This window comes from Candidatus Methylacidiphilales bacterium (assembly GCA_028713655.1).
Taxonomy (GTDB): Bacteria; Verrucomicrobiota; Verrucomicrobiia; order Methylacidiphilales; family JAAUTS01; genus JAQTNW01.
Genome location: JAQTNW010000003.1, coordinates 38,275 through 134,476 on the forward strand (window position 1 = coordinate 38,275; position 96,202 = coordinate 134,476).

The 96,202-nt window shown below is 53.4% G+C and carries 85 protein-coding genes and 2 tRNA genes; 62 read left to right on the top strand and 25 right to left on the bottom strand.

Going from position 1 to position 96,202, the window contains the following annotated elements; all coding sequences use genetic code 11:
• A partial coding sequence (locus PHD76_01600) for a hypothetical protein (protein MDD5260520.1) occupies window positions 1–285 on the top strand: 285 nt, incomplete at its 5' end.
• Between the two features lie 167 nt (window positions 286–452).
• Here PHD76_01600 and clpX read toward each other — a convergent pair.
• Genes clpX through tig form a run of 3 tightly spaced genes read right to left on the bottom strand, consistent with a single transcriptional unit; the run spans window position 453 to window position 3,671 of the window.
• Window positions 453–1,727, bottom strand: a complete 1,275-nt coding sequence (gene clpX / locus PHD76_01605) for an ATP-dependent Clp protease ATP-binding subunit ClpX (protein MDD5260521.1) — start codon at window positions 1,725–1,727, stop codon at window positions 453–455.
• A gap of 12 nt (window positions 1,728–1,739) precedes the next feature.
• Window positions 1,740–2,366: an ATP-dependent Clp protease proteolytic subunit gene (locus tag PHD76_01610; GenBank protein MDD5260522.1), complete on the bottom strand. Its 627-nt coding sequence runs from the start codon at window positions 2,364–2,366 to the stop codon at window positions 1,740–1,742.
• 9 nt (window positions 2,367–2,375) lie between these two features.
• Window positions 2,376–3,671 (bottom strand): trigger factor, encoded by a 1,296-nt coding sequence (gene tig, locus PHD76_01615; protein ID MDD5260523.1) that lies wholly within the window; start codon window positions 3,669–3,671, stop codon window positions 2,376–2,378.
• Between the two features lie 420 nt (window positions 3,672–4,091).
• Between tig and PHD76_01620 the strand changes: the two genes are divergently transcribed.
• The 9 genes from PHD76_01620 to PHD76_01660 all read left to right on the top strand — a co-directional run bounded on the left by PHD76_01620 (window position 4,092) and on the right by PHD76_01660 (window position 14,977).
• Window positions 4,092–5,411 carry an MFS transporter gene (locus PHD76_01620; protein MDD5260524.1) on the top strand — a complete coding sequence of 440 codons (1,320 nt, stop codon included), beginning with the start codon at window positions 4,092–4,094 and terminating at the stop codon, window positions 5,409–5,411.
• Window positions 5,412–6,007: 596 nt separating this feature from the next.
• The gene (locus PHD76_01625; GenBank protein ID MDD5260525.1) at window positions 6,008–6,370 is read left to right on the top strand and encodes a hypothetical protein; all 363 of its coding nucleotides are present in this window, start codon (window positions 6,008–6,010) and stop codon (window positions 6,368–6,370) included.
• Window positions 6,371–6,720: 350 nt separating this feature from the next.
• Complete coding sequence (locus PHD76_01630; protein ID MDD5260526.1) at window positions 6,721–8,364, top strand: ShlB/FhaC/HecB family hemolysin secretion/activation protein; 1,644 nt, start codon at window positions 6,721–6,723, stop codon at window positions 8,362–8,364.
• Between the two features lie 34 nt (window positions 8,365–8,398).
• Window positions 8,399–10,219: a DUF2341 domain-containing protein gene (locus PHD76_01635; protein MDD5260527.1), complete on the top strand. Its 1,821-nt coding sequence runs from the start codon at window positions 8,399–8,401 to the stop codon at window positions 10,217–10,219.
• A gap of 30 nt (window positions 10,220–10,249) precedes the next feature.
• Window positions 10,250–10,660: a biopolymer transporter ExbD gene (locus tag PHD76_01640; protein ID MDD5260528.1), complete on the top strand. Its 411-nt coding sequence runs from the start codon at window positions 10,250–10,252 to the stop codon at window positions 10,658–10,660.
• A gap of 21 nt (window positions 10,661–10,681) precedes the next feature.
• Window positions 10,682–11,401 carry an energy transducer TonB gene (locus PHD76_01645; GenBank protein MDD5260529.1) on the top strand — a complete coding sequence of 240 codons (720 nt, stop codon included), beginning with the start codon at window positions 10,682–10,684 and terminating at the stop codon, window positions 11,399–11,401.
• A gap of 12 nt (window positions 11,402–11,413) precedes the next feature.
• Window positions 11,414–13,324 (top strand): putative porin, encoded by a 1,911-nt coding sequence (locus tag PHD76_01650; GenBank protein MDD5260530.1) that lies wholly within the window; start codon window positions 11,414–11,416, stop codon window positions 13,322–13,324.
• A gap of 7 nt (window positions 13,325–13,331) precedes the next feature.
• The gene (locus PHD76_01655) at window positions 13,332–14,024 is read left to right on the top strand and encodes a hypothetical protein (GenBank protein ID MDD5260531.1); all 693 of its coding nucleotides are present in this window, start codon (window positions 13,332–13,334) and stop codon (window positions 14,022–14,024) included.
• A 311-nt stretch (window positions 14,025–14,335) separates the two neighbouring features.
• Entirely contained in the window at window positions 14,336–14,977 is a 642-nt protein-coding gene (locus tag PHD76_01660) for a peptidylprolyl isomerase (protein ID MDD5260532.1), read from the top strand.
• A 101-nt stretch (window positions 14,978–15,078) separates the two neighbouring features.
• Here PHD76_01660 and PHD76_01665 read toward each other — a convergent pair whose 3' ends face one another.
• Window positions 15,079–15,297 (bottom strand): type II toxin-antitoxin system HicA family toxin, encoded by a 219-nt coding sequence (locus tag PHD76_01665; GenBank protein MDD5260533.1) that lies wholly within the window; start codon window positions 15,295–15,297, stop codon window positions 15,079–15,081.
• Window positions 15,294–15,524 carry a hypothetical protein gene (locus PHD76_01670; GenBank protein ID MDD5260534.1) on the bottom strand — a complete coding sequence of 77 codons (231 nt, stop codon included), beginning with the start codon at window positions 15,522–15,524 and terminating at the stop codon, window positions 15,294–15,296. The genes PHD76_01665 and PHD76_01670 overlap by 4 nt, the downstream gene beginning before the upstream one ends.
• Before the next feature lie 417 nt (window positions 15,525–15,941).
• Between PHD76_01670 and PHD76_01675 the strand changes: the two genes are divergently transcribed.
• The 6 genes from PHD76_01675 (at window position 15,942) to PHD76_01700 (ending at window position 34,490) form a co-directional block, all read left to right on the top strand.
• Window positions 15,942–27,872 carry a filamentous hemagglutinin family protein gene (locus tag PHD76_01675; protein MDD5260535.1) on the top strand — a complete coding sequence of 3,977 codons (11,931 nt, stop codon included), beginning with the start codon at window positions 15,942–15,944 and terminating at the stop codon, window positions 27,870–27,872.
• 455 nt (window positions 27,873–28,327) lie between these two features.
• On the top strand, window positions 28,328–28,636 hold the full coding sequence (locus tag PHD76_01680; GenBank protein ID MDD5260536.1) for a helix-turn-helix transcriptional regulator: 309 nt from the start codon (window positions 28,328–28,330) through the stop codon (window positions 28,634–28,636).
• Window positions 28,637–29,236: 600 nt separating this feature from the next.
• Window positions 29,237–30,139: a tetratricopeptide repeat protein gene (locus tag PHD76_01685; GenBank protein ID MDD5260537.1), complete on the top strand. Its 903-nt coding sequence runs from the start codon at window positions 29,237–29,239 to the stop codon at window positions 30,137–30,139.
• Between the two features lie 762 nt (window positions 30,140–30,901).
• On the top strand, window positions 30,902–31,792 hold the full coding sequence (locus PHD76_01690; GenBank protein MDD5260538.1) for a PEP-CTERM sorting domain-containing protein: 891 nt from the start codon (window positions 30,902–30,904) through the stop codon (window positions 31,790–31,792).
• 44 nt (window positions 31,793–31,836) lie between these two features.
• On the top strand, window positions 31,837–33,570 hold the full coding sequence (locus PHD76_01695; GenBank protein MDD5260539.1) for a hypothetical protein: 1,734 nt from the start codon (window positions 31,837–31,839) through the stop codon (window positions 33,568–33,570).
• Between the two features lie 284 nt (window positions 33,571–33,854).
• Window positions 33,855–34,490: a hypothetical protein gene (locus PHD76_01700; protein ID MDD5260540.1), complete on the top strand. Its 636-nt coding sequence runs from the start codon at window positions 33,855–33,857 to the stop codon at window positions 34,488–34,490.
• A 45-nt stretch (window positions 34,491–34,535) separates the two neighbouring features.
• On the opposite strand, the gene PHD76_01705 is transcribed toward PHD76_01700, so the two are convergent.
• The 5 genes from PHD76_01705 to PHD76_01725 all read right to left on the bottom strand — a co-directional run bounded on the left by PHD76_01705 (window position 34,536) and on the right by PHD76_01725 (window position 38,746).
• On the bottom strand, window positions 34,536–35,726 hold the full coding sequence (locus PHD76_01705; protein ID MDD5260541.1) for a glycosyltransferase family 4 protein: 1,191 nt from the start codon (window positions 35,724–35,726) through the stop codon (window positions 34,536–34,538).
• 111 nt (window positions 35,727–35,837) lie between these two features.
• The gene (locus PHD76_01710) at window positions 35,838–36,863 is read right to left on the bottom strand and encodes a hypothetical protein (GenBank protein ID MDD5260542.1); all 1,026 of its coding nucleotides are present in this window, start codon (window positions 36,861–36,863) and stop codon (window positions 35,838–35,840) included.
• A 13-nt stretch (window positions 36,864–36,876) separates the two neighbouring features.
• The gene (locus PHD76_01715; GenBank protein ID MDD5260543.1) at window positions 36,877–37,887 is read right to left on the bottom strand and encodes a UbiA family prenyltransferase; all 1,011 of its coding nucleotides are present in this window, start codon (window positions 37,885–37,887) and stop codon (window positions 36,877–36,879) included.
• A gap of 497 nt (window positions 37,888–38,384) precedes the next feature.
• Window positions 38,385–38,458, bottom strand: a tRNA-Gly gene (locus tag PHD76_01720).
• Window positions 38,459–38,536: 78 nt separating this feature from the next.
• Window positions 38,537–38,746: a DUF2283 domain-containing protein gene (locus tag PHD76_01725; GenBank protein ID MDD5260544.1), complete on the bottom strand. Its 210-nt coding sequence runs from the start codon at window positions 38,744–38,746 to the stop codon at window positions 38,537–38,539.
• A gap of 485 nt (window positions 38,747–39,231) precedes the next feature.
• Here PHD76_01725 and PHD76_01730 point away from each other — a divergent pair, with 485 nt between their 5' ends.
• The 27 genes from PHD76_01730 (at window position 39,232) to PHD76_01860 (ending at window position 60,989) form a co-directional block, all read left to right on the top strand.
• The gene (locus PHD76_01730; GenBank protein ID MDD5260545.1) at window positions 39,232–39,567 is read left to right on the top strand and encodes a hypothetical protein; all 336 of its coding nucleotides are present in this window, start codon (window positions 39,232–39,234) and stop codon (window positions 39,565–39,567) included.
• A gap of 7 nt (window positions 39,568–39,574) precedes the next feature.
• A complete protein-coding gene (locus PHD76_01735) occupies window positions 39,575–39,856 on the top strand; it encodes a hypothetical protein (GenBank protein ID MDD5260546.1) in 282 nt (93 codons plus the stop codon).
• A 269-nt stretch (window positions 39,857–40,125) separates the two neighbouring features.
• Complete coding sequence (locus PHD76_01740; protein MDD5260547.1) at window positions 40,126–40,614, top strand: glutathione peroxidase; 489 nt, start codon at window positions 40,126–40,128, stop codon at window positions 40,612–40,614.
• 356 nt (window positions 40,615–40,970) lie between these two features.
• A complete protein-coding gene (locus PHD76_01745) occupies window positions 40,971–41,300 on the top strand; it encodes a DMT family protein (protein MDD5260548.1) in 330 nt (109 codons plus the stop codon).
• 192 nt (window positions 41,301–41,492) lie between these two features.
• A complete protein-coding gene (locus PHD76_01750; protein MDD5260549.1) occupies window positions 41,493–42,314 on the top strand; it encodes a hypothetical protein in 822 nt (273 codons plus the stop codon).
• Between the two features lie 331 nt (window positions 42,315–42,645).
• The gene (locus PHD76_01755; protein ID MDD5260550.1) at window positions 42,646–42,918 is read left to right on the top strand and encodes a hypothetical protein; all 273 of its coding nucleotides are present in this window, start codon (window positions 42,646–42,648) and stop codon (window positions 42,916–42,918) included.
• Window positions 42,915–43,241: a type II toxin-antitoxin system PemK/MazF family toxin gene (locus tag PHD76_01760; protein ID MDD5260551.1), complete on the top strand. Its 327-nt coding sequence runs from the start codon at window positions 42,915–42,917 to the stop codon at window positions 43,239–43,241. The genes PHD76_01755 and PHD76_01760 overlap by 4 nt, the downstream gene beginning before the upstream one ends.
• A gap of 622 nt (window positions 43,242–43,863) precedes the next feature.
• A complete protein-coding gene (locus PHD76_01765; protein MDD5260552.1) occupies window positions 43,864–44,019 on the top strand; it encodes a hypothetical protein in 156 nt (51 codons plus the stop codon).
• 67 nt (window positions 44,020–44,086) lie between these two features.
• Window positions 44,087–44,248 (top strand): hypothetical protein, encoded by a 162-nt coding sequence (locus PHD76_01770; GenBank protein ID MDD5260553.1) that lies wholly within the window; start codon window positions 44,087–44,089, stop codon window positions 44,246–44,248.
• Window positions 44,245–44,973 (top strand): ubiquinone/menaquinone biosynthesis methyltransferase, encoded by a 729-nt coding sequence (locus PHD76_01775; protein MDD5260554.1) that lies wholly within the window; start codon window positions 44,245–44,247, stop codon window positions 44,971–44,973. The genes PHD76_01770 and PHD76_01775 overlap by 4 nt, the downstream gene beginning before the upstream one ends.
• 173 nt (window positions 44,974–45,146) lie before the next feature.
• Complete coding sequence (locus PHD76_01780) at window positions 45,147–45,899, top strand: glycosyltransferase family 2 protein (GenBank protein MDD5260555.1); 753 nt, start codon at window positions 45,147–45,149, stop codon at window positions 45,897–45,899.
• Between the two features lie 128 nt (window positions 45,900–46,027).
• Window positions 46,028–46,393, top strand: coding sequence for a hypothetical protein (locus PHD76_01785; protein MDD5260556.1), 366 nt, complete (start codon window positions 46,028–46,030; stop codon window positions 46,391–46,393).
• Entirely contained in the window at window positions 46,366–46,695 is a 330-nt protein-coding gene (locus PHD76_01790; protein MDD5260557.1) for a hypothetical protein, read from the top strand. Before PHD76_01785 ends, PHD76_01790 begins: the two co-directional genes overlap by 28 nt.
• A 38-nt stretch (window positions 46,696–46,733) precedes the next feature.
• On the top strand, window positions 46,734–47,789 hold the full coding sequence (locus tag PHD76_01795; protein ID MDD5260558.1) for an NAD-dependent epimerase/dehydratase family protein: 1,056 nt from the start codon (window positions 46,734–46,736) through the stop codon (window positions 47,787–47,789).
• A gap of 41 nt (window positions 47,790–47,830) precedes the next feature.
• The gene (locus tag PHD76_01800) at window positions 47,831–48,193 is read left to right on the top strand and encodes a four helix bundle protein (GenBank protein MDD5260559.1); all 363 of its coding nucleotides are present in this window, start codon (window positions 47,831–47,833) and stop codon (window positions 48,191–48,193) included.
• 34 nt (window positions 48,194–48,227) lie between these two features.
• Window positions 48,228–49,373: an NAD-dependent epimerase/dehydratase family protein gene (locus PHD76_01805; protein MDD5260560.1), complete on the top strand. Its 1,146-nt coding sequence runs from the start codon at window positions 48,228–48,230 to the stop codon at window positions 49,371–49,373.
• A gap of 171 nt (window positions 49,374–49,544) precedes the next feature.
• Window positions 49,545–49,787, top strand: a complete 243-nt coding sequence (locus PHD76_01810; protein ID MDD5260561.1) for a hypothetical protein — start codon at window positions 49,545–49,547, stop codon at window positions 49,785–49,787.
• The gene (locus tag PHD76_01815) at window positions 49,784–50,185 is read left to right on the top strand and encodes a PIN domain-containing protein (GenBank protein MDD5260562.1); all 402 of its coding nucleotides are present in this window, start codon (window positions 49,784–49,786) and stop codon (window positions 50,183–50,185) included. Before PHD76_01810 ends, PHD76_01815 begins: the two co-directional genes overlap by 4 nt.
• 7 nt (window positions 50,186–50,192) lie before the next feature.
• Window positions 50,193–50,729: a glycosyltransferase family 2 protein gene (locus tag PHD76_01820; GenBank protein MDD5260563.1), complete on the top strand. Its 537-nt coding sequence runs from the start codon at window positions 50,193–50,195 to the stop codon at window positions 50,727–50,729.
• Window positions 50,730–50,975: 246 nt separating this feature from the next.
• Window positions 50,976–52,904, top strand: a complete 1,929-nt coding sequence (locus PHD76_01825) for a hypothetical protein (protein ID MDD5260564.1) — start codon at window positions 50,976–50,978, stop codon at window positions 52,902–52,904.
• Between the two features lie 2 nt (window positions 52,905–52,906).
• Window positions 52,907–54,562 carry a hypothetical protein gene (locus tag PHD76_01830; protein MDD5260565.1) on the top strand — a complete coding sequence of 552 codons (1,656 nt, stop codon included), beginning with the start codon at window positions 52,907–52,909 and terminating at the stop codon, window positions 54,560–54,562.
• Window positions 54,563–54,573: 11 nt separating this feature from the next.
• Window positions 54,574–55,749, top strand: a complete 1,176-nt coding sequence (locus PHD76_01835; protein MDD5260566.1) for a glycosyltransferase family 2 protein — start codon at window positions 54,574–54,576, stop codon at window positions 55,747–55,749.
• Window positions 55,746–56,453 (top strand): class I SAM-dependent methyltransferase, encoded by a 708-nt coding sequence (locus PHD76_01840; GenBank protein MDD5260567.1) that lies wholly within the window; start codon window positions 55,746–55,748, stop codon window positions 56,451–56,453. The genes PHD76_01835 and PHD76_01840 overlap by 4 nt, the downstream gene beginning before the upstream one ends.
• Before the next feature lie 43 nt (window positions 56,454–56,496).
• Window positions 56,497–58,032, top strand: coding sequence for an O-antigen ligase family protein (locus tag PHD76_01845; GenBank protein ID MDD5260568.1), 1,536 nt, complete (start codon window positions 56,497–56,499; stop codon window positions 58,030–58,032).
• Window positions 58,033–58,092: 60 nt separating this feature from the next.
• Window positions 58,093–58,476: a four helix bundle protein gene (locus PHD76_01850; GenBank protein MDD5260569.1), complete on the top strand. Its 384-nt coding sequence runs from the start codon at window positions 58,093–58,095 to the stop codon at window positions 58,474–58,476.
• Window positions 58,477–58,597: 121 nt separating this feature from the next.
• Window positions 58,598–59,863 carry an oligosaccharide flippase family protein gene (locus tag PHD76_01855; protein ID MDD5260570.1) on the top strand — a complete coding sequence of 422 codons (1,266 nt, stop codon included), beginning with the start codon at window positions 58,598–58,600 and terminating at the stop codon, window positions 59,861–59,863.
• On the top strand, window positions 59,847–60,989 hold the full coding sequence (locus PHD76_01860) for a glycosyltransferase family 4 protein (GenBank protein MDD5260571.1): 1,143 nt from the start codon (window positions 59,847–59,849) through the stop codon (window positions 60,987–60,989). Before PHD76_01855 ends, PHD76_01860 begins: the two co-directional genes overlap by 17 nt.
• Before the next feature lie 39 nt (window positions 60,990–61,028).
• Here the strand turns inward: PHD76_01860 and PHD76_01865 are convergent, their stop codons facing one another.
• From PHD76_01865 to asnB, 5 genes are all read right to left on the bottom strand, one after another.
• A complete protein-coding gene (locus PHD76_01865; GenBank protein MDD5260572.1) occupies window positions 61,029–62,546 on the bottom strand; it encodes an FkbM family methyltransferase in 1,518 nt (505 codons plus the stop codon).
• A 111-nt stretch (window positions 62,547–62,657) separates the two neighbouring features.
• A complete protein-coding gene (locus PHD76_01870) occupies window positions 62,658–63,575 on the bottom strand; it encodes a glycosyltransferase family 4 protein (GenBank protein MDD5260573.1) in 918 nt (305 codons plus the stop codon).
• Between the two features lie 271 nt (window positions 63,576–63,846).
• On the bottom strand, window positions 63,847–64,905 hold the full coding sequence (locus tag PHD76_01875) for a glycosyltransferase (GenBank protein ID MDD5260574.1): 1,059 nt from the start codon (window positions 64,903–64,905) through the stop codon (window positions 63,847–63,849).
• The gene (locus PHD76_01880; GenBank protein MDD5260575.1) at window positions 64,902–65,507 is read right to left on the bottom strand and encodes an acyltransferase; all 606 of its coding nucleotides are present in this window, start codon (window positions 65,505–65,507) and stop codon (window positions 64,902–64,904) included. The genes PHD76_01875 and PHD76_01880 overlap by 4 nt, the downstream gene beginning before the upstream one ends.
• 16 nt (window positions 65,508–65,523) lie before the next feature.
• Window positions 65,524–67,344 carry an asparagine synthase (glutamine-hydrolyzing) gene (gene asnB / locus PHD76_01885; GenBank protein MDD5260576.1) on the bottom strand — a complete coding sequence of 607 codons (1,821 nt, stop codon included), beginning with the start codon at window positions 67,342–67,344 and terminating at the stop codon, window positions 65,524–65,526.
• Between the two features lie 226 nt (window positions 67,345–67,570).
• Here asnB and PHD76_01890 point away from each other — a divergent pair, with 226 nt between their 5' ends.
• Complete coding sequence (locus tag PHD76_01890) at window positions 67,571–68,290, top strand: MCP four helix bundle domain-containing protein (GenBank protein MDD5260577.1); 720 nt, start codon at window positions 67,571–67,573, stop codon at window positions 68,288–68,290.
• On the opposite strand, the gene PHD76_01895 is transcribed toward PHD76_01890, so the two are convergent.
• Window positions 68,265–69,449 carry a glycosyltransferase family 4 protein gene (locus PHD76_01895; GenBank protein ID MDD5260578.1) on the bottom strand — a complete coding sequence of 395 codons (1,185 nt, stop codon included), beginning with the start codon at window positions 69,447–69,449 and terminating at the stop codon, window positions 68,265–68,267. The genes PHD76_01890 and PHD76_01895 overlap by 26 nt on opposite strands.
• 249 nt (window positions 69,450–69,698) lie before the next feature.
• On the opposite strand from PHD76_01895, the gene PHD76_01900 reads away from it, so the two are divergent.
• From PHD76_01900 to PHD76_01915, 4 genes are all read left to right on the top strand, one after another.
• Window positions 69,699–70,115 (top strand): nucleotidyltransferase domain-containing protein, encoded by a 417-nt coding sequence (locus tag PHD76_01900; GenBank protein MDD5260579.1) that lies wholly within the window; start codon window positions 69,699–69,701, stop codon window positions 70,113–70,115.
• A gap of 83 nt (window positions 70,116–70,198) precedes the next feature.
• Window positions 70,199–70,393: a glycosyltransferase gene (locus tag PHD76_01905; protein MDD5260580.1), complete on the top strand. Its 195-nt coding sequence runs from the start codon at window positions 70,199–70,201 to the stop codon at window positions 70,391–70,393.
• Window positions 70,394–70,417: 24 nt separating this feature from the next.
• Entirely contained in the window at window positions 70,418–71,029 is a 612-nt protein-coding gene (locus tag PHD76_01910) for a hypothetical protein (GenBank protein MDD5260581.1), read from the top strand.
• Window positions 71,026–71,544, top strand: coding sequence for a serine acetyltransferase (locus PHD76_01915; GenBank protein ID MDD5260582.1), 519 nt, complete (start codon window positions 71,026–71,028; stop codon window positions 71,542–71,544). The genes PHD76_01910 and PHD76_01915 overlap by 4 nt, the downstream gene beginning before the upstream one ends.
• Here PHD76_01915 and PHD76_01920 read toward each other — a convergent pair.
• Entirely contained in the window at window positions 71,541–72,749 is a 1,209-nt protein-coding gene (locus tag PHD76_01920; protein MDD5260583.1) for a glycosyltransferase family 4 protein, read from the bottom strand. The genes PHD76_01915 and PHD76_01920 overlap by 4 nt on opposite strands.
• A 257-nt stretch (window positions 72,750–73,006) precedes the next feature.
• Here PHD76_01920 and PHD76_01925 point away from each other — a divergent pair, with 257 nt between their 5' ends.
• Window positions 73,007–73,939, top strand: a complete 933-nt coding sequence (locus PHD76_01925) for a glycosyltransferase (GenBank protein ID MDD5260584.1) — start codon at window positions 73,007–73,009, stop codon at window positions 73,937–73,939.
• Here the strand turns inward: PHD76_01925 and PHD76_01930 are convergent.
• A tRNA-Cys gene (locus PHD76_01930) sits at window positions 73,939–74,010 on the bottom strand. The genes PHD76_01925 and PHD76_01930 overlap by 1 nt on opposite strands.
• Before the next feature lie 325 nt (window positions 74,011–74,335).
• Window positions 74,336–75,010, bottom strand: a complete 675-nt coding sequence (locus PHD76_01935) for a tetratricopeptide repeat protein (protein MDD5260585.1) — start codon at window positions 75,008–75,010, stop codon at window positions 74,336–74,338.
• A gap of 132 nt (window positions 75,011–75,142) precedes the next feature.
• On the opposite strand from PHD76_01935, the gene PHD76_01940 reads away from it, so the two are divergent.
• Window positions 75,143–75,922, top strand: coding sequence for a tetratricopeptide repeat protein (locus PHD76_01940; protein MDD5260586.1), 780 nt, complete (start codon window positions 75,143–75,145; stop codon window positions 75,920–75,922).
• A gap of 90 nt (window positions 75,923–76,012) precedes the next feature.
• Here the strand turns inward: PHD76_01940 and PHD76_01945 are convergent, their stop codons facing one another.
• Window positions 76,013–76,567, bottom strand: a complete 555-nt coding sequence (locus tag PHD76_01945; protein MDD5260587.1) for a shikimate kinase — start codon at window positions 76,565–76,567, stop codon at window positions 76,013–76,015.
• A 317-nt stretch (window positions 76,568–76,884) separates the two neighbouring features.
• Here PHD76_01945 and aroC point away from each other — a divergent pair, with 317 nt between their 5' ends.
• Window positions 76,885–77,970, top strand: coding sequence for a chorismate synthase (gene aroC / locus PHD76_01950; protein ID MDD5260588.1), 1,086 nt, complete (start codon window positions 76,885–76,887; stop codon window positions 77,968–77,970).
• Between the two features lie 120 nt (window positions 77,971–78,090).
• Here the strand turns inward: aroC and PHD76_01955 are convergent, their stop codons facing one another.
• On the bottom strand, window positions 78,091–78,897 hold the full coding sequence (locus PHD76_01955; protein ID MDD5260589.1) for a prepilin peptidase: 807 nt from the start codon (window positions 78,895–78,897) through the stop codon (window positions 78,091–78,093).
• Window positions 78,898–78,956: 59 nt separating this feature from the next.
• Entirely contained in the window at window positions 78,957–79,868 is a 912-nt protein-coding gene (gene aroE, locus PHD76_01960; protein ID MDD5260590.1) for a shikimate dehydrogenase, read from the bottom strand.
• 97 nt (window positions 79,869–79,965) lie between these two features.
• Here aroE and PHD76_01965 point away from each other — a divergent pair, with 97 nt between their 5' ends.
• From PHD76_01965 to rsfS, 11 genes are all read left to right on the top strand, one after another.
• Window positions 79,966–80,892 carry a serine O-acetyltransferase gene (locus tag PHD76_01965; GenBank protein MDD5260591.1) on the top strand — a complete coding sequence of 309 codons (927 nt, stop codon included), beginning with the start codon at window positions 79,966–79,968 and terminating at the stop codon, window positions 80,890–80,892.
• A 33-nt stretch (window positions 80,893–80,925) separates the two neighbouring features.
• Window positions 80,926–82,041 (top strand): glycosyltransferase family 9 protein, encoded by a 1,116-nt coding sequence (locus PHD76_01970; protein MDD5260592.1) that lies wholly within the window; start codon window positions 80,926–80,928, stop codon window positions 82,039–82,041.
• Between the two features lie 53 nt (window positions 82,042–82,094).
• Window positions 82,095–83,120 (top strand): exosortase/archaeosortase family protein, encoded by a 1,026-nt coding sequence (locus tag PHD76_01975; protein ID MDD5260593.1) that lies wholly within the window; start codon window positions 82,095–82,097, stop codon window positions 83,118–83,120.
• On the top strand, window positions 83,117–83,944 hold the full coding sequence (locus PHD76_01980; protein ID MDD5260594.1) for an exosortase-associated EpsI family protein: 828 nt from the start codon (window positions 83,117–83,119) through the stop codon (window positions 83,942–83,944). The genes PHD76_01975 and PHD76_01980 overlap by 4 nt, the downstream gene beginning before the upstream one ends.
• A gap of 7 nt (window positions 83,945–83,951) precedes the next feature.
• Window positions 83,952–85,103 carry an ATP-binding protein gene (locus tag PHD76_01985; protein MDD5260595.1) on the top strand — a complete coding sequence of 384 codons (1,152 nt, stop codon included), beginning with the start codon at window positions 83,952–83,954 and terminating at the stop codon, window positions 85,101–85,103.
• Window positions 85,104–85,139: 36 nt separating this feature from the next.
• Window positions 85,140–86,537 (top strand): sigma-54 dependent transcriptional regulator, encoded by a 1,398-nt coding sequence (locus tag PHD76_01990; protein ID MDD5260596.1) that lies wholly within the window; start codon window positions 85,140–85,142, stop codon window positions 86,535–86,537.
• Entirely contained in the window at window positions 86,537–88,255 is a 1,719-nt protein-coding gene (locus PHD76_01995) for a glycosyltransferase family 39 protein (protein ID MDD5260597.1), read from the top strand. Before PHD76_01990 ends, PHD76_01995 begins: the two co-directional genes overlap by 1 nt.
• 228 nt (window positions 88,256–88,483) lie before the next feature.
• Entirely contained in the window at window positions 88,484–89,644 is a 1,161-nt protein-coding gene (locus PHD76_02000) for an outer membrane beta-barrel protein (protein MDD5260598.1), read from the top strand.
• A gap of 132 nt (window positions 89,645–89,776) precedes the next feature.
• Window positions 89,777–91,975, top strand: a complete 2,199-nt coding sequence (locus tag PHD76_02005) for a polysaccharide biosynthesis tyrosine autokinase (GenBank protein ID MDD5260599.1) — start codon at window positions 89,777–89,779, stop codon at window positions 91,973–91,975.
• Window positions 91,976–91,994: 19 nt separating this feature from the next.
• Window positions 91,995–92,615, top strand: coding sequence for a polysaccharide biosynthesis/export family protein (locus PHD76_02010; GenBank protein ID MDD5260600.1), 621 nt, complete (start codon window positions 91,995–91,997; stop codon window positions 92,613–92,615).
• Window positions 92,616–92,685: 70 nt separating this feature from the next.
• Window positions 92,686–93,030, top strand: a complete 345-nt coding sequence (rsfS, locus tag PHD76_02015) for a ribosome silencing factor (protein MDD5260601.1) — start codon at window positions 92,686–92,688, stop codon at window positions 93,028–93,030.
• Window positions 93,031–93,103: 73 nt separating this feature from the next.
• On the opposite strand, the gene argS is transcribed toward rsfS, so the two are convergent.
• The 3 genes from argS to PHD76_02030 are packed head-to-tail and all read right to left on the bottom strand — an operon-like array spanning window position 93,104 to window position 96,045.
• Window positions 93,104–94,807 carry an arginine--tRNA ligase gene (gene argS / locus PHD76_02020; protein ID MDD5260602.1) on the bottom strand — a complete coding sequence of 568 codons (1,704 nt, stop codon included), beginning with the start codon at window positions 94,805–94,807 and terminating at the stop codon, window positions 93,104–93,106.
• Window positions 94,808–94,854: 47 nt separating this feature from the next.
• Window positions 94,855–95,310 carry a PTS sugar transporter subunit IIA gene (locus PHD76_02025; GenBank protein ID MDD5260603.1) on the bottom strand — a complete coding sequence of 152 codons (456 nt, stop codon included), beginning with the start codon at window positions 95,308–95,310 and terminating at the stop codon, window positions 94,855–94,857.
• A gap of 42 nt (window positions 95,311–95,352) precedes the next feature.
• Window positions 95,353–96,045 (bottom strand): hypothetical protein, encoded by a 693-nt coding sequence (locus PHD76_02030; GenBank protein ID MDD5260604.1) that lies wholly within the window; start codon window positions 96,043–96,045, stop codon window positions 95,353–95,355.
• Between the last annotated feature and the right edge of the window lie 157 nt (window positions 96,046–96,202).

Sequence of the window (96,202 nt, forward strand, 5' to 3'; positions counted from 1 at the left end):
GGGAGGCCATTCGACTGGCACCACTATGGTGGGCCTCTCGCGATGTTCCGCTTTTGTAGATTCGTCCGAACTCAAATCTTGGGGGATCAACCGTCCCCTCGGAAGGTGGTACCGATCCCCAAGCGAATTATCTACCAGCAGGGTAACATGGTCATCACAAAGTTGGCGCAGCTTAGCCCGGATGCAGTGCCGCTCGAAATTGAAACACTCCCAGATGGTGGTATCCCTCTTGGAGGCGGGCATATTCTCCATCCCGGAGGCAAAACGGGAAAAGACGATTTGTGAACTCGCCCAACCATCGGGTGCAGGCGACGCCGGGGAGCGCTCTCGGCGAGTTCGTAACGGCTTGGCCCGGCGCGCCTGACCCGGGTCGTTCGATCTAATCCTACTTGTGTATAACGGAGAGCCTATCAAGAGGGCGGTTCCGGCAGCTTCCGGACGGGGTGTGTGGTTCAGGCGGCTTCCTTGTCTTCCTTGCGGCGGAGGAGGGGAGGCTGGGAACCTTCCACCACGGCGCGGTTGATGGTGACTTCCTCGATGTTGGTCTGCGAGGGCAGGTCGTACATGATGTCGCGCATGAGTCTTTCGAGCAGCGCCCGCAGCGCCCGCGCGCCGGTGCCGCGTTTTTTGGCTTCCTGGGCCAGGGCCTTGAGGGCGTCTTTCGTGAAAACCAGATGCACCCCGTCCATGCCCAGCAGTTTGCAAAATTGTTTGGTCAGCGCGTTGCGGGTGTCCTTGAGGACCGAAATCAGCTCGGTCTCGGTCAATTCATGCAGCACGCTGATGACCGGCAGGCGGCCGATGAATTCCGGGATCATGCCGAAGCGGAGCAAATCTTCCGGTTCGACTTTCGACAGGGCGTTGTAATCGGCCCCCTGCGCGGAAGCGCCCGCGGGGACGAATCCCATTGTGTTGGCGCCAATACGGCGTTGGATGATGCGGTCCAGGCCGACAAAGGCCCCTCCGCAGAGGAAGAGAATGTGGTCCGTGTTGACCTGGATGTATTCCTGGTGCGGATGTTTGCGCCCGCCCTGGGGAGGCACGTTGCAGGTCGTGCCCTCGAGGATTTTCAGCAGGGCCTGCTGCACGCCCTCGCCCGACACGTCGCGCGTGATGGAGACGTTTTCGGTCTTGCGGCCGATCTTGTCGATCTCGTCGATGTACACAATGCCGCGCTCGGCGCGTTTGACGTCGTAATCGGCGTTTTGCAGCAGCCGCAGGATGATGGTTTCCACATCCTCGCCGACGTAGCCGGCTTCCGTGAGCGTGGTGGCGTCGGCGATGCAGAAGGGGACGTCGAGAATTTTTGCCAGCGACTTGGCCAGCAAGGTCTTGCCCGAGCCCGTCGGGCCGATGAGCAGGATGTTGCTTTTTTCGATATCGACATCGTCAAACACGTTCGCATGGCTTGGCAGGGTTGAGTTTTTCTGCGTCTGGTGCGAGACCCGCTTGTAATGGTTGTGGACCGCCACAGCCAGGCTGCGTTTGGCTTCCTCCTGGCCGATGACGTGTTTGTCCAACTCCGCGCGTATTTCCTTGGGCTTGGGGATGCGGGTGCTCGCCGCATCCGAGGGCGGCGATTCGCTCAATTCCTTGTCGAGGATGTTTTTGCAGATGTTGATGCAACTGTCGCAAATATAAACGCCGGGGCCCGCGATGAGTTTTTTGACCTCCGCATGGCTTTTCCCGCAGAAGGAGCACATGGTCAGATTGGAGGGCCGGGCCATAAAAGGATTCGATCAGGTTTTTATCATCGGGGCCAGTTTTTTGGGAACAATGACGTGATCGACAATTCCGTAGTTCTTCGCGTCTTCCGCCGACATGAAGCGGTCCCGGTCGGTGTCTTTTTCCACCTGCTCGAAGCTCTGGCCGGTGTGCAGGGCGAGGATTTCGTTCAAGCGTCGTTTGGTGCGGAGGATTTCCTGGGCCTGGATGTTGATGTCGGTGGCCATGCCCTGGGCGCCGCCGAGCGGCTGATGGATCATGATACGGGCGTTGGGCAGGGCGTGGCGTTTGCCCTTGGTTCCTCCGGCCAGCAAGACGGCCCCCATGCTGGCGGCCTGGCCGATGCAGTATGTCGCGATGTCGCAGGCGACATATTGCATGGTGTCGTAAATCGCCATGCCTGCCGTGACATACCCGCCGGGCGAGTGGATGTACACATGCACATCCTTCTTCGGATCTTCCATTTGGAGGAAGAGCAACTGCGCGGTCACGGCGTTGGCTACGAAATCATCGATGGGCGAACCGATGAAAATGACCCGATCCTTGAGCAGTCTTGAAAAAACGTCCCAGGTTTCCGTGCCGCGGCCGGTTTGTTCGACCACTTTCGGAACGATATAATTATTTTTGACCAGATTCTGCATGCCTTAAACCTATTCGATTGTGGCAGATTGCAAGAGGAAATCGACAGTTTTGCGGTTGAGCAAGTCATCCTCAAGAGCCGCGATCCCGTCGTTGTCCTGCAACTGTTTGATCAGTTTCTGCGGGGGAATGTTTTCCCGGGCCGAGAGTTTTCCGATTTCGGCGATGACTTCCTCGGTTTTGACCTCAAATTTTTCCGCTTCGGCGATCCGGGCCAGGATGAAGCCGAGTTTGACCTGGTCCTTGGCGGAAGTCTGGGCTGCGCTGAAGATGTCCTGTTTTTTCTCTTCCAGCATGTGGGCCGGAATGCCGCGCATTTCGTTTTCGCGGACGATATCATGGATCAGGCGGCGGGTCTGGTTTTGGACGGAGGATTCCGGCAGGTCAAAATCCGTCTTGTCACGCAGGTGTTCAAAAATTTGCTTCACATGCGCGTTGCGGGCCTGCTCCTGTTTTTGGTGCTCAAGGTTTTTGCGGATGCGGTCCTTCAATTCCCCGGCGTTGCACTGCGCGGTGGTCTGCGCGAAGTCGTCGTTGAACTCGGGAAGGATCTTTTCCTTGATCTCATCGACGGATACCTTGTATTCGCCGGTTTTGCCGCGCACGGCCTCCTGCTGGAAATCTTCCGGGAACAAGACCTTGACCGTCCGGGTTTCGCCGACGTTGGCTCCGATAAGTTGTTTTCCAAACCCAGGCAGGAAGAGCCCGTCCTGGATCAAGAGCCAGAATTTTCCCTGTTTGCCGAGGTTCGGCACTTCCGGCGCGATTTCCGTGATCGGCTTTCCCTCGATGCTTCCCTCGTAGCTGATGACGGCAAAATCCTTTTCCTGTACCGGGCGGCCTTCAACGGTTTTGTAATCGGCGCCCTGCTCGCGGATGCGGTCGATGACCCCGGCGATGTCTTCCTCGGTGACGGCAGCCTCGGATTTTTTGACTTTGATTCCCTTGTAATCGGGCAGTGAAAATTCCGGGACCAGATCCACGACGGTGGAGAAGCTCAGGCTGATGCCTTTTTGGAAGCGGAGTTCCTCGACGGACGGCATGCTGACGACCTTGAGGTTCTTGGTTTTGACGGCTTCGCGGAAGGCCTGGGGGATGAGCTTGCGTTTGACCTCTTCCTCGATGTCCTTCTCGTATTTTTTTTCAATGACGGACTTGGGGGCTTTACCGGCGCGGAAGCCCTTGATTTGGGCGAACTTCTGGAATTCGCCGGTGACCTTGGTCACTTCCTCGGCCACGCGGTTGGCGGGCACTTCGATGCGCAGGCGGCGGCGGCAGGCCGATACTTCCTCAATGGCAATATTCATAAGGGGTAGAGGGTAGCCGGGGCGCGGATGAAAGCCAGAAAAATTGGGTTGGGCCGCGGCGAAAGCCGTTTTTACAGGAAGGCCGCAAAGGTCGTAAAAGTGGAACAAAAGTTTTTACACAGGTCACAGAGGAAAGGCAGAGGACAGATTGAGGATTGCCGATCTAAGATTGCTGAATGCTGAGAGCCGAAAGCTGATCGCTGATTGCATCAGCTTAAACTTAAAACTTAAGACTTAACACTGAAGAGGCCCATCCGCAAGGTTGGGCAGCTTCACGGGCATGACGGAGTTTCGATAAAATCGCATTTTCGCGGCGCTCAGCAAATTTTGTGTAATAGTTTGTAATGAATAATAAGCCTTATTATCTCTGTGATTGAATCTGCGTTCGGGTAAAAGATGACGAAGGAACCGCACCAAGAGATGGCCGACGCCGATCGCAACTGGCGTCGTTTCGTTCTCTTTCGCGTTCTCTTCAATTCGCGGTTTTATTATCCAGTCCTTGCCGTTCTGTTCCTTGACCTCGGGGTCTCAGCGACCGAATATACGCTGCTTAATTTTGCATGGGCGCTCGCGATTGTTTTTACTGATTTGCCCGCCGGGGTTTTGGCCGACCGAATCGGCCGCAAGCCACTCGTGGTCGCAGCCGCCGTTTTCATGGTGCTGGAGATGATTTTGCTTGGTGTGGCACCTTTTCATGGCGGTGTCGTTCTTCTCCTTTGCTGTCTGGCCAATCGCATTCTGAGCGGCATTGCCGAGGGTATGGCAAGCGGCGCGGACGAGGCGCTTGTCTTTGATTCACTTGCGGAACGGGGCAGATCCGTCGAGTGGCCCAAAGTTCTGGATCAAGTCATGCGCTGGCAAGGTGTGGGCATGGTCATCGCCATGCTTGTCGGTGGAGCAATTTACGACCCCGCATTTGTCGGGCGCCTCTGCTCGTTCTTCGGATGGAATCACTCGTTTGCCCAGGGCACAACACTTCGTTTTCCGATTTATCTCAATCTTATCACGGCTCTCCTGACCCTCTCCGTTGTGCTCGGCCTTCGAGAACCCGGGGTGCGCAGCACCCATGTCGCGCCTGAGACCGGGGACGCGGCCGGGCCGGAAGCCACGGCCTGGCGCCTTGTCGTTAACGCTGGAACCTGGATCGTGAAAACTCCGCTGGCTCTCTTTGTGATCACGGCCGGGGTCATGATCGACAGTGTCGTCCGGCTTTTCCTAACCTTCTCCAGTTCTTACTTCCGCCTCATCGAGATTCCGGAGGCGGCCTTTGGCGTCATCGGTGCAACGATGGGAGGGCTTGGCCTGGTTGTGGCGCCCCTGGCGCGGCGCATGGTGAAGAGCAATTCTGTAGCGCTAAACTACGGCCTCCTCGCCTTGATCGTCCTGGCCGGGCTGATCGGGGTGAGCTGTCGATGGCGCTACTGGGGGGCACTCTTTATTGTCCCGTTGTCCGGAGCCATGATGGGGCTCGGCTATATGGTCTCCTACTACCTTAACGCCGTCGCCGCTTCGAGCCAGCGCGCCACTATTCATTCCTTCAAGGGCGTCGCCTTCAATCTCGGTTACGGGTTTATCAGTCTCATCTTTGCCCTTGTACTGAAGGCTGTCAGGGACGGCGGCAGCACCGGCGATGCGTTGGTACGCGGTCTCGTATTCCTGCCGCTCTGGGTGGTTTGCGGCTGCGTCATTTGCGGGTTTATTTTCCGGCGGCAGCAAAAACTTCTGCGCATCCGACTGTGAATTGATATGCCAGTCTGGGTTTGAAGAAGCCAAAAGGCACCAGTGAAGCTCCTCATCCGTAAGGTTGGAAAGCTTTACGCCCATCCGGCGCCCGATTTTGCGGCTTATTCACAGTCGTCGAATTTCTGCTGCTGCATTACAACAACGATGAAAATTTTCGCAACTGCTTGATGCGGATGGATCAATACCTGCCATACGGTAGCGTTAACCCGATCGCTTTACAAATGTCATCAAAATGTTGCATTCAAAACGCGGGAATCAACTTGATAATGCCAACATGATCCATAGACCAGCGTACATGTAAAATTTAAAAGGAAAAATTATCCCGACTTGTTGCCGGGGTTTTGATGATTGGAGGTTAAAGTTCCGCCATGAGAAAAACGCCAGGAACCATATTCTTTTTTCGGAATCAGAAACAAATCGGTCCGTATCCGGAGAGTGAAATTCGCCGGCTTTGGGCTTACGGCATTTTGAGTTCAGATGACCTTGTTTGGAGCCAGGGTATGCCGGATTATGTTCCGTTGAATGAGTTTTTCCGTGCACCAAAAGGGGAAATTGTCCCGTATGCACCGCCTGCTTCTGATAGACAGCAGGAAATGGAACAGCCGACTGCCCGGCCTTTCACTCTTGGTCGATCCCGGATTCAAATCCTGCAAATTGCCACTTGCATCTGTTTTTTGCTCTCGGCCGTGGCGCTCCTGTCATTTCCAAAATATGTATGGGTTATGATCCTGGCCTATCCCTTTTCACTGGCCTTGACCGTCCTGACTCTTTGGTTCCGCCGCTCGACCGTTACTTTGGTGACGTTTATGGCGCACATGGCGCTTCCGCTTGTCGTGGGGGCGTTGTTTATGATGGTTCGGACGCATGAAAAGCTGAAGCAGCCGGTGCCCTCGTGGTCGATGCCAATGTCACACGTTGTGCCCGGCTCTCTGAATTCGTCTTCCCCCTCCTCTTGATTCAGCGAGGAACTGCAAAACCGCCTCAAGATCAGGCGTTTCCAATTCAAAAATTCTCATTCAGGCGGTTTTGTTTTTAACCCGGATGTCGTTGCATCCCTGTTCCTTCCACGCTTTGGGGCAGGACACATTGCCGGGGTTTTCAGAAGCGGGTGAAACATCCGGGTTAAAGGCCCACAAATTCAATTTAGTAACACAAATGCAGCACAATTGTAACTTTCCGTCTCTTGAGTGAATGCGGCTTCGAGTGCCCGGCTCGAAGCTATAAAATTTAACGTAACTATCAATAAATGAAGCTCTTGAACATTTATGGCATGCCGAAAAAGACCTGCAAAGCATGGCGTGCTTTCATGCTCATAATGTTTTTTTCGCTGGCGGCAGGGTTCTGTGGGGCTAGGTCAGCGCTTGCGGCAATCGATTCGCCGTCTGTCGGCACGACAGACGGCAAGGCGCCAACTCCGCAAGGTCCTGTCCGGACGAATGTCCAGCCACAGACGGTACCTCACTTTTTTATTCGCGAATACCATGTCGAAGGCGCGCGGCATTTGGACAGGACTGAAATTGAGAAAGCCGTTTACCCCTATCTGGGGCCGTATCGGACGGCGGATGACGTGGAAAAGGCGCGGGCCGCGTTGGAAAAAAGCTATCAAGCCAAAGGATATCAAGTGGCCACGGTGCAGATCGCGCAACAACAACTGCCATCGCGGAACGGAGTGGTGGTGTTGAAAGTGTCTGAGGGCGAGGTGGAACGGCTTCGGATCAACGGGTCGCGGTATTTTTCCCTTCAGGAAATCAGGGAGGCCGCGCCGTCGCTGAAAGAGGGCAGTGTCATTGACTACAACAAGCTGAAACAGGATGTTGTCGCGCTCAATCAATTGCCCGACCGCCGGGTGATCCCGGCGCTGCGGGCGGGTTCGCGCCCCGGCACGATGGATGTCGATTTGAATGTGGAAGATAAGATGCCGTTGCACGGGAACATTGACTTGAATAACCGCAACAGCCCGGACACGGCCGAGTTGCGGCTAAGCGGCGGGCTCAGTTACAGCAATCTCTGGCAGTTGGGGCACACCGTCGGGGCGAGTTTCCAGATAGCGCCGGAGGATGTCAGCCAGGTCAACGTTGTGTCGGCTTACTACCTGGCGCCTGTTCCTGATGTGACTTGGCTAAAATTGATGCTGCAGGGAACCCGGCAGGACAGCAATGTATCGACCCTCGGCGGCGCAGGCGTGGCAGGGCGGGGGGATATCGTCGGCCCCCGGGCCATCTTCATTCTTCCCGGTAAAGATTCATTCTACCACTCGCTCACCCTGGGGGTTGATTACAAGCACTACACGCAGGATCTGACGATTGGCGGCAGCGTGGCCAGGACGCCTCTTACCTATTACCCCATGAGCGGACTCTACAGCGCGACTTGGACCGGCAAGGGCTGGCAGACGGATGCCAGCGGGGGGGTGACATTTAATGTGCGCGGCCTCGGCAGCGATCCAGTCGAGTTCAATAACAATCGAACAGGCGCCAACGGCAGTTTTGTTTATTTCAAGACCGACGTGTCGCACACCCGCGACCTGCCCGCGGGTCTCCAGTTTTTCGGCAGGGTGCAGGGCCAGGCGGCAAGTGTGCCGCTGGTCAGCAGCGAGCAATTCAACGGCGGCGGCGTGGACACCGCGCGCGGCTACATCGAATCCGAAACACTCGGAGATGACGCCCTTTTTGGCACGCTGGAACTGCGGAGTCCTTCGCTAGGCGAGTGGTTGGGCAAGGATGTCAAGGACTGGCGGTTTTATGTGTTTAGCGATGCGGGCGTGCTGGAAATCAAAAGCCCGTTGCTTGAGCAGAAATCGAGTTTCGGCCTGGCCAGCGCCGGGGTGGGCAGCCGGATCAAGCTTTTCGACCACTACAATGGATCGTTTACCCTTGGCAGCCCGCTTGTGGCGGGGCCGAGGTCGCCTGCGGAAAGCCTGCTGATCATGTTCGAGGTGGGGGCTGAATTTTAATGTGGAATACGGGAAAAACTTAAATTTAAAACAAGTGAGCGCAAAATTTTATAAATATTTGATCATTGGCATGTTGGCAGGCATTGGCTGTTCCGCCAACGCGCATGCCTGGTGGAAAAGCGAGTGGACTTTGCGCAAGAAGTTTACCGTGGATACCGGGGCGTCCGGCGTTTCCATTAATGATCCCATCGGCACCACACCGGTGCTGATCCGCCTGCACGACGGAAATTTTCAATTCGCAGGAGCGAAAGAAGACGGCAGCGACATCCGTTTTGTCGCCGAAGACGACAAGACCCCGTTGGTTTATCATATCGAACGGTACGACACCCTCATGGCGGAAGCGTTTGTCTGGGTAAAGGTGCCCGATGTGAAGCCCGGGGCCAGGACAAGCTTTTGGCTCTACTACGGGAACAACGGCAACAATGTTGCGTCCGTCAATGATGCCAAAGGCACATACGACCCGGACGCCGTCCTGGTTTATCATTTTGCAGAACACGGCCAACCCCCGGTTGATTTTACGGCGGCGGGCAACAACGCGGATAAAGCCGGCCAGTCGGTGGACGGCTCCATGATCGGCGGCGGCTTGCGCTTGGATGGCCAGCATCTGGTGAGCATACCTGCTTCATCTTCGCTTGCCTGGAACGATGGCGCTGTCATGACGTGGTCTGCCTGGATCAAGGCGGCCGCCCTGCAATCGAATGCGGTGCTCTTCAGCCGCAGGGAAGGCGGCAATGCGTTTGTGATCGGGGTGGACAACGGTATTCCCTATGTGGAAGTGGGAAGCCAGCGGAGCGGGGCGGGCGCGCCAATTGCCGTCAATGTCTGGAAGCACTTGGCGGTGGTTGCAGACGGACCGAAAATCACACTGTATCTCGACGGTGAGGTTTATGCGACTTTGGATGCGCGCCTGCCCACATTGAGCAGCCCTTCGCTGATCGGAGGGATGGTCGTGCCCGGCAGCACGGGTTTCAATGGAGAAATCGATGAGCTGGAAATTTCCAAAACAGCCCGTCCGGCCGGATTCATCAAATTTGCCGCCGCCAGCCAGAGTGGGGAGCAGGGAAGCAAGCTGCTGGCGTTCACGCAGGATGAGCAGCCGCCGACGGGATGGCTAAGCGGAAGCATGGGCATGATGGGGACCTTGCTCAAATCGGTGACCATCGATGGCTGGGTGGTGATAGGCTTTCTCTCGATCATGGCGGTTGTCAGTTGGTACGTCATGATCAGCAAATTTATCTATCTCAACGGAGTGGAAAAAGGCACCGCTCAATTTATTCATGAGTGGAGCCATGTGGCATCGGACTTGACGCAGCTCGATCACCAGAACGCGGGGAATGTCGAAAGCCTGGGAGGCCGCGCCGACCAGAAACTGCAACGTGTGATGCGCCTGGCCCCGTTGTACCGGATTTACCACATCGGTTCGAACGAAATTCGCCACCGTCTTGTAGGGTCAGACAACGCATACAAGGGGCTTTCCGTCCGCTCCATTCAAGCCATTCGGGCCAGCCTGGATGGCGGCATGGTGCGCGAGAGCCAGAACCTCAACGCCCAGATGGTGTTTCTGACCATCACCATCGCGGGCGGGCCTTTTCTGGGACTGCTGGGTACGGTCATCGGCGTGATGATTACCTTTGCCGAAATCGCGGCCACGGGCGAGGTCAACATCAATGCCATTGCGCCCGGTATTGCGGCGGCGCTGATTGCCACCGTCGCCGGCCTGGTCGTCGCCATCCCTTCCCTCTTTGGATACAACTATCTGAATTCCCAGATCAAGGATCTGATGGGCACGATGCACGTTTTCATTGACGAGTTCGTGACCAAAATGGCCGAGTTTTACCCGCCGGACACCGAGTAAGCGGCGCCGAAAGCACTAACAACCACATCCATGAAAGTCGATTCCGAGGGCAAAAGTTACGATGAAATCAACGTCACCCCCATGGTGGATTTGTACCTGGTGTTGCTGCTCATTTTCATCATCATGACGACCGCAGGCATCCAGGGGATGAAGGTCAACCTGCCCAAGGCAAGTTCCGCCGCGAGCACCGACCTGTCCAAACCCAAAACGAAGGCCATCACCGTTTCCAACGAAGGCAAAATCTTTCTGGATACGGTGCCGGTGAGCCTGGCGGAGCTGGAACAGCGCCTGAACCAGGCCAAGGCCCAGACGCCCGGCTTTCCCGTGGTGTTGCGCGGGGACAGGGCGACCCAATATCAAAGCATCATGGACGTGCTGGATCTGCTCGCGCGGTTGGATATCACGCAAGTCGGTTTGGTGACCAAGCCGCTGACAAAGTGACCGGATGACAGGATGAACAACATGGAACCCGAAGACGACAACGGCGAGAAGATGAACATCGTCCAGAAGTACTGGTGGGCGCTGGGGCTCTGCGCCATTGCCATTATCGCGGGCGGCATCGTGCTGACGGTTCATTTGTTGTCAGGCATGCATCCCTCCCCGCACAAGCCGATGGAAATACAGACTGTCAGACTGCTGCCGCCACCCCCTCCGCCCATGCCGCCCCCCCCGCCCCCGCCGCCACCCCAGGCGCCCCCGCCCAAACCGGAAATGGTCGAGCAGGCCCCGGTGGATGACAAGGTGGAAAAGCCCAAGGATGATCCCAAACCGGAGGAGCCCCCGGCTGCGCTGGCCGTGGATACGGCGGGAAACGGCCCGGGCGACGCGTTTGGCCTGGTTGGCAGGCCGGGCGGCGGTTCCGGAAACGGATCGGGCGGTTCGGGAGGGATTCAGCGGGGCGGGCGCTGGGGCTGGTATGCCAGCCAGGTGCAGGCCACCGTCGAGCAGGCATTGCAAAAAAACAGCAAGACACGCTCCGCCAACGCGCGTTCGACCCTGCGCGTCTGGCTCGATGCCAATGCGCGCATTACCCGCGTGACCCTTGACCCGCCCACTGGCGATCCGGCGGTGGACGAAGCCATCAAGAATGAGGCGTTGGCCGGAGTCAAGATACCCGAAGCGCCACCGCAGGACATGCCGATGCCGATTGTCATGCGTCTCACCGAGAGGCGGCCCAACTAATTTATTTTTTTCATGAAAAATCATTCTCATTCTCGCCGCAAGACAAACATCTTCCACCAAAGGTTTGTTTTGCTGGCGCTGTCTTGGTGCTGCATTGCCGCGGTGCTTCCCGTCCGGGCGGCGGACGAAGCCACACTACCTGCTGGAACTTCCTCGGCTGCGGCCTCTGAACCGGAAGCACCGCCATCCGGACCTCCCGCTGCCGCCCCCGTCAGCACCGCTGCCCCAACGGAAAACGTGGTTGTTAATTTGATCAATCTCATGGTCAAACGCGGTTTGCTGCTGCCGCAGGATGCTGAAAACCTGGTCGCGCAGGCGGAAACCGAAGCCGCCGCCGCCCGTGAGAAACAGGTGCTGGCGCAGGCGCAGGCCGGTGCGGCCAAACCCGCGCCAGCCGCGGGACAGCCTGTATCCGAACAATCGGCGTCCGGTTCCGGGGAAGATGTGCGTGTCACGTACGTGCCGGAATTCATCAAAGACGAGATGCGCGACCAGATCAAACAGGATGTGTTGGCCCAGGCCCGGGAGGAAAATTGGGCCGCGCCGCGCAGTTTCCCGGAATGGGCCAAGCATTTCCGTTTCAATGGCGATGTCCGGATGCGTTACGAGGGTGATATGTACCCGCAAGGCAACGATACCACCGGAGGCTTGATTGATTTCAATGCCATCAACAAGGGTTCTCCCTTTGACACAAGCGCAGTCAGCAACCCCGCCTTTTTCCCCACGTATAATGCCGATCAGGACCGTAACCGCATCCGCCTGCGCGCGCGCTTTGGCATGGAAGTGGATTTGACCAATGGATTCACGACCGGGCTGCGCGTTGCCACCGGTGAGACCAATTCGCCGACTTCGCAAAACCAGAGCTTTGGTTTGCCCAATGCAGGGGGACAGGGGGGCGACTTCAGCAATTACGCCATCTGGCTGGACCGTGGGTTTATCAAATATGAGACGGGTGGCCAGCCGGACAAGAAGCTGGCGGTTAATTTGGGGCGTTTTGACAATCCTTTTTTCAGCCCCAGCCAGTTGGTCTGGGACAGTGATCTGGCTTTTGATGGCCTTGCTGTGCAGGGCCGGTACCAGGCCAGCGAATCGCTGGCGCCTTTTGGAACCATTGGTGGATTCCCCATTTTCAATACGGACTTGAACTTTGCTTCCAACCAGCCGCAGAAATTCAGGAGCGAGGACAAATGGCTGCTTGGCGCCCAGGGCGGGGTGGAATGGAAGATCAGCAAGGATTTCACCCTGAAAACCGCCGCCGCATTTTACGACTTCGAAAACATTGAAGGCCGGCTTTCCAGCCCCAAGGCCCCCCTCACGTCGTCTGATGCCTTTGATACGGACGGCACGCGGCCATCCTTCGCACAAAAGGGCAACACCTATATGGCATTGCGCAACATTGTGCCCGATGCCTACAACAGTTTCGGAACCCAGAACATGTTTCAATATTACGGCCTCGCCACTCCCTTCAAGGATTTGGTTCTCAGCTCGAGGCTGGATTACAGCGGATTCGATCCGCTTCACGTGTGGCTTTCGGGCGAGTATGTGAAAAATGTCGCCTTTGACAGGGCTCGTCTGAACGCTTTTGCCCAAAACAACCTGAACGGAGGACCCGGAGGATCTTATGCCGGTGGTGACAGCGGATGGACAGCCGCTTTAAACTTCGGCAGCGTGGCTCTCCAAAAACGATGGGATTGGAATGCCAACTTTGGCTACAAACGCGTCGAATCTGACGCTGTGGTGGACGGCTTCACCGATTCCGATTTTGGCGGGGGCGGCACCAACCTCCAGGGGTACTCTGTCGGCGGAAATGTGATGATTTCACCCCATATCACCGCCGGACTCAACTGGATGAGCGCCACCAGCGTCGCCGGGCCCACCTTCGGCGAGGACGTTTTTCAATTCGACATCAACGCAAAATTCTAACATAACTATGAAACCAAAATATCATCTATTCTTCGCAGCCTTTCTGTGCCTGTGCTCGGGATTCGCCGCAACATCCCTCCGCGGTGCCGATGCCTCAGCCGCGTCCGGCAATGAAGCGCGCCTGCGCGAAGCCCTGCGCGCCGCGACGCTGCAGGTGCGCGACGTACAGAACCAGGTCGTGACGCTCCAGGCAGCCCAGGCCCAGATCGAACAGGACAAGGCCGGTCTGAAAACCCAGGTGGATGGCCTGAACAAGCAGATCGACCAGTTGGTCTCGGATGGCAAGGCCGCCAGGGAGACATCCGAAAAAGCCATCGCCGCCCTTAACAGCAAGGCGGACGGGCAGGACAAGCAGATCGGCAAATACAAGGAAGTCCTGGAAAAATGGAAGTCGGCCTACAACGAAGCGGTGACGCTTGCCAAAGCCAGGGAGATGGAACGTGCCAAGCTGGAGATGGACAATGCGGTGTTGCAGCGCCAGGTCGTTGCCGCCGAAACCAGAAACGCCGAGCTGTTCAAAACCGGCAGTGAAATTCTCACGCGCTACGAAAAATTCAGCCTGGGCGACGCTCTCAGCGCCAAGGAGCCGTTTGTCGGTACCATGCAGGTCAAACTTCAGAATTTGGTGCAGGGTTATGAGGACAAACTGGTTGCCCAAAGAATCACGGATTCAGATCAAAAAAATACGGAGACCAAATGAAACATCGCATTACCCCCTGTTATTCGCCATTTATGGCTTCACCTTGGCGAACTGCAGCCTTTCTTTCCTGCCTTCTATTGGTTTCCGGGACTCTTGTCGCCAGGGCCACGAATGATGCGGTGTCGGCCCAGATTGGGGAACAGAGCCTTAGCATTGAAGAAATCCGGATGGCTCTGGGAGCCTTGGATCCTGCGCAGCGCGTTGCCGCGATGCAAAGTCCCGCCGCGCTGGCCCAGGCTGTTCAAGCGCTTTTGTTGCAAAGAATCGTTCTCAAAGAGGCGCTTGCAAAAAAATGGGACCAGGAGCCGGCAGTGCAGGAAAGGCTCGAACTCGTCCGCAAAAAAGCCATCGCCGAAGGTTATCTCTTTTCCATTACCAGTCCTCCTGACAATTATCCTGATGACGAAGAATTGAAAAGCGCCTACGAAGCGAACAAGGCCTCATACCTGATGCCCCGCCAACTGCAACTTGCCCAAATTTTTATTGCTCTTCCGGAGGATGCCGCGCAATTCGAGGTGGAGACTGCGCAAAACAGACTGGATCTCGTCCAGAAATCCCTCAACCAGACGGGAGCGGATTTTGCCGCGCTTGCGCGGGGGCAAAGCGATGACAAACAGAGTGGCGGAAATGGCGGCAATCTCGGATGGCTTCCCGAAAGCATGATTCAGCCTGACATCCTCAAGCAGGCTATTGCACTTTCGAAGGGCGCTGTATCCGCCCCGATCCGCATCAAAGATGGTTGGCATATCATCAAAGTGCTTGATACTAAGGAAGCCTATACCGCTTCGTATGAAGATATGCATGATCGATTGATTCAGCAACTTCGCTCCGAGAAAGCTCAGGCAAATCGCAATACCTATTTCACCAAGCTGTTGGGACAAAAGCAGATATCCATCAATGGCCCCGAACTACTTAAAGCCCTTGGGAAAAATCCAGAAAAAACACCTCAGTAATGTTGAAAATGGAAGGCAGAGCGAACACACCGTTAAAAACGGCAAAGCCGTTATATCTTTCAGCCCAGGGTTGCGAGGAACGAGCTGCTTTGGGCGTCTGTTTACAGCGCGCCAAGGAATTCGTCCAAGTTTACACCAGCCTGCCGGATCAGCCCGCGCAGAGTGCCGCGCTTAATCGGCTTGTGCATCGGCACAACGACAATGCGTCGGTCTCTTCCGCGCATGATATGGTGTGAACCGGTTTGATGATCGCTCGTAAAGCCGAGCCGACACAAGGCTTTCACGGCATCTGTGCCGTGAACATCCGCTGGCAGTTTCACGCAAGCGCAAGCTGCGGGTCACTGGCGAAATGCAGGCGTACCCGCTTCGGGGCTGGCACGCCCGCAGTATGAAAATAGCCCGTAGCCGCATCAAAAATCATTTCCTGTAACTCGCGCAAATCCTCGCCTTGCGTCGTAATGCCACCTTTGCCCGAAGGATCATCCCACGAGGCCACGAAGCAGTCTGCTTCCTCGTCGCGCTCAACATTGAAGGTAATCTCTTGCATCACAGATATTAGGCTACCGCATCCCCTTTTCCTGATCAAGAAGCTTCTCGTCCTCCGCACTGTCCGTGATTTTTACTGCTTATAACCCGGATGTCACTGCACCTCTGTTCTTGCCACGCTTTGGAACTGTACACTTCGCGGGGTTTTTCAGAAGCGGGCAAGGCATCCCGGTTAGTCGCAATTTCGTCACACAATCGCTTCCTAAATATAACCATTCACATCTTGAAAGCCGTCACTACTCACCCAAACTTGTTTCTGGGGCGGAGTTCTGCGGCGGCGGTGCGCTGGATGCTGCCTCCGGCCCATAATCCATCCTTGCGTGGAACAACAATGATCTTATATCAGACAGGTTGCCGGGCTGATAAGCGGGGCATTTTTCAATGCAACCCGCTCTGCGCCCCCCTGTCTGTTGTTTCCGTGGCACTGCCACTGCTATTATTCCTGTTGGCGCCTCCAACCCTTCAGGCCGGTGATGCGCTGTCCCACCAACAGGCTGTGGCAGCATTAAGGTCGGGCGGAGGCGGTGGATCGGGGACAGGAGGATCGGGCTCCGGCCCCTCTTCGGCATCGGATCCCGGCCAGGCTGCTGCCCAGGCCATGGCGCAGGCTTCGGCCCGGACGAACGATGCGCTGGCCCAAACGGCCCAGGCTTTGCAGGTCATGCGGGCGGCTCAAATCGCAGCCCGAACGCAGGCGATCTCGGGGCCCAACAACCTTGGAACCAACCCAAACAACCCGGCGATACAACTGCCCAATGTGCCGGACGGTCTGGCCGGGGGTGCGCTGGTGCCCGACTCCGGATTGTCACAACCCGGCGTGGCCAATCCGGTGGTCACTTGGGTGGGGGCCAAAACTCCGGTGCAGACGGCGAACGGCGGCCAGACCCAGGTAACCATTGAGCAAACCCAGCAACAGGCGCTGTTGAATTGGCAAACATTTAATATCGGAAAAAATACGCTGCTTGATTTTGACCAGAGCGCCGGCGGCGCCAATGTAAGCCAATGGGTGGCGTTCAACAAAATCAACGATCCCTCGCTGGCGCCCTCGCAGATACTGGGTGCCATCCAGGCGTTGGGCCAGGTCTATGTCATCAACCAGAACGGCATCATTTTCGGGCCTCATTCCCAGGTGGATGTGCATACCCTGGTGGCTTCATCCCTGCCGATCAATGACAACCTGGTCTCAAAAGGGCTGCTCAACAGCGCGGACTTGCAGTTCCTGTTTTCAACACAGCCGCTTGCAGCCGGAAAACTGGATAGCTCCGGCTTTACCCCGGTTTTTATCGACCCGCTTTTTACGGTGAGCGGCGCAGCGAATACCCATACGCTGACCCAAAAGCTGTCATCGAGTAATGCTCTGACAGTCAACTATTATCCCTCCGGCCCCACTCCAAAAAATCTTGTTTCCGGCACGGATTACACCATGAGCCTGGACGGGAGTGGGAATACTGTCCTGGCCTTTACACCCGCCGGGTTGGGGAAAATTGCTGGCGCTTCGGTCGGCGTTTCGTACGTCCCTGCCTCTGTCCATACCGGGGATGTAACGGTCCAGCAAGGGGCCATTCTCAATGGCACCCCGATTGTCAACGAGCCCGTCATCCTCGGTAATGCCGCAGCCACGCAAAAATTGTCCGACGTTGTGGCTGCCGGAACGGCGCCGACGGTTGCTTATACTCCGTCCGGCGGTGTTGCCACTCCTCTTAGCCTGGGTGTTGACTATACGTTGAGCGTCGATACCGATGGCAAAACCATTGTCATGCTCACCCAAAATGGCTTGGCTAAAGTTGCCGGTGCTCCAGCCAGCGTGGCCTATACTCCCGTGACCAACGGAGGCAGGATCGCCTTGGTCGGAGCAAATGTGAATAATGCCGGTACGATATCAACGCCCGACGGCCAGACCATCCTCGCCGCCGGATTGCAGGTCGGAATGGCCGCACATTCCACCAATGATCCGCATTTGCGTGGTTTGGATGTTTATGTTGGCGCCGCTGATCAATTCACTGGCGTTGCGACCAATACCGGTGTCATCGACGCTCCCAGGGGGAATGTCACTGTTGCAGGCAGGCAAGTCAATCAGATGGGCGGGATTGACAGCTCAACTTCGGTGGCGCTAAACGGGAGTGTTAATCTCATGGCAGATTACAGCGCGGCCATCAACCCCCAATACGATCCCGTCAGCAATCCGGATGTTCTTCCCTTCATTCCGCAATCCATCGACGGCACCGTGACTTTGGGGGCGGGCAGTGTGACCCGCATCCTGCCTGAAGTGGAGAGTGCCGATACCGTGGTTGGCACCGAGCTTGCCTTGCGTTCCCAGGTGAAAATGGAAGGGGCTGTTATTCATCTGGCCCCGGATTCCCAACTCCTGGCGCCCAATGCCGAGGTAACTTTGAAAGCCGGCGTCTGGCTTCCGAACAACGGTGGTTCTTTTATTTATAGCGACGGCCAGGTTGCCTTGGACTCGGGTGCGGTGATCAACGTGGCCGGCTCTGAAGATGTCAACGCCTCGGTCACGGAGAATATTATTTCCCTGCAATTGACCGGCACCGAACTGGCCAACTCCCCATTGCAGCGCAACGGCATGCTTCGCGGAAAAAAAATCCAGGTCGATATCACGCAATATGGCACTGACAGCAACGGCAACACCTGGATTGGCACTCAGATCGCGGACGTATCCGGTTATGCCAATTTGATCCAACGTTCGGTTGGTGAGCTGACAACCGCCGGTGGTTCGGTGACAATCAATGCGGGTGGTTCGTTGGCCATGCAGGCCGGCTCGAACATTGATGTCTCCGGCGGTTGGACCAATTACCAAGGGGCATACATCCAGACGACCAAGCTTTTGGCCGGCGGGAATATCATCGACATTTCCAAGGCAACCCCGGATCGCGTGTATGATGGGATCTATGACGGTTTTACGCAAAGTTCCGCCAAATGGGGCACGAGCCAGACCTACATAAACCCGCTTTTGGTTGGCGCCACATACAGGAATGGCTATGTCCAGGGTGGTGGTGGTGGTTCGCTTGCAGTTACCGCCCCCGCCATGACCCTGAAGGGCGGCTTGTATGGGAACACCGTGGCGGGACAACAGCAACGCATGCCGGATGCGAAGGTCAAGGCGACATTTTCCAGCACCTCGGTTTTGCCGGCCATGCGATCCATCCTGAGCGTGCCCGGAGCGGGTTCTTTGTCCCTGTCTTTTTTAAAACAGAATCCGGACCCATCCAACCCGGTTTTTTATTCTCCCACGCCACCTCATATAGCCTTTACATTCGGGCCCGCCTTGAATCCGGCAGATCCTATGGAACTCGATTTGTCGCCGCACCTTATTGGAGTTAACGGTTTTGGGAATCTCAGCATTGGCAACAGTGATGGCAACATTACGGTGCCGTTCGGCGTTGTCCTGGCGGACTCGCCTCTTGGTTCGATTACAATGACAGGAGCTAATATCGATATTCAGGGAAAAATAAGCGCTCCGGACGGAAATTTGAACTATACCGTTTACGACTTCACCCCCAACCCGGAATTCCAAGTCCTGCAACAGCCGCCTCCCACGCCTTCTCCTGATTCCTCGCGCGGGCATTTTATTCTGGGTTCGGCAGCCTCCCTGAGTACGGCAGGCCTCATTGTGGATGATCGCGCGGGTTCATCGCTTTCGCCCCTGGCCACGGCTGGTGGAACAGTGTCCATCAAAAGCTACAGCGCCGATCTGGCCGTCGGCAGCAAGATCGATGCGTCCAGCGGAGTGGCCCTGAGCGGGACCAGCAAAGAGGCTTTTGGGGATGGAGGCAGCATTACCATTAACGCGGGCCAGGATCCGGGAACACCGGCGCTCGTCGGCGGGATTCTTAACTTGAATGCCAGTCTTAGAGGTTATGCCGGTATCGGGAAAAAGGGCGCGGCGCTCAACATCCTGGCCCCCTTGATCCAAATAGGCGGCGCCACGACCGACCCGGATACCTTGCTGCTTTCGTCGGACTTTTTCAGCCAGGGTGGATTCAGCAGTTTCACGTTGACCGGCCTTGGAAAAGCCGATGGACACGGCGGATATTTTCCAGCAGTTTATATTGCCCCCGGCACTTCAATCACTCCTGTAGCCCAAAATTCCGTGATTGATCCGAACGCAGCCGGTATCGCGCTGACTTCCATACTGGCGCCCCAGGGGTTGCGTACCGGGGTCAATTTGAGCTTCGTTGCAGCGGGTGTGCAAGATTCCAACCAACCCCTTGGTTTGGCGGTTCGGGGTGATTTTTTGATGGGCGAGGGCGCTGTCATCCAAACCGATCCGCAATCCGATCCCACCCGGGGTGTTTCCATCAGCGGCTATACGGCAGCCGTGCTCGGATCCATTATCGCACCGGGCGGAACCATCAGCGTCAGTGGAAAAAGTTCCAACAGTTTTTCCATAAATACGTCACAGGCCTTGGTCAGTGTTTATCTCGGCCCGGACAGTGTTTTATCCACAGCCGGGACCACGTTGCTGGTGCCGGACACCAGCGGCCACGGCTATCGTACCGGTTCTGTTTTGAACGGCGGCGCCATTAAAATCAGCGGCAACATCATGGCCGAAGCCGGGGCCACCCTGGATGTTTCCGGCGCGAGCGATACGCTTTATCTGCCTGAATCGTACTCTAACGCTTCGGGCGGAGTATCGGCTCTCGTCCCGACTTTGATCGACAGCAACGGCGGATCCATCACTCTGGCTGGCATTCAGGAATTGTTTACGGATGCGATGCTAAAGGGCCATGCAGGTGGCTCCGCGGCACAGGGAGGAAATCTGTCCATTTCATCCGGATTTATAAAAACCGCCGGCATTGCCATCCCGTTGGATCCCAACTTATGGGTGGCCCAAAGCGGACTCACGATTCCGAAGCCTTTCGCCCCCGGCTCGACAGGAATCGGCCAATTGGTAACAGACACTGGAGGGAATGCCCTTCCGTTCCTCGGTCATTTTACGGCTGACAGCTTTTATTCCGGTGGATTTGACTCGCTCGCTCTTGGAGGTACGGTTCAATTTAGTGGACCCGTAACGATTACTGCCAAACGCAGCATCAATGTCGCCAGTGGAGGTTTCCTGTTGGGCGATTCTGCGATCAACTTAAGCGCACCCTATGTCGCCATAGGAACCTCATTTCACGCCCCATACTCGCCCTTGTCACCCCCGGCCAACATTTTCAGCGATGCGTTGGGTCGGCCATTTTACACGCCGCCGGCCTATGGCGCAGGCGATCTTACGGTTTCAGCCGGCCTTATCGACATCGGCAATCTTTCGCTGCAGGGAATAGGCAAGGCGAATTTTTATGCTGACAACGGCGATATCCGCGGCGGCGGTACGCTGGACGTCGCCGGGGACATCACCATGCGCGCTGGACAAGTTTACACCCCGACGGCTGTTAGTTTCACCATTGCAGCCTACGATCACGGCGCCACTCCCGGCAGTGTGACGTTTGAAGCGTCCGGCAGCCGGCAACTTCCAATATCAGCCGGCGGAATCCTGAACATTTACGCTTCCACTATCAACCAGGGCGGTGTCTTGCGTGCGCCTTTTGGCTCCATTAACCTGGGTTGGAATGGGCTGGGATCGACACCGGTGGATTTGATCACCGGATCGGGCGTTACGGATTCAAACGGAAATTCGGTTGCTACCCTGAATATTAAATCGACGCAGACACTGGCCTTGTCGAGTGGAAGTGTGACTTCGGTTTCGGGAGTCGATCCCGTAACGGGGCAGGGCTTGACCAGCCCCTATGGCACGAATCTCAATGGCGCGCAGTGGATCGATCCCAGCGGAACGGATATCACCACTGTCGGCCCGCCTGTCAAATCGGTCAACATCTCGGCGCAGCAAGTCACGGATGGATCCGGTTCGTCGATTGACATCAGCGGCGGCGGGGATCTGTATGCGTATCGCTGGGTTTCCGGTGTCGGAGGCACCCGGGATATTCTCGCCTCGTCAACCGCGTATGCTGTTATTCCGGGTTATCAGGCGGATTATGCTCCGATTGACCAAACCGTGGACAGCAATGGGGCGCATCCGTATCAGAATACTTCACTCAAGGTTGGTGACCAAATTTATCTCGGTGCCGGTAGTGGTCTTCCCTCAGGGGTTTACACCCTGCTGCCCGCCCGCTACGCGTTGTTGCCCGGCGCGTTTCTCGTGACTCCGAAGAGCAGCGTGGTTCCCAACGGCACAACGGTCATGCCCGACAGTTCCAGCCTCGTTTCCGGTTATCGTTTCAACAATCTGAGCCCTCTGCCGACAGGCCGGCAGCCCTTGTTTGCATCTTTTGAAGTCGCGCCACAGTCCGTACTCCGCGCCCGGGCCGAATATGACCTTTCCCTCGCCAACGGTGATGTTTTCATCAACAACGGCATCGCTTCGCTTCCGAACAGTTTTTTTGTTCAAAGTGCGCAGACGAATAATCTGGCCGTGCCTCGTTTGCCCCTGGATTCGGGGCAATTGGTGCTCGCCGCGACCCAGGCGATGGCCATTCACGGCGCCGTCGATTCGCAGGCTCCGGCGGGCGGACGTGGCGGGCTTGTCGATATCAACAGCCCGTCCGATATTCTCATTGCCGGTCCCGGCGCCAGCGGAGTTCCAGGGGAGCTGGTACTCGATTCGTCCGGCCTGACAAACTTCGGCGCCGGAAGTTTGCTGATTGGCGGTGTCCGCCAGATCGGCGCCAATGGTACGACGATCACAGTCACTACCCACAATATCACAGTGGACAATGCCGGAGCGCCGTTGAAAGGACCGGATATAATCCTGGCCGCCAACCAAAGCCTTGCCTTGGCCCAGAATGCCGATATCGAACAGATTGGCACAGCCTCCGGTCTTGATAATATATTGCTCATCGGCAATTCAACGTCGGGCAAGGGTGACGGCGCCCTGCTCCGTGTCAGCAGCGATGTTTCGACGCAATTGGTTCGCTCCAGCGTGGATTCCTCCGCCGTGCCGCTCATGACAATTGGGCAGGGAGCAAGGATTTCAGGCGCCAGCGTTACGCTGGATTCGACTTCCAGGACAAGCTTTGATTCAAGCGCTGTCTTGAGCGGCCAGACTATCAACCTCGGCAGCGGCCAGACCAGCCTTGTGCTGGATAACAGCCAGCCGGTGACTTCCGGCCTGGTACTTTCCAACGCGGCCCTGCAGAATCTTCAAAGTTCCGCGCAGGCCCTGTCCTTATTGAGCTATTCCACGATTGATATTTATGGGACAGGCCAGATCGGTACGCCAGGATTTAACAGCTTGGTACTGCACACTGCGGCAATCCGGGGTTATAACAACGGGGGTGGGACAGTGAGCTTTATGGCTCAGAACATCCAACTGGACAACTCCCCGGGCAGGACAGTCGCCGCTCCGGCGCCGGTGCTGGCCGGCACCCTCGAATTTGATGCCTCGACCCTGCGACTCGGTGTCGGCCAGTTGGGAGTTGATCTTTATGCAAATCTGAATCTGAATGCCAGTGGTGGCGTGCTCGTGGAAGGGAACGGCGGGCTGGCCGCGCAGGGGAATATCCATATCATAACTCCGGAGATTACCGGCGCCGCAGCGGCTGCTCAGTCCATAACCGCCGGGGGATCCCTGCTCATTGATAAATCCGGCGTTTCAACCATTGACAGCCTCGGAGGGTTGGGTGCCAGCCTGGTTTTGCAGGGGGCCAATGTCTCAGTGAACACCGATGTGACTTTGAAAAGCGGTTTGCTCAAGCTTCATGCTTTGAATGGCGGAGTTGTTGTGGGAGGTATTCTGGATGCAGGCGGCAGCGCCAAGGTGTTCTTTGACCAAATAAAGTACAGTAACGGCGGCCAGATTATTTTGGAGTCGGACACAGGTTCCGTGACCTTGGCTTTGAGCGGTAGCGTGTCGGTTGCAGCCCAATCGGCTGCTGGCGATGCTGGAACGATTTCCATCAGCGCCCCGGCGGGTACGTTTGTGCATGATGGAGCTTTGTCGGGGCAGGCGGGCGCAGGCGGGCAGGGCGGCAGTTTCTCCCTGGATGTGGCAACGATGGATCCTTCAACCGTTCTGGGCGGCAATGACCTGGCTTCACTCGAGCTGGCATTGGCTTCGAATGGTTTTGACCAATCCCAGTCGATCCGTGTCCGGGGTGGCGGCTCCAATGGTGTCAACAATGATGTCTATGTCGCTGCCGGAACTACAGCCAGGGTGCACACATTCAACCTTTCGACTGACCAGGGTTCGATCACAGTTGGCGGCAAAATTGATGCCAGTGGCGCTACCGGTGGCGCCGTTAATTTGACGGCGCAAGGCAGTGTGGTGCTGGAGAGTGGGGCAATCCTGACCGTGAAAGGGGACACCTTCAACGATGCCGGCAAAGGTGGCGCGGTCACTCTTGAGGCCGGTTCGGAAACCAACGGCAGCTTCAGCAATCAAGCCTTGGGCGCCGGCCCTCAAATCCATATTCAGAGTGGTTCCGCCATTGACCTTTCCGTTGCTCAAAATGCAACTCCAGCAGTCACAAGCGCCAACGCTGCAATAGGCAAATTCAGCGGAACGCTGAATTTGCGGGCGCCGCAGACGGCAGGCAATACGGATCTTCAGATTAAAGAAATTGATGGAACCATTCTGGGCGCCTCCAGCATCCTGGTGGAAGGCTATCAAGTCTATGCGCCCGCTGTCGGCTCGATTAACAACACAGTGGAATCTGCTGTTCAAAATAACGGAAACACCTTCGGCGGAAATGCTGCGGCAATCACCAACCGCTTGTTTGCCGGCAATGCCGGATTGAAACCACTGGCTGTCATTGCTTCCGGAGCGGAAATCATCAATACCAACGGCAATCTGACGTTGTCCATCGATTGGGACCTCCACACTTTCCGTTTTGGTCCAAACAGCGCACCTGGTGTTTTGACCCTGCGCGCTTCGGGGAACCTGGTTTTTAACGGCACCTTGAGTGACGGCTTTAACGGTTCCACCTACAACGCCACGCTCCTCGCCGCCAATCCTGCGCTTCCGCTTAACGCCCAGTCCTGGTCCTATCGCCTGGCCGCAGGTGCTGATTTTAGCGCCGCTGATTTTCACCAGGTACAGTCTTTGGCAAGCCTCGCTGCTAATAGCGGATCACTTAAACTCGGCATAAATGGCACAGGCTCGCCTTCGGTTGGAAACACCGGAACAAAGGCCCTGACCAGCGATGCGGTCAAAGGCCATTATCAGGTCATCCGCACCGGCAGTGGCGATATTGACATCTCCGTTGGCCGCGATGTTCAATTGCTGAACCCATTTGCCACGATCTACACCGCTGGCGCCAAAGTCACGGATCCAACCCTGGGCGGGACATTTGTGACGCCTCCCTCGGCCAACATCAGTTCAAGCTCCGAAGGCAACCTGGGGGCCACCCAGGAAACCCCGACCTATCCCGCGCAATACAGCATGGCGGGCGGCAATGTGACCATCGCGGCCCAGGGAGACATCAAACATCAAACTCTTTTCCAGGGGCAACTGATCGATGATTCCGAAAAACAACTCCCGGATAATTGGCTCTACCGGCGTGGTTATATGGATCCCACGACAGGCCAATTCGGCATCGCCAAATTTGGCGACGTGGCCTCGACCACATGGTGGGTGGATTTCAGCAATTTCTTCGAGGGAGTGGGCGCGCTCGGCGGCGGCAATGTTACTCTGGTTGCCGGGGGCGATGTCCGCAATGTTGATGCTGTGATCCCCACCAACGCCCGCATGCCTGTTGGAAAACCGAATGCGGGCAACATGGTTGAATTGGGTGGGGGGGATTTGAGCGTGACGGCAGGAAACAACATCAGCGGCGGCGTTTATTATGTCGAGCGCGGCCAGGGTACGCTCAGCGTCGGCAACACCATTACCACCAACAGCACGCGTTCCCCGTCCGTGCCGCAGTATCTCAGTTTGAATTCCACAGTTTTGCCCTCCCAAACGTGGCTGCCCACGACCTTGTACCTTGGCAAGGGCGGCTTTGACGTGACGGCCCGCGGAAACGTGCTGCTCGGCCCCATCGTTAACGCCTTTATGCTGCCCCAGGGCATCAGTAATACATTTTATGACAAAACCTATTTCTCGACCTATGCGGCTAATGACACGGTGAATGTTTCCTCCCTGGGAGGCAATGTTACATTCAGGAATGATGTCACGTTGCCCGGCAACGAGCAAACCACACCCGTCCTGATCGCTTGGCTTGAAAATGTGAATCTCTTGAGATCGTTGCCTGCCACGGTTTCATTTTATGAACCCTGGCTCAGATTGGTCGAAACCGATGTCGATCCCTATTTCGATACTTTTGCAGCACTGGCCCCACCCACCCTGCAGGCAACCGCATTTTCGGGCGATATTAATCTGGGCGGCTCGATAACCCTGTCGCCTTCGCCTGGCGGTACTGTGGATTTTGCGGCCACAGGCTCGATCAACGGCCTGCAATCCAACGGCGTTACTAATTTCTCTGCCACTTTTACTCCGATCACTTCCTGGGGTTCCTCCCAGATCAATCTTTCCGATGCCGATCCCAACTCCGTACCCGGCGTGGCTTCGCCGTCTGCTGTTCAAGCGGTTCCCGGCGTTGGAATCTCCACCAATGTCGCACGGCAAACCAACTCCCAACTGCTTGGCTCCCTGGGCGCCATGTTCCAGGAATCCGGATCCACAGAAGGTACGCATGCCGTCTTGCAGGCCAAACAGGTTCTTCATACGCCTGGTTTGCTCCACCAGAATGATCCCAATCCGCTTCGTCTCTATGCGCTGGGCGGGGATATCTCGGGTCTGACTCTCTTTTCCGGCAAATTTTCCAGGATTTACGCGGGCAATGACATCACGGACACTTCCTTTTATATCCAAAACAACAATGCGGCGGATATTAGCATCGTCAGCGCGGGCCGTGACATCATTCCCTACGATGCGAATTCGGCGTTGCTCCAGGCAGCCAGCCAGCCCGGAAATGTCACCAATAGCGCGCTCAATAATTTCAACACCAGTCCTTATCAAGCCGGTGATATCCAGATCAGCGGACCGGGCACACTCGAAGTCCTGGCCGGACGAAATTTGAATCTTGGCATCGGCGCCGGCAATTCCGACGGCACCGGCGTGGGCATCACCAGCATCGGAAACACCCGCAATCCCTATCTTTCCTTTGGCGGGGCTGATATTATCGCTGGGGCGGGTATCGGCGCGCCCGCGGGGGACCTGGCATCACCCTCATCCAAATTTGATTTTTCCGCTTTCATTGCTGCGATTCTCAACCCGGCCACAGCCGGCGCCCAGGCCACACGCTACTTGCCTGACTTGCCCGCCCTCGCCCTGCCTGCGGATACTTTCAGCCAGCAAGCTCCGGCGACTGGTTATTTAAATAATCTGGGAGTTCTCTTGGGCCTTTCCGGCAAGCCTACCGGCCAGCAGGTCTTGGCTGCGTTCAACCTGCAACCGCCAAGCCAGCAAACCTCTCTTGCATGGAATGCTTTTCAACAATTGCCTGCTTCCCAGCAGGATGTGCTTGCCCTTGGCATCTTTTACCTGGCTCTGCGCGATGCGGGCCGCGACCACAACAATCCTTCCAGCCCGGGCTTCCAAAGCTTCGCATCTGCCAACGCCGCGATTGCCGCCCTTTTCCCGGGAAATACCTGGAAAGGGGATATCTTGACCCAGGGCCGCGATATCCGGACCACCAGCGGCGGCAACATCAGCCTCTTCGCGCCCGGAGGCGGACTGACCCTGGCCTCCACCGCCATTGGCAATCCGCTGACGCCACCCGGCATTGTCACCGAAGACGGCGGCAGCATAGCCATCTTCACCCGCGGCAGCGTGAATTTGGGAATCTCCCGTATTTTCACGCTGCGGGGTGGTAATGAAATCATCTGGTCCAGCAACGGGGACATTGCCGCCGGCGCTTCGTCCCGCACTGTGCAGTCGGCCCCGCCCACCCGCGTCCTGATCGATCCGCAAAGCGGCGATGTGCAGACCGACCTTGCCGGATTGGCCACCGGCGGCGGTATTGGTGTCTTGAATACGGTTCCCGGAGTCAAACCGGGCGACGTCGATTTGGTTGCTCCGAACGGAACCATTAATGCCGGCGATGCAGGCATCCGGGTGTCAGGCAATCTGAACCTTGCCGCCGTTCAGGTCCTCAATGCGGGGAATATCCAGGTGGGCGGCCAGTCCGCCGGGGTTCCCGTGGCGGCGCCTGGCGTGAGTCTGGGCTCTTTGACCTCCGCCTCCAACACCACCGCCGGGGCTGCCAGTGCCGCAGCCGATGTCGCCAAACAGGCGCAAAATGAGGCTGCTGGTGCTCAACAGGGAGAAACGCCGCCTTCCATCATCACCGTCGAAGTGATCGGTTACGGCGGCGCCGACGGTCCGCTCTAATCCCCTCCTATCAAATTCTCCATTATACACAAGTACTGGATCGCCACGGCCCAGAAGACCACACACCCCGAAGCGCTCCGCTTTCTGCCCCTCTTGATAGAGGGGATTGGGCCTCCTAATGAACAGAGGTGACAATATGTTGAAAGATAGGATGTTGGCTAAAACGCCAACGGCGTTTCGCCCTTCAGCCCAGGGTTGCGAGGAACGAGCTACCCTGGGTAAAATAAAAAAATCATCCCGAACCCTGAAAGCGGTTCCGGCCAGTCTTCACGCAAGCCATGATGCCACAACTCCGATAGGCATCGCGAGTGAACTCCTTCAGAGTTGGGGATATATTTTTACAGATATTTTACTATCTGGACACAGAGGCAATTGTGATACTTGAAGTGGACCATAAAAAACATCGAAGACGCCGAATGCGACCCTTGATGTTTGTGAAAAAAGGCTAAAGAGCTATGAAGAAAACAAGCGCCAAAAACAAAAAAATAATAGACAATGGGTGGAGAGAGCCGTTCAGGATTTTCTCACGTCTTTCCGACGCCGACATGGAACTTGTCGAAACCCGACTTGCCGCCAGCAGGCTGCTTAGAGCCACAAGAGAGAAGGGCAGGCTCACGCAGGAGGCTGTGGCCGAAAAATTGCATACCAGCCAATCCCGCCTCGCCAAAATGGAAGCGGGCGATTCGTCCGTATCGCTTGACCTTCTTTTCAGGTCGCTTTTTGCGATGGGAGTCTCCCGCAAGGCGCTAACGTCAGTTTTCTGAAGCTTTTTCAGCGTAGTTGCGTACGCCGCAGGCGCAGGGTTCGCACACCGTCCGCCGCGGCGGACTTTGGCGGACGTGAGAAAATGTGCTGGCTGTTTGTTTTTAACCCAATTTGTCCTCCTTTGCGCGCGTGGCGACCTTGGCGCGAAATGTGTGTTCTGGATTGCCGCGTTGTCGGGCTTTGCCCTCCTCCTCGTCCGCAGCGGCGGAACGCGGACGTGTGGACTCGTCATCACGAGGAGTCCTCGACGTGGTGATCCATGTGTTCTCTTCAGCTTTCTTTTGCGTTTTTTGCGCCTTTTCGCGGCCAACCCTTAATGTCTTTTGCCGTTCTTGGCGTGCGTGGCGACCTTGGCGCGAGAATGGTTTTGGACCTTCCCATTTGTCCTCTTTGCGTTCCTTCGCGATCTTCCTGTAATGTTAAGTCTTAAGTTTTAAGCTTCTCAAAATCAGTGTGTATCGGCGTCCATCCGTGGTTCAACCTGCATTTCCTCTGCGTTCTTGCGCCTGCGGTGAACGGTGTTTGCTTAAATCCGTTACACATTTGCCACACAAGGTTCACATCATTGACAAATCTTAGCCTCTAAATTTCTGCCCGTTATGAACTCAAATCATTACACTGCAAATAATCTGAAAAATATTTGCGCCTGCCTTCTTGCGGCATCCATTTTTCTTTCCATGGGCTGCGCAAAAAAACGGAGCTTGGAACAGATCAAAGCCGATGCTGAAAAAGGCGTTGCCGAGGCCCAATTTGAACTTGGCCGCGCTTACTTCAAGGGAGAAGGCGTGCCACGGGACTATTCCAAAGCGCTGGACTTTTACCTCCTGGCCGCCAGGCAGGGAAACGTCAAGGCCCTGACCAACATCGGCGGCCTTTATGCCCAGGGGATCATTGTAAAAAAAGATGAGGCCGAAGCGTTAAAATGGTTCCGCCAGGCCGCGGAAAAGGGCGATACCGTTGCCATGTATGACATTGCATGGATGACCGCCCATGGCCAGGGTACGGCACAGGATGACAAAGAAGCGCTGCTCTGGTTCCGCAAAGCAGCCGAAGCGGGACAGCCGGATGCCCAGGCCCGCCTTGGTGATATGTATGTCAAAGGCGGCAATGGAGTGGAAAAGAACGATGCCGAAGCCGCCACATGGCTGCGCAAAGCAGCTGAGCAGGGGAATGCTTCCGCGCAGAACACGTTCGGTGTACTGCTTGAAAATGGCATGGGAGTTGGAAAGGATCTACACGAAGCGAATTTGTGGTTTCAGAAAGCGGCCGGGCAGGGCGAACCCCGTGGCCAGATGAACTTCGGACGCATGTTTGAATCCGCCGGCGATTACAAAACAGCATGCATGTGGCTTATCCTCAGCGCCAACCAGGGAGAAATTGCCGCGCAAAAGGAACTGCAACTTCTGATGGGCACAAAGAAGATCAATCCTGCGCAGTATGAAGAAGCCAGGCTGCTGGCGGCGGAATACCAGGCGAAACAGCGGCAGCAAAAAAAGTTTTAAGCCCCCCACTATCTGCGCTCATCCGCGTAATCTGTGGATAAGGGTGTGCCGGTTTTAATCCCTGTTTCCCATCCGTATTTATCGGTGTTATCCGTGGTTCAAAAGATGCTTTTCTTTTTGCCTACCTTGGCGTGCGTGGCGATCTTGGCGCGAAAAATGTGCTCTGGATTGCCGCGTCGCTACGCTCCTCGCAATGACGCGGTCGCGTGGACTCGTCATCACGAGGAGTCCTCGACGTGGTCGATCCATGTGTTCTCTTCCGCCTTCATCAATCATCCCTTCTTCCACGACCTTCGTGCCTTCGTGTGAGACCCTGTGCTGGTTTTTGGTTTCAACCCCCAAAATGTATTCCTCTGCGCCTCCGCGTCTGCGCGAGAAAATGTGCTGGCTGCTTGTTTCTATAATCCGGGCTAAAAGCAGTATCATTTCCTTTAAAGTCGTGGTTCTGCGTGGGCTTTTTCTGTTTTGTGACGAAATCGACACATACGATAAAAAACAGTAAAAACCCACCTTCCCGCCATCTTACATAACTCATTCATTAAGAAGTATATGGTAAGTTATCAGGCCCAATTCCAGTTACTCCCAAGAAAAATCAACTCCGCACAATTGTAACAGAATCATCACCGGTCTGAGACTTGGAAATCTTAGCGTGCTTGCGCTTTGAAAGACCTTTGAACCGAAACCTCAACCTCAATAAACAACTCAAACGACAAACAAGGAACAGAAAACCAAACGAACACATAACTTAGGAAAAACCACTAAATGAAAAAACATCTTATCAAAATGACGCTTCTGGCCCTGGCCGGAATGGCGTTTACCTCAATGCCTGCCAAGGCGTTGACCTACAGCGACGGCGATCTGTTGCTCGGCTTCCGCGCAACGGGCGGTTCGTCGGTGACAACCGACTACGTCATCGACCTCGGTGTCTTCACCCAGTTCACCGCCGGCGGCGTTTATGTCACGGGCAGCCCCGTGAACATATCCATCGGCGGCATCACCAACGGTTCCGGAGTCGCGGCCGACTTGTCGGCCCAATACGGTTCCGACTGGTACACCAACACCACCACCGGCCTCCTCTGGGGTGTTGCGGGAACACAAAAGAGCATTGGCAATGGCACAAGCACCGCTAACACCCTGTTCGTCAGTGCGGCTGAGCCGAGCAATGGCACCCAATCAACTCCATGGAACAGAGCGAGCACGCTTTCTCAAGGCGGGCCGGCGGGTAAGATGACAACAGGTACAGGACAAGGCGGAGTGTATGCCACGGGGTCTGCCACGGCCAATGATACGGCTGGAACCTTCCAATCGACAAGCACCACCAATAGCTGGGCTTATCAAATGCCAGGCGGTGGTGGTACCACCGCTACAAGCGCCTACTCTACGTACAGCGGTACGGGCGGGGCCGGCTTGGAAGCTGTCGTGAGCAATACCAGCGCCAATGTGCTGGATCTCTACCGGCTCAATACCGGCTCCGGCCCAGGCTCGTTGCTGGGTACCCTGACATTGGGTAGCAACGGGACTGTCGCGTTCGATGCCGTTCCCGAGCCGAGCACCTACGCCATGCTGGTCGGGGGCGTCCTGGCCCTCGTTGTGCTGCGCCGTAATATGCCCGGAAAGAATACCCGGAAAAAACTGACTGATTCAAGCTGCTAAACCTCAATACAAACAACATAAAACCACACAAACTTATTACTAATATGAAATTATCCAAATTCTTTGCGGCAGGCTTCCTGGCTCTGTCGTTCAGCGGGGCGGTCCATGCGGCCACCGTTGTCCACATCACCGGATCGACAGCGTTCCGCAAATCCACCATCGTCGCCATTGAAAAGCTGATGATCGCCGGACCTGGCGGGGGAACCTACAGCGATGGTACAACAACCATCAGCGCCAACAAATTCAAGGCTGCCTACAATGCCACGACGGCTGCGAATGGCGAGCAGGGCGACACTTATGTGGTTCTCGAAGGAACCATCACGGGCGCCAGCAATCCCGTCATTGTGAAAGCCACATGGAGCGGTTCAGTGGGTGGCCTGATCACGGTGGCCGACCAAATTGACACCACTCAGATTGTGTCGAACGGATATCTGTCCACTGCCAATCTGGACAGCGTTTCCGAGTCGAATACGGTCGGAAATGCAAACATCATCGGTGGCAAGAGTGATTTTACCACCACACGTGACGGTGATAATGAGAAAGCCCAGATCGCCATGTCGGATTCCTTTGCGGCATCCGCTGGCATCAGCAGCGGTTTGACTGCGTCCGCCACTGGAGGAGGAACTCCCGGCCTGGTCGGCATTGTTCCGTTCGAGTGGGTGGCGAACAACGGCGTGACAGCCCCGGTCAAGTTTACCGGGTGTTCCTCTGCGACGGCCAGCAGCACGATTACCTATACGTCTGCGATCTACACGCCGACCGGCGCTCTGGCTTCCAATGCCCAGATCAGCGCGGTCAATGTCTTGGGTGGCCCAAGCATAGCCAGAAATGTGGGGATTACGGGAGCCACGGGAACCGGTACCCTCGGTGGTACGATCACGATTGCATCCGCGAATACATCCACCCTCTCGGCCATCTCCAGTGCAACCTACGTCGGAGCGGTCAATGGTTCCAATCCCATCACTTCCATCAATCAGCTCCAGGCACTGGGGTTGTTGACTACCGGCGGTGCTTTCTTGTCGCAGTTCACGGGAAATTCCGCAGATGCGGTTGCCGTCTATGCAATGGGACGCAACTTCGACTCAGGCACTCGTCTTTCCGAACTGGCTGAAACCACAGTCGGTGTGTTCGGTTCCGTGAATGCCCAACACCAGCCTTCTTTCGTTGGCGGCACAACCTACTCGGGCCAGGTGTTTCCCAATCGCGGCAAAGGCGGTGGCGCGGACAAATATATGGCCACGCTGGATCAGTGGGCGGCGGAAGACATCTACCCTTCACCGTTCACGAAATCATTTGGGCTTGGTCAATCCGGATTCAACGGCGGCGGTGATCTGGCTGATGCGCTGGCTACCCCGGGAAGTCTCGGCGCGCCGGATTCAGGTGTGGGAGCTGCCCCGGCTCTCAACGGCTCGTTGGCTCAAAACGGCGGCTGGCTGATTGGCTATCTGGGCCGTAGCGACGCCACCCGTGCGTGCAAAGCCACGACTGGAGCCAACACGGCCCATCATATTCCCTGGAATGGCCAGCAGGATTGGACCGGTTCCGAGGCTGCGGATGGTTCCGTGACCTTCAACAACGCGGCGATCACGGAAGGCCTTTACTCGCTCTGGGAGTATGAGTTCCTTTACTACGCGAATGGCGCCTCTGCGGCCCAGAAGACGGTTGGCGACAAAATTGCCGCTCAAATCTTCAGCACGGATGCGTCAGCGGCGGGCATTTTGTTCGGTTCCATGAACGTGAGCAAGTCCATCGAAGGCGGCGTTATCACGCATAACTAAACAGTTTGTTTGAAAGTGTCTATCCGCTTTGAGCCAAGCGGAACGGCGGCCGGTGCGAAGTTCCTCTCTTCTTCGCACCGGCTTTTCGTTTCGGGGTGTGTCTCTTCAGTTTTAAATTCGCGCTCGGCGAATCCGTCCGGTGGCGGATTTAAAGTCTTAAGTTTTAAGCTTTTGAAAATCCGTGTTTATCCGCGTCCCCCCGCTCGCGACGGATGTCGGAGTTCGCGACCTTCCTGTAAAAAGTGTTTTGTTTTCGTCTTCGTTTTTCTTATAATGTTACAAGATTGAAATCCAATTATACAATCCTTTCGCTGGCGCTTGTTTTGCCGTCCCTGGGCCTGGTTTTTTATTTGTTGTCTGATAACCCCGGAAAAGAGTTTGGCCAGGGCGTGCAGCCGGTCTCTCGAAACCGAACCGCACCAACTTCAACCCATCGCGTTGACGGCTTTGAAACACCGGCTGGTTCTGTCAATGATGCCGTCCCGCAGTATTCGGATGGAACACCCGTTATTTCAGTTTCAAATCAAGAAAGCGGCGCCCAAGCTCCACGCTCCGGGTTTACCAGCCCCTACGGAGCCCCGGTGGCGAATTCAAACCCTACAGGCACAGGAGCCGCATCAAACGGGGCCAGAGCCGGTGTTTTACCAAGAGCAATTCAGTCCCCGCAGAGCCCGATGATTCTTCAACCGCCGCCGCCAAATCTCACCCCGCAGCAACTGGCCAAATATCAGGACTTGCAACAGCAGTTTATCCAGCAGGCAGGCTCGAATAACCCAAACCAAGTCCCGTCCAACCCGGCTTCTGTCAAGCGCTGGCAGGATGCCCAATCCAAAAGCGACCAACTCTACCAGTTGTGGTTTGGCTCCCAGGCGTACATGAACCTCCAGATGCAACGCGCCCTGCAGCAACAGAAACAATAAATTCTGCAGAAAAGCAGTATCGCTACGTTACCTCCTTCGCCGAGGCTAGGATCTAAAATGACGCTGGTATTTAATGCGCAAGCCTGCTTGTTGTATTCTCTCCTTCAGTGAAGATTTGTAACGATGCAAGACAGGTTTTTCCCGGGGTAGAGCGGCAGCTTGGCGAAAAAGTTTCAAATATCTTTCGCAACAGTCGGTCAGCGAGTAGCGCTTCAAAGTGTCGGCCCGGTTGCTTGCGCGTTGGGAGCGAATAAGCGAAAGGTTTTTCTCCAGCTTGATAAGTTCATTGGCAAAAGCGTCATGATCTCCCAAATGGCATAGCGTTCCACATTTTAAGGTTTCGACAATTTCCCGATGTCCGCTGGGAATATCGGATAGTAGTGGAGAAAGACCGAGGCTGATTCCTTCCAGCACCACTTGGGGCAGACCCTCGAAATTGGAAATATTCAGCAACACGTCCCCCTTGGCCATGACCGCCAAGGCCTCCTTGTTGGGCAGATGCCCTCCCATCACGACGCGCCCCGCAGCGATCGGTTCACTCAGGCCCTCCACCAGAAGTTTCTCAGCGCGACCCGCCCCCAAAATGGTGAGGGTACCGGTGCCTCCGCTCCAGGAATAGCTGTTCCAGATCGGAATCAGGTCCTGACACCGCTTTTGCAGTTGGTCCAGGCGGGCGCTATAGATGATCTTCATCACCCCCTCTGGCTCAGGATCAAAATCGCCTTCGGAAACAATGCCATAGGGAATGTAGTGCACCTTCCGGGCGTCATCCGGGCTGCAAAAGGCAAGGCATTTACGCTCGATCTCCCGTGAAACGGCGATGTAGGAATTGCAATGGCCCATCATTTGTAGAAATTCGTAGTAATAATAATCGGAATCGGTGTGAAGAATTGAGAGCAGGGGAAGTTCCGTGCTGATTTGCCGGAAAAGTGACAGGTGGTTATAAAATTGATTGATCAGGAGACAATCCAGATCCAGGGAAAGGATGGTGTTCCGAAAGTGGCATTTTTGCCATTCCTTCGGATAGCTGTTGAGGTCCAGCGATATACAGCGTTCTTTCAACCGGGACTTGATTTCATGATGCAGCTCCCTGGCCAGCATCTCCCGCTTGGGAAAAGGATCGGCCAGAATAAGAAAAACCTTGTGTCCCTGGTCGGTAAGCTGGCGCTCCAGTCTCTCAAGGAAAACCGGAACCCCGCCGTCCCTCCATTGATCTAGGAATAGGCCTATCCGCATACATTATTAAATAGTGAAACAAATATAGGAGACATTGGGTGATAACATTACACGAGATGCTTATAAAACGCGATAGGCATTGTAGCCCGTAAATTATTTCCTGGGCCCTCCTTACCTTCGCCATTTAAAATAGCGGGACAGGGCCTGCACGCAAAAGCCGGTGGTGAGTTCCATCGATCCCCAAGCCACTGTGCGCAAAAATCCGGAAAAATAATAATCGGCATAGGGCCATCCTCCTTCAGGTCCCTGCGCCCGGACAAGATAGTCAACAGCGGCATCAAGCTGTGGAACATCTGCCTCCAAATTAAGGAGAGCGCAAATGGAATGGGCTGTATCCATGGCGTTGAAACCGATGGCTCCGTCCGCTGTCGCGTAGGAGAGAATTCTTTCGATCAATTCCTTCCGAATGACGGAAAAAGCTGAAAACCCTTCGCGATAATTCCGTGCGATCGAATAATAAAAGACGAAGCGGTTCTGATACCAGCGATCGCAGGTTACTTCCTCCTGCCGTCTAAAAACCTCGATGAGCCAGGCGCATACCGGCTCGGCGTAGGGTGCTGTCCCCAAGTAGGAAATGACGTTGGAGTTAACAATTCCATCGATGTCATCCGGCCGGGGTTCTCCCTGCCAGATTTTATGAGCGGAACGAAATCTTCTGATCTTTTCCAGCGCCACCCACCAATAACCAAAGTTCAAACTCAATGTCGGACGAAGAACGATCCAAGTGTAAAAAAGGCCCGTGCGGCTTCGATTGGCCAAAAGAAGTCCCCGATTATTCGGAAAGCCGACCTTGTTTTGCCGAAGGACCGAGCTGACAGATGCCGTGTCATCAACATCGGGACGGACCGCCTTATAGCCGGGATGGGGACGCGGCCAATAGCGCCAGACGCCGCACGGTTCGATTTGAGAACGCAGGAAAACGCAGGCGCGCGCGATCATGCTTCGACTAATCGCTGAATCACTAAAGGCCAGACTGGAGGCAATCAGGGTGGTTGCGAAAGGAGTACTATCGACCCTTGCCGGGAATTTGTTCAGAAGCGAAACGATGGCGCAGGGAAATTCGCCGGAAGGCAGTTGTCTCTGCCGAAGAAACTCCAGGGCTCGATCAAGAACGGGCGTGAGATCGGAATGGGTCACGGAAGTTTTTTGCTTAAGAACGTTCTGTTTTTAACAGGGTGCGGGCCTTCAGTATAAACCATTTCCTACCCCCGGCAAAAAGAGAATCGATGCTTTTTGGAAAAAGCAGGAAATGAAGACCGAGTATGAGCCATGCCAATGAACTTGCGGACGTATAAGCCAGCAGAAATGTGGCGGGATAAAGGAAAGGATAATATTCCTCGAAAACCGGATGGAATCCTCGTGAAGGAGTTACCAGGGCAATCTTGATTCCCAGATGGAAATAACGAACGGTGACGACCACAAAATAGAAGCCTAATAAAGGCCACGCCCAGGGAGAGTCCACTTGAATCAAAACCAAAACGAGTGTGACGATCTCAATGGGAAACAGGAACCAGACGACAAGCCCTTTCGCGAAATTGGAACCCACCCGCACGACGAAAGTCCGTACGCCAATCTGCTGATCGTTCTCGTAATCCCTAATTTGGTGAAGGAGAATTCCACGCAACCCGAGGGCAATCGCCCAAAACACCAAAGAAATCACAAAGGGGACAGGCAGTCTCAAATCAGTGCCCTCTGAAATCAAGGTCAATCCCCAAAGCGTGGGAATCACATGGCTGCCGCATGAATCCATAAGCAGCCCCCATGCGCCCCGGGCTTTTAACCGTACGGGAGGAATCGAATAAAGGGCAAACACGATCCAGTTGGAAAGATAGAGCAGGCAGGTCAGCGGATAGTGGCGGAACCAGAATAAAACGCAAAACCCGCCGACCATGCAAAATCCGAGGGCGCCCAATCGCATCCCCAGATTTCTTTCCGTGCCGATCGCAACTTTGCCGCCAGCCAAATCCTCCGGCCAGTCGGTCAGATCGTTGAGAACGGAAACATAGCTTGCGGCAAAAAACAGCGCGACAATAACGGCTGGTAGAAATGGCCATAAGGTGGTCAAAGGTATTCCGAGTAAAAGCGCAATGCCGTAAACCGTACCCAAGGCACAGGCAATTTTGTGCTCCCACCAATCGCGTACGCGAAAGAGCTTGCTCACTTTCCTGAAGAAGCCTTTTCGGGAAAATAGCTGTCGAATCGATGCCACCCCCGATCAAGTAGCGTTTTCTCGACCTGACACAACCCAATAGTTGAAATGCCCCCCGCTTTTTGGAACACGTTGCTTAATTATCGCTTCGCGATGAGCAGTCTCGCTTCTTAGATCGCTCGGGTTCGATGGTGTCTCAAGACACACCGAGGGAGTGCGACGGGAGGGAATCGAATTATTGTCCGGCTCTCCGGACAATCTGCGGGCTGGCCTGCGGCAAAACGCTTTGCTGGAAAGTCACTTCGTGACAAGCAGTATCGCTACGCTCGGGTTCGATGGAGTCAAAAGGCACCAGTTGAACTGGTGCGGCGGGAGGGAATCGAATTATTGTCCGGCTCTCCGGACAATCTGCGGGTTGGCCTGCGGCAAAACGCTTTGCTGGAAAGTCACTTCGTGACAAGCAGTATCGCTGCGCTCGGGTTCGATGGAGTCAAAAGGCACCAGTAAACTGGTGCGGCGAGAGGGAATCGAACCCTCGCTTCTAGCTTGGAAGGCTAGAGTCCTACCATTAAACGACCGCCGCCAGGATTGGTTGGAAATCCTAAAGCCACTCCCGGCCCCAGGCAATGAAAAATCATGGAGGGATTACGGGAGATGAAACTCAAGCCGTGATGAGGTCTGTTTCCAGAGGTTTGTCTTTTTTGAAGCGGCTTACGCCCATGATGCTGAAGCCGATAACACGACCCTGCGCATCCACACGCTCCATGACGGCGTCGTGCTTGGTCTCTTTTTCGTAACCAGCAGCGTCGGAGAAACGAACTTCCAGGAAATCCGCTTCCGCATCGAACCAAATTTTCACCTTATCGGCCATAAGTTTTCTCCAGCTTTCGGTTTGTCGGTCAGATAGGCCGTGACCACAAACGCATCATTACCCTCATATTTAACCACAACACACAGCCATTTACCATCCACAATTGTTTGTGTGTAAAATTCATAAAACAACCGTACCGCTGCGTCCGAACGTGAGCGTCGTACCAATTGGGGCTGTCACAACACCTGTTCGATCTCCCCGGCCATGTGTTTCATTTCGGAATGCTCAATAATGTGGGCCAATCGTTCATCCGTCAGCCGGACTTGGTGTCCGAAGCAATCTTGCAAGGTTCTCATTTGCCTTTGGCTTCCATGATTTTGCTTTCTTCCAGAATCAAACAGTAGGGCGCATACGCCAAGTCGTCCAGCTTGCTTCGATGCAACCCTGGGCTGACGGACCCAATTCCGTTGGGATTGAGTGAGGCTGGGTTCAGGCGGTTTTCGCTCGCAGTCCCTCTAACATGCTGATATTATGACACGCGCTTTATGACATCCCCAGGCATCCATCATTCACTGCTGCGAATTGATCGCGTGACCGGAGAGCCACCGGCACCTTTTGAGCGTCCGAATGAGAAGCTGGATTTCTGGGTGCTGGAGCTGCCGAACGCGGATAAGGGTGATATTGCGTCTTGGTATTCACGCGTTAGCGAGATTCTAAAAGCCCACGCGCCGTTGTTGTCTCAGTTGCACAGCACTGATGCACAGCTTGCGCTGTTCATCGAAACTGCCGGGGATGATCCGGTGTTCAGATTGGAAGCGGCATTTTTGAAAATGCTTGCCGACTTTGGAATTTCGCTGGAGCACCACAACGCCCCCGAATGAACGCGCTATGAAAAAATGGCTGGTCATTTTATTGTCGCTTGAGCTTTTGATTGCCATTCTGCTTGGACAGAGCTCAGTTGTGTGCAGAGCGGATTTCGAACGGGCGCTCACCGCCCAGTTCAGGAATCCGACGCCGGAAAACCAGATGGAGTTGGAAAGGCAGAGACAGATCAATGTGTTGTATCGCTGGCGATTGTCCGCCGTCACATTCGGCCAGATGGCGGGCGTGACGTTGCTTGGCCTTTATATCATCCATAGACGCCGGGCCCTAGCCAGAGCGGGTGAATAAAGCAGCCGCAACCCGCGTAGAGATTGGATAAGAAAACCTGTTTCGCGCCAGTACGCAAAGCTCGCCAAGGTTCGGGAAGATTTTGGAACTCTCAAACAAACTCCAAGATCTCTTTATAAAAAACGATCCGTTTTTGAGATTTTTGCGCTTTTTCGCGGCCAAATCCGGTTTTTGACTTTTTCCCGGCTTTTGACAACTCCGGGGCCTGTGCCATGTTTTGCTCCATGAAAGCAATCCCGGCATTCTTATTTTTCTTATCCATTACCACTATGAACAATATGGCCCAAACCCAATCCCTCTATGACCTTCAGGTCAAAACCCTCGAAGGCGAAACGAAAAATCTGGCCGACTACAAAGGCAAAGTGGCCTTGGTGGTCAATGTCGCCTCCAAATGCGGCTTTACCAAGCAATACACCGGATTGGAAAAACTTTACAACGACTACAAGGACAAGGGATTCGTCCTCCTGGCCTTTCCTTCAAACGATTTTGGAGGGCAGGAGCCCGGGTCACCTGCGGAAATCCGCCAGTTTTGCACCAGCAAATTCAACGTCACCTTCCCGATGTTTGAAAAGGTAAAAACCAAGGGCGATGGCCAGAGCCCGGTTTACCAATTTTTGACCGCTACCCAGCCCGCGCCGAAATGGAACTTCACCAAGTATCTCATCGATAAGGAAGGGCATGTCCTGTCTTCCTACCCGAGTCCCGTGACACCTGAAGACGCGAAATTGCGCGCGGCCATTGAGGCTGCTCTGAAGTGAAGCATTGGTTTCGCGCCAAGCTCTCAAAGTCGCAAAGGGGCAGTTTTTGAACCACGGATAAACACGGATTTACACAGATAAGAAAAATACTCGCACAGAGGCGCGGAGAGCGCAGAGAATTGAGGTTTAAAACATTTGGGACAGAATGGATTGTGTGTTGGTTGCTTTAACCCCTCAAAATGCGTTTTGCATTTTTTTGCGGGCTTTGCGTACTTGGCGCGAAACGGGCATTTGCGTTTATCTGCGCGATCTGCGGTTAAAAGGGTTTTTTCTTGGTGGCTTTGTGCGAGGAACTGCGCTGAAAGTGCTGAATTTAACAAACCGGACGGCAGAGTTTTTTGATTATGAGAGCTGGAATGAGCGCCATTTTTCTCCTGATTTGCTCGAACGTCTTTATGACCTTCGCGTGGTACGGGCACCTGAAAAACTTTTCCTCCAAACCCTGGTACATTGCGGCAGCGCTGTGTTGGGGAATTGCGTTCTTTGAATACATTTTCCAGGTGCCGGCCAATCGGATTGGTTACACCACCTACAGCCTGCCGCAATTGAAAATCATCCAGGAAGTGGTCACACTCAGCGTCTTTGTCCCATTTTCGATGTACTACGTGAATCAACCGTTGAAATGGGATTATCTCTGGGCAGGGCTCTGTCTTCTCGGTGCGGTTTATTTCATGTTCCGGGCCTAACCCGGATGTTTCACAGCTTCAGAAAACCCCTACAAAGTTTCCAGGCCCCAAAGCGGGGCAGAAACAGGAGTGCAAGGACATCCGGGTTATAAGCAAAACCGCCTGAATGGAGAGATTTTTCATGACGGGTGTGAAATAAGCAGGCTAAGAAGTCTTTCCGGGGCCAAAAATCCGTGCTATGGTTTTTCTTTTATGGGTACATGGGTCTATGATTTATTGTTTTGCAGCGGGCTTGTCCTACTCGCGCTGGCCTGTTTCCAATCGGAACGGAACTGGGTGCGTCGAACGGGTCTGTGGCTGATCTTTGCCAGCATCGGCATGGGAGTCTGGTTCCTGACCCACAGTATCGCTCTCATGCTCGGCGCCGTGGCGGCGTGGTTTATTGTGCCCGTGGGCCAGGCCATGTATTTTTCCAGGAAATTGCGCTTTTCGCGCCAGCGCCAGTTGAATCCCGGCCGCCTCGACCCCGTGGAATTTGAAGACCTGGGTTCCCTGACAACCGATTTGCGCAACGTCGATTTTGTCATGGATGCGGACTACCGGCTGGAACCGTCCCCCATTGAGCAGGGCTTTCGCCTGTTCCGGCATCGAAGCGAGCTTTTGTATGCGGCGATCGCCATTGTGCATCAGGGGCCCATGAGCCTGTATTATGCGATGATCCTCACGCCGGGCGCCGAGGGGGCCATTTGGATGACCTGGGATTATCCGTTGGCGTACGGCTTGAAAATGCCGCCTCACTTTAAAATTTACCGTTGCCTGGACGCCCGTTCGGCGGAGGAATTGCTGGCCCAGCACCGCGAATTTTTGAAAATCAACGAAGTCGTGCCGTCGCCTGACGCGCCGGTGCAGGAAGCGGGGCATTTTTTCGACGACCTGTTCAAGGCGACCATCCAGCACAATTTGAATATCGGTCTTTTGCAACAATTCAAAAATTCCGAGGACGAGGTTGCCTACAGTTGGCGCGGAACTTTTTTCATTTCCTGGCAGGTGCTGGTTGAGCTCATCCGGGGCTGAATTCAAGTTTAAGGTTTTAAGTTTTAAGCAGCTTCCATCCCCGATAGGCATCAAGGCAGGCTGCGGTTAAAAATATGTCTTTGCGTGTTCACATTCCGGATGAATCCGTCCTTTGACGGATGTCTTTCCGCTCGCGACGAATGTCGGAGTTCACTCGCGATGCATATCGGAAGTTGCGGCAAGTTCCCGATCCTGTAAATCCTGTTGATCCTGTCCCAAAATGTATTGTGTATTGAAGTTTCCTGCCTTCGCGCGTTGGTTGCCGGACGATGGTGGGCAGGCAAGTTTTAAAATAGTTTGACAAAAGTATGTAAAAATATACCATTGAAGTATGGAGAAATACAAATATTCGGATACCACCGTCAAGCTGGAGTCTTCGGTTGTCCGTGATGCGGCGGCGGTATTGGAGCCGGGCCAGACCCTCACCTCCTATGTGAGGGACGTGGTGTATCGCGACGTGAAACGGCGTCGCCTGAAACAGGCGGCGCGCACGTACCGGGATTTTCTCGCGGGGAATCCCGAGGAACGCGCGGAGCTGGACGCGTGGGAAAGCGCGGACTTGGCCTCCCCTCCAAAATCAAGCAAACAGACTTCCCGTAAATGACGCGCGGCAGCATCGTCTGGGTCAATCTGAAGGACGCAACGCCACCGGAATTCGGCAAGACACGGCCGGGCCTTGTCATTTCCAACACGGAAGCCAACGAGGCATTGGCTTCGGTTGTTGTCATTCCCATTTCCACCAAGCCTGGAATCATCTGGCCGTTGCGGCTGGCCATGCCCCGGATTGCGGGCATGAAGCCCGGTTTTCTGGTGCTGCCCGGCATCCGACAGGTGAGCAAAACCCGATTGGAACAAATCGCGGGCGATGTGCAGGAGGATTTTCTGAACGACGTGGAAGAGGCGCTTGAGGCTTACTTAAGAGATTAGCAGGGATTCGAGGCCCCCGTCCGGCAGATGGCGATCCACCCCTTAATAGAGGAGAGGCAGCACACCCCGAAGCGCTTCGCTTTCTGCCCCTCTTGATAGAGGGGATTGGGCCTCCTAATGAACAGATGTGACAAGATGTTGAGATCTAGAATGTTAGTTAAAACGCCAACGGCGTTTCGTACTTCAGCCCAGGGTTGCGACGCCGAAGCCTAGCGAAGGCGGGAGCTACCCTGGGTAAAATAAAAAATCGTTCCGAACCCTGAAAGCGGCTCCGTCCGCCTCTTAAGCAAGCCCTGGGGTGCCCTAACTTGTGACGTGATCCGCCGTTGTCCGGCAGCCGGACTATGGCGGGACAAGCAAGCACATCCCTCCATTTAAACCTCTGGCTGTCTTCCCCGGAAATGGCCATTCGACGGGTACAGGAGCGGGTCAAAAAGGGCGGGCACCACGTCCCGGCGGCAGACATTCGACGCCGATACGGGCGCAGCCTCGTTCATGCAGTGGAAGATTACCTGCCCTTGGCAGATAGCTGGACAGTTTGGAGCAGTGAAGCCAACCCTCCAAAATTGCTGGCTTCCTCAGGGCGGAACGATCTAACCTCAGTAAGGAAGCAGATTGGTTTATGATCAAGCCCTTGAATCCAAAACAGCGAAAAAAGGCGGTGTCCCAGGAGCCGCTTTTCGTCAAGCGCGCCCGCCGTGCCATGCTTCGCGCCGCCCGTAACGTTGCGGCGGAAAACAAACGACTCGGGCTGCCCCTGATCGTGTCCAAAGGCTGAGGGGGCGGGGCGGAATGCTGAATTCCTAGCGGCATGATATATCAGAAGCCCATAATTCCATTCGACGATGATTTATTTATTCCCCAACGATGACGATGCCGCGCAGCCTACAGCCCATCCGAAACCAGATATCATGGCGCAATTGAAGGAAGTGTGGGGCGACCGTGTGTTTTCGATGAAAGAAGCAAGGGCCATGCGGGAGGCTGAATTGGAAGGTGAGGAAGGGTGATTGATTGCCCGGAAACGAATCCCACGGACTCCCCGCGCGACCCGGGCCGGGTGCGCGAGATGTTCGGAAAAATATCCGGGCCGTACGATTGCATCAACCGCCTGTTCAGTTGCTGGGTCGATCTCTGGTGGAGGCATTGTCTTGTCAGTGATGTGAGACGGGCGCATCCGGAGCTTGTATTGGACCTCGCCACCGGCAGCGGTGATGTGGCACTGCTGCTGGAGCGGAAGGGGATGAAAACCATTGGCCTGGATTTTTGCCTGCCCATGCTGGAGCAATCCAGAAGGAAAGGATTCGGCCGCCTGGCGGCCGGGGATGCCCTCAAAATGCCGTTTCAGGAAAATACATTCGACGCGGTGACGATTGCGTTCGGGTTCCGCAATTTTGCCGATTATCCGGCGGGCTTGCGTGAAATCCGCAGGGTATTGAAGCCAGGAGGCAGATTGCTCATTTTGGAGTTCACCGATCCGGCGGCGTGGTTCCGCCCGGTTTATTATTTTTATCTCAGCCGGATCATGCCGGTGCTTGCCGGATGGATCAGCCGGAACGGAGCGGCGTACAATTACCTGGCCAGCAGCGTCCAAAAATTTCCAACCGCGAGCTCTTTGGGGATTCAAATGGAATCGGAAGGGTATCGGGATGTGGGCTGGCGCAAACTGGCTCCGGGCATCGTGGCCATCCACAGAGGGGAAAAATCCCCTTGTCTCGAAGACAAGGAGTTTTAAGTGTTAAGCCGAAAGAATGTGCTGCTTCTAACCTTTTGCGTCTTTTGCGCTTTTTTGCGGCTAAATCCAGTTTCCGGCCTTTTTCTGCGTCTGCGGTGAATGTGCTTATTAAACGCGAGATTGCCAAACGCGTGGATGAAATGTAGCACTTAACCTGCATGTCCCAGCATTCTATGGAAACAAAGACACGCTCCTCCATGCCCTCGGGCCAGATTCCAGAACACGGCAGGGCCTGCCTTTCGGTCGTCATGCCGGTTTACAACGAGGAAAGCACGGTTACGGAAATCGTCCATCGTGTTCTGGAGCAGCCGGAGGTTGCCGAGCTGGTGATTGTCGATGATGGCTCCGGCGACGATACCTGGCAAGTGCTTCAGGGGCAGCTTGCGATGGACAAACGGATCCGCCTGTTCCGGCATGAAACCAACCAGGGCAAGGGCGCGGCGTTGCGCACGGGCTTCAAGGAAGCCCTGGCTCCGGTGGTGCTGGTGCAGGATGCCGACCTGGAATATGATCCTTCCGAGTACAGCAAACTACTAGCGCCAATCATAGCGGGCCAGGCTGATGTGGTTTTTGGCTCAAGATTCCAGGGCGCGGGCGCGCACCGGGTCTTGTATTTCTGGCACTATGTGGGCAACCAGTTCCTGACCCTGGTGTCGAACATGCTGACCAATCTCAACCTGACCGACATGGAAACCTGTTTCAAGGTGTTTCGCCGCGAGGTGATCCAGCAGATCCGGATTGAGGAGGACCGTTTCGGTTTTGAGCCCGAGATTACCGCCAAGGTGGTGTCGGCGCGTCCGCGCCTGCGGATTTACGAGGTACCGGTTTCGTATTACGGGCGGACGTACGAAGAGGGAAAAAAGATCGGCTGGCGCGACGGGTTTCGCGCGCTGTGGTGCATTTTGAAGTATAATATTCTAAGGTAAACATAAGACTTAAAATCCGCCGCGATTTCGTTTACAGTTTTGCCATGCCAAAGCGGGAATTGAAGTACCCTCATCAGATAGAAGACTGGCTGAAGGGTTGGGGAAGGACCCTCAAAAAGCCCGGTAAAATGATTTTGATAGGATCCGGTGCCCTTCTTTGGCATGCGTTCCAGGCCGGCAAAGATATTCCCCTGCCTGAAAACAGCATGGATGTGGATCCTATAACAGATGATGAGGAAGTGGCGCTCCTTGGCTACGAAGCTTTGATTGGCAGTGAATTTGAAAAGGCAAACGGGTGGCATGTGAATCTGATGCCGCGTTCGGTGCTGGGAGAATTCCCGCCGGATTGGGAGTTGCGGGCCACAACAAGGATTTATGGAAATCTTAAGGTGGTCGTTCCTGCTGTTGCCGACCTGTTGATTCCCAAGTTGAAGCGCGGCGAACCCCGTGATAAACTGCATGCTGAATGGGCGAGAAATCTCAACATGGCCTGACAGCGGCTGCGACTGCGGACTCTGAAGTTTGGGGATCCTATCCGAACTATCAGGACAGGGCGCGGTATGACTATGCCCGTTTGTTATGGAAAAACCCGCTTGCGCGCAAGAGATTGCTCGCGCATTGGACAAGCCCGGAGCATCCCCATGCCAAACGATTTGAAAAAAACAGGAAATTGATTGAAGAAATCATTTCCGCCAAAGGCAGTGATCTGGAAATCGACCTGAGCCTGCGTTCACGCCAATGGAGTTTGCGTGCCCTGGCCCGGGAGATCCCGCCTGTTTTCGGGGACTTCTATTGAGGTCTTGAAGCCTGCCATTTTTCTGATAGTCCTCAAGGATGTCTCTTGTTTTGGTGACCGGTTCGGCCGGTTTGATCGGGTCGGAAACCTGCAAGCGTTTTCACGGTGAAGGATTTGAAGTGCTGGGCATGGACAATGACATGCGTTCCTACTTCTTTGGCCAGGGGGCCTCGACTTCGTCCACGCGCGAAAAGCTGGAAAAACAGCTCAAACACTACCGGCATCGCACCATTGACATCCGCGACCGTGAGGCCGTTGAAGCCCTCCTCAAGGAACTGGGCCGGGGTCTGGACTTGATTGTGCATACGGCGGCCCAGCCAAGCCATGATTGGGCGGCCAAGGAGCCGCACACCGACTTTGGCGTCAATGCCATCGGGACTCTTAATCTTCTCGAAGCGGCCCGCCGACATTGCCCCGAAGCCCCGTTTATTTTCACGAGCACGAACAAGGTGTATGGCGATACCCCGAACCGGTTGCCTCTTGTGGAAAAAGAAAAACGTTGGGAATTGGATGAGAGCCATCCTTACGGAGCACACGGGATTGACGAGAGCATGTCGATCGACCAGACCAAGCATTCCCTCTTTGGCGCGAGCAAGGTCGCGGCGGATGTTCTGGTCCAGGAATATGGCCGCTATTTTGGAATGAAAACCGTCTGTTTCCGGGGAGGTTGTCTGACTGGACCGGCGCATGCGGGAACGGAACTGCACGGGTTCCTGGCCTATCTCATGAAATGTACGGTTTCAGGAAAACCGTATCGTGTTTTTGGATATGGAGGAAAACAGGTGCGGGACAACATCCACAGCCACGACCTGGTGGAGGCGTTCTGGCGGTTTTTTAAAGCGCCCAAGAGCGGGGAGGTGTACAACATGGGCGGGAGCCGGCATTCGAATTGTTCCATGCTGGAGGCCATAGAACTCTGCCAGCAGATCAGCGGAAAAAAACTGGACTGGACCTATTTGGAAGACAACCGGATCGGGGATCATATCTGGTGGATCAGCGATGTGCGCAAATTCCAGTCCCACTATCCCGGGTGGCGCTACAAGTATGGACTGCGGCAGATTCTGGAGGAAATTCATGCTGCGTGCGTGGAGTAGAGGCACGGTGCGGAGAGCGTGGGGCATGGAGCAGTAACGAAATGAGTGCAAGATTCCGGTTTGAAACTTTGCAAATATGGCAGCTTGCTGCCGAGTTGAGTCTGCCTTTGTTCCAACTTGCGGATGGATTGGAGAAAAAAAAGTTGTATCGTTTTGCTGAACAATTACGAGGTGCCGTCCTCAGTGTTTCCAATAACATTGCCGAAGGCTCAGGTAGTACTTCAGAAAGGGAATTTCAGCAATTTCTGAACTTTTCACGTCGATCCGTGTTTGAAACAGCCAATGTGCTGCTCATATTGTCTTTGCAGGGATCTGTGAGCGAAGATGCGGCTCAGCGCTGGCTTCCTCGATTGGAAGAATTGTCGCGCAAAATCACGGCCTTTTCAAGGTCTCTTGGCCCCTAGCACCTTGCTCCAAGCTTTTTAAACAACCCATCACATGTTACCTGTAACCTGCCACTCTTCACCCTCCCGCATTCTGATCACGGGCATCTGCGGTTTCGTCGGCAGCACTCTGGCGATGGAGTTGCGGAAGGCCTGGCCGGAACTGAAGATCCATGGCATCGACAACCTCATTCGAAAGGGCAGCGCGGGGAATGTCGAACGCCTGCGGGCTGCGGGTTGTGAGGTGCGCGTGGGTGATGTCCGGAATCCGCAGGACCTGGAGAAAATGCCCGCAGTGGACTGGGTGCTTGACTGTGCCGCCAACCCCAGCGTGCTGGCCGGATTGGATGGAAAAAGCTCTTCGTTTGAGGTCATGGACCACAATCTGATCGGTACGATCCGGCTTCTGGAATACTGCAAAAGCCATCGGGCGGGCTTTTTGTTGCTGAGCACCAGCCGGGTTTATTCCATTGCTGCGCTCAGTGCCATTCCGGTGGAAGAACGGAACGGGGCGTTTGTTCCCCGGATGGAGGTTTCGAGTGGAAGGTTACAAGTGAAAGCAAGATGTCTGTCACCAGTCACATGTCACATGTCACATGTTACAGTCGAGGGTATCACGGAAGATTTCAGCACCGCTCCGCCTCTCTCGTTTTATGGAGTGTCCAAGCTTTGCTCGGAATCCCTGGCTTTGGAATATGGCGAAACCTTTGGATTTCCGGTCTGGATCAATCGTTGCGGTGTGCTGGCGGGTGCGGGCCAGTTTGGCCGGGCGGACCAGGGGATCTTTGCCTATTGGATCAACTCATGGCTGCGGAAAAGACCGCTTAAATACATCGGTTTCGGCGGGGAAGGCTTCCAAGTCCGGGACTGTCTGCACCCGAAGGATCTGGCGCCTCTGCTGATACGACAGATGCGGGAACCGGACAGGAAGGTGTGTCCGATCCAGCATCTGGCAGGCGGCAGTGCGAACAGCATGTCCTTGCGCCAACTGAGCGACTGGTGCGCAAAACGCTTCGGCCCTCATCAGGTGGCTTCGGATCCGAAACCGAGGCCGTTTGATCTGCCGTGGATGGTATTGGATTCCAGCCGTGCGGGGCGGCAATGGGGCTGGGAACCTCAAACAGCCATCCACGACATTCTTGAAGAAATTGCCCTGCACGCCGAAGCGCATCCGGATTGGTTGGAGGTGTCGGGGGCGTGAGGAGGAATGACGGGCGGCAGGGGCCGGGACTTCTTAAAACTTAAATTTGAGGCTTATAATGGAATCATCCGCAGCGCGTATGCTTGAAAGTCAAAGATAGGCAGGCTTGTCATTTCCAGCCCCGTTCCAAACCCTGCTTGACTTTAAATGATGTAAGTTTACGATGTAGCAATGAAACTTCGCACGCAGTTGCTGTTGCAGCCGGCCCATCATACGTTTTTGAAGCGCAAGGCCCTGGAACGCAATTCCTCGATTTCAGCCGCGTTGCGCGATTTGTTGGACGAAAAAATGTCTGAGTCCAAAGCTGTAACGGAGAATGATCCGGTGCTGAAACTCGTTGCAAAATATGCCAGTGGTTATTCGGACACGTCCCGCCGGTCCAAAGAAATTCTGTATGGGAACTCTTCCAGGTGAGGCAGTCCGTTTTTCTGGATTCCAGCGCAATTTACGCCCTTGCGGATGGAGATGATTCAGCTCATGGCAAAGTGGTGGAGTGCTACACAAAAAGCCGCTATGTCATCACCCATCAGGCGGTGCTCATGGAAGCATTTTCGCTCATTTCCAAACGCCTTCACCGGGTTGCTGCGGTTGAGTGGATCGGGGCACTGCGCCATTCGCCAAAAATTGAGGTGTTTACTCTCGATAAGGATTTGATCGATGGGAGTTGGGCGCGATGCGTCAAATATGCCGACAAGGAGTGGGACTGGATTGATTGCGCCAGTTTTGAGTTAATGGAACGGCGTGGAATCAAATCGGCCCTTGCCCTGGATCAACACTTCCGCCAGGCCGGGTTTCGTTTGATGATAACTTGAAAAGGAAATGAGCAACGAACAACAGGCGGAGCTGAGCCGGGAACGTGGCGCAGGGGTTGGAACAAATCCGGACCCAAAGCCTCTGCAAATGCTCAGTATTGTCATTCCGGCCCGGGATGAGGAAGGGTGCATTGAATCCACCGTCGAACATTTGCATCTGGAGCTAAAATTGAATGGGGTGCCGCATGAGATTGTGGTGGTGGACGACGGCAGTTCGGACCGGACCTGGGAGATTCTTATAAAGGCCGGGGACCGGATGCCGGAACTCAGGGCGGTGAAGAACGAGGGAAGACACGGTTTTGGTTGTGCGATCCAAAAGGGTTTGGATGTCATGACGGGTGATGCGGTTGTCATCATGATGGCGGATGAGTCGGACGATTGCCGGGATGTCGTCCGCTATTGGCAAAAACTCAACGAGGACTATGACTATGTGTTCGGCAGCCGCTTCATGAAAGGCGGGGCGTCATCGATTATCCGTGGGTCAAGTATATGCTCAACCGCATGGCCAACCAGTTTGTCCGCATCCTTTTTGCCATTCGTTTGAATGACACGACCAATGTGTTCAAGGCCTATCGGAAGTGGACAGGCAAGATTGAAGGATGAAGGAGGATAGACAGGGTTGTCATTTCCTGTAAATATCGTTGAGGAATGACCGCTTGAACCGCCAACATCCTCTTGTAGAACAAGAGAATGTTCATGGTTTTAGTGGCTGGCTCGGTCGGATGTCAGGAATGGTTGACAGACCCCTTTTCCTTTTCTCCGTTATCGCAGGTCAGGAAGGCGCTAAAGTTTGATTCGCAATCTTAATGATGAATTTATGACGCCGAATTACGATAATAACGAAACAAAGTACAAACCCATAGACTTGACCGCGGTTTGTATAGCCGTGGCAGTGTGGCTGGTTTTGTCGGGCTGGATTCTTTCATTGCTTTCACAGCTTAATGCTGTGGGATATTGGATTTCCGCCACCGTGCTTGGTTTGGTTGTAGTTTATTGGCACCGGTTGCATTTATGGCGAGTATCTGTTGTGGAACATTGGCGTATAAGGCGTTTTCGAAGGCTTTTACCAAGGCTCTGGCTGTTAATTGCCATTTTGATTTTTCTGGGGGGTATTTTATACGCACCCAGCAATTATGATGGGCTGACATACCGTATTCCTCGCGTCTTGAACTGGCTCTGGGAGGGGAAATGGCACTGGATCGATACGAGCAACACCCGTATGAATTTCCAGGGGGTAACATGGGAATGGCTTGCCGCGCCTTTTATTGCCGTATGGCACACGGATCGCCCGCTTTTTTTAATCAACTTTATTCCTTATTTGCTATTGCCTTCGATTATTTTTCGCACGTTGCGTCTGCTGGGAACGGGGCCGCGCAAGGCATGGCTGGCCATGTGGGTTTTCCCGGCGGCGTACGGTGTCGTTTTGCAGGCAGGCAGCATCGGAAACGACATGCTGGGCATGTCGTTTGTAATGGCGGCGATGCTTTATGCGTTGTGTTGGACCCGACATGGAAAATTTAAGGATTTGTTCTGGTCGTCATCGGCCATGGCTTTGGCCACCGGAATAAAAGCGACCAACCTGCCATTGTTGCTCCCCTGGGTTGTGATTATATGTTTCGGATGGAGGCATCTGGCAGCGATTCGTGCCAGGTTGTTTTTCTTATTTCCCACCTTGCTGGTTTCATTCTTGCCTACGGCTTTTTTAAACTGGCATTACTGTGGGGATTGTCTGGGGACGGTGTTGATGCCCAATGCCGTGCGCAGTGCAAAGAATCCATTGGTGGGCATTGTTGGAAACGGTATTTTGCTGATTCTGCAAAACATGATGCCTCCCGTGCTTCCGTACGGCGCCAAACTGGGCGCGATTATTCCATCAATCCTCCCTTTGCAGCTTTTCGAGCAATTAAGGACGAATTTTGAAATGCATTATGACCTTGGACTGGGTGAGATTCCGATTGAGGAAAATTCCGGTTTGGGATTGGGGTTGGTGTTGTTCATGGCGGTGGTTTTAATTTTCTTTTTCAGGCATTATAAGAAAATGGAATGGAAAGGCTGGCGCTGGCAAGGCATTTTACTCGCAGCGGGAGCCATAGCCTTGGGAACATACATGGCGAAATCGGGCATGACCGTCGCAGCCCGGCTGTGTTTGCCATATTACCCGGTGTTGGGCTTGGTTGTTTATGCAATTGTTTCCAGCGATTTGCCGTTTCGCGTCGTACGCCCGGCAATTATATTTGCCCAAGGATGCGCGCTTTTTGTGGTGGTTATGACGCCCGCCAGACCCCTTTGGCCGGCCCTTTCAACGCTGCGATTTCTAAGGCAGCAATTGCCTGAGAACAGGATGGTGGAAAGAATGTGGAAAGTTTATCAAGTTTATCGGTTGCGACCGCGAGTTTTTGAGCCGGTGCTGGCATCGGTTCCGGCCTCAGTGGAGAACCTGATCCTCGTCGGATATGGTGATGATGTGGACACTTCCCTTTGGCACCCCTTCGGAGCGCGCCGCGTTATCGATTGGAATTGGGACCTTTATGCTCGCGAAGCAGGCACAAAACAACTGAAAGCTTATGTATTGATGCCGGAGACGATCTTAAAATCCCGCGCCGGCGGCATGAAGAATTTTATAAATGATTATAAAGTCAAGTTGGTTGGGGAATATATGTTGGAATTAAAAGCTGCCCGGCCACCGGAGTTGTGGTATGTCTTCAAGTCATTCTACTAAAGATGAATTTACCAAAAAATCGCTTCTTGGGCATCACCCTTGATAAGGCTACAGTTGTAATGTTGCTTCTGTTGACCTTGGCTTGGGGGCTGGTTCGGATTTACCCGCTGAGCAGGGCTGTACCGTGGTCGTTCTGGGAAATTTGGGAAGCGGGCAAGCTGTTGGATTATGGATTTTGGAACCGCATGGGCGCATTGGTGGATTGGCACTATTCAACCGGCTTTTTGAATGAACCCTACCGGTTTAATTATGCAAATCATCCTTATCCGATCTTATGGTTCTGCACCGCCATTTATTACATGGCTGGCGGTTGGGGAGTTGTCGGCTTTATATTTTTGTTTAACCTGGCCAGTTGCCTGCTGGCCTTTCATGTAATACGCCGTTATGTGAGCTTGCCTGCGGCAACATCCGCATCACTTTTGATGGTTTTAGCGCCTTCAACTATTTTTTTCTCGATCAATTCAAATATTATTGCTCTAGGTTCGATGTTGTGGCCCTGGTGGATGGAGGCATGGCATCGGGCTCGTGACCGTTACGCCTTATGCGGGTCGGCTGTCGGCTTTTGGCTTTTGGGAGGAGTGGTGTTGGCAGCAGGACAGATCTCATGGCTGACGTATTCGATGGTTCCAGCTTTCATGGTCATTATCTTATTTCAGTCGCAAAACAGTTCAAAGGCCCCTCTTGAGAAGTCCGCATATTACGCGTTATGGGCGGTGGCGGCCGGATGCTTGCTCAGCGGCCTTATTTTTGTCGCACAAATTGCTTACTACACGCCGGACTGGTCTTTATTGCTGGGGTATGCGCAAGGCCAGGCGGGACTGGCTCTGAGCGAAGTGTCCCCAGCCCGTATGGTTGCTTCCATTATGATTAAAGTTGTGACTTTGGTTGGGCCGGCACTTTTGCTGGGCGTTCTACCGGCGCTTTGGCTGCAGGTGCGGTTCCGGATCCGTCTCCAAGACACGGCATGGATTTGGCTCTACCTGGGATGTTGGATTGTGATGGCATTGGTCCTGCTCCGCTTTTTTTACCGGGAAAGGTCCATGTATGGCTATTTGATTTTCCCTTTGGTATTTCTTTGGGCGCAAGTTTTGGAGCGAATTCGGGGTGATTTTTGGCGTTACGGCGTATTGCTCCTGGCTTTGCCCGGAATTTTTTACGTCCAATTGCAAAGTGCAATTCCAGTAGTTTCCAAAACCTCACTACTTTTGGGTGGTTTGGTGCGCCGGGTGGCGGACCCCAAAGATCTGGTCTTGAGCAATTTTCGAGATCAAATTTTTCCATTCGAAGGTTGGGATGTAGGAGGACGTATTTACGCCGCGATGGCGGCAGACCGGCTTTTTTTTACAGAAATACAGACATCGGATGATGTATCACGGATAACCGCAAGGTTTGGAGCGCATATGCCACATATGATTTATATCTTTGATCCCGAACAGCCCATTGATGAAAAGCTGTACAAAAAAATACAACTTTCCGGCCAATCCGAACATGTGACCTTGGAAGTGGGCCGGGAATCCGGAGGTTTCGCCGGACAGCTTAGAACTTTTTACTGGCGCCTGTTGAATCGAAAAACGCCGGACGCAGTAACGGGTGCATTCGAAGAAGCTCGAAAACTGGACATCCAACTTTACAGCTTGCGTCAAGAAAACCAACCCTAACTTTGAATCATATGAGAGAACAAACAACCGGGAATATTGAAGTCTCAGTGATCATGCCTTGCCTCAACGAGGCGGAAACGTTGGAACGTTGTATTTTAAAGGCTCGGAAGGGAATTGATTCGGCCAAAGTGACGGGAGAAATTATAATTGCTGATAACGGCAGCACGGATGGTTCGCAGGAAATTGCGGTTCGATTGGGTGTCCGTGTAGTTCAGGTTGAAAAAAAAGGTTACGGCAATGCGTTGCGCAGAGGCATCGAAGCTGCCTGTGGACAATTTGTGATCATGGGAGATTCGGATGATAGTTATGACTTTTCCGCTATTGCCCCGTTTGTGGAAAAATTGAAAGGTGGTGATGATCTGGTCATGGGATGCCGCCTGCCATGGGGCGGTGGGACAATTATGCCACGGGCAATGCCTTGGAAACACCGTTGGATTGGCAATCCGGTATTGTCATTTATTGGACGGTTGTTTTTTCGGTGTCCCGTGACGGATTTTCACTGCGGTCTGCGGGCTTTTCGAAAAACAGCGTATGAGGAGATGGATTTACAGACCACCGGCATGGAATTCGCCTCGGAAATGGTCATCAAAGCCACACTCAGGAATTTAAGGATTAGTGAAGTGCCCATCACTCTTTACAGGGATGGACGCTCCCGTCCTCCGCACCTGCGCAGTTGGCGGGACGGATGGCGGCATTTGCGGTTTATGATGCTCTATAGCCCGCGCTGGCTTTTTTTGATTCCTGGCTTGGCGCTGATGCTTGTGGGTTTGGCGCTGGGCGCCTGGCTTTTGCCGGGCGTTGGGATATTCATGGGATTGAATTTGGACGTGCATACGCTGCTTTATGCCGCGGCGGCCATTCTCGTGGGATTCCAATCCGTTGTTTTCGCGGTTTTCACAAAAATTTTCGCCATTAGCGAGCGGCTTTTACCCGAAGATCCCCGCCTGGACCGGATGTTCCGGCATATAAATTTGGAAAGAGGTTTGTTGACGGGAGTTGTGGTTTCTTTATGTGGCATTGGCCTGTCAATTTCAGCGGTGTTCCGCTGGCATGCGGTTGATTACGGAAGTTTGCAGCCTTCGGAAATTCTGCGTATTGTCATTCCGGCTGTTACCTTGATTGTCTTGGGCAGCCAAATTATTTTCGCCAGTTTCTTTTTAAGCATTTTGGGGTTACGCAGGACATGAACGAACGAAATCCAAAGCCCGCATATTTTGACGAATATGCCATTCGTTACGACGAAGCCTTGCAGGAAGCCCTGGCTGCCACTGGAGAGAATAAGATTTTTTATGCCCGTGGCCGGATTTCATGGATGGCCTCGCGTCTTAAACACCGCGGGCATACCACAAACTCCATATTGGACTTTGGTTGCGGCATCGGCAGCGCTGCCCCGGTGTTGGCCGGCTGTTTTCCAGGCGCTGGAATTACAGGGGTGGATGTTTCCGCAGCTTCAATCGAAAAGGCCCGCCAACAGCATCCTCCTCCTTGCCGTTTTTTAACATTGGACCAACTGGAGAAAGAGGCCCAATTTGATTTGGCTTACTGCAACGGGGTTTTTCATCACATTGCGCCTGCAGAGCGGTTGGAGGTTGCCAAGACAGTTTGGAAGGCTTTAAAGCCGGGGGCCTATTTTGCCTTCTTTGAAAATAATGCGTGGAATCCGGGCACACGCTATTTAATGTGGCGTTGTTCTTTTGATCGCGATGCCGTACCATTGAGTATCATGGAAGCGGGAAGGCTTTTGAAGGATTCCGGATTTGTATTTGAGGCCCATGCCTTCTTATTTTTATTTCCCAGAGTACTCTCCTTTTTGCGATGGAGCGAAACTCTGCTGGAGGTTTTGCCCCTGGGCGGACAATATGTCCTTTTAACACGGAAGCCCTTGAAATGAAGGCCGAAGCTTCCTGGCGGATCAACCGGGGTTAACCGAACTTATGTTCAACGATTCCGGTCAAGTGGAGTATTTGTTGAGTCGCTTGACCATTTTCAGCGTGGTCGCAGTGTTTTGTATATTGGGCATCATCTTTGGAATTTCGATAGGTGATCAAAATATCCTGACACCCTATTTATTTTTTGTTTTATTTTTTGGCGTTTCGTTGTTGCTTAGGATGGGAGAAGGCGCCTGGATACTTTTGGTGCTGGGCTTCAGCACCCAGCTTCCGGCCATACCCTTGGCTGGCCGTACTTTTGAAATCCCGGAATTATCCACGATGAGCCTTTTCGCTATTTTTTGCGCCCGGATGGCATTCAGAGTACAGAAGTTTTATCCCTTTCGCGCGGCTTACACGGGTGTTGTTTTATACACGCTATGGGCCTTTTTTATCTATTATTTGCATCCAATCGGGCTGTTCGCTATGGGCTCTTCCATGGCAGGCGCCCGTTTTTACTTCAAGATTTTAATATCTTTTTTTGCATTTTTGGTTTTGGCCAACCAAAAAATATCCAACAAACAGGCGAAATGGGCGGTAATTGCCACCATAGCAGGCGTTTTTCTGACTGCCGGCTGGCAAATCTGGGAGTATTTCAATACAGGGACCAGTTCGACCCTCCAAATCGGCGAAGATGAATCCTACTACACCTGGCAGCAAATTCTGGCGCAGCCGCCGCTCTATGTGATACTTTGGCTGGTTTGCCACTATCGGATGTCCGAGATTTTCAGTCTTGGGCGGTTTTATTTGATGTTTATCATGGCCGCCTGTGATTTGACCGCCTTCGACAGCGGCAAGAGGGCCGGTGTGGTGGTGGTGCTTCTGGTGCCGATCATGGTTGCTTTCATCCGCCGCGAATGGCTGTATGTCGTTGCCATGATCGTTTTTTTGGGAGGTGGTATTGTATTTATGGTGCTGGGCAATGGCAGCTTGTTTGATTTGCCGTTGCGCATGCAACGCGTATTGGTCAATCTTCCCGGACAATGGGACCGTCGTGTACAAAGCGTGACTGCCGGTGTATCCATCGACGAATTCAGGGAAGGAATTCGCACGGTGGCCTATCGACGGATCAAGGAAAATCCCTGGATTGGCCCTGGGTTCCAGATTAATGTTGTGGAAATGGCGACATTTTATTCCCGACAAAATCTTTCCAAGGAAGATCTTTATGAGGGTATGGCTGCGGGAGGCAACTGGCATAACACCTGGCTGGGCATGGCTGCCGATTTCGGCATTCCGGCTGCGATTTTTTGGGGTCTCTTTTGGGCGCAATGCGTCTATGTTGGGTTTCGGGCCTGGAGCTTGGCAGAGGACAAAAGTTGGAGAAAGACCCTGGCTTTGATGATCACACTGTACCAGATTACGCAAATCCTCCGATCCTGGACCAGCGGCCATTCCTCTTACAGTCCTTTCGATATGTGGTGGAGCTATGGGCTTTTGCTTGGGATCTATTATACGATCTTGGATGAAAAGAAGGAGCTTTTGGAGGCACCCGGTTCCAGGGAGCGGGCCGATAATAAATCGTTGCCTGCGACGGTGTCTTAAGTCATGTGGGGAAAGAGTAAACGCGAGTGACGGGGGGGGCGGAGGATGGAGGTCGAAAAAATGAGAATTAATTCTGCAAGGGAATTGGAGGTTTATAAAAAAGCGTATTCGCTGGCGATGGATATTTTTTACGCCAGCGAAAAGTTTCCTGTCGAAGAACGCCATGCGCTTAATGATCAAATTTGTCGCGCTTCACGGTCTGTTTGTCAGAATTTACGAGAGGCATGGTCGAAAAGGCGTTGCCAATCCCATTTTGTCAGTAAATTAACGGACTGCGACGGTGAGAATTCCGAGGTCGATACCTGTCTCGATTTTGCTTTAGATTGCGGATATCGTACACCTGAAGCTTATGCCGAAATGCGGGTTAAAAACCGGGACGTTGGTAGAATGCTTGGGTCGATGATCAACAACCCTCAGCCCTTTGTTCTGACATCCGATCTCTGATCTTTTTATATGACCTCTATCATGATCACGCTTCTCCATCGGCGCCTTGGCTTCCAGACTCCGCAACCCGTAACCCGTAACCCGTAACCCGTAACCCGTAACCCGTAACCCGCCACTCCCAATGTCTCTTCTTCAAAGTTTCCGTGACATGCTGGGACGCCGCCACACGGTGCGCTCCCACCTGTGGCAATCACTTGCCAACTACATCCAACAAGGGACGGCTTTGCTGCTTAGCGTGATATTGTCCCGGATTCTGACCCCGTCCGATTTTGGTGAATTTGCCTATGCTTCCGCCAATGTTTTGCTGTGCCTTCTGCCGGTTGCATGGAGCCTGGCTTCATTGGTCGTGGCGGATGGCGGGCATACGCCGGAACTCACCGCCCAGGCCCTGCGTTTCGGCTGGTGGGTGGTTGGCGCGAAGGCTGTGTTGGTGTTGGGGCTGGTGGCGGCCCTGTTTTTTACAGGGCATCATCTGACCGCCGGACTGTGCCTTTTAATCGGTTTGCCTGAATCACTGCGCGAGATGAACAATGTGCAAAGGGCCACATTGGAGGGGGCCGGGCTTTTTCGTCAAAACTTCATGTGCGCTTTACTGGGGGGGCTTTTTTCTCTGATATTGATGATACCCGCGGCCCGTATGGGTTGGGGGCCCTATGCGCTTGTATTTCCATCTTTTATCGCGTTGATCGTGGAATACTGGATTTTCCTTCGCGTGACAAAACGCAGCATTTTCATCAAACCGGGATTTCCGTTCGAAAAAAAATTATTCCGGAATGGATTTTGGCTTTGGATCAATGGCTTGTCGGAGACCGCATACGCGCGGGTGGACAAATGGTTTGCTGGAAAAATATTCGGGGCGGAAGTGTTGGGGTTTTACAACCGGGCCTTCAATTTTGCGCCGCTGAGCCATCTGTTTCTCAACTCGCTTATGACCAATCCGACTGTAGTCGCATTGGTCCGCTGTGAAAATGCAAAAGCAAGACGGTGCCTCTTTTTTAAAACCGCATTTTTGCTTGGATTGGCAGGGGCGGCGAATTGGATTTTTTATGCGGTTGCTTCAAAGCCCGTGATTTTGCTTTTGTTCGGGCGCCAATGGTTGGGGGCGGTGCCTTATTTCCAGGCATTTGCCCCGTTGAGCCTGTGTTACAGCATTGCTTATTTGCCAGCCGCAGTTTTAATGGCTACCAAGCGCTTCCATATTTTGGCGCTTGTTCGTGTGGCCGATGTCGGGTTGTTTTTGGGCTGTTTGCTGGCTATGGCTACAGGGATCACACCCATTACACTGGCAATCTTGTTGCAGGCCTATCTGGTTGTGCAGGGCTTGGTCAGTTTTTGGTTTTGCCATGATTATTTCTTTGAAAAGAAAGGGCATGATGGAAAAGTTTGATGTTACGGTTTCGGTTTGGAACCGATATTGGAGTTTCCCGCTGATCAGAGGTCTTGTAAGTGATGGTTATAAGGTCCAGGCCTTGGGAACGTCACGTTCCAAGCCAGCATCCACATCCTATTTACAGAACTGGCCGTCGGCTTTTTTGACCCAGGCCATGCATCGGTTGCCGTTTGGCCATGATTTTTTTGCCGGGTGTGCGATTGAGGCCTACGAAACATTTGCGGCCCGCCATGTGGAGGGTACCCGCTGTTTTTGGGGTTGGGGCAACCATCATCTCAAAGCTTTTGAAAGAGCCAAAAAATTGGGAATTCCCGTGATTTTGGAATGCGGCTCCACGCATTGCGACTGGGGGTTCCAGCGGCTTAGCGCCGAGTACGCAAAGCGCGGGATTTCCCTCGATCAATCGCTTTTCATGAAATTGATCCCGAAGATGAAGGCGGAATATGAGCTCGCGGACCGGATCTGTTTGCCCAGTTCCTTTACCGCGAAGACCTTTGTGGAAAGCGGCATCCCCGAATCCAAGCTCGCGCTGAATCCATACGGAGCGGACGTGGAATTTTGGAAACAGGTGGAACGGCGAGGCTGGCCTGGGAAAGACCGTCCGTTTGTTTTTGTGTGTGCCGCGCAACTCTCGCTACGCAAAGGGGTCATGTACCTGCTGGAAGCATGGAAGCAACTGGCCGGACTGAATGCCGAGCTTTGGCTGGTAGGTGGGATCGACCGTGAGATTTCGGGTTTGCTGCGAGATCTGCCGGAAAATGTAAAAATCCTGGGTTACAAGTCCCATACGGAATTGAGGGATTTGTATGCAAAATGTGATGTTTATGTTTTGCCATCGCTGGAGGAAGGCATGGCGCGCTCGGTTTTGGAGGCGATGGCGGCGGGGCTGCCTGTCATCGTGACGGAAGAAACGGGCCTGGCGGATGTCATTAAGGATGGTGAAGGAGGATGGTTTGTTCCGTCGGCAGATTCCGAAGTTTTGGCCGCCCAGATGCGGGAAACTTACGAGCTTGGGGGAGACTTGCCTGATATTGGTATTCTCGTCCGTAAAAAAGTGGAAGCTTTTACGTGGCTGGAGTATGGTAAGCGTGCGGCGAAATGGTTGCATGATTTCCACATTTGAAGCTAAAGGAAGCGTGAAACAGTCATAAATGCTATTTGCTTATCTCAAGAGAAATGTATGGTCCCAGTTTTTTCTATATATAAGGCGAAAGCCGTTCTTTCTTAATCTGAAGATACTTCTTACAGTATCTATATTTGAGAATTGGGGTAATAAGAAATGATGAAATTCAACGCAAATTTGTCTTATAGGTATTTTAAGTGCAATAATTTGGTCGATAATCCCGTATTCAAAGCCCTCGATGTCCATCTTGAGTAAATCGATATGATCATGCCCATATTTTTTCATTAATGTAGGCAACGATAGACATGAAAAATTTGTCACAGGTTGATTGGTGGCACGAACTTGGGTTGTATCAGAAAGGGCATAAGATGCCCCGGTGGGATCATCTGGAACGTCAAAGGTGAATACTGCGTCTTTATCGGCAAGACCGTATGGCTCAAATATGATTTTGGATCCCTTGTTTTCAGGCAGAGACATGGTATGTTTACCTGTAGGTGATGGATCCAAAACGATAACATTGCAGTTACAATGCCTTACCAAATCTTTTTCAAACGAAATATCGTCACCTGCTCCTGCACAATAAACAACACTATCAGCCCCCAGATTTGTCGGATCGATTGTCCAAGTCCATTTTTCCCCAAGTGTTTTTAGAGTTTCATGTTTGCATCTGATAATCGAATAAAAAAAAGATAATCTCCAATTCTTAATACAAACAAGAAGTTGATGCATAAGTGTTAACTTGAAGTTTTCATTGAGCCGCGTCTCTGAAAGACCAATCACTTTTCTGCAGGTCCATGGCAGCCCGCGCTTGATCAGAATTATATTTTCTCCACATAGATAGGTATCGTATGCGCGATCTCCCAGGGCGCGATAGATTTCCTGTGTTGTTCCAGGACGATCGGAATCTGGAACTTCAAAAATGAGGGCATTAATTTTATCGATCCATTTCAAACAATTTTTTGTGAATAATTCGTATTCTGAACCTTCGATATCAAGTTTTAGAATATCAATTTCACCCCATCCCATCATATCCATGATGGAATCGATGCTGTAGGCATCCACAGAATTTTCTGAAGCTTGAGTTTCGGCTACAGAAAATGACTCGGGATTTCCGTCGATAGGCGGGATAACCTGAAGATGACACTTTGACGACCACAACCCGCCTTTGAGCAAATGAATCCCGGGCACGGCCCCAAAGTTTTTTTTTAAAATAAAAAAATTGGATTCTTCAGGTTCGATTGCAACAATGATTGACGCGGGATGATGAAGGCGGAATCTTGCGGTTTCATCGCCGATGTTTGCTCCTCCGTCAATTATGGTGTGGATTCTCTTTTGGGGAGAATCTTCTATAAAATAACCTTCTTTACAAAAATGCGTGATGACGCCGACATCTTGTTTCCCTCTGAAGGTGAAGCGCAATCCGCCCGGCAGGGTAATGGTGCGTTCGCCCCGGCAGGCTGCAGTACGCAACATGATTTTTAGCGCATTCCGTAAGCCGTAAAGCTTGTAACAGCGAAGAAAATACCGTAGTTGCACAAGCTTGTAATCCAAATTCATAAACAAATAGAGGTATTATTAGGTACGGGTCGTCTGAAAAATATTGTGATTGTTACTTCAATTAAGCAACTTTTGATATAGGTTCAAGAACGGATTTGACAAAGCTAATCTCTAATGGGTGGATATTGTTTCATATAGTGGCCTGCAGACTTTTTCCCAAGAAAAATGGTTTGCGACGATTTTTTGAATTTCGAGCGGATCACGGTGGATATTTCCCCAATTCGCAATTGTTTGCTCCAGAATGGCGGAAAGGGCTCTGGGATCGTCTTTCGGAGCGATTTTTCCATAAGACGTAGCCGATAAAATATCTTCAGCACCGCCTATGTCCGTCGAAATAATGTAATTTGCAAAATAGGCCGCTTCCATCAAGGCGTGGCTGAAGCCTTCCCAGCGGGAGGGGAAGCAGAAAATGGACGCCTGCGCGTAAATTTCAAAGAGTTGAGACCTGCTGGTGATATTTCCGAGAAATTTTACGCGAGTTTTCAAGTGGGGATTTTGTTCAAAATAACGGTCAATATGGGATTGAAATGCTTCTTCCACCGGTCCTGCCAGAATCAAATACCAATCATTGGCGGGCATGAGCCTAAATGCTTCCAACAGGACATCCGTTGCCTTTTGTTCCGGCCCGAGTCGGCCTGCTGTCAGAATCCATTTTTGGCTTTTTGAAAGGGCTACTTCCGGATGAAGATCAATACCATTGGGGATGTGCAGAATCTTGAAAGCAACATTTTCTAACCGTTTTTTTAAAAGGCGGAAGTTTTGGATCGATTCAACGCTGATCGCATTGATGGTATGCTGCATAAGATAATTTAACAGCCATCTTTTTATGCGGGACTTTAGCGCGGGTCTGGAACCGATGATATTGTCCATGATATGAGGACTGGCATCGAGTTTAATATAAAGAAAGCCTCTTGGATTCAAAAATTTGTACAGCCAGCCGGCAATCAAATTCAAGTTTTTTTGCAAATGTTCGAGATGGAGGACGTCGATTCTTCTGGAGTTAAAAACAAGAAAACACAGCGCATCCATCCATTCTCCGCCTCTGTGACGGAGAAATATCTGAACCACATGGGGGATGCATGATTCAACAAGGGAATAGGTGTCATTGCGGTAGCTCACCAGATAACTGTCAAAACCGAAGCAGCGATGAAAAGTTTCAGGCATGTAACCGAGATCTTTTGGAAGATCGAAGTCTTTCAGAGGAAGATGGACGGTCCAATACGAAAGCGGGCTCTTATGGGAGATTTTTTTCATCCTTGGTTCCGTCTTAATCCTGTGGTTGCCGCGATTGGGATGGATTTTAGCCGCCGATTTTCTTCAATGCTTCAGCCCAGAGGGGGATAAGCGCCTTGTGCGAAAATTTATCAACCGCGACGTTTCTGGCTGTAATGCCCATGCGGACTGAAAGTTCGTAGTTTCCGAGCAATTCTAGGAAGTATTCCTTCCAGTCATTGGCGTTATTGGCGAGAAAGCCTGTTTTGCCATGTTGAACCAGTTCTTTTTGATAGCCTACTGCGGATGCAATGACGGGAATTCCCGCAGCAAGATAGGTTTTAATTTTATAACACCCTTTGCAGCGGCTGTACGGGCTGTCAGTCAATGGAGCGAGGGCAATCGAGGCTCCGGACATCAAGGAGTTTTCCTTCAGGGTATCATAGGGATGCCATTCCCATGGAATATCCAAATCAAAGAGGGGCCTTTTTGAGCCTGAAATGACCCTGAAAATGAACGGATGCTCTTTGTACACAGATTGGAGAATTTCGGAGAATCCTGGAATTTCCTGGAGGTTGTATGGGCTGCCACTCCAGATAATAACGGGAATTTTTTGGGATAGCGGGTATTTATCGGAATACAGCCGATTTATGTCCACGGGCTCTTCCAGGACCAGGACATTGGATGAGGGGAACAAGTCCAGTATCCGTTCCTTCAATCCCGGGGTTGGCACTATGATTTGGCTGGCGACGCGGACCCGGACCGAGGCGCATTCTTTTAATCCTGGAATTGAAAACCAATCGTCCTGGATATGAAAAATGTAGAATTTTCCCGCTTTCAAAATCCATTTCTCGAAGTCGCAATTTAAATCATTGGGTTTTGAAGGACCGTTGAGCCAGATAGCATTCGATTCTGCAACGATCTTTTTCTTGGTTTGAAGGGAAATATGGGCAGGTCCGAAGCGAAAGAGGGTCCTCCTTCCAGGTATGTGCGAGAACCACAGTTGTCTGACCCACCATTCGCTCCATAACTCATGGATTTCCGTCCGGACCCCGTTTTGCGAAAGCAATGCCGCAGTCAGCGGGGCAAGGATATCATCGCCCGACCGAAGGGACTGAGGGGGGCGGAAAATAGTGAGACGTTTCATTGTTTCCTGCTTAAGATTGCCGCCGGATTGCCGCCGATAATGCAATCGTCAGGGAAATTCCCAGAAACCACGCTTCCAGCTTGGATAATGGAACGTGCGCCGATCCGTGTGCCTTTCAACAAGATGGCTCTGGCTCCGATAAAGGCATCTCTGCCGATATGGATGGGCAATGACCGTATATTCGGTATTTCGGAAAAGCGCTCCTCCGGATCCAGGGAGTGGCTGTCATTATCCAGCAATAAAACTCCGGAACCGATCATAACGCGGTCTTCGATCTCGATATTTTCCTGGCAAGAGACGGTACACCCGCTCATTCCAACGTCATTGCCGATGCGTAGAAGCGATTTCGCAGAAGTGGTGCTGAGCAGGACAGGTTGTATTGAGCCGATGGAATTGGAGGAAAACGAGCTGCGGGCGGTCCAATTTTTCCCAATGATGATTTTGCTTTCCGGATGCCGCATGATGACCGGCAGGCCAAAAAGCCTGCATCCGTCCGCGCCTTCAACGCCATGCAGCCTTAGCAGTAAGGGTTGAAAAGGCTTAAAGATAAACGAATGAATCAAGGAATGGCAACGGTAACAGGCTTTATAGGGCAGATTCATGCGGCTGTATATGCGGCTATCGCAATAGGATTGATGGCATTTTCCGGCTGTTATGCAGGTACCAACCGAGTACGATCAAAGCCCACAGTCGTGACCAATGAAGTTTTCGCTTGGAAAAGCTGTCGAGGAGAAGATTAACTTTGTCCGGATCGAGGTCAAGTTGATGTTGTGCGTACTGCAGTCCTTCCATGCTGAATTGATTGAGCGGGCCCCGGATCCATTTGTCCATTGGCAATGCAAAACCCATTTTGGGCCTGTCATAGATTGTTTCTGGAATAAGATCGCGGCAGCTCTCCACCAAGAGGGCTTTTGTTTCTCCAGGAGCACTTTTGATTGTTCCGGGCAGGGAGAGCGCGTATTCCACCAGTTTGTGGTCCAGATAAGGAACCCGCAATTCAAGCGAAACCGACATGCTCATTTGATCACAGTCCCGTAAAAGCATATCCCGCATATAATGCCGGATTTCGACCCAACTGATGCGGGTAAACTCATCAAAATGATCCGGGGGTTCATCTATTTGAAAATGCGGCGTCGGCAGATTGCATTGTTGCAGAAGATAACTTCCCCAGATGCGTCGCCACCAAAGGTCGAACATGGCTGCATCCGCAGTTACCGGTATGTCGCGAAGGAGGTGCCGGGCTTTGCCCATGAGGATCATGAATTCGGTCAGAATCCGCGGGGCATAGGCCAAATATTTCAAGCGTGGAAGCGCAAGGAATTGAGGATAGCCACCAAAGAGTTCGTCCCCTCCCAATCCACTGAGAACAACTTTATAGCCTGCTTTGGCAACCTCGCGTACAACGATATAGGTATTAATGGCGTCAACGGTTGGAAGATCCATTACGCCAATCGCTTCCTGGACATTTTTCAGCACCTCATTTTCATCCAAAATGATATGATGATGACGGGTTTGATATTGATCCGCTATCATTTGCGCGTAAGCGCTTTCATCCAACTCGGTCTCCCTAAAACCGACGGAAAAGGTGTTGATTTTGCCCGGCATGTGCCGGCTAGCCAGCGCGGTGATGATGGAAGAATCAATTCCGCCACTCAACATGGTGGAGATTGGAACGTCGGAGTTAAGGTGTTCACGGACGGAAATATCCAGAAGCCGACGAATTTCCTGGGCGGCTTCCTGCCGGGATGGAGGAGATTGTCGAGGGAGAGGCAGTGACGGTTGCCAAAATTTCCGAAATCTATCCGGGCCGTTTTTATCGATCCATTGGCTGGAGGCCACTGGAAATTCATGAATATCCGGAAAAAGCAGGGTATGGTGGGGGCAGCAACCGGATTGCAGATAGGCTGCTGCTGTGTGTTGGGTTGGCTGCTTTATCCCAGGGATGGACGAGGTCAAACAGCGTATTTCGGAAGCAAAACAGCAGGAATATTCCGAATGATGATAGTAAAGGGGCTTGATTCCAAAGCGGTCGCGCGCCAGCCAGATTGCGTCGCGCGCGGCGTCGTAAATGGCAAAGGCGAACATTCCCTTGAGCCGTGACAGCATGGATTCACCCCAATGTTGGTAGGCAAGTAAAAGGGTTTCCGTATCGCTAGTGCCCCTGAAGTTTTCCCCCTTGGCGGTCAAAAGCTTTCGCAATTCGAGATGATTATAGATTTCGCCGTTGAAGACAATGCAATTGCTTGTTTGCGGGTCGAGCATCGGCTGGGCGCCGGTCGGAGAAAGGTCCATAATTGCAAGGCGGGTATGGCCGAACCAGACGCGGCCGGAGGAGGAAGTCCATTCTCCTTCGGAATCAGGACCGCGGTGCCGCAAAGTCGCCAACTTAAGCGCTCGCGCTGTGGATTGGTAAAAATATGCCCCGGCTATCCCACACATGTGAATTTATCCAAAAAGCTGTTTAAAAATTCAGAAATGTCATACCAAGGGCAAGGCCCCTCTGCTCCATATCACGCAGGCTATGGCAAAATTATTGCAGATACAATCTTTTCTGTTTGTGCCGCGTGGGATTCCTTGCTCACGGGAGATGGATGAAAGTGCATGGTCGAATTTTCTGCGAATCCAGTTGGACAGCTTCTTTGAAAAAAGATAATGTGTGACTCTTGTGAAGGGCAAAGAACAACGGATTTTTGTAAAAACCATCCTGATCTTTACCAGTGTTTTGATTGTGGGTTTGATCGTATCCGGGGTCTATCAAATTCATGTGATTGGAAGGGCCATGGACGCCTACGAAAGCGTGGTCACGTCGGACGTGTCCGTATTGAACCATCTTCAGTCACTGACCGCCTATAACGCAGATTATCACCGCTACACAGGCCGTCTGTGCACGGCCATCCTTGACGGCAAACAAGCGGAACAAACCGAACACCTGCTGCACCTGCAAGGGATCAAACAAAATTACAACAATGAATTTAATGCTGTTAAGGGCATGCTAAGTGATGAGAAATTCAGGGATTGTCTGAAGAAACTGGAAAAAGCCAGGGCAGCGTATGAAGACATCAGGGAAAAATTATTGGAGTTATCCAGGGAAGGCCGACGAAGTGAAGTGGAGAAACTTCGAGCAACACAACTGATTCCCACTTATGAAATGGGTGAGGCATGTGAAAACGATCTGGGCGATCTGATTGAAGCGGGTGCCAAACAAAACAGCGATCTGAAAATCCATGAACTCAAGAAGGATCAAATCATCCTGTCTGTTTTAACGTTTTGGCCGCTCATCGCGGTGTTGTTGCTGTTTATTATAATCCTGGGTATTGGCGCATGGTTGTGGTGGTATTTCCCTGATGAGGGAGGCGTGATTATGCGTGGTTCCTATCGGGAGTGAGTGGCGCCTTGTTTAGAATGCTGCGGCAAAGTTCCAAGTGTTTTTTGGCAACAGCTTCAGGACCGAGAGCCTGAATCATACGTGAGCGTGTGACTGCAGAAACTGCAGGGTCGAAATCCCAAAAATACCTTTCTATAGCAGACGCCAACTCTGCTGTATCCTTTTGCGCCACCACGGAACCGTGTCCGAACTTTCTGATATTTTCCGCCATGGCGGTTCCTTCCGTGACGATGGCCGGAGTTCCAACCAGAAGGGCTTCAATGACTTGGTTGCCGAACATTTCCTCCAGTGAAGGGGCCACCAACAGGCGGCATCTGGCAAGAGCTTCGGCAACTTCCAAAGCAGGGCGGATGCCGTGGAGTACCAGACGGTCCCGCAAGAGAGTCCTCATTTTTTCAAGCTCGGAATGCTCGTATGGGGACGCTGATGCGGATTTGTTTCCAAAAACGTGCAAGGAGATGGTGGATTGCAGTTCCGTGGAACTTTCGAGGGCTTCACGGATCAGGTGAAATCCCTTCCTGTGGTCGATGGTGCCCACAAACGCAACGGAATGCGGTTCGCGTGGTTGTACAGGATCAATTTCAAGCAGCCTCGGGTCGAAAGTGTTGGGTATGCGGTGAATCTGTAGATGGGGGAAGCGTTCCTGGAGCAGGCGGGCCACATAGTCGCTTTTGGCAATGACATGCGTGGTTTTGCGGAGAGCCAGCCATTCGCAAAATTCAACCGCTTTGGCGCGGCTGATGAGGCGCGGTTTCAGGTGGCGGTTGATGATGAAATAGCAGCCTTGGGCGGTGACAAGATAGGGCAGTCCGGTGAATTGGGCGGCTAATGCGTAGGCGTCTTCGGTGCCATGCGCATGGACCAAATCGGGTTTGAGTTTGAGAGCATAGGAACCCATGCGCCGGGCGTCGAATTGGAAGAGAGTGGCTGAGCGCAGCGTATCCGGGGCGGCCAGATAATGGACATCAATCCCTTCAATTTGAGCGAGGTAATTACGGGTACTCCCAGGAACCTGAACGACCAAAATCGGATCGATGTCGGTGTGTCTCTTTTGGGCCAGGGCGAGATTCAGGACCCAGCGTCCGGGGTGGCATGATATTCTCCCGTATTCGGGGTGATTTTCCGGTAGTGGCAGATTACAGATATGAACGACGCGCACGATTGAGTTTCCAGTGTCCGGGTTGAAGTTTCAAGTTAAAGCGGGGTGTAAAAAACACGAAATCTACCCGCCTACGCAGAGGGCCGTGGGCGTAAGCCCGCGGATGAATGCGAGGCAAGGGTATCCCGCCATAGTCCGTCAGCCGACGGCGGATACGCTTCAGCGAAGTTTCACGCCGAAGAATGTGAAGAGAGCCCATTCGTAAGGTTGGGGAGCTTCACAGATAACAGAACGCATCTCAAAATTTAAGTGCGTTCGCACTGGGACTGCATAGGCCTTGATCTTGAAGATGACATCATTTACAGTACATGTATGAAGCAGACCCAAGAATCTTTGAGCATCTTGGATGATGCAACGGATCAATGGATTCGAGATTCTGGAAATCGTTTGGCCGAAGTGACAGGTGCCAAATTGGTTCTGCTTTTTGGTTCGTTGGCGTATGGGGTGGCGGATGCGGATAGTGATGCCGATTTTTGTTGTGTGGTTCCAAATGGAACCAATCTCAGGAAAGCAAGCCGGGATGCCCAGATGGCGTTCTTCCGTCGGAGACGGCCCATGGATTTTTATCTGATTGAAGAATCGGATTTTTTTGCCGGGAAAACTATTCTTGCCCGTGAAATCAAACGCAGCGGCATTCCTGTTTTTTCTGAAAAAACCGGCAGATGAGTTCCCAATCCAAGATCGAGGCGGAACGATGGTTGTCTTTCAGCCGGGAAGACTTTGCTGTTGCTGAGCGTTTGAGTTGAGGAATGAAATTTTCCATCATTACTCCCAGCTATAATCAGGGCTGCTATATACAAGAAACCATCGAAAGCGTATGCCTGCAGGATTATCCCGAGTTTGAACATATCATTGTCGATGGAGGTTCCACGGACCAAACCTTGAATATTTTAAAAGCACATCCGCATTTGCGGTGGATTTCGGAGCAAGACGAGGGGCAATAGGATGCCGTGTGCAAGGGAATCCGCATGGCCGTAGGGGATGTTATTGGTTGGGTAAACTCTGACGATTTTTATTATCCCGGCACTTTCCACTATATTCGGCATATATTCGAACAGAATCCGGAAATTGATGTGATCAGCGGGGATTACAGTTTTGTTGATGCCGATGGAAGGATTCGTTCTGTACACCGTGAGGTGGGGTTTGACAGGAATGTTTTTCTTTTTGCTGGAAAATGTTATTTGGCAAATTCCGCAATGTTTTTTCGGGCTTCCCTGTTGAAAAAGCATGCCGGACCAAGGGAAGATTTGCATTATGCGATGGATTATGAACTATATCTGAGGTTGTCGGCCGAAGCGCATTTTTTGCATGCCCGAAGGATTTTGGGGTGTTATCGTTTGCATGATGACAGTAAAACGGTAAGTGCTTTGCTGCAAATGCAGGAAGAAACAAAACGCGTGCAAGAAGAATATTTGGAGCGTTTCAGGGCAACGGGGGATTGGATGTCAAACCCGTTGGCTTGCCGATTAATGAAGCCAATCGCCATGGCGCGGAGGATTTTGCTCAAAGCGCGCGGTGGTTGTTATTTCCCGAAAAAACCCCCGGCGTATGCCTTGGATTTCAAAAGGAGTGCCGCATGAAATCCATTTTTCAGGACTGGCGGGCCAATCATGGCAATCTCAAAGGTCGTTTGATTTTGCTCCTTTTTAGGCTGGCTCATGCGATCCGGCATGCGCATCCGATGATATTGTTCCTTGTGTGGCCCTATCTTCCTTTTTATCGGTTGGGTGTGGAATGGGTTTTGGGCATTGAACTTCCATGGAAGCTGCGGATTGGCCCCGGCTTAAAGCTTTACCATGGGCAGGGATTGGTTGTGAATGACGGCTCGATTTTGGGTGCAAATTGCACCTTGCGAAATGGCACTACCATTGGTCATAAAATTTTGGCGAATGGCTTTGTCAGTGGTTGTCCAATTTTAGGAGATGAAGTGGATGTTGGCGCACAAGCGGTTTTGCTGGGGCCGATCCGGGTGGGGAATCATGCGGTTATTGGGGCGGGCGCTGTGGTGGTTAAGGATGTCCCGGATTATGCCGTGGTGGTCGGCAATCCGGCACGGGTAATTCGCATCAAAGCACAAGACTCAGGCGCTATTTAAATAGACAGGCAGGCTTTCATCTTTTCAACAAAAGCTGCTGCCTGATAATTTTTTAAAAAGTGATTACGTAGTTCCCAAGCCCGGCAACTTTCTTCCAAAGCAAGGCCGAAAAGGGCGGCAGCCAGACTCTTGGGATCTTTTGGGGGTACTATCGAGGGATATCCGGCAGGCAGGCAGAGCTCGATACCCTTCCAGGAAGTGAGAACGATTTCCAGTCCATAGGACATGGCCTCCAAAATGGTTACCGGAAAAACTTCATTGGGATAGTAACTTGGGAAACAGAGGCAGTCGGAGGTTTTTAATAAATAGTCTTTTTCTTCTCCGCTCACAAAGCCTGCGTAGCGTACTGCACTTTGTGTCCAAGGCTTGGCCAATTGCAGATCTGGGTGAGCGATACGGGTTTCAAATTCGCAGCGCTCAGATTCGGACATGAATTGCCCGGCGACGGTAAGCGAAGCCTGCGGTTTCAAGTTTTGGTTTTTCAGTTTTGAGTTAAGAAGGGCGATGGCGTCGATGGCGTCGAAGAGGCCCTTTTCCCGCGTGCAGTGGGCTAAAAACAATACACGGTAGTTTTCTGTTTCCGGTTTCGGGCTTCCGGCTTCCGACTTTTGCCGAAGATGGAGAAGGGTCTGGCGGCGTTGTTGGCGCTGAGGCAGTATAGAGGATTCGAAATCCGGGCATGGATCAGGTATGCCGTTGGGAATAACAACCAGTTTCCTAGGCATAAAAATATCCGCATCCTTCCGGCTGTATTCCGTCAAGACGATACTGAGGTCCGCGCGGCCCAATAAGAATTGGGTGAGTCGTCCGATGGCCTTTTGCCAGGTCGAGCCGGATTCCAATGCGTTGCCTACAAAAGAGCCTAATCCCGAAGAATGCCAATGTAGGATCAATTTTGGGAAAAATGGTCGGCAAAGAACCATGACAATCCAGTCTCGCAAAATGGCAGAGGCTTTGGCAGGGGCCGGAACGTAATAGAGAACATTGGCCCCGTAGCGGATTCGGCACCAGATTGCTTCCAAGCAATGACTGCACAGGCGGAATAGCTTGCCAATTTTCACTCTTCCGACGTCTTCCATCGAGGCAGAGACCCGGGCATTCACATGGAAAACCCTGACATCCGGATTTTCCATGTGAATGCCCGTCGTGAGCTGTGGGCAGTACCTGAAGTCACCACCCAACCCCCTTATCATGAGTTGCACCATGTAGCTTTGCCCATGGTGTGGCGGAGGCGTGTGGGCAAAAACAAGCAGCTTCATGTTGTCATGAAGTGTCATTTGTCCCCGGCAGTTGGTCAAGGGCGAAGGGGGCAGCATACTGAAATTGGATGCCTGAGGGCTGAGGGCGGAGAGAGTCGGCTGGCAAGTTGTGTTGCCTCAAGCAAAAAACAACTGCCGAAGGGAGTCCGGAGCGGGTTTAAGTTTAGCGTGTTAAGTTTAATTTGAGCTGTTAAAGTTTGCATGTGTCGAATTCTCCCAGGGTGGTGGCGGTGATCGCAACGTATCGCCGCGAGGCGGAGTTGCGCCGTTTATTGCGCGAGTTGCAGGGCCAAACGCAGCCTCTGGCGGGAGTGGTCGTGGCGGACAATGCCGCCGAAGAGGAGCTTCAGCGGCTAATCGCCAATCGCCAATCGCCAATTTCAAGTTTTCAAGCCGTCTATCTGCCGGTGCCGGGGAATCCCGGTTGCGGGGCGGGTTTGAAGGCGGCGGAGGAGGAAGCCTTGCGGCGGTTTCCCGAGCTGACGCATGTTTGGATTTTGGATGATGACGCCGTGCCGCCACCGGACTGTCTTGCAAAGCTGCTTGCCGTTTTGGAGGCGGGCGCCGCGGAACTGGCCGCTCCGCTCTTGTCAGATTCCAACGGCAAATTATGGGCGTTTCCCGAACCTCTGGATGTCGGCCAGAGGCGTGTGATCCGCAGTTGTGAAACACCCGGGGACGCTTTGAAAAAATTCGGAGCCGCGCCGCACCGGCTTTGCTGGTGCACCGGAACCTGCCTGCTGGTGACACGCCTGGCGTTAGAGACAAGTGGTTTGCACCGGGATGATTTTTGGATGCTGGGGGAGGATTTGGAATTTTCCATGCGGATCAGCGCCCGGATGAACGCGGTGTTTTCGTGCGGGATTGTGGTGCCCCATTTGCCTCCCGAACCGCCGGATGCGATAGCCGCAGCGAAGGTTCACCGCGCCAAATTTTTGGCCTTGCTGCAGAACCTCAGCTATTTGGGTTTCCGTAAAACACACGGGTTCCACATGCGCCGTTATGTGGCCGGGAATATCCGCCGTTATTTCCGGACGTTCGGGTTTTCGCGGGCAACCTTCACGGAAGCGGGGCTGGCTTTTTGGCATGGGGCGGTCCTGGGCGAACCGGCTGGGAAAAAAGCGGGCAAAAACTGAGGCGGAGACCGGAATCGAACCGGTGAATGGGGCTTTTGCAGAGCCCTGCCTTACCACTTGGCTACTCCGCCCGAAAGGGCTGTTCAAAACAGCCATGCCACTTTGAAAGGAGGAGATATCGTCCCTGATTTTTGGATTTTGGCAAGAAGCTAACCTGCATATTTCATGCTCATTTTAATAATCAACCTGTTGAGCTGTGGCGCAACAGTGGGAAGACACGCACTGAACGCTATGCAGGTTGTTGCAAAACCGCCTCAAAATAAGGCAGTTCCATTTCAAAAAAATCCCATTCAGGCGGTTTTGTTTTCAGCCCGGATGTGAGTATTCCCCTGTTTTTGCCCGGCCTTTTGGCGGGACACTTTGCAGGGTTTTTCAGAAGCGTATGAAACATCCGGGCTAGGGCGCCGGGGTGTTGTTCGCTTTGATTTTTTTCAGGACAAAAAGAAGGTCGGGCTCCAGTTCCGTGTAAACATCGTTCCCGTAAATCGTACGCGCCTGCTGGAGGGCTTCCTGATACTCGGATGTTTTTCCGGTGGAATACGCAAGTGCGGCCCGGGCGAAATAATAATAGGGATGGAGTTCATCGACAGGATCCAACGTGGTGATCCATTTGGCCGCGTCCGTCAGGTTGCGCGAAGCCAGATGGCAGTAGATCATTTTCAGGACCGCCAGTTTGCCGGTGGGAACCTTGTTGAGATAAATTTTATAATATTGGACAGCCTCTCCCCAGTGTTCGAGCCGGAAGGCGGACTCGCCCAGGTAAAAGTGGGCACTGTACTGCTCCGGGTTTTTATCGATGGCATTGAAGAAAAAGTCCTGAGCTTGCTGGTATTTCCCCAGGCCCAGTAAAATACGCCCCTTTAACTCGAGGGTGCGTGCCTCTGCAGGGGTTTTGGCCAGCAGGGCATCCACGCGTTGGAGGGCTTCATTCAACTGGCCCGCCTTGAAGACGGCAAAGGCCTCCTGGTAGGAGTCTTCGGGGACCGAAGGTTCGGAGGCAAAGGTTGAAAATTGCGCCAGGATCGGAATACACAAAACGAGGGCCAGAGAGGATGGGTTGATTCGCTTCATGGTTTTGCCCGATATTATGGGCGGGAGATTCCATATTGTCCAAATCTCTTTGTTGGGTATCATATTGGCATGGATGCCAGGATTTCATTTATTTGTGCGTTGTGGATGTGGTTGGCGTTGGCAACTGGTGGCATGGCACAGAATACGGATACTGTCTATACGAAGGAATATCAGGAGGCTTATGGTTTGGCGATGCAGGCCCTTGCCAAAGGGCAATACGATGAGGCCTTGAAAGACTTGGACGACGCGGAAAAGGCGCAGCCCGGTCTGATGAACACGCAAAATCTCCGGGGCGCAGCATTGGTGCGTTTAAAAAAATTGGATGAAGCAAAAAAAGTCTTCCAGGCAATCTGCGATCGAAATCCCGAGGACGAGTCCGCAATATTCAATTTGGCCGAGATTTCTTTCCTTGGCGGGGAATATCCGGGCTCCAAGAAACTGTTTCAATCGTATCTGGCAAGAAAGGGCCAGAATCAAAATGCCCTGGCGCTCTATAAAATATTCTTGTGCGATTTGATGACGAATAATCAGCCAGAGGTGAAACAAACCCTTTCCTCTCTCGTTCCAGCGGTCAACAACCCATTTTATTATTTTGCCTTTGCCGCCGATGCGTTCAAGAAAGGCGCTGACGGAGCCGCCAGGGATTATTTGAAATCCGCATCCCAGATTTACCCAGCCGCTCTCAATGCCTCGTTCGCGGATTCACTGGTGTCGATAGGATATCTGAAGCCGGAAGACATCGGATCCGTTGGGTTGATTGACCAGTCTTATTTGCAAAGCCTGAAACAACCCGGGAAAGTGATAAGAAACGAAGGTGATCCGCAGCAGGTGGATGTTTCCGGCTTGGATTCCTTGCTGCCCAAGTCGGGCTACGACAAGAAGGACGAGCCGGCCAAGCAACAGGGCAAGTGAGGGCGGTCTCCAATTTTTAGCCACAGTGCACAGAGAAGCATGAAGTCCGAATTTAGAATGTAGAATTCAGAATCTGCGGTGAATTTTGTTTCATGTGCCGGAGCCTGCAGCGGGGAAATGCGCGCTTTTTTTCCAGACCGCGAGAATGAATTCGCCGACTTCCTGGATATTTTTGGCGCTGACAGGGCATATCAGATCCGCCTGTTCGTAATAGGGTGCGCGCGAAGCGAGCAGTTCCTCCAGTTTGAGCCGGGGGTCGGATATGCTGAGCAGGGGCCGGGAGGAATTGCGGGAAGTCCTTTCCAACAGCAAATCGATCCCGGCCTGCAAATAAACCACAAAGCCATGTTGCCATAAGAGCTTGCGGTTGGCTTCGCGGATGATCGCACCGCCACCGGTCGCCACGATGGAAGGTGTTGTTTCCAGCATGGTTTTGCCGATCATTTCATGTTCCAACTCGCGGAAATATTCCTCCCCGGAGTCGGCAAAAATCTCGCGAACCCGCTTCCGCTCGTGCGCTTCCACCAGCGCGTCCGTATCGACAAACGGGATGCCGGTGACGCCGGACAGGTAACGTCCCACGCTGCTTTTGCCGGAACCCATGAGTCCGATCAGCACCAAATGTCTTTTCAAAGGCTGTGTCATGATCCGGGATTGAATTTCGGCCTGCTGGCGAAAAGAACAATCTTAAAATTTTGCCCGCGAAACACGCGAAACAAAGGCGCCGAGAGCGCAGAGGAAAGGCATTTGATTGCCGATCCATGTGCTTAAGTCTGACTTCTGGATTGCCACGTCGTCCCATCCTGAGGGCGGGACTCCTCGCAATGACGCGGACGCATCTGTCAGCGTCCCTCCATCCGTCGTTTGTCTTTATTTGAGGCACCCGCACTTTGCAAATATCTTGAGTTTGGCAGGATGATTGCAGCTTGAGAGATGGGCGGGTTCGTCTTAATCTTTTGCCCATGGGAAATATATACGGTCATTTATTCCGCATCAGTACCTGGGGTGAATCGCATGGCGGAGGCGTGGGCGTGGTGGTGGACGGGTGCCCGCCCCGCATTGCCCTGGACGAAGCGGACATTCAAAAAGATTTGGACCGCCGCCGCCCGGGCCAGAGCCGGATTGTGACGCCGCGAAAGGAGGCGGACCACTGCGAAATTCTATCGGGTGTTTTCCAGGGAAAAACGCTGGGCACGCCGATTTCCATCATGGTGCGAAACGAGGATGCGCGGCCGGAGGCCTATTCCGAAATGAAAACTCTGTTCCGCCCTTCCCATGCCGATTATACCTATCAAACCAAATACGGCATCCGAAACTGGGAGGGAGGGGGGCGTTCCTCCGCCCGTGAAACCATCGGACGGGTGGCCGCCGCGGCCGTGGCGAAAAAAGTTTTCCAAAAAAAGCTCCCGAAGCTTGAAGTGCTGGCCTATGTGAGACAGGTGCATAAACTGACGGCCCGGGTGGACCCCGCCAAGGTTCGGTTCAAGGAAGTGGAAGGAAACATCGTGCGCTGGCCGGACAGCCGGGATGCGGAACGCGTCATCCGGTTGATCGAAAAGGCGCGCCGCGAAGGGGACTCCGTGGGCGGCATCATCGAGTGCGTGATCCGGAACCTTCCCCCGGGCCTGGGCGAACCGGTATTCGACCGTCTGGAAGCGGATTTGGCCAAAGCGATGCTCAGCCTGCCTGCGACGAAAGGCTTTGAAATCGGTTCCGGTTTTGCCGGAGCCGCGCTGCGGGGGTCGGAACATAACGATGAATTTTACATGCAGCACGGGCGTGTGCGGACCCGGAGCAACCGCAGCGGCGGCGTGCAAGGCGGCATCAGCAACGGGGAAGACATTGTTTTCCGGGTGGCATTCAAGCCGGTGGCGACAATTTCAAAGGCGCAGAAAACGGTTTCCGCAAGCGGCCGGAACGCCGGGTTGCGCGCGCGCGGGAGGCATGATCCCTGTGTCCTGCCGCGGGCGGTGCCCATCGTTGAGGCCATGGCGCATCTGGTGTTGATCGACCACTATCTGCGGCAGCGCGCGCAGTGCGGAATTTGACGGTGTCCGTTCCGTCAGGTCGAAGTGCGAAGAAAGGCATTTTCATCCGCAGATTAAAATGATTTTCGCGGATGAAATGCCAAAGACTTTAAACTTGAGACTTAAAACTCTTTGGGGTTTTTACCTGGGCGAGGTGACATAGTGGATGTAGTCCGCCATCCATTGTTTTCCACCCAGCAGCCAGACAGCGGCCGCGATGGCCAGAAACGGGCCAAAGGGTATTTTCAGCCCCCAGCGCTTGTGTCTGCGGATCATGAGGGCGATCCCGAAAACAGACCCGACCAGCGAGGAAACCATGATGATAAAGAGCGGCGCCTGCCAGCCTAAAAAGGCCCCCATGGCCGCGAGGAATTTTACGTCGCCCATGCCCATGGCGTCCTTTTTCAAGACCGCACTGCCCAGCACGGCTATGGCATAGAGGAGTCCTCCGCCCAAAAGCAGCCCATAGCACCCGAAGAGAAAACCCTGCCATGCGGTGGATTTTTCATGTAATTCCGGGCAAACTGCCGAGAGCAGAAGGCCGGCCAGGCAGCCTCCAAGCGAGATGCGGTCCGGGATGATGAAATGATCCAGATCGATAAAGGTGGCGATGATCAGGCCACAGGCAAAAAGAATATAAATCCAGGCTGGTGTTGGAGGATAGAGGTTCCAGAGCGCGACAAAGGCTGCCGCGGTGATGAATTCAACCAGGGGATAGCGGGAATCGATTTTTGTGCCGCAGCAGGCGGCCCGGCCCCGCAGCAGCAGCCAACCGAGGATGGGGATATTGTATTGCCAGGGTATGGGCGAGCCGCAGGCGGCGCAATGAGAGCCGGGATGAATGACGGAGCGGCCCAGGGGGATGCGGTAGATGCAGACGTTGAGGAAGGAACCGATGCACGCGCCGACGAGGAATGGCGCCAGATAATTGAGAAGAGTCAGTGCCATAAATCAAAATTTCAGGTTGCGGATTTGCATTTAAATGCCGGTTCTGCCGTCCTGGGAATTTATATGCCGACTGCCGTTTGCAGTGCTTTTTTCATTTCTTCCAGCGGTGCCGCACGGCCCGTCCAGATTTCAAAAGCCAGCGCCCCCTGGTGCAGGAGCATGCTCAATCCATTCGCGCTGCGCGCGCCGGCTTCACGCGCGGCATCGAGCAGGCGGGTGCGGGCCGGGCGGTAAATGATGTCGTGAACGCAGAGGTGTGGCTGGAGAATACGGGCGGGCAACACGGACGGATCCTGGGGTTTCAATCCAAGCGAGGTACCGTTGACGACCAGATCAATCTGGCTGAGTTCGCGGGCAATGATTTTTTCATCCCAGGGAATTACTTTCAGCCGGGCGGCGGCCCCGAGCAATTTGTCGGATTTAAAATGAGGAGCGACCTTTTGTTCAAGGCTGCGGGCCGTGGCTTCCGTGCGGTTGCAGAGCACCAGTTTCTGACAGTGTTCCAGGGCGGCTTGAATGGCCAGCCCCTGGCCGGCGCCGCCTGTGCCGAGGATGAGAATGCGCAAATCCCGGACATCCAGGGAAAATTCAGTCCGGACGGCGCGCACCCAGCCTTCCCCATCCGTATTGAAGCCCGTGAGCCGGCCGTTGTCGTTGAGCAGAGTATTGGCAGCGCCGAGTTGCCTGGCGGACTCCGCCAGTTCATCGGCCAGGGCGGCGATTGCGATTTTGTGGGGCAGGGTGCAGTTCCAGCCGGTGAAAGGCAGTTGCCGCATGGCGCGGATTGAGTCCGCGAGTTTTTCCGGCGGGATTTCAACCCGGACGTATTGGGCCTGCAGGCCGCAGGCTTGAAACGCGGCGAGCTGCATGGCCGGGGACAAGGAGTGCGCGACGGGGTGGCCGATCACGCCGTAGAGGGGAGGATTGGATTGAAGGCGCAGGAGCGTTTCCGGAGTATAAATTTCTTCCACCCTGCCAGTCTGGCGGGGAGCGGATTTGAATCAAGCGGCAAAAGCCTGCATTGCGTCCGGCGCGGCCTGGCGTTAGCTTGGGAACGTGAATGAATCTTTGAATCATCTGACAGCCCGGCTGCTGGATTCCTATGCCGAGGCCGGTGTGATCAACCACATCGACGGCGTGAATTTGCCTGACAAACAGGCCATTGAACGGATCACCCTGCTGCTGCTCCAACTCCTGTTTCCCGGCTATTATGAGAAATTGAGCGTCTCGGGCGGTGAACTGGAGGCGAAGATCAAGGGCCACCTGGATTCCATTGCGTGCCAGTTGCAGCAGGAAATCGCCAAGAGCCTCGATTACGATCCACCTGCGGTCCGTCCGTCGGGCGATGTCCCGGACGCGGCCCGGAAGCTGGCCTGTGAATTTCTGAGCAGGCTTCCGGAAGTGCGGGAAATTTTGGTGACGGATGTGGAGGCGGCATATGACGGCGATCCGGCGGCATCGAGCATGGATGAAATCATCCTGGCCTATCCCGGACTTGAAGCCATTGCGGTGTATCGGCTGGCGCACGAGATGCACCGGCAACATATTGCCCTGATTCCCCGCATGATGACGGAATGGGCGCATTCGCGGACCGGGATTGACATTCATCCGGGGGCGCGGATCGGCGCGCATTTTTTCATCGATCACGGGACAGGCGTGGTGATTGGAGAGACTTGTGTGATAGGAAACCACGTCAAGGTCTATCATAGCGTCACGTTGGGCGCGCGCTCAACCTCCGGCGGACAGCAGTTGAGGGGAAGCAAACGCCACCCGACGCTTGAAGACGGGGTGACGATTTATCCCGGCGCCACGATCCTGGGCGGCGAGACTGTGATTGGCGCCGGCAGCACGATTGGCGGCAATGTGTTTCTCCTGCACAGCGTCCCGCCGCGCAGCCTGGTTTATTATGAGGAAGGCGCGGTGCTGGTGAAGCCGAAAGGCCCGCCGGACGAGGACAGCGGCGCCGGGACGGATTCGATTGTTTATGTGATATAAAACAGCCGTGGCCGGTTATTTCACGGCGAGGCCATGAAGCCCAATACGCAAAACGCAAAACCCAGGCTGGTTCTTTTTGAATGGCACCATCTGGGCGATGCCATTCTGAGTCTGCCTTTTCTCAGGGGGGCAACGGAATGTTATCGGGTTGTGGTTTTCTGTACCCCCCAGGTGGCGGAACTTTATCGCCTTTGCCTGCCGGGCATTGAGACGGTCTCATGGCGGCCCTTTTGGGTTAAAGGCGGCGGAAAGGGGAATAGAAGCGAGGGTTCTGTTTCATTTTTTGGATTGATCCGGAAATTAAGGGCTTTCAAAGCCGATGCGGCTGTTTCCGTCTGGCCGGATCCGAGAGCCCATTTTTTCATGGCGTTGAGCGGGGCGAAAGTGCGCATCGGGTTTGCCCTGACAAACGACAATATTTACGCTTCCGGATTGCCGTGGCGCCGGAGGGAAATTTTCTACGGCAGACTCGCCGCCCGTTTGCTTGAGGCCGTCTCCGGCGGGCGTTGGCTGACGCTGGGTTTGGAAAAGAAGTCATCGAGCCAGGCCCATTGGGAAGATTGGCGGCAAATGTCAGGTGCGCTGGGGGCTGCGTGGCGCGACGCATTGCCGTGGTTTGACCCGGCTGCGGAAGACCTGCGCGGGGAGATGGCGGATTTTTTTCAAAAAGCGGCCTTGTCCGGAAAGCCGGTTTTTTTGCTGCATGCCGGGGCGGGGCATCCGACCAAGCGCTGGCCGGTGGAGAGGTTCCAGGCTGTAATTCATGAATGGTTTACCAGGGGAAAAATTCCCCTTGTTATTGTGGACGATGGAAGCGGGATGATTCCGGTCCCGGAGGGACCGGATCAAATCACCTGCCGTCCCGCCAATCTTGCCTTGTTTTTAAAAATACTCGGCCGGGTGGACGCGGTGTTGTGCAACGATTCGCTTCCCTCCCATGCTGCCGCAGCCTTGGGGAAGAAAGTTTTCACGATTTTTGGTTCGGCATCCACGGCATGGTTTGCTCCTTACAAAAATGAGGCGCATGTGGTTTCGAGCGATGTATGCCCGTTTCGCCCCTGTCTGGGCCGGTGTGTACAACCTTCGTTTATTTGTTTGGAAGCCGTGCAGCCCCGGGATGTCATTGAAAAACTGAAGAGCGGAATTTGAGGGGTGTGAATGAATGTCTTGGCATTGGCAATCAGGTGTGATTAGTTGGGCGTATGGACGCCCGCAAATGGACTGTTGACAAGCAGGTCTGGGTGTTGTCATTTTCCGCCATCCTCCTGATTTTGTGGGGGCTTTATGGCTTTTTCCCGTATGGATTCGGATACGGGAATGTTGCAAGGCCGGTTTTTGACAATCTGCTTTGGATGTGGGATGACAAGCATGAGCCGGAATGGGGGCATTGTTGGCTGGTGCCGCTGATTTGCGCCGGGTTGATTATTTGGAAACGGGAGGAATTGGTTGGCCTTCCGGTGGAGGGTGGCAAACGAGGAGCGATCATCTGGATGGCGGCCGCCGGTTTTGTGTATTGGGTTGGCTACAAGATTGATATTGTACCCCTGAGCCTGGTTTCGATCCAGATTACCCTTGGGGCGTTGATCCTGTGGTTTTTTGGGTGGCCGCTGATGCGCGCGCTGCTGTTTCCTTATTTATTCTTATTTTTTGCCTGGCCGATGCCGTTTCTGGACAGTTCCCTGACACTCTATTTAAAAACATTCATGACGCAGATTTCGGTGGCTTTTCTTAATTTGATAGGTATTGCATGCCTGCAACGGGGCTCCGGCATCATTTCATCGGCGGATTACCAATATCAAATACCAGAAGGCGCGCGTTTCATGCTGGAGATTGACAACCCGTGCAGCGGGATTCATTCCCTTTTCGCCCTCATGATGATTTCGGCGTTGGCCGGGTATATCCTGCTGCCCCGGCCCTGGCAAAGATGGCTGCTCTTTGCCAGTTCCCTGCCGCTTTCCGTGGCCGGCAATTTTGTGCGCATCCTGATGCTGACGTTTGGCACGCTTCTTTTTGGGCAGGAGTTTGCGCTTGGCCGCAATGACAATCCCAGTTTTTACCACATGTTTTCAGGCTTTGCGGTCTTTGGCGTGGCCATGTCGGGGATGCTTGCGTTCGGCTGGCTTTTGAACGGCGGTTGGCGTGTTGCGGCGGTTGTTTTGGGATTGGATGGTTTATTGCGCGGGACGCCGTTCCAAGCCGGCTTCGCAAAGGGCAGGAGCTCAAAATGAATGCCAGGAACTCAAACGTGCCGGGCCAAACGCCGGCGCCCGGGTTTCAGATGCGGAACCCGTGGGGGCGCATGGCCGCAGCCGTTTTGTTTTTTGCCCTGGTACTCGCGGTTTGCCGCTTTTCGCCCAACCCCAATTCCTCGCTGCAGGCCGGAGTGCGGATGCAGTTGCCGGATTTTTACAAGGGAATGACGGCAACGGACCTGAGCATGACTGCGGCGGAGCAGAAGATTCTGCCGACAGACACCGGATTTGTGCGGAAACTTTACAAGGATCCGGCGGGCGACCAGATTGCATGTACCATAGTATTGGCGGGCGGCGAAAAGCGCAGCATACACCGTCCGGAAGTTTGCCTGCCGGGACAGGGTTGGAACATTAAAAGCGGGGAAGTGGCGCCCATTACGTTGTCTGACGGGCGGCGTCTGGAAGTGATGAAATTGACGTTGGAACAGGATGTGCAGATCGGTCCGGGGCATAATATCAAGCGCAAGTGCCTCTTCCTGTATTGGTTTGTTGGGAAGGGAGTCACGACCCCATTGCATTCGTGGCGGGTTTTTCTCACCAGTTGGGACCGGGTGATGCGGAACCTGAATCATCGTTGGGCCTATGTGATTGTCTCCTCGCTGGTGACGGACAATCTGATGCCCAATGGCAGGAATGAGCAGCAGACGCTGCAGATGCTGGAGAATTTCATCTCGGATACAGCCCCCACATACATGCTGGAGGACCGCGGTGATGGAAATGTCAAATCCCGGAGTCCGGATTCGAAACCTGTCCCAGCCGCAAAGGAGGAAGCCGCAAAGCCGGGAGCGGGAAGCCGTTGAGCGGGATATGAAAGCTTCATTGTTGGGGAAACTGGTGAAGAGGGTGGAGCATCTGGGCCACGACGAGCTCAAGCGTTATCTCCTGAGAGTTGCCAAGGAAAGCGGATTGCTGGAGACGGTTTTCAACACATTGAGCGAAGCGGTGGTGGTGCTGGATGCGAAGGGGAGGATCGAATATTGCAACCGGGCCGCCCACAAGCTGTTGCCGATCCCGCAGGATGTGCCGGCGGGGGCGCTGGTTTCGAAATATCTCAGGGATCTGGACTGGAATTCGCTCCTTTCGCAGGGCCGGGCCACCACAAAAACCCTGGAGATCCATTATCCCGAACGAAGGATGCTGGAGTTTTATCTGTTGCCGGTTGAGGAACAGGCGGCGGTCGAGGAATCTTTTGTGGCCATTTTTCATGATGTGACGCGCAGGCAGAATGATACGCGGGAGGTCATCGAGTCCGAAAGGCTGCATGCGTTGACGCTGCTGGCCGCGGGGGTGGCGCATGAACTGGGCAATCCCATCAACAGCATCAATATTCATCTCCAGCTCATGGAACGGGATTTGCGCTCGGCGCCTCCGGAATTGAAGTTGAAACTGGAGGAATCCATCCGGGTGGCGCGGAGTGAAATGGACCGCCTGGATTCGATCATCAACCGGTTTCTCAAGGCGGTCCGCCCCACGTTGCCGGATTTTCGCGAGGCGCAATTGTCGGAAGTGGTGCAGGAAACGCTGGAGATATTAAAGGCGGAAGTGAAGGACCGGAATGTTTTGGTTGAGGTGGACATACCGGAGGATTTGCCGAGATTACGGATGGATGTGGAGCAGATGAAACAGGCTTTTTACAACATCATCAAAAATGCCATGCAAGCCATGGGCAGCAAGGGAATCCTGAATATCCGGGCTGCAAACACGGATGGCGGTGTTGAGTTGTCGTTTGAAGACAACGGGACCGGGATTTCGCTGGAGAATTTGCCGCGGGTCCTCGAACCGTATTATACCACAAAAAAACGCGGCACGGGCCTCGGTTTGATGATTGTGCAGCGGATTGTACGGGAGCATGGGGCGGAGTTGCAATTGGAAAGCCATGCAGGCCAGGGTACCCTGGTGCGGATTTGTTTCCCGCTTGGACGAAAGCAAATGCAGTTATTGGAAAAAGGAAGCGCGTAGCGATTGTACGGTTTGATTGGCAAAGAACAGGCAAATATGGAACCGACCCCTTCCAGCGCAAAGTCGAAAGCGGATTCCCTTCAACCGCAACCGACCATGTTGATTGTGGATGACGAAAAGCATACGCGGGAAGGATTACGGCGCGCGTTGGAGAGGCAGTTTGACATTTATCTGGCGGCCGACCAGGAATCCGCTTTTAACATTCTGGAAGCGGAAGCCATCGATCTGGTGCTGGCTGATTTGAGGCTGGGCGGGGATGATGGAATGAAGATCCTGGAAAAATGCCAGGCTCTGCCCAATCCGCCGATCTGCGTCATGATGACGGCCTACGGATCCGTGGAGACGGCAGTCGAGGCCATGCGGAATGGGGCTTATGATTATGTCACCAAGCCGGTGAACATTGACAAACTGGAGATGCTGCTGATCCGTGCTTTGAGGGGCAAAACAATCGAGGTTGAGAACCGCCAGTTGAGGAGGGAATTGGACCGCCACTATGGGCTGGAGAACATGGTCGGATCTTCCCCGCGTCTTGCGGAAATTTTTGACATTATCCGGCAGGTGGCGGACACCAAGGCGACTGTATTGATCCAGGGTGAAAGCGGCACGGGGAAGGAACTGGTGGCGCATGCCATCCACAATTTGAGTTCGAGAAAGAACAAACCGTTCATGGCTGTGCATTGTGCAGCGCTTTCGCCGCAGTTATTGGAGAGCGAGCTTTTTGGCCATGAGAAGGGTGCTTTTACGGGGGCTTATGAAAAAAGGATCGGGCGGTTTGAGCAAGCAGCGGGCGGCACCCTGTTTTTGGATGAGATCGGAGAGATTGACGCCTCGATCCAAGTCAAACTTTTGCGTGTGATCGGGGAGCGCTCGTTTGAGCGCGTGGGGGGCAATAAAAAGATCGAGACAGATGTCAGATTGTTGGCGGCGACGAACAAGGATCTTGCGAAAAGGGTCAAGGAGGGGGCATTTCGCGAGGACCTGTTTTACCGGATCAATGTGGTTAAAATCGAAATGCCCCCGTTGCGGGAGCGGCGGGAGGATATTCCGCTGTTGGCCGGGGCTTTTTTGGAGGAATTTTCCCGTGAAAACCACAAATCCGGCCTTCAGTTCAGTCCGGCGGCCATGGACGCCCTTCTCAATTATGGATGGCCTGGCAATGTCAGGGAGTTGCGGACGGCTGTGGAGCACGGGGTGGTTTTGTGCCGCGGCCATGAAATTCTTTTGAAAGAACTGCCTCCAGCCTTGAAATTTGGCGCGGATGCTTCCAAGGTGGAAGGTTCCGGGGGGTTGAATTTGCAGACCATGGAGAAAGCGTCGATTGTTCGCGCGCTAGAAAAATCCGACGGAAACAGGACGTTGGCGGCGGAATTACTTGGGATCAGCCGTCGAACGTTGCACCGCAAGTTGAAGGAATATCAGATGGAGAGAATATAATGTCTCAAATTCAGGATTTGGTTTACGCCATTGAGGTGGGAGCCTTGAGGGTTTGGATTTTGCGTCTGGCCTTGATGATCATGATGCTGGGTTTTGGGGTTTACTACGCCGCAACCCAATTCAACGGGTTTGGGAATCCGGAGGACATGGACATGGCGCAGCTTGGCCGGCAGATCGTCATGGGCAGGGGATACACCACCAAATTCATCCGCCCGACAGCCTTGAAAGAGATGGGGTTGCAGTCGCAGAATTTTACTCCGGGGCAGGGTGATTTTCCGGAAACTGTTCAGCCTCCCGTGTACCCCTATTTGTTGGCGGGTCTTTTCAAGTTCAGTGGCGCTAATTTCGAGGTGCCACTGGATCACTTGAGGGAGCTTCATATTTTCAAGCCGGAGTTGAGCGTGGTGATCTTTAATACAATCCTGCTGTTGCTTGCACTGGTTGTATTTTATGTCTGGATGACGCGTGCGTTCGACAACCGCATTGCAATTGTGAGCTGTGTGTTTGTCGTTTTTTCTGACTTGATGTGGAATTTCGCCATTTCAGGCCTGCCAGTTGCCCTCCTGATGCTGCTGGTTTCATTGATAGGGTTGCTGATCTGTGAGGCGGCGTTGGCGGATGAAGTGGAAAATTCGGTTTTACCCCCCGTGTTTATGGCTTTGGCCGGCCTGGTGCTTGGAGTTGCGATCCTGACACGTTATAGCATGCTGGCCTTGTATATTCCATTTGTCGGGCTTGGTTTTTTGGGCTTTTCGCGGCGTGGAAGCTGTGGATTCCTGGCCGCCTTTGTTCCGGCTGTGATTTTCGCGCCGTGGCTTATCCGCAATTTCAACCTGACGGGCAATTTTTTTGGTTATGCATGGTTGGCGGTTTATGCCAACGACTCAACCATCTGGCGTTTATTTGCCGAGAGCCTCCAGGAAATGACACAGTTGCGGGCTTTTATGCATACCTTTAGCCATGGGGTTGTAAATATTCTTGCAAATTTGGGCGTTCTATTTGGCGGGCTGTTGATGCCAGTTTTTTTCATCGGCAGCATCTTTCATGCTTTTCGCCGTCCGTGTGTTCAAACTCCGCGCTGGTTTTGGATCGCGTCGTTGCTGCTGTTGATCTGTTTTAACGCTCCCATTTTAAATGACCAATCCCCGTCGGAAAAAATCGAACTCAATAGTTTGTTTGTTCTTTTTCCTGTGCTGGCCGGCTATGGCACGGCTTTTTTGTTCATCCTCATTGACCGGTTGAAACTGCCAAGCCCCATCCTGCAATGGCCGATTGTCGTCCTCGTTGCAGCCTTCCAAATGGCGCCACTCGGATTCCGCGTTTTTCAACGGTCTCCGGCACTTTATGCCTACCCTCCCTATTTTCCTCCAGTCATGGTATTGATGAAGAGCTGGATCAAACCGCAGGAAGTCATGGTTTCAGACATTCCCTGGGCCTGCGCGTGGTATAGCGACCGGATCACCCTCTGGCTTCCGAAGCAAAGAAAGGACATGGAAGAGTTCAACGATTTTCATTATCGGGTCGTGGCCATGTTGCTGACGCCTGAGAGCCGAAACCGCCGGATGTTCAGTGAAATTGAAAACGGAGAATACTCGGACTGGGCCGGGCTGATCAAACGGGATGATTTTCGTGAATTGCCGCTTCCGCGGTTCACGCCCTTACCCCCCAACAAGGGGGATTACTTCATTTTTGCGGATCATGTACGCTGGCCGCAATAGTTTTTATTAATGGAGGCGTTAAAAATTTCGTAACCCACTTAATTTTAAATGCTTACAATAAGTTAAAAATGCTTTGACATTCCGCTTTGCTCCACTTAATTTTCTAATAATGGTAATTGCATTTTGCCATGCAAAGGGGTTGGAGATAGAATTAACGGCAAATAAACTCATAGAACCAATTTATAGGACATGAAAAACAGCCAAGGGCTAGCGATTATTCTCCTCTGCATGGCAGGATGGATAGAGGCCCAGTTGCCTTTGGCAGCACAGGACGTTCGTGCCGGTCAAACGGGTACAGGCAAGCCGTTTATCATTTCCGTCGGAGTGAGGGAGGAGTACGACGACAACATCAACACCACCTCCACCAATAGACAAGGCTCATTTGCGACGATTATCTCGCCGGATATCACGGTTAATTATCCGATGAATGACACGACCTTTACGGCGCGCTACGCCTTTGGCGGCACGTATTATTACAACCGCGGCAATGACCCTTGGGATTTTACGCATGACTTTTCCGCCAAGGTGACGCATCAGTTTTCAGATCGCCTGAGTCTGGATGTGCGTGATGAGTTTTCTTACAGCCAGAGCCCGCAAATTGGAACGGACAATCTGATTGTCCGGCGCCAGGGAAACGGTTGGATCAACAATGCAAACGGGGATCTGACTTATAGCTGGACTCGCAGGTTTTCGACGGTGACGGGTTACCACAACTCGTTCAACGGGTATGAAGACAGGCAGGTTAATTTTGACAATGAATTTGTGCAGCATGGCGTCACCCAGGATTTCAGATTGCAGGTTCTGGAGCCAACCACGGCGGTGTTGAGTTACGGTTTTGACAACTATGATTACGCGCACATCAACCGCGATTATTCGACCCATTTGTTTACCGTGGGAGCCGATCATTATCTGTTGAGGGAGTGGCTCGTGACAGGGCGGTTTGGCGCGCAATATGTCGAGTATGAAAATCCGCTGGAAAAAGGAGGGTTCAACCCGTATGTCAGCGTAAGGACGGCCTGGTTTTACCTGCCGAGATGCACGCTGGCCGCAAGCTATAATTTGGGTACGGATGTCACGGATTTTTCGAGTTACGGCTCGCAGTACCGGCACAATTTCGGCCTTTCCATTGATCATTCGTGGACTCCCCGCTTTACGACCGGAGGTTCCATCAGCCTGCAGTTTGCGGATTACAGCCAGAACCAGGCGCTGGTTGCCGGAGCGGGGAACCAGAATGAAACGACATTGGTGTATGATCTCCACGCGGCATTTGCCATCACCGACTGGCTCTCGGTGAACACAGGCTATACCTATACGCAAGTGGATTCAGGGGATGCCGCGCGCAAGTACGAGCGCAATCAGGTTTATATCGGGGTGCGCGGAACCTATTAAGACCTGTTTACGAAGTCTGGGCAGGGGATTGGGTTTTGGCTCATGCGGCAGTCCATCCTGTTTTTTTCCCAGCTCGAGGAACGTGAAAATTTGTCTGTTTACTTCCACCCATGATGCATGCAAAATCCAGTTATGCCTGAAAGCCCGGAAGTAAGTCTTCATTTCAGCGATTACTGGCGCGTTATCAAAAATCGCTGGCCCATCATCGCCACGGTTTTTGTTTTGGTCGTGGCCACCACCTATTTCTACACACGGAGCCTGTCCAAGATTTATTCGGCTTCTGCGGTGATCAAAGTTGAGCGCGAAAACAAGGACGTGTCGATTTTCAAGCAAGAGATGCAGGGGTTTGACCCGGTTTTTTTCCAGACGGAATATGAGCTGATCCAGTCGAAAAAAGTTCTTTATCCAGTCATTGATAAAATGGGTTTGCAGGACGTGCTTGCCAAGCAGTTGGGCTTGGAGCACATGGAACGGGACCAGGTTTATTTCCTGCTCCGCAACAACTTCCTGAAAGTACAACCTTATCGCAATACCAATCTGATTGAGATTGCCGTTGAAAGCCAGGATGCGGGCCAAGCCGCCGACCTGGCCAATGTGATTACCCGGCAATACCAGGAATACCGCATTCAGGATATCAACGAAAAATCAAGCAAAGGCCTGCAGACCATCCGAGAGGAACTGGACAAGCAAAAGAAGACGGTCCAGGAAGCCAGCGCAAAGGTGGAGAAAATCCGCAAGGACAAGAACATTGATGAGGAGGCTAGCAGCGGCGCTGATGCCACAACATCGCAGGAAATGGAATTACAGCGGAAGGAAGCGCTCCTGACTGAAGCCAAGGCTGATGCGCTGGGCCGGCAGGTGCGATATGACAAAGTCAAAAACATGAGCATTGAGGAACTGGAAACGGTTCTTCGCTCCATTGGCATTGAAGATTCGACAATTTCCACTCTGGAACAAAATTTTCTGAGCACACAACAGAACATTGAATATCTCGCGAAGCAGGGATACGAGTCCGATCACCCCAAGGTAAAATCCGCCGTCGCTTCACTTGACAAAATCCGCAGCCAGCTCAATCAACAGATTGCGGGAATCAAGACGGGATTGGAAATCGACTGCCAGGTTGCCAACAGCAAGGTCAAGAGCATCGAAGATGACGTGACTGCCATGCGGAACAAAAACCGGGCCAAGAAATCAGATGACATGGTACAGTTTGAGGAGGCAAAGCGGGAATTGACTACCCAGCAGTCACTGCTGGATGTTCTCATGGGGCGCTTCAAACAGGAGTCTTTTGATTCCCAGATCGGCAGCCGCCCGGTCATTATTGTGAACGAAGCGGAGGTTAACCGGGAGGCCATCCGGCCCCGGATGAGTTTGAATATTGCGCTCGCAGTTGCCGTTGGCCTGGTTCTGGGGATCTCGCTGGCCTTTTTCATCGAATATCTGGATACCAGCGTGAAGTCATTGGATGACGTCGAACGTTACCTGAATGCGACCGTGGTTGGCGTGATTCCAAATGGAGTCAACACGCTGAATCTGGAAGGACCGGACTCGCCCAATGCCGAAGCTTATCGCATCCTTCGCGCCAAGCTGGATCTTAAGGCCAAGCCGGATGGCGCCACAACCGTCACGATCGTCAGTGGTGGACCGGGAGAGGGAAAGACGACAACCCTGTTCAATCTGGCCTATGTTTGCGCGTATAGCGGCATCAATACGCTGATTGTGGACACGGATTTCCGTCGGCACTCGATCAATACCCTGCTGGGTGTTGAGAACGGCCAGGGACTTGCAGATTTCTTGCTGGGCTATCTTCCATTGCACGAATGCATCAAGAGCACCGAAATTCCAAACTTGCAGATAATCACCGCGGGGAAGCTTCCGCCGCAGTGCATGGGGGCTCTCAGCCCGGCCAAGATGTCCGAAATCATTGCCGTATTGAAACCCCATTACGACGTGATCATGTTTGATTCACCGCCGATTCTCGGCATCAGCGACGCCGCTGTGATCGTGCATGAAGTGGACATGACGCTATTGGCGATCCAGCACCGGCGCTATCCACGCAATATTTCGTGGCGCGCCAAAAAGGTAATCGAAGAAGTGCAGGGCCGTTTTGCTGGGGTGGTACTCAACAAGGTTTTGTTGCGCAGCGACGAGTCGTATTATTATTACACCAGTTATTATGGATACCACGGCTATTACGATGAGGATTCACGCCAGGAAGCCAAGGATCGAGCCAAAACCAACAAGCAAAAAATGCGCAAGCAGTTTGCCAAAAACACGGATAAAAACAGACCAAACACGCCTTCCTCAAAGCAGGACGGTGATTTGTATTGATAACTGAATAATGAGTTTTATGCGCAGCCTATCAGCATTGTTTCCCGGCCTTCCAGTCCTGTTGCTGGTCTTGTCGGGATGTTCCTCATTCCATTCCGGCTCCCAGGCATCCTCGGACCTGATGAAAACGGCCCAGCCTGCCAGTGTGCACAAGCCGGATGATTTGATCCGAAGCGGCGACAGCCTTATTATCCGCCTCACGGGCGTTCCGACGGATGACCAGGGTGTGTTTGAAGTCAAGGTGGATGAAAGCGGCCAGATTTCCATGCCCTATATCGGCAATATACCCGCCGTTGGATTGACAACCGTTTTGCTGAAGCAAAAGATCGAAACCCTCTACAAACTGAAAAAGATTTTTACCAATCCTAATATTACGGTGCTGGCAAATCAGGAACGTTATGTCAGTGTAACAGGCGAAGTGAGAAACCCTCAAAGAATGATATACACAAAGGATATTACGGCGCTGAGCGCCATTGCCGGCTGCGGGGGATTTACCGATTACGCGGATCGTCGGCATTGCAAGGTTCTGCGGGGTCCTGATACGATTGAATTTAATGCCAATGATATTTTGAATGATCCCTCGAAGGACGTCCCTCTGTTGCCAGATGACAAAATCCAGATTAACCGGAGCATTTTTTAATGTTTACCCGGGTTCTTCCGCGGTCTCTTGTTTCGCGTCCAAATGAAACCGCCGGATTCCGTTTACAGGCATGAGTCTCTCTGACGTAAAACTCGCAAAAATCTGCCGGGACTTTGCGCTTGAGAAAAAGGCTTTAAATCCGCTCATTTTGGATCTTTCAAAGCTGAACAGTCCCGCCTCCTTTTTCCTGATTTGTTCCGGCGAATCGGAACCCCAACTCAAAGCGATCGCGGACTCCATTCTCACGGGGCTCAAGGTGCAACACGGGTTGCGGGCTGCGGGACATGAGGGCAGCAGCGCCAGCCAGTGGATCATTCTTGATTACGGAAGCCTGCTGGTGCATGTCATGCACCCCGAGAAGCGCCGCTATTACAATCTCGAAAATCTTTGGCGGGATGCCAAGTTGGTCAAATAGGGCGGTGCTAAAAATAAAGGGGCCGACAGCGGCGCTCGTCCCTTCATCCGCCGATCGGACGCCTTGAATCGTCTTACATTTCCTCCAAGGTCTGGATACCAAGCAGATGCAGGCCCCGTTGCAGCACGTCGCCGGCAAGACGGCAAAGCTGCAGCCTCGAATTTTTAAGAGATTCGCTTTCCGCCTTTAGCACCGGGCAGTTTTCAAAGAAGCGGTGAAAAAGGGCCGCGCACTCGTAGAGATAATTGCAAATGTGGTGCGGCCTGTATTCGGCGGCGGCAAGTTGCACAACATCGCCGAATGCCAGGAGTTTCCGGGCAAGCTCCTGTTCCACAGCGTCGGCCAGTTCGAAACCTGATGAACCCCCGGCGCTTCCGGCGCGGCGAAGGATGGAACGGGTGCGGACATAGGCATTCAGGAGATAAGGCGCGGTGTTGCCATCAAACGACAGCAGACGGTCCCAATCAAAAACATAATCCAAATTCCGGTTTTGGGACAAATCGGCGTATTTAAGCGCGCCAAGCCCGACAGTGCGTGCGATTTCGCGTTGCCGCTCCGCGGGCAAATCGCCGCGTTTGGCTGAGATGACGGCCTGTGCCCGTTCTTCGGCTTCATCCAGCAGGGCCTTTAATTTGACGGGTTTGCCTTCCCGGGTCTTGATGGGGGTTTTGTCCGGTCCAAGAATGGTTCCGAACCAGACATGTTCCAATTCAACCTTCAGGCCCCAACGTTGGACCGTGGCAAATAATTGGCGGAAATGCAATTGTTGGCGCGCATCGGTCACATAGACGGCCTTGTCCACTTTCAGTTGTTTGACACGATACCAGATGGTGGCGAGGTCGGTGGTGCCATAGAGAAAAGCTCCGTCCGATTTTTGAATCAAAAACGGATTGTCCTTGAGGCCTTCCTTCCCGTTCACAAGAAAGGGGTCGTTATTTTCCGGCAGCGTATGGTCGGAAAAGACGGCGACGGCACCTTCGCTTTTTCGGGCGATGCCCTTTTTCAACAATTCGTCCACCACAAGGGGAAGCTGGTCGTTGTAAAAGCTTTCTCCCAGCGTGTGGTCGAAACGCACATCCAGGCGCTCGTAAATGCGAGCAATGGCATCCTTTGAAAGATCGATGAATTTTTGCCAGAGCGCGCGGTTTTCCGGATCTCCCTGCTGAAGTTTTAACAGTTCATTCCGGGCTTGGTTGAGAGTTTCCGGGTTCGTTTTGCTTTCTTCCTGTACATTCTTGTAAAGCGCCTCGAGATGGCCGAAGGGGTCCGATCTCAGGGCTTCCTCGCTTCCTCCACGCTTATAGCCTAACAAAACCATCCCGAACTGCGTGCCCCAGTCGCCCAGGTGATTGTCACGGATCACATGATGGCCGAGGGCGGACAGGATGCGGGCGAGGCTTTCTCCCAACACTGTGCTGCGGATGTGGCCGACATGCATTTCCTTTGCCACATTGGGCGAGCTGAAATCGAGCAGGATGGCCAGAGGTTTCCCGGTTGCCGGAATGGATAATTTTGGGTCGCAGGCCATGATGGACAGCGCGTTGGCAATGGCTTCGGGTGTAAAGGTGAAGTTGACAAATCCGGGCCCGGCGATTTCGACCTTTTGGAATTCCTTCCGGCCTTCAAAACAGGAGGCCAAGCGTGTGGCGATCTCCCGCGGGTTGGCTTGCAGGCTTTTACCGGCGACGAGCGCCAAATGAGTCTGGAAATGCCCAAAACGTTCATCCTGGCAGGGTTTGGCCCACGGACCCGCGCCGATTTTTAAATTGTTTTCCACTATCCAAGACTGGAGCTCGGATTCTAGCTGCGACAGGATGGACATGGTCAGGACGCTCGTATCAGGCGCAGAAGTTGTTCACGATTTTCGACACCGGCCAGATTTTGTTTCATGCCGGGTTTGCTGAAAAATTTTCCGATTTCGGCGAGCGTGCGCAGATGAGCCGCATAATCATTGGAGGGCACCAGAACCATCAAAAAAAAGATGACGGGTTTGCCATCGGTTGCGGAACATTCGAGTCCCTCGGAATGCCTGCCTGCAATAACGACGACCTGTGGCAATCCCTGTATGGAGGCATGGGGCAGAGCAATGCCTTCTCCCACCGAGGTGGTGAGTTTGTTTTCACGATCCATGAGGGATTCGACGATGATCTGGGACAGGTCTGCGGGTATGCGTTTGGTGCTGACAAGGTGGGAAACCATTTCATGAAAAACGGCTTCCTTTGTTTTTCCCCGGAGTCCGGGTAAAAAACACTCTCCCTGAAACAAGCTGGCCAAAGACATTTGCATAATGATGCCAAGGGCAGTCAATATACGTCGCAGATTTTAGAATGCCAGCCTGTATAATGCGCGGCATTGAGCGGCGCAAAATTGGTAATAGAAAACCGTGTAATCCCAGAGAGTCCAAAGCCCTTCGCGCCATTTCTCAGGCTGCAGCCAAATCCACAACAGCGCGCAAAGAATCAGCATGTTGGAGGCCAGGATGACGACGAAGGAAAAAACATAACCTTGGGAGGCAAAATCCGGCTGTTCCGTTTTTAACAGGCTTGCAGTAAAACAAAAGTGGAAGCCCCAGGTTGCCCCCCAGAAGATCAAAAAAGCCCATTCCCACGAATCGGCCTGCGGCCAGAACAGACGGAGGATGAACCATGCGATTCCAGTGGCCGCCGGATAGAACGGGATGATGTATGGGGCAAGGGCGGTCCAGGCCGAAAGGGTGTCGGTCACGACATGGCCGCCCCCGGAGCCGACTTTAAAGCCCGAAACGCGGCCTCCGCTCACCAGCACGGCCAGGGCATGGGTGGTTTCATGGCCAAAAACGTAAAGCAGGTTCCAACGCGGCAGGGCGAAATAAACCGAAACCATCGTGGAAAACCCCAATCCCAGGCAAAAAATCGTCATCCATGGGATTTTATCCTGCAGTGCGAGGCAGGACGCGGTCGTGTAATAGGTAAAACGACCTATTGCGACCAAAGCCGGCAAGAGGGCCAGGGCAATGAGGAATTTAACAAACTTCACCACTTGACTTTAGAAGCGCACTTCAGAATAGTCATGCCCTATCTATGGCAAATACAAAGTCTGCAGCTAAAAGGGCGCGAGTCAGCCAGCGCCGCCGTGACATAAACAAAAAACGTGGCACGGCCTACAAACAGGCGGAAAAGAAATTCAAAGCCCT

Excerpts from the sequence above, each read along its gene's own strand:
- PHD76_01935 (MDD5260585.1), bottom strand. The coding sequence starts at position 75,010 with ATGAAGCGAATCAACCCATCCTCTCTGGCCCTCGTTTTGTGTATTCCG.
- PHD76_01820 (MDD5260563.1), top strand. The coding sequence starts at position 50,193 with ATGAGCAACGAACAACAGGCGGAGCTGAGCCGGGAACGTGGCGCAGGG.
- asnB (MDD5260576.1), bottom strand. The coding sequence starts at position 67,344 with ATGTGTGGGATAGCCGGGGCATATTTTTACCAATCCACAGCGCGAGCG.
- PHD76_01845 (MDD5260568.1), top strand. The coding sequence starts at position 56,497 with ATGTTCAACGATTCCGGTCAAGTGGAGTATTTGTTGAGTCGCTTGACC.
- PHD76_01730 (MDD5260545.1), top strand. The coding sequence starts at position 39,232 with ATGACATCCCCAGGCATCCATCATTCACTGCTGCGAATTGATCGCGTG.
- PHD76_01985 (MDD5260595.1), top strand. The coding sequence starts at position 83,952 with ATGAAAGCTTCATTGTTGGGGAAACTGGTGAAGAGGGTGGAGCATCTG.
- PHD76_01735 (MDD5260546.1), top strand. The coding sequence starts at position 39,575 with ATGAAAAAATGGCTGGTCATTTTATTGTCGCTTGAGCTTTTGATTGCC.
- PHD76_01795 (MDD5260558.1), top strand. The coding sequence starts at position 46,734 with ATGTCTCTTGTTTTGGTGACCGGTTCGGCCGGTTTGATCGGGTCGGAA.
- PHD76_01810 (MDD5260561.1), top strand. The coding sequence starts at position 49,545 with ATGAAACTTCGCACGCAGTTGCTGTTGCAGCCGGCCCATCATACGTTT.
- PHD76_01610 (MDD5260522.1), bottom strand. The coding sequence starts at position 2,366 with ATGCAGAATCTGGTCAAAAATAATTATATCGTTCCGAAAGTGGTCGAA.
- PHD76_01650 (MDD5260530.1), top strand. The coding sequence starts at position 11,414 with ATGAAAAATCATTCTCATTCTCGCCGCAAGACAAACATCTTCCACCAA.
- PHD76_01955 (MDD5260589.1), bottom strand. The coding sequence starts at position 78,897 with ATGGCACTGACTCTTCTCAATTATCTGGCGCCATTCCTCGTCGGCGCG.
- PHD76_02005 (MDD5260599.1), top strand. The coding sequence starts at position 89,777 with ATGCCTGAAAGCCCGGAAGTAAGTCTTCATTTCAGCGATTACTGGCGC.
- PHD76_01705 (MDD5260541.1), bottom strand. The coding sequence starts at position 35,726 with ATGCGGATAGGCCTATTCCTAGATCAATGGAGGGACGGCGGGGTTCCG.
- aroC (MDD5260588.1), top strand. The coding sequence starts at position 76,885 with ATGGGAAATATATACGGTCATTTATTCCGCATCAGTACCTGGGGTGAA.
- PHD76_02010 (MDD5260600.1), top strand. The coding sequence starts at position 91,995 with ATGCGCAGCCTATCAGCATTGTTTCCCGGCCTTCCAGTCCTGTTGCTG.
- PHD76_01915 (MDD5260582.1), top strand. The coding sequence starts at position 71,026 with ATGAAATCCATTTTTCAGGACTGGCGGGCCAATCATGGCAATCTCAAA.
- PHD76_01860 (MDD5260571.1), top strand. The coding sequence starts at position 59,847 with ATGATGGAAAAGTTTGATGTTACGGTTTCGGTTTGGAACCGATATTGG.
- PHD76_01725 (MDD5260544.1), bottom strand. The coding sequence starts at position 38,746 with ATGGCCGATAAGGTGAAAATTTGGTTCGATGCGGAAGCGGATTTCCTG.
- PHD76_01880 (MDD5260575.1), bottom strand. The coding sequence starts at position 65,507 with ATGAATCTGCCCTATAAAGCCTGTTACCGTTGCCATTCCTTGATTCAT.
- PHD76_01625 (MDD5260525.1), top strand. The coding sequence starts at position 6,008 with ATGGAACAGCCGACTGCCCGGCCTTTCACTCTTGGTCGATCCCGGATT.
- PHD76_01970 (MDD5260592.1), top strand. The coding sequence starts at position 80,926 with ATGAAGCCCAATACGCAAAACGCAAAACCCAGGCTGGTTCTTTTTGAA.
- PHD76_01655 (MDD5260531.1), top strand. The coding sequence starts at position 13,332 with ATGAAACCAAAATATCATCTATTCTTCGCAGCCTTTCTGTGCCTGTGC.
- PHD76_01995 (MDD5260597.1), top strand. The coding sequence starts at position 86,537 with ATGTCTCAAATTCAGGATTTGGTTTACGCCATTGAGGTGGGAGCCTTG.
- rsfS (MDD5260601.1), top strand. The coding sequence starts at position 92,686 with ATGAGTCTCTCTGACGTAAAACTCGCAAAAATCTGCCGGGACTTTGCG.
- PHD76_01695 (MDD5260539.1), top strand. The coding sequence starts at position 31,837 with ATGAAATTATCCAAATTCTTTGCGGCAGGCTTCCTGGCTCTGTCGTTC.
- PHD76_01645 (MDD5260529.1), top strand. The coding sequence starts at position 10,682 with ATGGAACCCGAAGACGACAACGGCGAGAAGATGAACATCGTCCAGAAG.
- PHD76_01760 (MDD5260551.1), top strand. The coding sequence starts at position 42,915 with ATGACGCGCGGCAGCATCGTCTGGGTCAATCTGAAGGACGCAACGCCA.
- PHD76_01770 (MDD5260553.1), top strand. The coding sequence starts at position 44,087 with ATGATTTATTTATTCCCCAACGATGACGATGCCGCGCAGCCTACAGCC.
- PHD76_01830 (MDD5260565.1), top strand. The coding sequence starts at position 52,907 with ATGAATTTACCAAAAAATCGCTTCTTGGGCATCACCCTTGATAAGGCT.
- PHD76_01875 (MDD5260574.1), bottom strand. The coding sequence starts at position 64,905 with ATGAAACGTCTCACTATTTTCCGCCCCCCTCAGTCCCTTCGGTCGGGC.
- PHD76_01855 (MDD5260570.1), top strand. The coding sequence starts at position 58,598 with ATGTCTCTTCTTCAAAGTTTCCGTGACATGCTGGGACGCCGCCACACG.
- PHD76_01920 (MDD5260583.1), bottom strand. The coding sequence starts at position 72,749 with ATGGTGCAACTCATGATAAGGGGGTTGGGTGGTGACTTCAGGTACTGC.
- PHD76_01800 (MDD5260559.1), top strand. The coding sequence starts at position 47,831 with ATGAGTGCAAGATTCCGGTTTGAAACTTTGCAAATATGGCAGCTTGCT.
- PHD76_01740 (MDD5260547.1), top strand. The coding sequence starts at position 40,126 with ATGAACAATATGGCCCAAACCCAATCCCTCTATGACCTTCAGGTCAAA.
- PHD76_01630 (MDD5260526.1), top strand. The coding sequence starts at position 6,721 with ATGCTCATAATGTTTTTTTCGCTGGCGGCAGGGTTCTGTGGGGCTAGG.
- PHD76_01905 (MDD5260580.1), top strand. The coding sequence starts at position 70,199 with ATGAAATTTTCCATCATTACTCCCAGCTATAATCAGGGCTGCTATATA.
- PHD76_01975 (MDD5260593.1), top strand. The coding sequence starts at position 82,095 with ATGGACGCCCGCAAATGGACTGTTGACAAGCAGGTCTGGGTGTTGTCA.
- PHD76_01990 (MDD5260596.1), top strand. The coding sequence starts at position 85,140 with ATGGAACCGACCCCTTCCAGCGCAAAGTCGAAAGCGGATTCCCTTCAA.
- PHD76_01865 (MDD5260572.1), bottom strand. The coding sequence starts at position 62,546 with ATGAATTTGGATTACAAGCTTGTGCAACTACGGTATTTTCTTCGCTGT.
- PHD76_01745 (MDD5260548.1), top strand. The coding sequence starts at position 40,971 with ATGAGCGCCATTTTTCTCCTGATTTGCTCGAACGTCTTTATGACCTTC.
- PHD76_01670 (MDD5260534.1), bottom strand. The coding sequence starts at position 15,524 with ATGCAAGAGATTACCTTCAATGTTGAGCGCGACGAGGAAGCAGACTGC.
- clpX (MDD5260521.1), bottom strand. The coding sequence starts at position 1,727 with ATGGCCCGGCCCTCCAATCTGACCATGTGCTCCTTCTGCGGGAAAAGC.
- PHD76_01910 (MDD5260581.1), top strand. The coding sequence starts at position 70,418 with ATGGCCGTAGGGGATGTTATTGGTTGGGTAAACTCTGACGATTTTTAT.
- PHD76_01765 (MDD5260552.1), top strand. The coding sequence starts at position 43,864 with ATGATCAAGCCCTTGAATCCAAAACAGCGAAAAAAGGCGGTGTCCCAG.
- PHD76_01690 (MDD5260538.1), top strand. The coding sequence starts at position 30,902 with ATGAAAAAACATCTTATCAAAATGACGCTTCTGGCCCTGGCCGGAATG.
- PHD76_01940 (MDD5260586.1), top strand. The coding sequence starts at position 75,143 with ATGGCACAGAATACGGATACTGTCTATACGAAGGAATATCAGGAGGCT.
- PHD76_02025 (MDD5260603.1), bottom strand. The coding sequence starts at position 95,310 with ATGTCTTTGGCCAGCTTGTTTCAGGGAGAGTGTTTTTTACCCGGACTC.
- PHD76_01685 (MDD5260537.1), top strand. The coding sequence starts at position 29,237 with ATGAACTCAAATCATTACACTGCAAATAATCTGAAAAATATTTGCGCC.
- PHD76_02000 (MDD5260598.1), top strand. The coding sequence starts at position 88,484 with ATGGCAGGATGGATAGAGGCCCAGTTGCCTTTGGCAGCACAGGACGTT.
- PHD76_01640 (MDD5260528.1), top strand. The coding sequence starts at position 10,250 with ATGAAAGTCGATTCCGAGGGCAAAAGTTACGATGAAATCAACGTCACC.
- PHD76_01945 (MDD5260587.1), bottom strand. The coding sequence starts at position 76,567 with ATGACACAGCCTTTGAAAAGACATTTGGTGCTGATCGGACTCATGGGT.
- PHD76_01980 (MDD5260594.1), top strand. The coding sequence starts at position 83,117 with ATGAATGCCAGGAACTCAAACGTGCCGGGCCAAACGCCGGCGCCCGGG.
- PHD76_01780 (MDD5260555.1), top strand. The coding sequence starts at position 45,147 with ATGGAAACAAAGACACGCTCCTCCATGCCCTCGGGCCAGATTCCAGAA.
- tig (MDD5260523.1), bottom strand. The coding sequence starts at position 3,671 with ATGAATATTGCCATTGAGGAAGTATCGGCCTGCCGCCGCCGCCTGCGC.
- PHD76_01680 (MDD5260536.1), top strand. The coding sequence starts at position 28,328 with ATGAAGAAAACAAGCGCCAAAAACAAAAAAATAATAGACAATGGGTGG.
- PHD76_01840 (MDD5260567.1), top strand. The coding sequence starts at position 55,746 with ATGAACGAACGAAATCCAAAGCCCGCATATTTTGACGAATATGCCATT.
- PHD76_01755 (MDD5260550.1), top strand. The coding sequence starts at position 42,646 with ATGGAGAAATACAAATATTCGGATACCACCGTCAAGCTGGAGTCTTCG.
- PHD76_01805 (MDD5260560.1), top strand. The coding sequence starts at position 48,228 with ATGTTACCTGTAACCTGCCACTCTTCACCCTCCCGCATTCTGATCACG.
- PHD76_01750 (MDD5260549.1), top strand. The coding sequence starts at position 41,493 with ATGGGTACATGGGTCTATGATTTATTGTTTTGCAGCGGGCTTGTCCTA.
- PHD76_01620 (MDD5260524.1), top strand. The coding sequence starts at position 4,092 with ATGGCCGACGCCGATCGCAACTGGCGTCGTTTCGTTCTCTTTCGCGTT.
- PHD76_01790 (MDD5260557.1), top strand. The coding sequence starts at position 46,366 with ATGGGCGAGAAATCTCAACATGGCCTGACAGCGGCTGCGACTGCGGAC.
- PHD76_01870 (MDD5260573.1), bottom strand. The coding sequence starts at position 63,575 with ATGGATGCGCTGTGTTTTCTTGTTTTTAACTCCAGAAGAATCGACGTC.
- PHD76_01785 (MDD5260556.1), top strand. The coding sequence starts at position 46,028 with ATGATTTTGATAGGATCCGGTGCCCTTCTTTGGCATGCGTTCCAGGCC.
- PHD76_01850 (MDD5260569.1), top strand. The coding sequence starts at position 58,093 with ATGAGAATTAATTCTGCAAGGGAATTGGAGGTTTATAAAAAAGCGTAT.
- PHD76_01835 (MDD5260566.1), top strand. The coding sequence starts at position 54,574 with ATGAGAGAACAAACAACCGGGAATATTGAAGTCTCAGTGATCATGCCT.